Source organism: Pedococcus aerophilus (assembly GCF_039532215.1).
GTDB lineage: Bacteria > Actinomycetota > Actinomycetes > Actinomycetales > Dermatophilaceae > Pedococcus > Pedococcus aerophilus.
On record NZ_BAAARN010000003.1, the window covers coordinates 114,467 to 223,929 of the forward strand.

Genomic DNA, 109,463 nt, shown 5'->3' on the forward strand with positions numbered 1-109,463 from the left:
CCGCGGCGTCATCGTCATGACCGCCTCCATCGCCGCCTACGACGGCCAGATCGGCCAGGCCGCGTACGCAGCGAGCAAGGGTGGCGTCGTCGGCCTCACCCTCAGCGCGGCGCGCGACCTCGCCGACAAGGCGATCCGCGTGGTCACCGTGGCGCCCGGCACCTTCGAGACCCCGATGCTCTCCGGGCTGCCCGGCGAGGTCAAGGAGGTCCTGGAGAAGCAGGTGCCGCACCCCTCGCGCCTGGGCAAGCCGGCCGAGTACGCCAATCTCGTGGCGCACATCGTCGACAACTCGATGCTGAACGGCGAGGTCATCCGCCTCGACGGCGCACTGCGGATGCCCCCGCGCTGATCCGTTGGATTGATCCGGCGGGCTGATTCGTCGTGACCGATGCCTGACGTCGGCCGCCCTCACCACCGCTGCTGCCCCGTTCGAGTGCCCTGCACTCAGCGGGGCAGCGCGCGTTCCTCGGTGACGCTGTTGCCTCCGTCGACGACCAGCACCTGGCCTGTCGTGTAGCCGGCGCCGGGGCTCGCGAGGAAGGCGATCGCCGCGGCGACCTCGTCGGCCGTGCCGGACCGTCCACCGGGAGTGACCAGTCCCTCGGCCACCTCGTCGTCGGTCTGCGAGCCGGTCGCGATCCAGCCCGGCGCCACGGCGTTCACCGTCACCCCGTGACGCGCCTCGTCGACCGCGAGCGCACGGGTGAGGCCGACCATCCCGGCCTTCGCGGCGGCATACGCCACCTCTCCACGCATGCCCATCACGGCGCCGGTGACGCTCGAGACCATGACCACCCGCCCGGAGCCGCTGAGCCGCAGGTGCGGCAGGGCAGCCCTGGTGACGAGGAACGCCGTGTCGAGGTTGCGGCGCAAGGACTCCGACCACCGCTCGGGGGTCGTCGCGGTGAGGTCGCCCTCGAGGTAGTCGGGCTGGCTCGTGGAGACCATGCCAGCGTTGTTGACGAGGATGTCGAGCCGCCCGCCCCACTCCGCTGCGGCATCGACGAGGTCGGCCACGACCTCCGGGTCGGTCAGGTCGCCCACGAGGCCGAGGGCCTCCACCCCGTCGTCCTCGAGCTCTCGCGCCCGCTCCTTGATGCGGCTCGACGTCGCGGCGAGAACCACGCCTGCACCCAGGGCGCCGAGGTGGCGGGCGGTCGCGAAACCGATGCCGCTCGGGCTGCCTGCCCCGGTGACGAGCGCGGTGCGGCCGGTGAGGTCGAGGGAGGCGGGGAGCGGCATGCCCGCAGTCTGCCCCACCGCGACCGGGCGGCGTCAGGACCTTCGGTACTCCACCTCGACAGGGTGGGGCGGGAACTCCGACGGCTGGCTCACGCCGGTCGGGACCCATCCGTGGCGCTCGTATAGGCGTCGCGCACGGTGGTTCTGCTCCAGGCACCACAACCGGGTGGCCGTGGACGCGGCGAGGAGACTCGCGGCCAGGCCGCTGCCCCAGAGGTCGGGGCGCACCGCGAGGTGCCGCAGCCGGGCGCCGTGGTCGAAGGCCACGAAGCACGTCAGACCCTGCGCGTCGGTGCCCACGAGGGTGGTCGTCGCCGGGTCGGCGAGGACTGCCTCCCAGCGGGCCAGGACGTCGGCGTCGGGGTACGGGAACTGCGACGGCGGGTAGATGTGGGACAAAGCGATGAGGTTCGCAGCCTTCTCGAGCTCTTTGAGCGCCAACGCATCCGGGCCCTTAGCCGGTCGGAGCACCGCGCTGTTCGCAAGACCTGTCACGCGGCCATGGTGCCACCCCCGGACAGCCGTGACAGGCCAGGAGAGCAGTCGTGTCGGGTGCGTGACGGGGCATGGAAGGACCCGGCCAACTCATACTTGGCCGGGTCGGTTCCTGTCTAACAGCGCCACGGGCGCACCCCGGTCACCGACACGCGACGATCGCGTGAACAGTGACCGGCGGCGCGGATCGAAGGGTCAGACCGAGGCGGCGAACGCGTTCTCGAGGATGTCGAGGCCCTCGGAGAGCAGGTCGTCGCCGGAGGACAGCGGCGGCAGGAAGCGGAAGACGTTGCCGAAGGTGCCGCAGGTCAGGGTGACGAGGCCCTCGGCGTGGCAGGCCTTGTTGATCCGGCCAGTGAGGTCGGCATCCGGCGTCTTCTTGTCCAGGTCGCTCACGAGCTCGACGGCGAGCATGGCTCCGCGTCCACGGATGTCGCCGATCACGCCGTACTTGTCGGCGAGTGCCTCGAGACGAGGACGGAACATCGCCTCCACGGCCTTGGCGCGACCCCGGAGGTCGTCCTCCTTCATCGTCTCGATCGAGGCCAGGGCCGCAGCGCAGGCGACGGGGTTGCCCCCGTAGGTGCCGCCGAGTCCGCCGACGTGGATGGCGTCCATGACGTCCGCGCGCCCGGTCAGGGCCGCGAGCGGCATACCGCCCGCGATGCCCTTGGCCGTGGTGATGAGGTCGGGGACCACGTCCTCGTGCTCGGAGGCGAACCAGTCACCGGTGCGGCAGAACCCGGTCTGGACCTCGTCGGCGATGAACAGGATGCCGTTCTCGGTGCACCAGTCGGAGACCTTCTTGACGAACCCGGGAGCCGGGACGATGAACCCGCCCTCGCCCTGGATCGGCTCGAGGATGACGGCCGCGGTGTTGTCCTCGCCGACCTGGGCGTGGACATCGGCGACGAAGGCCTCGAACGCCTCGTCGGCACAGGCCTCCGGGCCGGTGGGCCAGCGGTAGGGGTAGGCCATCTGCACGCGGTAGATCTCGCTGGCGAACGGCCCGAAGCGGTGCTTGTAGGGCATGTTCTTGGCGGTCAGGCCCATCGTGAGGTTGGTGCGACCGTGGTAGGCGTGGTCGAAGGCGACGACGCCCTGGCGACCGGTGAAGTGACGGGCGACCTTGACGGCGTTCTCGACGGCCTCGGAGCCGGAGTTGAACAGCGCTGACCGCTTCTCGTGGGTGCCGGGGGTGAGCTCGGCGAGTGCCTCCGCGACGAGGACGTACTCCTCGTACGGCGTCACCATGAAGCAGGTGTGGGTGAAGTCGTTGATCTGCTTGGTGACCGCGTCGATCACCCGCTGGTTGCCGTTGCCGACGGTGGTGACGGCGATGCCCGAGCCGAAGTCGATGAGCTGGTTGCCGTCGACGTCGCGCAGGATGCCACCGGCGGCCTGCTCGATGTAGACGGGGAGCCCGGTGCCGACGCCGGCGGAGACCGCAGCGGTCTTGCGCTGCTGAAGGGCCTGGGACTTCGGGCCGGGGATGCTGGTGGTGAGGACGCGCTTCTGCTCGAGCATGGAGCGAGCATACGACCGCCCCCAGGGGATCGACAGGCGACGTCCGACCGGCCCCGACAAGCCCGCCCGGGTGACGTCGCGTCGCACCGGCCCTAGGTTGGCTGCATGGCACCCAAGGCGACGTCGCCCGCGATCGAGGTCGAGGTGGGCGAGCGCGACGTGCGCATCTCCAACCCCGAGCGGGTGTACTTCCCCGAACGGGGCGAGACCAAGCTCGACCTGGTCAACTACTACCTGTCCGTGGGCGACGGGATCGTCAACGCCCTGCGCGAGCGGCCCTGCATGATGCACCGGTTCCCCGAGGGCGTGGCCGGCGAGAAGGTGCACCAGAAGCGGGTCCCGCACGGCGCTCCACCGTGGCTGGAGACCGTGCGGGTGAAGTTCCCCCGCTACAACCGCACGGCCGACGAGCTGTGCGTCACCGAGCTGGCGCACGTCATCTGGGCCGTGCAGATGTCCACCGTCGAGTTCCACCCGTGGAACAGCCGTCGCGCACACGTCGAGAAGCCGGACGAGTGGCGGATCGACCTCGACCCGGGGCCGGAGTGCTCCTGGGACCGCGTCCAGCGCGTGACGCACGTCGTGCACGAGGTGCTCGACGAGATCGGCGCCGTCGGCTGGCCCAAGACCAGCGGCGGCTCGGGACTCCACGTCTACGTCCGGATCGATCCCCAGTGGGGGTTCAAGGACGTACGGCGCGCAGCCCTCGCCTTCGCCCGCGAGGTGGAGCGTCGCGCTCCCGAGGACGTCACGACGACGTGGTGGCGCAAGGACCGTGACCCCGCGGCGCTGTTCGTCGACTACAACCAGAACGCGCGCGACCACACCATCGCCAGCGCGTACTCGGTGCGGGGCAACGCCCGCGGCACGGTGTCGACCCCGATCCGGTGGGACGAGGTCGACGACGTGACCCCCGACGACTTCACCATCGCCACCGTCCCGGCGCGCTACGCCGACCTCGGCGACCTGCACGCCGGCATCGACGAGGCGGTCTTCGAGATCGACCAGCTGGTCGAGTGGGCCGAGCGCGACGAGCGAGACGGGGCCCAGGACCCACCGGAGACCGCAGACGCGGACTGAATTGCTCGCCATACCCGCACCTGCGGACCTAGAGTGGGCCGCATGCCGCAGCTACGGATCAAGGATGCCGCCACCTTTCTTGGGGTGAGCGATGACACCGTGCGCCGCTGGGTCGACAGCGGCGCCCTCGTCGCCGAGACCGACGAGGCCGGGCGCAAGGTCGTCGACGGCTACCAGGTGGCCCTGCTGGCCCGCGACCAGGCGCACACCGCGACCGATCCGTCCACGGTGGGCCGGTCGGCGCGCAACCGCTTCGTCGGACTCGTCACCGACATCAAGACCGACACGGTGATGGCCCAGGTCGAGCTGCAGTGCGGACCGTTCCGCGTCGTCTCGCTGATGAGCAGCGAGGCCGTCCGCGACCTCGGTCTCGAGCTCGGTTCGGTCGCCATCGCCGTCGTGAAGTCCACCACCGTCATCGTCGAGACCCCGCAGGGAGCATCATGATCCGCCGCCTCCGCCCCACCCGTCTGGCCCTCGCGGTCACCGCGCTCACCCTCGGCACCGTCGCCTGTGGCAGCGGGGCAGGCGACTCGGCCGGTGGGTCCGCGTCGAGCTCTGCGTCGCAGGCCTCGGGCGGGGCCTCGGGCTCGGGCAACGGACTCTCGGGTGAGATCACGGTCTTCGCCGCGGCGTCGCTCAAGAAGACGTTCACCCAGATCGGCGCCGACCTCGAGAAGGCGAACCCCGGGACGAGCGTGAAGTTCAGCTTCGCCGGGTCCTCGGACCTCGTCGCCCAGATCCAGCAGGGCGCCCCCGCCGACGTGTTCGCCTCGGCGGACACGAAGAACATGGACAAGGTGACCGCCGAGTCGCTCACCTCCGCCGACCCCGTCGTGTTCGCCTCGAACACCCTCGAGATCGCCGTGCCCCCCGGCAACCCCGCGAAGATCACCTCGTTCGCCGACCTCACGAAGTCCGGGACCAAGGTCGTGCTCTGCGCGCCGGCCGTCCCGTGCGGTTCGGCCGCGGCGAAGGTCGAGGCGGCTGCCGGCGTCGACATCAAGCCGGTCAGCGAGGAGCAGTCGGTCACCGACGTGCTGGGCAAGGTGACCGCCGGGGAGGCCGACGCGGGCCTCGTCTACGTCACCGACGTCCTGGGCGCCGGCGACACGGTGCAGGGCATCGCCTTCCCGGAGTCGTCCGCCGCCGTGAACTCCTACCCCATCGCCGCCCTCAAGGCCTCGAAGAACGCCGCACTGGCCGAGGCCTTCGTCGAAGCCGTCACCGGTGAGGGCGGGCAGCAGGTCCTCGCCGACGCCGGGTTCGCCAAGGCGCCGTGAGCCCTACCCGATCCCGGGGCACCGGCCGACCTGCCCCGCGCCTGGGGCTGCCCGCCTGGGTGTTCGTGCCTGCGGCCGTGGGCGCCGTGTTCGTCGTCCTGCCCCTGCTCGCGATGCTCACGCGGGTCGAGTGGGCGCAGTTCCCCGATCTGGTGACGTCGGAGTCGTCGCGGGCCGCCCTGCTCCTCAGCCTGCGGACCTCCGCAGCGAGCACCGTCCTGTGCGTCGTGTTCGGGGTGCCGATGGCGGTGGTGCTGGCGCGCACCGAGTTCAGGGGCCAGTCCGTGCTGCGCTCCCTCGTCCTGCTCCCCCTCGTGCTGCCGCCGGTCGTCGGCGGCATCGCCCTGCTCTACACCTTCGGCCGCCGGGGACTGCTCGGCGAGACCATCGAGGTCCTCGGCCTCCAGATCGCCTTCTCCACCACCGCCGTCGTCCTCGCCCAGACCTTCGTGGCGCTGCCCTTCCTCGTCGTGAGCCTGGAGGGGGCCTTGCGAACAGGAGGGCAGCGCTACGAGGAGGTCGCCGCCACGCTGGGCGCCCGTCCCACCACGGTCTTCCTGCGCGTCACGCTGCCTCTCGTCCTGCCCGGCCTGGCGTCGGGTGCGGTGCTGGCCTTCGCCCGCGCCCTGGGCGAGTTCGGCGCGACGATCACCTTCGCCGGGAGCCTGCAAGGCGTCACGCGCACGCTCCCCCTCGAGATCTACCTCCAGCGGGAGTCCGATCCCCAAGCAGCAGTGGCTCTTTCGCTGGTCCTCGTCGTCGTCGCCACCCTCGTCATCACCGTCACCCGTCGTTCCAGGACGGCTCTGTGAGCCTGGACGCGGTCCTGCGCGTGCCCGGTCGCGCCGTCGACCTGGCCCTGCGCGTGGACCAGGGACGGACCCTGGCGCTGCTCGGCGCCAACGGCGCGGGCAAGTCCACGGCCCTCGCCGCGGTCGCTGGGCTCCTGCACCCTGACGAGGGCGAGATCCGCCTCGGCGGTCGGATCCTGTTCTCCGCCAACGGGTCCGGCACCTGGGTGCCACCCCACGCCCGGGGCGTCGCCCTCCTCGCGCAGGAAGCTCGTCTGTTCCCCCACCTGTCCGTCACCGACAACGTCGCCTTCGGTCCGCGCAGTGCCGGTATGCCGCGTCGCGACGCCCGCGCGCGGGCCGCCCACTGGCTCGCCGAGGTGGAGGCGTCGGACCTCGCCGACCGCCGTCCGTCGGCGCTCTCCGGAGGACAGGCCCAACGCGTGGCCATCGCCAGAGCCCTGGCGACCGAACCCGAGCTGCTGCTGCTCGACGAGCCACTGTCGGCACTCGACGTCGAGGCGGCTCCCGCGATCCGTCAGCTGCTGCGTCGGGTGCTGCGGGACCGCACCACGGTGGTCGTCACGCACGACATCCTCGACGCCGTGCTGCTCGCCGACGACGTCGCCGTGCTCGAGTCCGGACGGGTCGTCGAGCAGGGGCCGACGACCCGGGTGCTCTCGAGACCGACCAGCGCCTTCGCTGCGCGGATCGCCGGGCTCAACCTCGTGCGCGGGACCAGCGACCACGCGGGCACCGGCACAGCCGTCCGGACCGCCGAGGGGCTGCGCGTCGAGGGCCTCGCGGACGAGGCACTCACCCCCGGCGACCCCGCGGTGGCCGTCTTCAGCCCCGGAGCCGTCGGCGTCTACCGGGAGGCCCCGCACGGGAGCCCACGCAACGCCCTGCGGGCCACGGTGACCGACCTCGAGCCGCACGGGCACCAGGTCCGGGTCCACACGGCCCACGTGTCCGCGGACATCACGCCGGCCGCGGTGGCCGAGCTCGACCTCGCCATCGGCACCGAGGTCGTCCTCACGGTGAAGGCGAGCGAGGTGGCGGTCTACGCCGCGTGAGCGTCCGGGGCCCTCGACCGACTCGGCGTGCACCATGATCAGGGAATGGCGGAGCAGCGGAGGCGACCCTGCCGGTGGTGGGTTCCGGCACTGGTTCTGTCAGCCACGACCGGACAGCTCGCCGTGGCCACCTTCGCCAGCGGGCTGCCGCAGTTCGAGGGCAAGGCCTTCGGCGCCAGGCTCATCGCCTATCCCCTGCTGATGCTCCTCGTCCCGGCGGTGTGGTGGGCGTCCCACCGCCGGGGTCGACCGGCCGTGCCGTGGGGGGCCTTCGCGCTCGTCATGGCGCCGTTCCTCATCGACGTCACCGGCAACACCCTCGACCTCTACGACTCGGTCACCTGGTGGGACGACGCGAACCACTTCGTCAACTGGGCCCTGCTGTGCGGGGGGCTGGGACTGCTCATGGTGCACCGGGTCCCGTCCACCTGGGTTCGGGTCCTGCTCGTCACCGGGCTCGGTGCCGTGCTCGCCATCGCGTGGGAGCTGGCCGAGTGGTGGACCTTCATCCGTCATGGGACCGAGCTCGGCACCGCCTACACGGACACGCTGGGCGACGAGGCGCTCGGCACGCTGGGTGCGCTGCTGGCGGGCGCGGTGCTCGCCCGCCGGACGGTGCCCCTCAACCCCGGTGCGGGAGCTCCTGGAGGACCCAGCGGTTCCCGTCGGGGTCGCTGAAGTTCACGAAGCGACCCCAGGCGAGCTGCTCGACGGGGGTGCACTCGATGCCGCGGTCGGCGAGGTACGCGTGGGCGGCATCGGCGTCCTCGACGACGACCTGGATGTACTGCGCCTGCCCGTCCGGCAGCATGCCCAGACCGGTGCCGAAGCAGAAGGAGCAGGCCGAACCCGGCGGGGTCACCTGGACGAAGCGCAGGTCGTCACTCGGCGAACCGTCCTGCTCGGCCACCCAGCCCAGCCGGGCGTAGAAGTCCTTGGCCCGGTCGACGTCCGACACGGAGATGGGGATGAGCTCGATCTTGAAGTCCATGGTGCGTCCTGTCGCTCGCTGGGCCACGGGGTCTCGTGGTGTCTCCAGCGTAGGAACGCCTCCGGTCAGTTCCTGACCTGTTGCCGGCACGCCACGACCACTAGGGGTTGCGGCGGTGCAGCTCGTCGATGATGACCTGCTCGCGAGCCAGGGCCGCCAGCACCTCGGGATCGTCCACCGAGGAGCCTGCCGCCCGCACGACGTCCTCGAGATGGGCCAGCTCGGCGAGCAGCTGGCGGACGCTCGGCTCACCGGCCTCGACCGGAGCCTCGGTCCCGGTGAGGGGCGTCGGCTCGACCGGACGTACCGACTCCAGGAAATCGGTCATCGGCGGCCTCCTTGCTCGCGGCGAATTGAAGGCTCCGACTGCTTGAAGCCAGATGATCATGAGTCGGTTTGTCCCCACTTGTCAACGCGAACGGCGCCTGACCAGCGACCCCCTCACCACGCGCCGCAGGATCCGGCGGGCGATCCGACGGACCCCCGCGCGACGCCGATCCGGCGACGCGTGCGACCCGGTCGCTGCCGACGGGGACACCTCGGGCCGACGGCGGCAAGCAGGACGGGACGCCATCACCTGGAGGCTGAGGTTGTCCTGCTGCGTCCGGTAGGCGCGGAGCTCGTCGGGTCACTCGGGGCATGGTGACGGCAGCGGGAGGTCCGGGTCTGTCGCCACTCGACGCAAGGCCTTCCACCCGAGCACCTCGAACTCCGCTCGAAGGTCCACCACGACGCCCAGTTGGGTCGCGTGGCGGCCACCTCGTCGAGGACGGCGCTGGTCCCGTCCGTCGAGCCGTCGTCGACGACGACCACCTCGAAGCGGTCCTGCGGCAGCGTCTGGGCGTCGAGCGACCGCACCAGCTCGTGCAGCGCCTCGCCGGTGTTGTACGCCGCCACGACGACGGTGAACGCGAGCTCCGAACCGGCCTCCGTGGAGACGGTGAGCACCGGGTCGAGTGGTCGGGGAGGGTTCCTGGACATCACCCAGAACCTACCGCTGCGCCGGCGACGCAACTTTTTCCGAGACGGACCCATCCGGTCCGGACAGGGCTCCGAATGTGAGGTGGGTCACCCCAGCGTCGGATCCCCGCATCCGGCGTGAGGCCCCACCCAGCGCGGCAGCAACCAGCCGGTCGCGCCCAGCGAAGGAGATCCTCATGTCCGATGCCACTCGGCGAACGTTCCTGGCTGCAGCCGGGACGGGCGCCGCTGCCGCCGCTGCAGCGGTCGCAGCCGCCCCGGGGGCCAGCGCGGCCCCCGCGACCACCACAGCCGCCGGGTCCGCGGCACCGACGGGGCCCCGCCTCGTCGCCTACGTCGACGACCCGAAGTCCGGGCGCCTCACCGTCATGTACGGCGAGGACGAGGTCACCGTCCAGGACGCCGACCTCGTCCGCCGCCTCACCCGAGCAGCAGGGAAGTGACCCATGTCCTCGCACCGTGAAGCCCCAGAGGTCTCCAAGGACCCCGTCGCCGACAACACCGACGTCTACGCCTTCGTCAGCCCCGACCGTCCCGACTCGGTCACGCTGATCGCCAACTTCATCCCGTTCCAGAACCCCCAGGGCGGACCGAACTTCTACGAGTTCGGCGACGACGTCCTCTACGAGATCCACGTCAGCAACCGCGGCGACGCCCGGCCCGACGTCACCTACCAGTTCCGGTTCACGACCAAGATCCGCAACCAGAACACCTTCCTCTACAACGTGGGTCCGATCGGCTCGATCACGGACCCCAACTGGAACCGGCCGCAGTACTACTCGGTGACCCGGGTGGCGCGCGGTGACCGACCGCGGATGCTGGCCAGCAACCTGACCTGCCCGCCGGTCAACATCGGGCCGCGCTCGACGCCGAACTACGCGCGCTTCACCGACCAGGCCGTCCACCCCATCCAGGGGGGACGCAAGGTCTTCGCGGGTCAGCGGTCCGACGGCTTCCACGTCGACCTCGGCAGCATCTTCGACCTGGGGACGCTGCGCCCCTTCCAGATGGCCCACCTCATCCCGTCGGCCACCGCGGCCGGCGTCAACGGCACGCAGGGCCTCAACGTCCACAGCATCGCGATCCAGGTCCCGATCCGGGACCTCACCCGCTACCGCGACAAGCCCCGCGACCCCATGGAGCCGCGCTCCGTCATCGGCGTGTGGGCGACGGCCAGCCGCCAGCGCTCCCGCGTCTGGGACTCCGAGAAGGGCAGGTACAGCTGGCAGGGCCCCTGGAGCCAGGTGTCACGCCTGGGCAACCCGCTGTTCAACGAGGTCATCACGCCGATGGCCAAGAAGGACACGTGGAACGCGAAGACTCCCAGCGGGGACAAGGAGTTCGCCAGGTATGTCGCGAAGCCCGAGCTCGCGGGGCTGCTCCCCGTCCTCTACCCGGGCGTCTTCCCGAAGCTGGCGAAGTACACCAAGGACCGGGCCGACCTGCTCGCGATCCTGCTGACGGGCATCCCGAAGGGTGTCGTCCCCGGGTTCCAGAACTACACGGGACCCACCCAGGCCGACATGCTGCGCCTCAACGTGGCCATCCCGCCGACCAAGAACCCCAACCCGATCGGCCTCGTCGCAGGCGACCCCGCCGGCTTCCCCAACGGCCGTCGGATCATCGATGACGTCGTCGCGATCGAGCTGCGGGCCGTGGCCGGTGCCACCATCCCGCTCGTCGACCCGACCTACACGCCCGACGCAGCCAGCGGCGGTCTCAACGACGGGACGACGAACACGAACCTGCCGTACCTCGACTCGTTCCCGTACCTCGGCAACCCTGCCGGTGGGTACCAGACCAAGCCCGGCCAGCCGGCGGCCTGACCCACCCCACCAACCCTGCCCGGGCGGCGGGCTCCTGCCGCCCGGGCAGGCTCCACCTCTGGAGAGCGCCATGCAGAACCTCGAGAACCCGTTCGCCGGCCAGGGGCCGGTCCTGCTCGACATCGGCGGCGACGTCGGCGCCCTCGTCGTCGCCATGCCTGCGGAGGCCGAGGGGCTCGAGGTGGAGATCCGTCCCAGCGGCAGCACCGCCGGGCGAGCGGGCCAGCGCCCCCCGCAGGACCCGGCCCACGACCACGGGCACCAGCACGACCACGACCACGACCACGACCACGACCATCACCACACCCACGACGGTGACGTCCACCATCCGCACGTCGGGGTCGTGGCCCGCCCCGGTGCCGACGGACCGGCGTACTCCTTGGTCTATCCCGAGGTGACCGAGGGCAGCTACGAGCTCGTCCCCATACCGGGCGACACGGTGGTGATGACCGCAGAGGTGAGCGGCGGCGTCGTCACCTACACCGCGTGGCCGACCGACGGACCCACGGCGTAGTCCTGCGCTGGGATCAGGACCGTCGCTCGTCGAGCTCGGTCCAGGGCAGGCCGAGGGAGGACAGGAACTGCCGGACGAAGCTCTCGCGAGCACTCTCGTCCCCGGTCCGGCTCGCGAGCGTGCGGGTGAACCACCGCGCCAGGTCCTCGTCGGACATCCCCGCCTGGCACGACATCGCCCGCAGGACGAGCGACGAGTCCTCCTCGTCGAGACCGAGGGAGGCCATCAGGACGCGGGCCGCGGCAGTGGTGAACCGGTCCTGCGTCAGCAGCAGTGGGTGCTCGAACCCGGCCGCCTCGCCCAGGTCGATGAGGAGCCCGTGCAGGCCCTTGAGCTCGCCGTCGCGGTAGTAGGGCTGGCCGGTGTTGAGGACCAGCCTCGGGACCCCGATCCGGTCCAGGACGCGGTAGGCCGAGGCGAACGGCTCCTCCAGCTCCAGGCGTGCCCAGAAGTGGGCGAAGACGAGCTCACGGTCGTCCGGGTGCACCATGGCAGCGACCTCCTCGGTGGAGAACCACAGCTTCGCCGGCGGCTCGCCGGACCCGTGGAACGCCGGCTGCAGCGTCCACTTCTGCTGGGCGATCCGGTAGCGGTAGGCGCTGACCGACACCGGTTCGCGTGAGGCGGTCACCATGACCCGCTGCCTCGCTCCTCGTCGTTCATGTCCCGCCGCGCGATGGTGTCATTGCGTCTCCCGGGGCCGGCACTCCCGCCCCACCTGCCATCAGCCCATGGCGAGGGACACGACGGACAGGGACCTACGGCCCTGTCCGTCGCGGGTCGTCGGGGTCGTCGGCCTCGCTCGCATCGGAGGTCTCGTCGGGGACGACCACCGTCGTGGGCATCATCCAAGGGTCCGCCCCACCACCGTCCGGGCAGGGACGAGGGTGGGGCGGATCCGTCGGTGGGACCGCGGAGCGCGGGCGGCGGGTGGCGGGAGGTCAGCCCCGGGGGGCGATCTCGCCCATGGGCCCGAACCCCGTCACCTCGTCGGCATCGACGTAGATGATCTGCGGCTGGGCCGAGACGATGTCGGGCATCTCCTGCATGAAGCGGGCGACGTGGTCCTGCGCCATGTGCTCCTTGCCGGCGTCGCCGTCCCGGAACCCCTCGATGCAGACGAACGTGTCGGGCTCGTTGAGGCTCCTGGAGAACTCGAAGAACACGCAGCCGGGCTCTTCGTTGACCGCCTTCGCGTAGAAGGTGGACAGCTCCTCCCACTGCTCGAGCCGGTCCTGGCGGATCGGGAACTTCACGGCGATCAGGATCATGGTCGTCCTCCTTGGGTGGTCGTGTGAACCTGGCTCTTCATGAGTGCGCCGGTGCCGCCGCGGCACCGTCCGGGACGTGCTTACGCCGTCGCCTGCACGGGCCCGGCCGGGGGCTCCGCCACCGGGGCACGACCCGAGATCGCCGTCTGGAGCCGTGCACCCAGCAGCCCGGACGTCCATCCGAGCAGGGCCCCGACCACCAGGGCGATGAGCGTCGGCCAGAACGAGAAGGCGGTGCCGAAGTAGGCGGCCGCGCCGACGAAGGCACCCGGGATGAACGACAACGTCGGCCACGCGGCCTGCAGGCACATCAGGGCGGCGACGATGCCGACGGCGATGGCCAGGGATCCTTCGAACGTCGCGACGCCGATGAACGCGGCCACCAGCCAGCCGTAGACGAGCCCCGACACGTTGGCGGCGAGGCCACGGGTGAAACCGACTCGCCCCGTACCGGCCGCGAAATAGCAGGCCCAGGCGAGGAACCCGACCCAGGTGACGAGCTCGAGGCTCACGCTCACCTGGGTCCACACTGCGGCGAGCACGCCGATCGAGACAGCGATTCCGAGGTAGTTCTTCATGACGGACTCCTTTGTCCGAGTAGTGAAAGGGGCGGCACGGGTCGCGACCTGCACGTGGAGCGACCCGCGCCGAGGTCGTGTCAGGGCACGAGGATGGCGCGTCCGCGGACGTTGCCGTTGTCGAGGTCGGTGATGGCCTGCTGGAAGTCGTCGAGCGCGTACTTCTGGGTGTGCAGGGTCACCGCCCCGCTCGCCGCCAGGGCCATCAGGTCCTGGAGGTCGTTGTAGGAGCCCACGAGGTTCCCGACGACGTTCTTCTCCGTCGACACGAGGTCGATGGTCGGCACGTCCACGTTCTCGCCGTAGCCGACCACGTGGTAGTCACCGGCCTGACGAGTCATGGCGATCCCCTCGGCGGTGGAGCCGTTCTCGCCCACGAAGTCGACGACCACCTCGGCGCCGAAGCCGGCGGTGAGCCCGAGGACGGCGTCCACCTGCCCGCCGTCGGCGAGGACGCCCTCGTGCGCCCCGATGGATGTGGCGAGGTCGAGGGCTGCCCTGTTGCGGTCGACCACGACCAGACGCGCCGGGGTGAGTGCCTTGAGGACCTGGATCCCGATGTGGCCCAGGCCTCCTGCGCCGATGACCACGCACGTGTCGCGCGGGCTCAGGCGGCGGGCCGCCTTGGCGGCCGCGTGGTACGCCGTGAGGCCGGCGTCCGCGAGCGCGGCGACGTCCGCGGGCTCGAGGGAGTCGTCGATGCGCACGACCGAGCGGGCCGACGTGAGGAGGTACTCCGCATACCCGCCGTTGGTGCTGATGCCGGGGAAGGCGTTGTTCTCGCAGTGGACGTCGTCACCCGAGCGGCACGCGCGGCAGAGCCCGCACGTGATGAGCGGGTGGAGGATGACCTTGTCGCCCTCCTTGACGTTGGTGACGGCCGAGCCGACCGCGTGCACCCACCCGGCGTTCTCGTGGCCGATCGTGTAGGGCAGGACGACCTGCGACTTCTCGGCCCACTGTCCCTCGAGGATGTGCAGGTCGGTCCGGCACACGCCGGCACCACCGATCCGCACGACCACGTCCCACGGCCCCTTGGCCTCGGGGACGGGGACCTCGGCCATCTCGAGCTTCTCGTGGTAGCCCACGACCTGGACGGCGCGCATGGTGCTCATCGGGGAATCTCCTTCAGGGTCAACGGGATCAGGTGGTGGTGGTCGGCCGGCTCGGCGCCGTCCGGACGGGGAGCCTGGTCGGCGCCAGAGCCCTCGTAACGGGTGCGCAGCAGGCCGCGGCAGAAGTGCGCGTTGCCGTCGATCGAGATGCGCGTCGACCGGGCCCGACGCAGTGCCATCGGCACCTCGTCCGCGGGGTACCCCCGGCCCTCGTGGTCGACGAGGACCAGTGAGTCCGGGTCGTCGGGCAGGCCGAGGGCGAGGCGCCGCCGCAGCAGGGCGTCGGTGGTCCTCCCGGCGGGGAGCTGCCGCAGGCGCACCTGCCCCACGGCCTCCTCCCGCAGGTCCGGTGTCGAACGCAGGAGCTCGGTCAGGACCCGCTCGGCAGCAGCCGTGTGGGCCTTGCGGCGGAAAGTCGTCCGCAGCTCGTCGAGGCTGCTCTCCGCCTCGTGGCCGAACGTGCCGACGTAGCCGGCGTCGGCTGCCAGCCCGGCGTTGATGAGGGTCGAGTCGTGGTGGTCGTCGAGCTCGACCACGACCCGCCCCACGCCCTCGACCCCGCTGAGCGCGTCCTTGGCGTCCGAGGCCATGAGGTAGGCGAAGTTCGGCGAGCAGAACGACGTGGGCAGCCGCAGGTGCACGGTGACGTCGACCCCGTCGACCTCGACCGAGCGGACGAAGCCGAGGTCGGTCACCGGCTCGTCGAGCTCGGGGTCGATGACGGTGTCGAGGGCGCGGCGGAGGTCAGCCCCCGACACCGTCCGCTGGTGGGTGAGGACGGTCATCGCTCAGACCGTCGCCAGGTCGGCAGCGGCCGGGTCGCGCGGCCCGGTCGCGGTGGCGTCGGCCTCGGGGAGACGCAGCTCGGCCGGCACCTCGATGCCGTACATCTTCGCCGCGTTGAGACCGAGGATCTTCTTCTTCTGGTCGGTCGTGATCGGGGCGTACTCGCTCATGTCCTCGGGGATCTGGAAGTCGACGAACTTCTCGACGAGCCACTTCGGCGTCCAGATCGCGTAGTCGCTGGAGAAGAACAGCCGGTCCTCGCCCACCCAGTAGAGGAGCTCTCCCATGATCTGCGCGAAGTAACGGGGACGGGTGTGGATGAACGGCATCGCGACGGCGAGCCCGCCGTAGACATTCGGCTCCTGGGTGGCGATCCAGCAGTAGTCCTCCAGTCGCGGCAGCCCGACGTGCTCGACGATGAAGTTGAGGTCGGTGAAGTCCGTGGCGACGTGGTCGATGTCGGCGACGTCGAAGGCGTCCCGGTCCAGGGGGCGGATGGTCGGGCCCTTGTGGACGTGGATGTTGGTGATGCCGAGCTCACGGCAGAGCTCGAAGTAGCGGTAGGCCCACGGGTCGTTGAGCTTCCAGCCGCGCGACTCCCCGTGCCACTCGGCGGTGTAGAGCTTGACCCCGGTGAACTTCATCTTCTCGTGGTCGGCTCGCAGCTGGTCCATCCCCTGCTCGCCGTTGCGGGGGTCGAAGTTGTGGTTGTAGGTGAGCTTGCCGGGGTTGGCGCGAGCCAGCTCGTAGGCCTCTTGGGTCTGGCCGAAACCGGTCTTGTAGAACTCCTGGAGGTAGGCCGGCTGGAAGATGGCGTGGTCCACGTAGCCGTCCTCGAACAGGTCCTTCATCAGCCGTTGTCCGCCCTGGTAGAGGTAGTCCTCGTAGGACCACACCTCCGACTCGGGGCTGAGGTTGCGGTGGTAGTCGTAGAAGCAGTCGATGAACTGCTTGCCGTGGATGTTCCGCTGGTTCTCGGGGCGGGCGTCCCACAGCGCGATGTGCGCGTCGACGATGAAGTAGTTCTCGCCATCCTTGGTGTACATCGGTGTCTCCTGTCCGGGGTCCTCGTTGACCTCGTCCCGACCGTAGGCAGCGCGACCATCCCCGCCACAGACCCCGGTTGTCTCAATTTGAGACACGCGTGCACTGCTCAGGACACCGCTTCCGGGGGTACCGTCGGCAGGGACGAAGGAGGCGGCGATGGGGCCGGACCGCGAGAGAGCGCTGCCCGAGCGGGCGACGTCCGCGCGCGGCCTCGACGTGGCGGCGGTGCCCGACCGACTGATGGCCTCGTGGCGGCGCAGCGAGGAGTATGGCGTCTCGCTCGAGTCCGTCGACCCCGTCTTCGCGGGGACCGGAGCCTCGGACACGCTGTTCTTCCAGTGCGGTCAGGAGGTGCTGTCCGGGCTGCACGAGACGCTCGCGAACGAGCCCGTCAGCCTCATGCTCACCGACGCCGAAGGGCTGGTGCTGCAGAGGATGAGCGGGGACAGCTCGCTGCTGCGGGCCCTGGACAAGGTCCACCTCGCGCCGGGCTTCGCGTTCTCCGAGCGTGAGGCCGGGACCAACGGGCTCGGGCTCGCCCTCGCCGACCGCGTGCCCTCGCTGGTGCGCGCGGAGCAGCACTACAGCTCCAGCCTGTGCGTCTACACCTGTGCGGCGGTGCCCGTGCTCGACCCGGTGACCGGTCGCCTCGAGGGCGCCGTGAACATCACCACGTGGTCCCGCTCCCGCAGCGACCTCCTGCTGGCCCTGGCGCAGTCGGCTGCGGGCAACACCGCCGCCCTGATGCTGGCCCGCTCCACGGGACGCGCGCCACGTCCGACCCCGAAGGGCGAGGTGTTCCGGGTGGAGTCTGCTCGCCTCGAACCCGGGGCCGGCACCGCCCACGCCCTCTCGGCTGCCTGGGTGGAGGCCGTCACCCGGGCCACCGTCGCCCTCGAGTCGGGCCGCGTCGTCGCGGTCGTCGGCGAGTCCGGAGTCGGACGAACCACGCTGCTGGCACAGGCGATCCGCCGCGCTCGGCCGCACGACCGCATCCTGAACGCCCGTGTCCCCGCACCCCAGGACGTCGAGGCCTGGTTGTCCGCGTGGGGACCGGAGATCGGCAAGCACAGCACTGCCGTCATCCTCAGTGACGTCGACGAGCTGCCGGCGTGGACCGAGACCCCGCTGCTGGACCTCGTGACCGAGTCCATCGCGCCCGACTGGCTCGACGCACCCATGCTGCGTCGTCCGGTGCCCGTCAGCGTCACCGCCCGGTCGTTCCGCACCATCCCCGAGTCACTGGCACTCCTCGTCGACACCGTCATCGAGGTGCCGCCGTTGCGGGACCGGGTCGAGGACGTCCTGCCGATCGCCCGTCACGTCGCCCTGCGGACCCGGGGCCGAGCGGTCGACTTCACCCCGGCCGCCGAGCGTGCGCTCTCGACCTGCGGCTGGCCCGGCAACACCGAGCAGCTGGTCCGGGTCATCCGGCAGGCGGCTGCCCGCGGCGAGGTGATCGACATCCACCACCTCTCCGCAGAGGTCCTCACCGGCTCCCGTCACCGACTGACCCGTATCGAGTCCCTCGAACGCGAGGAGATCGCACGGTGCGTGGCCCAGCCGGGAACCACCATGCGAGCCGCCGCGGCCCAGCTGGGCGTGAGCCGCGCGACCCTCTACCGCAAGATGGCGCAGTACGACCTGCACGTGCCTCGCTGAACAGCAGCCGCGGCGCCTGCGATCAGTGCTTGCGCAACGCCTCGATGAGCTCAGCTTTCGACATCGCCGACCGGCCTCGGATGCCGATCTCCCGGGCTCGGGCGAGCAGGTCCTTCGTGGTCCAGTCCTCGTAGTCACCACTGCGTCCTCCCTTGGCGCCGACAGCCTTGCGGGACGTGTTCGCCGCGGCGTTCGCGATGCGCGCGGCCTTCTCCTTGCTGGCTCCGTCCTCCCGCAGCGCCTCGTACAGCTCCGGGTCCTTCACGGACGGACCGGGGTTGCGTGCTGGCATGGTGACCTCCTGTGTCGTCGCCTCGGCGCCGCCTGACCAGCCGCCGGGGGTGGCGCCCAACTTCGCACGTTTGTCCTGCCGTGTCAGCGGGAAGGACGATGGCAGGAGAGCGCCGCGGGTGCTCGTCAGGGCGGGAGGAAGCATGTCCGACACTCTCACCAGGGCCACGGGGATCGTCTTCGACCTCGACGGCACCCTCGTCGACTCGACCTACGTGCACACCATCTGCTGGTGGGAGGCCATCGCGCAGTTCGGTCACGAGCGCCCGATGGCCGTGGTCCACCACGCCGTCGGCATGGGCGCCGGCCATCTGCTGGAGCACGTGCTCGGCGACGTCCGCGACCCTGGCCAGGACGCCGCGATGTCAGCGGCGCACGACGCGCTGTTCGCGACCTGGCACGAACGCCTCCATCCCTTTCCCGCTGCCCGCTCGCTGCTCAACTGGTGCCGCGATGCCAAGCTCACGGTCGCGTTGGCCACCTCGAGCAGCTCGCGCGACCTGTGGGCGATGCTCGACGTCCTCGACCACCCGGACTTCGACGTGGTCGTCACCACGGACGAGGCCCGCGGTTCACAGGCCGGAGGGGGCCTGCTCGAGTCCGTCCTGGACCGCACCGGTCTCGAGCCGGAGGACCTTCTGGTCGTCGGCGACTCGGTCTGGGACATGCGGGCCGCGACCCGCATCGGGGCCCCGGCGCTCGGCGTCGCGACCGGGGGCACCAGCGCTCCCGAGCTCCACGAGGCGGGCGCAGAGCTGACCTATCCCGACCTCACAGCCCTTCAACGCGCCATGCAGGACGCGCGCGCCGAAGCCCTGCCGCCGGGCTACATCCCTTGAGGGACCGCAGGAGGTTTGCCCCCCGGTCTGCTCCCATCGGCGGGCGCCTGATGTGCCGCCACACCACCTCGGCAGCACATTTGCGCAGGTCAGAGGCCTTCGCGATGTTTGGGCCCTCTCGGAGGGGGTAGGTGGGAGAGAAGACGCGCGGCACCGACTGCACGTCCCACCCTCTTCGACAGGACTGGACTGGACATGAGCGAGACCTACGGAACGACCAGCAAGGACGAGCACGACGACACCCGTGAGCTCGGCACCGTGGAGGTGTACCCGGGACGCGAGGACTACGGCTTCTCCGGCACGCAGCCCACCGGCACGACGGGCGCCGACAGCACCGATCAAAGCACCAAGGACGTCGCCAAGGACGAGGCGATGGCCACCGGACAGCAGGCCAAGGATGGCGCGCTCCACGTGGCTGAGGTGGGCAAGGACGAGGTGAAGAACGTCGCCCAGGAGACCAGTCAGCAGGCCAAGGAGCTGTGGCAGCAGACGCGAACCCAGCTGATGGACCAGAGTGCCCAGCAGCAGACCCGTGTCGCCGAGGGACTGCGGTCCCTGAGCGACGAGCTGTCGGGCATGGCGCGATCTTCGGAGCAGCAGGGCGTGGCCAGCGACCTCGCCCACCAGGCCTCGCAGCGGATGGGCGACGTGGCGGGCTGGCTCGACCAGCGTGACCCCGGCTCGCTCGTCTCGGAGGTCAAGCAGTTCGCCCGTCAGCGCCCGGGGACCTTCCTTGCGACGGCTGCCCTCGTGGGGCTCGTCGGCGGCCGCCTGAGCCGCGGTCTCGTCGCGGAGCACCAGGACGAGAAGGCTGCCGACGGCGGTGTCGACGACTCCGCCTCCGCGGGGGCGTCGACTCCGGTCGCCGCGCCCACTGCCGCACCGGCCACACCACCGGTCGTCGACCACAGCACAGCCGGGTACTCCGCCTACAGCGCCCCCGTGGGCACCGGCGAGTCCCCGCGATGAGCTACCAGGACCACCAGGACGACGGCTCGACCCGTTCCCTGAGCAATGTCGGGGAGCTGTTCGCCGACATCAGCCGGGACCTCTCCACCCTGGTGCGCCAGGAGATGGAGCTGGCCAAGGTCGAGATGCGAGAGTCCGCCACCAAGGCGGGCAAGGGCGCCGGAATGCTTGCGGGAGCCGGGGTGGCTGGCCATTTCGTGCTGCTGTTCCTGTCGGTCGCGGCGTGGTGGGGTCTGGGCAACCAGATCGGCCGCGGATGGTCTGCCCTCGTGGTAGCTGCCGTCTGGGCCGTCATCGCCGCGGTCCTTGCCGCCCGAGGGCGCCGAGAAATCAAGCAGGTCAAGGGAATTCCACAGACGACGAAGACTGCGCGGGAGATCCCCGACGCGCTCAAAGGGAACGAGGACCACGCATGAGCAACAACCCAGACCAGATCCGTCGTGAGATCGAGGACACCCGCGGTCGGCTCAGCAGTGACGTCAATGCGCTGACCGAGACCGTGAGCCCCTCCAACGTCGCTCGCCGCCAGGCGGACAAGGTCGCCGGTGCGGCGACCTCGGTGAAGGAGCGTGTGATGGGTGCCGCTGACGACGTCCGCGGCACCGGCTCCGACGCCGCCTCCAGCGTGGGCAAGGCCCCCGGAGCGGCGGCCGACAAGGCCCGGCGCAAGACCGAGGGCAACCCCCTCGCTGCGGGTCTCATCGCCCTCGGCGCGGGCTGGCTCGTCGGGTCGATGCTCCCGGCCTCGGAAAAGGAGAAGCAGGCGGCGGTGGCCCTCAAGGAGAAGGCCGAGCCCCTCGTCGAGGAGGCGAAGTCCGTGGCACAGGACACCGCACAGGAGCTCAAGGAGCCTGCCCAGCAGGCCGCCGAGAGCGTCAGGGTCGCAGCCACCGACGCCGCGAGCACGGTGACCGAGGAAGGCAAGGCGACCGCCGAGGACGTCAAGTCCCAGGCCCAGTCCTCGGCCGACACGGTGCGCTCGACGCAGTAGGCACCAACTGTCGACCCCTCGGAGATCGACCAGCACGAGCTCGTTCGACGGGTGGACGTCCGGGACAGACCTGGGCGCCCACCCGTCGTGCTGCCTCCTCGACCACGTGGACGTCCTCGGTGACGCCCGCGTGCCAGGCGTTGTACGGCATCCCCCTTGGAGAGTCCCCCACCACCGAGCACCTCGCGTCTCGCATGGTCGACGAGGACCGGGACCAGATGCTTGAGCGCTTCGGGTTCCACACCGAGACCCCCGGGCCCTTCCAGTACGAGTACCGGATCCGCGACCACGCAGACCGAGTTCGCCACCTCGTCCTCGTCGGCGTCAGCGAGGACTCAGGCGGACAGGTCAAGCGACTCTGCGGCTACCTGGTGGACATCACGACGACCCTCAGCGACGAGGCGCAGGCGGCTGTGGCCGCCTCGGCCGAGCACCGGGCGGTCATCGGGCAGAGCAAGGGCATCCTCATGGCCGGCTTCGGGCTGTCCGACGACGCTGCCTTAGCCCTCTCGCGCAAGTGCTCCAACGAGCACGACGTCAGGCTTGCCAACGTCTCCCGGGGCCGGCGCTCCCGCCCCACCTGTGCCCGGGGGTCGGAGCCGAGGCTCACCCCCCCGGCCCCGACACCACGCCTGATCGCCTCAGGCGTCGTCGGCGTCGTCGTCGCCGCGGGTCTCCCGTAGACGCTTGCCCCGCTGCACGTCCTCCTCCTCCTTGGCACGTGCCTTGTCGCTGGTCCTCGTGTCCCTCGGCGGCAGCTGGAGGGACCGTTCCGCGGCGACTCCCGACTGCAGCTCACGGCCGCGTTCGAGCTCGCTGTCGAGCTCGGCCCCGAAGAGCAGCGCGAGGTTGGTGATCCACAACCACAGGAGGAAGACCACGACGCCGGCCAGGGCGCCATACGTCTTGTCGTAGCTGGCGAAGGTCGAGACGTAGAAGCCGAAGCCGGCGGACGCGAGGACCCACACGACGATGGCGACGACGGCGCCGACGCTGATCCAGCGGAAGCGCGGCTGCTTGACGTTGGGGGTCGCGTAGTAGAGGAGAGCGACGACCAGGGCGACCACGGCCAGGACCACCGGCCACTTCCCGATGTTCCAGACGAGCAGGGCCGTCGAGCCGAGGCCGATCGCGTCCCCGACCGCCTGCGCGGCAGGCCCGGTGAGGACCAGGGCCATCGCGACGACGGCCACGAGGACGAGGGCCACCAGGGTGACGGCCAGCATGACGGGCCGGAGCTTCCAGAACGGCCGCCCCTCCCTGATCTCGTACATCCGGTTCATCGCCCGCCCGAACGAGCCGACGTAGCCGGAGGCGGACCACAGGGACGCCGCCAGCCCGAGGACGAACGCCACGCCCGCCGCACTGCTGCGTCCGGCCAGGGACTGCAGCGTCGGTTCCAGGGTCTGCGCCGCGGACCCCGCCCCCACGTCCCGCAGGATCCCCAGGAGGGTGTCGACGGTCTGCTGCCCCTGGCCGAAGAGCCCCACGAGGGAGAGCAGGGCGATCATCGCCGGGAACAGGGCGAGGACCGCGTAGTAGGTCAGCGCTGCGGCGAGGTCGGTGCACTGGTCCCTGCTGAACTCCCTGAACGTCTTGCGGACGACGTAGCGCCACGACTCCTTGGTGACGTCGGTCGGTGATTCTGGTTCGTTCCCTGCCGACGCTCGTGCGGCGGTGGGCTGGTCCGGCTTCTCGGTGGTGCGCGACATACCTCTTCTGTGCCCCGTCCCGCGCCTGCCCAACCCTCCCGGCACCGGGCCGCATGACCCACTCGTGCGGGAGGCGCTCCGTCGTGCGCAGGGACCATCGTCCCTACCCACCACCGACCCGAGCGGGGAAGGTCGACCCAGGGCAACAGCTGCCCGGGCAGGGGTGCAGGGTGTCGTGAGTCCAGCGGGAGGTGACGCGCCCGACGTCGCCGCGCACGTCGAGTGGATGCTCGCCGAAGTGGCCGAGCGCGTCGGGGTGCCCGCCCGGACCCTGCGGTCCTGGGACCGCCGGTACGGTGTCGGCCCGAGCCACCGGTCGGCCGGCCCCTGTCGGGGATACGACGAGCACGACGTCCTCCGGCTCCGGACGATGCGCCGCCTCACCGAGCAGGGACTCCCCGCGCTGGTGTCAGCGCGCGTCGTCCTCTCCTCCGACCCGTCCCGGCTCGCGGCGCTGGCCGCGGGCGACTGACGGGACCTTCCGGACATCGATCTGGCAGGCACCCTCAAGATCGTGCCGCTCCGGCCGATGGGAGTCAGTACTCGATCGGTCCGGGTCGAGGTGGGGCGAGCGAACGGCGTGGATGGGATGACAGCGGCGCAGCGATGGCGGCCGTCGGCACGGAGGGTGGTGACCTCCCGGGTTTTCCGGGTGATGCTGCTCCAGCTCGGCGTGTTCGCCACCGCCTGGGTGGTGCTGGCTGACGTGGAGGCAGCCAGCCGCGTGCCTGCGATGTGGCCCGCGGTGGGCCTGGTCGCGGGCTTCCACCTGACGTCGCCGTCGACGTGGCGTCGCTGGCTGATGGCCGGCAGCGGTGCGCTGCTCGTGCTCGCCTTTCTCGCCCAGGACTACCCGCCGGCGCTGGCCGTCGGATTCAGCGCGAGCTCCATCGCGGCGGCACACGTCGTGCGCCGCCTCCTCACCCGTCGCACCGGGCGCGCCACCCTGCTCGACAAGGGCGACGTGTCCACCATGATCGGAGCCACCGCCCTCGGCTCGTCCGTGGCCGGCCTCGGGTACGGCGCCACGTGCGCCCTCACCGGCACCGGCGACCCCCTGCTGGGGGCGCTCTCGGCCTTCGGTGGCCACACGGCCTCGATGATGGTCCTGCTGCCCCTGTTCGTCAGGGCACCGAAGTTCCAGCCGCTGGCGGGGGTCCAGGAGCGCCTGGTGCAGTCGGTGATCCTCGTCGCCACCACCGTCGTGGTGTTCGTGCTGGCCGACGCCCCTCCGATCATCTTCGTCGTCATGCCGATGTTCGCGTGGTTGGCGTTCCGGGGGACGCTGCGCGAGGCCACCCTGCTGCTGACCGTCGTCGGTGTCATCGGTACCGGTCTGACGGCCGCGCACATCGGCCCGATCTGGGACATCACCACGCGCTACGACCTGCCCCCCGAGCTCGCCGCGGGGGTGCTGCAGCTGTTCCTCATCGACTCCGGCCTGATCCTGCTCCCGCTGGCGGTGATGGCGACCCAACAGCGGATGTCGGCGGCCAACGCCGCCCGCGAGCGGGAGACCCGCGAACGACTCGTGGCGCAGGCGACCGGCACGGCCGTGATCACGACCGACCTCGAGGGGCGGGTGACCCTGTTCAACCCGGGCGCGGAGACGATGCTGGGCCGTCCCGCAGCGGACGTGCTGGGGAGCCTGCTGGACACCCTGTTGTCCCCCGAGGAGCTGGACCGCCACGCCTCCGACCTGCGCGCCCTCCCCTCCTTCGCGGCGATCTGCCGCGCGTCGCTCGAGTCCGGCGACACCGACCGCCTGTGGGGGTTCCGCCGGGGTGACGGCGAGGTGAGGTCGATGCGGATGACGTTGAGCGCCATACCGGACGACGATGGTGGGGTGCTGGGATTCCTCGCGACGGCGGAGGACGTCACCGAGCGGGAGGCTGCGCACGACGCACTCGTCCTGACCCTGCAGCACGAACGCGACGCGGCCGAGCGGCTCCGGGAGACCGACCGGGTCAAGGCCGACTTCCTCGCCACCGTCAGCCACGAGCTGCGGACCCCCATCACCAACATCATCGGCTACTCCGAGGTGCTCGAGGACGGCGGTGCCGGTGAGCTGACCCAGCGCCAGCTCGACGTCCTGGGTCGCGTCGACCGCAACAGCCGACGCCTGCTGCTGCTGGTCGAGGACCTCTTGACCCTGTCGCAGATCGAGGCGTCCGAGCTCGACATCAAGCTCCGCCCGACCGACCTGCGGAGCACGGTCGAGGGCGCCCTCGCGCTGCTGGCACCGGTCCTCGCCACGCGGTCCCTCGAGGTCTCGACGAGCGTGCCCGAGGAAGCCCTCGTCGGACAGGTCGACCCGGACCAGCTCCAGCGCGCGCTGCTCAACCTGTTGACCAACGCGGTGAAGTTCACGCCCGACGGCGGCACCATCGAGGTCCGGCTGTCCCACCGTCCGCCGGGGAACGAGATCGTCGTGAGCGACACCGGGATGGGGATCCCCGAGGCGGAGCAGGGACAGCTCTTCCGGCGGTTCTTCCGCAGCTCGACGGCCACGGAGCAGGCGATCCAGGGCGCGGGCCTCGGACTCAGCATCGTCCACGCGATCATCACCCAGCACCAGGGCCGCATCGAGGTGACCTCGGCCGAGGGCGAGGGGACGACCTTCACCGTGGTGCTGCCCGTCACGGCACCCGAGCGCCCAGACCACCCGAAGTCACCCGAACCCTCTGCTGAGCCGTCAGCCCGGAGCGCGTCCCCGGCGTGACCCCGGGCTGTCGTTCTCGGCCCGCAGTCGCGCGTTCTCGTCCTGCAGGTCCAACAGCATGGCGATGCCGACCAGGTTGACCCCTGCGTCGAGCAGGTCGTTGATGCGACGCAGGCGCTCCACGTCGTTCGCGCTGTAACGACGAGTGCCTCCAGCCGTCCGCGCCGGCTCGACGAGTCCCCGGGCCTCGTACAACCGCAGGCTCTGGGCTCCCGCGCCCACCAGTTCGGCGGCGACCGAGATGCCGTAGACCCCACGGTCCCCATCGGGACCCGGCAGACCGGTCATCAAGCACCCCTTCTCGAAAATCATGCGCATCAGATCTTGCGCCAGCATGACACCAGTGCTACAAGAAACCTATAGCGCTGACCATAGATCTGACCGCGATCCGTGGCCCACGAGGAGCATCACCAGACACGACGGAGGTGACCACGATGCTGATGCGCACCGACCCTTTCCGTGACCTCGACCGACTGACCCAACAGGTCTTCGGCACCGACGGCACGCTCGCCCGCCCCTCGGTCATGCCGATGGACGCCTGGCGCGACGGAGACCTGTTCCAGGTCGAGTTCGACCTCCCGGGCGTGAGCCCGGACTCGATCGACCTCGACGTCGAACGCAACGTGGTGACCGTGAGGGCCGAACGACCGCCACGGGCCAGCGACGCCGAGCTCATCGCTGCCGAACGGCCACGAGGAGTGTTCAGTCGGCAGCTCGTCCTGGGCGACAACCTGGACACCGAACGGATCCAGGCCAGCTACGACACCGGCGTGCTCACCCTGAGGATCCCCGTGGCCGAACAGGCCAAGCCGCGCAAGATCTCGATCGCCAGCAGCGGCGCGGACCGGCACGCGATCAGCTCGTGACCGGGGGTCGGTCATGCTCGTCGACCCGACACCTCAGGGCCTGACTCCGGTCGCCGACCGGGATGCCTTCGTCGACCTGGTCTGCTCCGACCCGGAGTGGTTGAGGGCTGAGTTCGACGCCATCGTCGCCGGGCAGTGGGAGGACTCCCCTCCCTCCGGGACGGAGCCGACGGTCCCGACGCACGAGCACCATCCGCCGATCCCGCTGTTCGCAGACGGACTGGCGACGCCACCGAGCCGGCCGCAGCGCCTCGACCACCACGGGTGGGTTCGCCAGCGCTCACCTCCGCGAGCGCGCGGGACCCCTCCCACACCTCCGGGCGGCGCTCGAGGCTCCCCGCACGTCCGGGCCGGCGGGTCCTGACACCGATCGATCACGGTCGACCAGCCCGCAGCCGTGACCACGGTCCCCGACCACCTGCGGCACCATGGTCACGGCAGCGAGGGTCCGTCCTCGCTCGATCCGTCCAGGACGTGAGGAGTCAGGTGGCCGGCAGGCACGCGCACCCGTCGTCGGGCAGCACGCCCACCTCGCCGAAGGTGCTGGCGGCGATGGCCGCCGTATTGTGCGCCGTCGGGCTAGCCATGGTGGCGCTGTGGCCCGACGGCAGCACCGCGTCCGGGAGGCCGGGAGCGCAACAGGTCAACGGCGTCGTCGACGACGTGGAGCGACAGTCCTGCCCGGCGTCCGCCGAGCCCCAACCCGGATCCCCTTCCGCGGGCGCTCCGGGGTCAACGGCCTGCGGCACGGCGCAGGTGCGGCTCACCTCCGGCCCGCAGTCGGGGAACACCTTCACCGTCCCGCTCCCCTCGGGCGTTGGCGCGCCCCAGGTGTCGGCGGGTGACGAGATCACGCTGGCATACTCCCCCGAGAGCAGTCCTGCCTCCCGCTACGCCATCCTCGACCACCAGCGCGGCACGCAGCTGTGGGTCCTGCTCGCGGCCTTCGCCCTGTCGGTGGTCGCCTTCGGCCGGTGGCGCGGCGTCAGTGCGCTCCTCGGTCTCGGGGTGACGTTCACCGTCATCATGGGCTTCGTCATCCCCGCCGTCCTCGGCGGCAGACCCCCTCTCGCGGTGGCGGTGGTCGGCTGCTCGGCCATCGTGCTCGTCGTGCTCTACCTGACCCACGGCCTCGGGCGCACCACCACCGTCGCTCTCGCCGGGACGTTGGCGAGCCTGCTCCTCACGGGCCTGCTCGCCGCGGTGTCGGTGAGCGTCATGAGGTTGTCCGGCGCCGGTGACGAGAGCTCGTTCATCCTCGGCCAGTCACAGGGCATCGACCTGCGGGGCCTGCTCCTCGCCGGGATCCTCATCGGCTCCCTCGGCGTCCTCGACGACGTCACCGTCACCCAGGCGGTCACCGTCGACGAGCTCGCCCGCGCCAACCCCGAGTTCAGTGCGCGTGAGCTGTATGCAGCCGCGACGCGCGTCGGGCGCGCCCACATCGCCTCCGTCATCAACACCATCGTCCTCGCGTATGCGGGCGCGTCGCTGCCGCTGCTCGTCCTGATCGTGGCGCTGGACGACCCGGTCCGGGACATCCTCACCGACCAGCTCGTCGCCACCGAGCTGGTCCGCAGTGCGGTCGGGACGATGGGCCTGATCGCCGCTGTCCCCCTCACCACGGCCGCAGCGGCATTCCTCGCGCGCAGGCCGCGCAGCGGCGTCAGCCCGGCCTGACGAGGTCGGCCACCTCAGGGCCTGCGGTGAAACCTGCTGCCACGTAGGTGGCCACGGCGGCGGCGTTCGAGGACTCGGCCGCGACGACGGCGCTCGAGGCTCCCATCGCGCGCAGGCTGGCGGCCGCGGCCGCACAGGCGGCGACGCCATACCCTCGACCCCGGTGGTCCCGGTGCACGCCGAGAGGTTCGACCAGACCGGGCCGTCTCGGGCCCGCCGACCACACCCCGACCACGGCGACACGGCGACCGGCGGGCTCGGCGACAGCGAGCATTCGTCCGCTCTCTGCGAAGGGTCCCGACATCATCGCCTCCCACCAAGCGACACGCTTGGCCCTCTCCTTCTCGCTGAGAGGGGTGCCGCGGAACGCCGAGTGGTGCACCTCCATCCAGGCTCCTGCTCGCTCAGGGCCGACCTCCTCGACCTCCAGGTCGGTCCAGTTCGTTCAGCTGGACTCAGAGAGGTTGCGGCACAACGGGGTCCACGGTTCGTCGGGAACCCATCCCTCGCCTCGCAACGCCTGCTGCAGAGCCACCGCTCCCCGGGACTCGACCACCGCGCTCCCAGCCGAAAGGACTCCGCGGCCGGGGTCGACGACATCCGCGCAGACCTGTCGAGCAAGGGCCACGTCGTCCCGCACCTCGGGGTCGAGCGCGAGCCTGAGCAGGTCCTCGCCGTCGAGCAGCCCCATCGCGAGGGGCCCGCCGTCACGGGACCAGATGCGCAGGGCCTCGGCCGTCGCGTCGGCGCCGCGCATGGAGTACCAGCCCAGGTCGCCCGGGTGGAGCTGCACCTGCCCGTCGTCCACCTGCCACCCTGCCAGCACCTCGGCGAGGTCGGTGAGCTCTGATGCAGCGGGAGTCCTCAGCACGGTGTCCACGGGAGTCAACCCACCACGCGAGCGCCGGCGCCCGCAACAGGTTTGCGGGAGTCCCCGCCCGGGCGGCCATCATGCCGACCTTGCGGCCACCCGTCAGTGAAGCGAGAGGTCCGGGTCCGTGGTCGTGTAGTCCGTGAAGACGACGCTGAGCCCGGCCCGGGTGGGGGCGGCGCAGTAGAGGCCGGCACTGATCGACGCGTCCGGGTCGACGTGGGCCACGCGCACGAGGCGCCAGTCCTCGTCGTCGACGCGGGCTCGCACCACGACGGCATCCCCGCTGCGGCTGGCACGCAGGCCGACCACCCGCCCCACCCACTCCGGCACGGGGGCCACCGACCAGTCCGAGGTGCCGTGGGTGACCACCGCTCCCACCTGGGGCGCACCGTCCGAGACCTCGACCCCGGCCTTGACCCAGTCGGTCGCCGACTGCCGAAGGAACAGGCCCGCTTGGTCGAACTGCTCGGTGTAGTCGAGGACGAAGGACACCTGCACGGCGGAGTCCGGACGCATGGGCGCGAGCAGTGCGTGCTCCGAGTCGTGCACGAACCCGTACGACGTGTGACGCCAGGCGTCGCTGCCCTCGACCGCCGTCACGCGCAGCCTCGCACCGTCGAGCGTGGCCTCCACGGGGCCGTGGGTCCACCGACCCTCACGGACGAGGTCACCCAGGCTCTCCGGGTCGCGACGAGAGCTGCCCATCGTTCCTCCTCACGTCCGTCGTCCGGCGGGGCGATGGCTGCAGGGCTGACGCCGGGTGTCTGGAAACCCTAGCTCCCCGAGTTCTGCGCGCAGCTCTACCGGTCGTCCTGGCCGCTGCTGATCGCCTCTGCTCTGGTCGTCAGAGGAGATTCATGGCCGATCAGGAGGTGAGGTGGGCGAACGCGACGATGTTGTCGACGTAGTGCCCGGTGGACTGGTCGAAGGCACCGCCGCAGGTGATGAGGCGGAGCTCAGCGCGACCCTTGGTGTCGCCGTAGACGATCGAGGTCGGAAAGTCCGCCTTCGAGTAGCGCGCCACCCGGTCGACGACGAAGCGCGCGGTCGAGCCGTCCTTGCGGACCACCGACACCTCGGCGCCCTTCTTGAGCGAGCCCAGGCGATAGAAGACGGCCGGGCCGGACTTGCTGTCGACATGGGCGCCGATGACCGCCGGGCCGAACTCCCCGGGAGTCGGGCCATCAGCCCACCAGCCCGCCTTGGCGAAGTCGGTTGGCGCCTCGAGCTTTCCGGACTTGTCTATCCCGAGGTCCACGATCCCCTTGGTGCTGACTCCGATCGAGGGGATGACCAAGGACGCCGGAGCGCTGGGACCCATGATCGGGCCGAAGTCCGAGGACGTCTGCGGAGCGGCCTTGGTCGTGCTGCCGGCTGATGTCGACGGGGCGCTCGACGGGGCGGTGGCCGCGGAGGTGGTCGGGGACGGGGCCGGGTCGCCCTGCGTCACCTCGGGTGCCGACTGGGCCGCATCGGGCTGGGGCGGTGCGTCGTTGCCGGTGAAGGACTTCGCGACCAGCACTCCCCCGACCAGGAGGAGCACGACGGTGACCGCCGCGGCAATGCTGCCACGGCGGTCACCGAACTTCGAGGAGTCTGACATCAGGCGCGGTTGCGAGCCTTGCGAGCGGTGAACGCACCCGTACCCGCGGCGGCGACGAGCAGGCCCCCACCGAGGAGGAGCATGCTCTCGTTCGTGCCGGAGCCGGTGCCACCAGCGCCGGTGTCCATGCCACCGGCGGGAGCGGCGTTCAGGACGCCACAGATGGCCGGGTCGGTGGCCTCGGTGGGCAGGCTCGGGTCGAGGTCACTCTTGGTCTCGCCGTCGTACTTGCCGTTGTCGTTGTGGTCGACACCGTGGACGACGACGACAGCCTTGCCCTCGGTGATGGCCTGGGCCACGTCGGAGGAGACGTTGATGCTGCCGCGCTCGTAGTTGATCTTGCCGCCGGGGGCGGTGTCGAAACGGTCGACGGCCAGGCCACTCTTGGGCGAGGTGTCACCGGTCTTGGTCAGCGACACCACGATGGGGCCGTACGCGGGACCACCGTCGGTGGTGTTGATGGTGCCGTCGTTCTTCGCGTCGTCAGCTGCGACCGGGCACTCGTGGCGCGCGTCGGCACCGAAGTGGATGTGCGCCGCGTGCGGGTTGTCGGGAAGCAGGCCGTTGGCCGCCATGGTCACGTCGATGCGGGTGCCGCTGACGGTCACCATCGCCGTGCCGCTGCCCTTCACGCCGTTGAGCGCGACCGGGCGGAGTGTCGCCATGGTGTTGCCGTCAGCAGCCTGGGCCACGCCGGCGCCGAGGAACGGCAGGAGCACGGCAGACCCGAGGGCCACGGAAGCAATCTTGGAGGTAGTACGCATTCAGGTATCTCCTTGGTTGGCGACCGAGTCGGGTCGCACTGGGAACCACGCTTGTATGGGGTCATTCGTTTCGCGACGCCCTCTGGATGGGTCTGCGGCGGTGAACGTTTGCACGGCGCCGCGTGAGGGTGCCGTTCACGTCGGGGCAGGTTGCTCTCGGCAGGCGTGGCGAGCTGCGCGCAGGGTGCCCCCACCCACCGGTGATCACTTCACGACGAGCGTGCCGGTCATGTTGGCGTGGAACGTGCAGATGAACGTGTAGCTGCCCGGCTTGTCTGGCGCCTTCATCGTGGCCGTCCCGTTCGGGTCGATCTTCACGTCGAAGCCACCGTCCTTCGACGTGACGGTGTGCGCCTGGGAGTCCCCGTTCTTGATGGTGATCGTGGACCCCGGGGCGACCGACGCGGGAACCTCATACGCGAAGTCGGCGATGGTGATGACAGCCTCATCCTCTGTCGTCGTGGACGAGGAGGACGAGGACGGAGCCGCGGCACTGGTGGAGCTCGACGACGGCATGTCCATCGATGACATCGGGCTGGCAGTCGAGGACTGCGCGGTGTCGGTGCCCGACGAACCACAGGCGGACAGACCCAGGGCCAGGGCCGGGACGAGAGCGAGAAGGGCGATCTTGCGGGTCATGTGATGCCTCCGGATCAGGCGGCCGATGCGACGACCACGGTCGGGAGTTCGGCGCAGAGGGCTCCACGGCTTGGTTCCCGGGACGACTACGCGTCTCGCAGGGGGTCGCTCGCGAAGTGCGCCAGACCATCCTTCGGATCGACCTGGGCCGTGAAACCCAGCTCTGCTGCGGCCAGGACCGGGGAAGCCACGATGTGGCGAACGTCGCCGAGCCGGTACTCCCCCGACACGACCGGAGCCAGGGCACCCTGCTGACCGGCGGTCACCATACGGGCCACGTCGAGGATGGTCACGGGACGACCGGAGCACACGTTGTAGGCCTCGTGGCCACCCGGGTCCCGGCTGCGGACTGCCTCCACCGCGGCGACGTTGGCACGGGCAACGTCGGCGACGTGGACGAAGTCACGCACCTGTCCGCCGTCCTCGAAGACGATCGGAGCACGGCCAGCTTCCATCGCGGAGCGGAAGATGGCTGCCACGCCCGAGTAGGGGGTGTCCTTGGGCATTCCCGGTCCGTAGACGTTGTGGTAGCGAAGCGAGATGGCGCAGCCGGGAGCCTGCCTGGCCCACGCGCTCGCGTAGTGCTCCTGGGCGACCTTGCTCGCGGCATAGCTGCTGCGCGGGTCGAGGGCAGCGTCTTCTGTAACCGTCTCCCAGTCGAGGACGGTGCGGCAGCGAGGGCAGGTGTTGGTGAACCGACCTGCGTCGAGGTCCTTCACGCGCCTGGGTGCTGGCGCCTGGGCTCCGTGGACCGGGCACCGGTAGAGCCCTTCCCCGTAGACCACCATCGACGACGCCTGCACGAACCGTGACACCCCCGCTCTGCTCATCGCGGCGAGGAGGGCGGCTGTGCCGAGGTCGTTGTTCGCGGCGTACAGGGGCAGGTCCGCCACAGTCACGCCGGCGCCCACCATCGCGGCCAGGTGGCACACGACGTCCACTCCCTCGAGGAGCTCCACCCAGTCGCCCGCATGCCGCACGTCCAACAGGTGCACGCTGTCGGGTGGGGTGTCCCTGCGCGAGTGCGCCTGAGGCACCAGCGCGTCCACCTCGACGACGTCGTGACCTGACGCCCGTAGAGCGGTGCCTGTGGCGGTGCCGATGAAGCCGGCGGAGCCGGTCAGCAGCACCCGCATCGGACCGGAGGTCACCACGGCGTGACCACCAGCGTCTGGACCAGCAGCCCCAGCACGGCCTGCCCGACCAGTGCGGGGCGGCGCCACCGGACAGGGACGAGTGCCGTGGTCAGGAGCAGCCATGGCACGAAGGGGAGCCAGATGCGTTCCACCTCGGCCTTGCTCATCAGCGACACGTCGGCGACCGCCACCGCCACCACAGCGGCGGTTGCCAGCGCCAGGACCGGATCCTCCCGGGGGCGTGCGACCACATTCTTCATCTGCCGACCCGATGCGGCGAGAGCCGCGAACAAGATCGGTCCGGCGGACACGGCCACCAGCGCCACGTTCGCCCAGAGCCAGTACCACGCGGGTCGAGCCGAGGCGAGACCGTTCCAGTACCGCTGATGCAGGACCGGGTAGGCCTCCCAGTAGCTGAACCCCGCGACCACGAACCCGGCCACGACAACCGCCAGCCCTGCCGTGACCACGGCCAAGAGGGGAGCTAGGTCCCGGTGCCAGCCACGTGTCGAGACCAGCGCTGCAAGGACGACCACGGCAATGAGGTTCAGGCCGTACGACATCATGGCGCATCCCCCGAGACCGACTCCTGCGCCGGCTGCCCACACCAGTGCTCTCGCCCTGGTGTGTGCGGTCCCGGCCATGGCGGCGAGGGCCACCGTCCACGCTGCGGCCGCGGCGAACACGGCGTCGGCGGACACGGCCTGCCACACCGCGAACGGTCCCAGCACCAGGAACGGCAGCACGACTCTGACGCGGTCCTCCTGGCCGAGGGCCCGGCAAGTCACGGCGACCGCGGCGGGGGCCGTTGCAGCGACAGCAACCACCACCAGCCCGGCAGCCAGACCCGACCCCAGCCCGAGCCGGGTCAGACCGACGAAGAAGAGCAGCGCGCCCGGTGGGTGTCCTGCCACGTGCACCGGCCAGTTCTCGTTCGCAGACAACGGAATTCGGCTCGTGAAGGAGCGCACCAGGGCCCCCGTGTCATCGACGGCGCGGGCGGTGGCGAGGTACTCCGTGTCGTGGTCCAGAACAGCACCGATGCCATCCACTCCGTCGACGAGCGCGAGCGACACCATCCACGCGAGTGACAGCGCCCAGACCCCCAGCAACAGTCGGCCCCAGCTCAGCCTCTTCGCGAGGATCCAGGGGTGAGGCGATGCTGCCCAGGCCAGCAGCGCCAACGCAGGGACGGTGCCCATCCCGATCCTGGGTGACCACGCCGCCAACAGCGGTGCTGCCGGTCCCGCATGGACGTCCACCCCCGGCAGGTGGGCGACGAGGGCAGCGGCCACGAACAGGGTGACCGCCACGGCGCACCCGCCCGCGAGCGTCCGCCCGGTCGCGGGGACCGTGTGCCCGAGCGGGTCGCAACCCTCCGGCGAACGTGACTGCTCGGGGTGGCTGTGGGGGCGTGCCGCAGACATCGACGGAGGGGTCACGTCGCCGACCTTCGCATCGCGAACGGCCCCGCGACAGTCAACGAGTCGCGCGGTCAGAATTCCGTAATCTTTGGCCCCACGATGCAATCCGTGCCGGTCATACCGTCGGCTCATGGACCTGGACTGCGAACTGATTCTGCCGTGCCGCAACGAAGCCGGTGCACTTCCGGCGTTGCTCACGAGGGTGCCGGTGGGCATGTCGGTCGTGGTCGTCGACAACGGCTCCACCGACGGAACCGCGGACGTCGCCCGCTCACTGGGGGCACGCGTGGTCGTCGAACACCTCCTCGGGTACGGCGCTGCGGTCCAGGCAGGCGTCAACGGCGCTCGAGCCAGGTATGTCGCCGTCATGGATGGCGACGGGTCCCTCGACCCGGCCCAGCTACCGCCACTGCTCGCAGACGTGGCCCATGGGGTGGCCACGATGGCAGTCGGACGACGTCGACCCGTCACCCGCGCCACCATGGCGTGGCACGCCCGAGCATTCAACGTGGCGGCAGCGTGGTGGATCGGCCGGCGCACCGGTCTCCGGCTGCACGACATCCCGTCCGTGCGGGTGACCCGCCGCGCGGATCTGCTGGCACTCGGGGTGCGCGACCTCCGGTTCGGGTACCCAGTCGAGATCTTGGTGCGCGCTCACGAAGCGGGGTGGTCCGTCGTCGAGCACGACATGACGTACCGACCACGCGCCGAGGGCACCACGTCCAAGGTGTCCGGGTCGCTGCGCGGCTCGATCAGGGCAGCCCGCGACCTCGTGAAGGCCCTCCCGTGACCACGGGGACGGTTCTCGTCATGGCCAAGGCTCCCGTCGCCGGTGAGGTCAAGACGCGATTGGGGGCGACGATCGGCGACGCCCCGTCCGCGGTGCTGGCGCACGCCGCCCTGCTCGACACCCTCGCCGTGTGCGAGGCGGTCTTCCCGCCGGGGCGCCGGGTGGTGGCGCTGGCCGGGAGCATCGACCGGTCCGTGGGACCTGCCGCACTGCGCCAGGCGCTCACCGGCTGGGACGTCATCGGACAGGAAGGCCCCACGTTGGGGCACCGGCTCGCGGCGGCGCACCGGACCGTCCACGACACCCACGGCGGCCCCGTGGTCCAGGTCGGCATGGACACACCACACCTCACTCCCGACCACCTCGGGCACGTCATCGCCACCGCAGGCACCGGTCGTCCGGTTCTCGGTCGGGCCCTCGACGGCGGCTGGTGGGTCCTGGCGACGACGTCGCCCGGCGACGTGGTCGGTCTGCACCTGGTGCCCATGTCGCGCCCGGACACCTGGACCTGCACCCGGGCCGCCATCGAGGCCGCCGTCGGCTCGGTGCTGCCCACCTGCGAGCTCGGCGACGTCGACACCGCCGCCGACGCCCAGCTCGTCGCCGCGCAGGCACCCGACACCCGGTTCGCCCGCGCCTGGTACCAGCTGGACACGACCCTCGAGAGCAGGACCCCATGAATGCAGGCACCGACACCAGGACCAGCACCCGTGCCGGCGTCCCCCACGATCCCCGAACCGACACCGGAGGTCACGGCGCGGAGACCGGCGGCGTCGACGAGAATGCCGAACGGCGCCCCGGGCACGCCCCACCGGCTCTGGTGTTCGCCACCGCCCTGGCTGTCGGGACGCTCACCGCCGTCATCGAAGGCCACCCTGTCCACCGTGAGCTCCCGGTCCGCTCCTGGATCGGGAACGCGTCGCACAGCGACCGGTTCCTACTCGATCACTGCGACGGGTCCACCATCGACCTCGGATGCGGTCCGGGTCGTCTGGCTGCCGAGCTTCTCAGCCGCGGTCACGATGTCCTGGGCGTCGATGCGTCCCCCACCGCGCTGGTCGAGGCGAGGCGTCGCGGCATCCGAGTCGCCTGCGGCAGTCTCTTCGACCCCGTTCCGAGAGAGGGCACGTGGGACACGGCCCTTCTCGCCGACGGCAACATCGGTATCGGCGGCGACCCCACCGCCCTGCTCGCCCGGGCCCGTCAGCTCATCCACGACCAGGGGAGGGTCGTGGTCGACCTGGCTGAACCCGGCACCGGATTGCGCGTGCACCGGCTGCACCTTCGATGCGGCGGGCTCGCGTCCACGTCGTTCGCTTGGGCAGAGCTCGGTCCGGACGCGGCGCCGCGGGCTGCCACCGAGGCCGGGCTCGCCGTCGCTCTCGTCGCCCGCCGACGGGGACGCACCGTCGCCGTGCTCGTTCCGTCCACCGGCGCGACGTCGTGAGCAGCACCCGGGTGGCCGACGCCCTGGGCCGCCTCGTCGACCGGGCACCGTCACCGGAGGACTTCACCAGCAGCATTCGCACCCGCCAGCTCACGGCTCGGGTGGGCGCGTGGCTCGGCGTGTGCTTTCTCGTGGCGTTCCTCACCGGTGTATGGAGCCACGTCGCGCAGCTGCCGAACCCTTGGGTGCCGTTGCCGACCAGACCCGTCTGGCTCTACCGCGTCAGCCAGGGCGTGCACGTGGCGGCCGGGACGGCAGCAGTGCCTCTGCTGCTGGTCAAGCTGTGGTCGGTGTTCCCACAGCTGTTTCGTCGACCGCCTGCCGCAGCCCGGGCCAGGCTCCTCGACGCCGCCGAACGCGTCTCCATCCTGGTGCTCGTCTCCAGCGCGTCGTTCCAGCTGGTCACCGGCCTGGCCAACTCCGCCCAGTGGTACCCGTGGTCGTTCTCTTTCAGGTCAACCCACTTCGCGGTCGGCTGGGTGACCACCGGCTCCTTGCTCGTCCACATCGCGGTGAAGCTGCCCATCATCCGCGACGCGTGGCTCGGGCCGGAGGTGGTGCCCGAACGCGGCGCCATCTCCCGGCGCAGCGTGTTGGCAGCCACCTGGGCCGCGGCCGGAGTGGCCGTGGTGAGCAGCGCCGCCTCCGGTGTCCCGGGCATCCGACACCTTTCGGTCCTGGCAACCCGTTCCGGGACCGGGCCGGGCGGCATACCCATCAACAAGTCCGCTGCTGCAGCAGGCGTCACGGCAGCCGCGACCGACCCCACCTTCACCCTCACGATCGTGGGTCCCGGCACCCAGCGGCAGCTGACCCGGGCAGATCTGGAGGCCATGCCCCAGACCACCGCAACGCTGCCCATCGCCTGCGTCGAGGGCTGGAGCGCCACCGGGACGTGGAGCGGTGTCCGCATCAGCGAGCTCGTGGCCCTGGTGAACGCCCCCACGGGTTCAGCGGTCCTCGTCGAGTCCCTCCAGCGCGGTGGCGCATCCAGTCGGAGCCGGCTCCCCGGCAACGTCGCCGCCGACCCGCAAGCCATCCTTGCCCTCACCCTGGCCGGCCGACGCCTATCCCTCGACCACGGCTACCCGTGCCGCATCATCGCTCCGAACCGCCCCGGCGCCCTGCAGACCAAGTGGGTCAACCGGCTCGAGGTCCAGCCGTGACCGGCGACCTGCGCACCACCCGGACGATCCTTGCGGCGGTCGGAGTCCTGGTCGGCCTGTACGGCGCGGTCCGGTTCCTGGCGCTGGGGTGGGAGAACCTCGTCGCCACCCTGCCGTGGCTGGCCGGGGTGGTGATCGTCCACGACGGACTCATCGCGCCCCTGGTCGTGGTCGTCGGGGTAGGGGCGGCACGCATGCTGCCGACCTGGATGTGTCGCGCAGCCCTGCTGGTCACGGTTTCTTTGGGGTCGGTGACGCTGCTGGCCGTGCCGGTGCTGGGGCGGTTCGGTGCCAAGGCGGACAACGCCACGCTGCTGGATCGCCCGTATGCCGCGGGGTGGGTCGTGGTCGCCGCCGTAGTCTTGGGGGCAGCGGCCGTGATCGCGGTCCGCGACAGGCGCAAGGGAGCATCTGGTGGCTGAGGTCCTCGTCGTCGACGACGACCTCACCGTCCGCGAGGTCGTCGTGTCCTACCTTCGCGCCGGTGGCCACGAGGTGCAGGAGGCAGGCGACGGCGAGGCAGCGTTGCGGGCGATGCGCGGTCGCGGTGCTGACCTGGTCGTCCTCGACCTGATGCTTCCCGGGGTCGATGGGCTCGAGGTCTGCCGGAGGCTGCGCGAGACCAGCGATGTACCCATCATCATGCTCACCGCCCTCGGTGCCGAGACGGACCGCCTCGTGGGGCTGCGCCTGGGGGCTGACGACTACGTGACCAAACCGTTCAGTCCTCGCGAGCTCGCCCTGCGTGTCGAGTCCGTGCTGCGACGAGTCGGGCAGCTCCACCCCAAGGGCGCCACCGTGACCGACGGCGATCTCGTCATCGAACCCACCGCGCACTCGGCCACTCTCGCCGGCACCGTCCTTCCCCTGACGGTGCGCGAGTTCGACCTGCTGCACTTCCTGGTCGCCAACCCTCTCCAGGTCTGGTCCCGCGACGCGTTGCTGCGGGAGGTGTGGGGGTGGTCCTTCGGCGACCAGTCGACCGTCACCGTCCACGTACGGCGCCTGCGGGAGAAGGTCGAGACCGATCCGCGCCGACCGGCCCGGCTGCTGACCGTGTGGGGAGTCGGGTACCGGTGGGAGCCGCAGTGACCAAGGACCAGGTCACCGTCGTCCTCATCGCCTCCGCGTGGTCCCTGGGTGTCGGTGTCATCGGGGCACTCATCGGTTGGCGCATCAGGCGTGCCCCCATCCGCTGGTCCGCCGGGCTCATTGCCGCCGTCGCCGTCGCCGGCGTCGTTGCCGGCGTCATCGGTACTGCCCGGGCCATGTTCCTGTCCGCTCACGACCTGGGCGTCGTCGTCCTCGTCTGCGCCGTGTCCGGCGTGGTGTCGTCGCTCTTCGCCCTGCTGCTCGCTCGAGCCCTGACCAGGTCCGCTCGACGCCTGCGGGGTATGGCTGCCGCTGTCGGTGCGGGCCAGGAAGTCCGCTCACCGGGCAACGACCCTGCCGAGATCCGCGCTGTGGCCGACGAGCTCGCGCGCAGCAGCGAGAGGCTCCTCGACGCCCAGGCCCGGGAACGCCAGCTCGAGCAGTCTCGCCGAGAGCTCGTCGCCTGGGTGTCCCACGACCTGCGCACCCCGTTGGCCGGGCTGCGAGCCATGGCCGAGGCTCTCGATGACGGCATCGCGACCGACCCGCAGCGCTACCACCGGCAGATGCTGCGGGAGACCAACCGGATGTCGTCGATGGTCGACGACCTCTTCGAGCTGTCACGCATCCACGCGGGTGCACTGAACCTGACCATGCAGCCCCTGTCCCTCCGCGACGTGGTCAGCGAGTCCATCGCCGGCGCCACTCCGGTCGCCAGGACGCGAGGTGTCGAACTCGGTGGTCGGGTCCACTCCCAGGTCGAGGTCCGTGCTGATGCAGCGGCCCTGTCCCGCATCGTGGGGAACCTGGTGATGAACGCGGTCCGGCACACACCGGCCGACGGTGTCGTCCTCGTCGAGGGGCGAACCGCCGGGGGCACGATCGAGCTGAGCGTGACCGACGGCTGTGGCGGCATGGATCCGGATGAGTTCGAGTCGGTGTTCGAGGTCGGCTGGCGCGGGAACCACGCCCGGACGCCCGGACCGGACACCGGGGCGGGGCTCGGCCTGGCCATCGTTCGAGGACTCGTCGAAGCGCACCACGGCACTGTTGCCGTCAGCAACCACGGTGACGGCTGCCGGTTCATCGTCCAGCTGCCCCGGCCGACGGTCGCCTGACCCGCGGGCTATGTGCCTACCCGCTCCAGGGTCGTCGACATGATCCGCATGCCATCGCGAATTCGCGCCTTGGCCGTGCCCAGCGGGACACCGAGGCGCTCGGCGACCTTGTGGTGGGAGTGGCCCTCGAAGAAGGCCAGGGTCAGGGCTGACCGCTGCTTGTCGCTGAGTGCCTGCAACGCCTCACGAACCAGCAGGGCGTCGGCCGTGGCATGCACCAGATCCGCTGTCGAGTCGCAGGCGTCGTCACACTGTCGTCGCCCCCAGGCCGCCTCGCGCCTCGAACGGGCCTCCGTGCTTCTCACTGCGTCGATCGCACGCCCGTTCACGATGGCCGACATCCACGGCAGCGCTCTGCCACGACTGGCATCGAAGCGACCGCAGTTGGCCCAGATGTAGAGATACGACTCCTGGACGACGTCCTCGGCAAGAGCTCGATCACGGACCGTGTGAAGGGCCAGGCCCAGGAACCGCGATGCAGTGAGGAGGTGGAGCTCGGAGAATGCGTCACGGTCGCCCGTCGCGCTCACCGTCAGCAACTGCGCCAGCCAGGCGTCGGGGTCCGGAGTTGGCCCGCCCTCGCGAAGGGCGGTTTCCGAGATGCAGCCTGGTTGGTGCGGGAGCCGACTCGGGATCGACTTCGACGTCGCGTTCATGGCCAAGGTCGCTCGTGTCCTCGGGCCCCCCGATGGTCGCCGACTGGGTCGAGGAGACCACGCACGGGAGGACCCGGCAACAGGACCAACACTTAACTCGTTCACACGTTCCTCTAGTGCGATCGTTCCTCGGTGGCCGAACAGGGCTGGCAGCACAGGATCTCGACGACCCGTGCACACCCGGTGGCACCTCGCGAGGCACCCCGAAGGTACGGATGCGCGGCGCCCTCCGTCATGTGACAGTGGGCAGGCCGGCGTCGCCCATCCCCGCCGCCACTGCCGGCATCAGGACACCGGCTCGCCCGGGCTCCGTGGTCCGGGCGGGCAGGTGCGCCGTCGGTGCAAGGGGCGGGGAACAACTCCGACGCGTGCTCTTCTGGCCGGTGGGACGCCGCACCGGTGGGTGCCGACCGCACGAGCGTGCAGCACCGCGGTCGTTCGTCACGAATCCGTCACGAGGATGCAAGACGATTGAACGAGGTCCGGTCATGTGGTCCTGCCAGTGTCGTCCTGTCTGCGAAGTCGCCCCGCTGGGGGCGCTACAGGAAGTGAGGATCGACATGTCAATGGCATCAGTGGTCATCGAGGAGATCGACGAGCCCACATCTCACGCAGTCGTCGCAGCGCAGCTCCGCGGCGAGGCGAAGGTGGAGGGCGACCATCCCGACCTCGTGGTGAGCGCGATCGCGACCGAGCTCGAAGGTCTGGGCCTCGAACCGGATCGCACAGAGCTCGAACGTCGCTACCAGATCGGCCAGACGAAGGTTCCGGAATCCTTGCGTCAGCGCATGTAGCTCGCACCGCAACGGTCTCAGTCGGACGGGGAGGCCGTCAGGTCGGACCCGATGAGGTAGGTGTAGTCCCGAGCGTCGAGGGGGCGTTCGGTCAACACCCCTCCCGGCAGAGGGGCCGGGATGCGCTCTCCGTCGGCGGTGAGCGACACGTCGTCGACCCCGGGGATCGACGTCAGTGTCAGCACGACCTGCCCGACGGCGAGCGGGAGCTCACCGGCTCCAGGCGCCTGCCCACCCTGCCGGATGTCCAGGACCGCGTGGCCGTCACGCAGCGATGTGACGGACAGCCGCACACCGGGGCTGAGCGCGGTGGAGAAGCCTCGAGCCCTCTCGTCGTCCGAGGGACCTGACGCCAGCCGACGCATGACCTGCGCGGCGGCGGACTCCGCCGTGCTGGCACGAGCGGGAACGGGAACGGCGACCAAGGCCGAATCGCGCACCAACCAGACCTCGAGCGTGGCATCGGCTTCCCTCGTGGGATCGGTCGATGCGGTCGAAGGCCGGGACAGCTCGTAGGGCACCTGGGTGACCACCTCGGGCGAGCTCTGATCGGGTGCGCCGCACCCACTCGACACCAGCACGAGCACCATGAGCATCCACCTGAGGATCTGCGACCTCGTCACGGCGACACCGACTCAGTGACTGCGGCGGTCGGTAGTCGTACGACGAATGTCGCGCCGCCCCCCGGCGACGGTTCGCACCACACCGTCCCCGCATGGGCTCTGACCGTCTCCGCGACCAGGCTCAGGCCCAGACCAGTTCCTGGTCGAGATCCTCGCGACCCCACTCGAGCGAATCGCTCGAAGATGCGTTGTTGATCGGCCAGCGGCACCCCCGGGCCGGCGTCGACGACACGCACCTCGGACGCACCTCGCACACGAGTGAGGTCGACCCGGAGCAGACCCCCGCCGTGCAGGTCAGCATTGTCGAACAGGTTCACCAGTGCTCGCAGCAGCAGCTGTTTGTCCCCCTGCACGAGATGCGGTTCGGATGAGGCGCGCAGCAGTTCCGCTGGACGGTGGCTCTGCACCAGCGCGTGGCCCAGGAGATCGGCCAGATCGACACGGTCGAGCTCGATGGTGGCCACGGCTGAGTCCAACCGCCCCAGGGCGAGCAGGTGCTCGAGCGAGCGGTGCAGGCGAGTGACCTCCCGTTCGACCAGATCCACCACCGCCGACCGACGTCCCCCACTTCCGCCGTCCTCGGTGCGCAGGAGAGCGACACTGGTCATGAGCGTCGTCACGGGCGACCGCAGCTCGTGGGCGACGTCAGCGGCGAACCGGGCATCACGCCTGATGCGGTCGTCCAGCGCCTCGACCATGGTGTTGAACGATCCGACGATGACCGCGAGGTCCGGATCGGACGTCCCACGGAGGCGAGTGTCCATCTCTCCGGCTGCGATGCTCGCCGCCGCCGTGGCCACGGCGTCGAGGGGAGCGACGACCCTGGACGAGGCCGCCCGACCGATGAGAGCTCCGCCGACCGACGTGGCGGCGGCAAAGGCGGCGAGCACGAGCCCGAGCGTCTTCAGGGTCGAGTCGAGCTCGGTGGTCGGGGTGATCTCGTAGAACTCCGTGCCCACCGAGGGGATCGGCAACCCGACAGCGATGACAGGCTCTCCCCCGAGTCGGTGCCACGACCGAACTGCGGCGCCCTCCTCGACCGACGACTGGACCGAGGCGGGGATCGAGTCTCGCCCCTGGTCCAAGGATGACGAGTACCACTCTCCCGCGCGCCTGATCACCACGACACCTCCCGGCGGCGGGGACGTCCGGTCCAGCACATCACTCACCCGGGCTCCGGACGTGAGCAGCCCATCACGCACGAAGGCGGCATCCAGAAAGGCCTGTCTCAACGCGGTGGCCTGACGTTGTTCGACCAGGAAGTGTCTGGCCGTCAGGTACGTGCCGGTTGCCAGCACGACCGAGACCAGCAGTCCCAGCGCGGCGAACGACAGGGTCGACATCGTTCGGACGCCGAGGGAGCTCGGTCTCGAGCTCATGCGGTGTCCAGCCGGTAGCCCAGTCCACGCACCGTGACGAGAAGGCGCGGCTCACCCGGATCGGTCTCGATCTTGGTCCTCAGACGCCGGACATGGACGTCGACGATACGCTCATCACCGAAGTAGCCCCTGTCCCAGACCCGCTCCAGGAGCGAGCGCCGACTCAGCACCCGACCCGTGGCATCCGACATCTCTCGCAAGAGGCGAAACTCGGTGACGGTCAGGTGCACCTGCGACTCGCCCCTGCGGAGCACGCCGGCCCCGATGTCGAGCACGAGGGGTCCGTGCTGGGAGTCCACGACCACGACGTCCGCGTCATCGCCGAGCGGTTCCGGCTCGACCGGTCGCACGGGGGGCCGACGTCGAAGAGCCCGCAAGCGAGCTCCGACCTCCTTGATCTCGAAGGGTTTGGTGACGTAGTCGTCGGCGCCGGCCTCCAGGGCCGCGACGATGTCGTGGGTGTCAGAGCGGGCGCTCAGGACGATGATCGGGACGTCCGTGCGGCGTCGAACCTGACGAATGAACTCGAACCCGTCCATCCCACCCAGCATCAGGTCGACCAGCATCAGGTCGACGCCTGTCGTCGCGGCATCGCCGAGGGCATCCTCTGCCGACTCATGGGACGTCACTGTGTAGCCCTCGGACTCGAGGGCCATCGCCAACGACTCACGAATACCGTCGTCGTCCTCGAGCACGAGCAAGGAGATCGCCACGTCGACATGGTGCCAGTGCCGCACAGCCCCACGGCCGTCCACCGCACCTGCACCACCAGTTGTCATGAAACTGCAAAGTCTCGGACGCTGCTGTCGTCATGCCCTCTTGCCACGGTGGCGACATGCCGAAGGTCAGCTCATGAGAACGACACCAGTGGGATCCTCTGGACCCGAGTGCGATCCGACGACGGTGGTGGTCCGCCTGCGGGACGGCTCGCTTGCCAGCGACCTCACCCACCTCCGGTCGGAGGTCGCGCACGCGGTCCTGCTCGGACACGGAGGAGTCAGCGTGGATCTCTCGGGGCTCGACCACCTCTCCTCGCCCACGGTTGCCGCGATCCTGTGGGCACGGCGCACCTGCTCAGCGCGTCGAGTTCCGTTCACGGTCACCGGTGGAGCCGGCCTCAACGCGAGGGTCCTGCGTTCCTGCGGTCTTGCGCACCAGGGATCGAGATCGCGGTGGTGAGCCATCTCGTCGGGAGCGCCATCGTCCACGCCGAGGTGGACGACAGCTGGGCGGTGACGTCGCTCGAGTGCGCGAAGGGACTCGTTCGCGTCGACCGACGTCAGGGGCTGACCCGGGTCGTCGTCGGTGACACCCACGACTCGGTGGCCGGCATGCACGAGCCACCGGCCTTCTCCGCGGCAGCCTTCACCTCGGACGGCGAGTTCATCGTGGTGGCTCGCCGCTCGCCGCCGGCCATAGCCATGGATCCCACCGGCTCACGGATCACTCCGGCGGGGGGTGCGACTCTCGACTCCGAGTATCCGGAGCCGGGACGCCGCTTCCTCCTGCTGTCCTGTGCTGCCTTCGAGGACCTGCCGGAGTTCCTCGCCACCGGCCTCGAACGCTCCCCGAGCGAACTCATCTCACGAGACGCCGAGGACCTGCTGCTCTGCATCTTCGCGGACCACGAGCGGGGCGCCGGAGCGGTGATCGATCGCCTGCCCCCTCGACCCTTGGGAGAACTAAACACGTGACCAGTTCACGTCGGTCGGGCCTTCAGCGCCGTTCTGACGGCGCACTCGTGAGGTGTGCGCGGCCTGCGGGACGCCGGTGGTGAAGCGCACCAGCTCACCGGCTCCCGGGAGGTGGCTCCTCTCTGGTCGACGTGGCACCCCCCGACTCGCCCGTGGGCTGGTTAGGACGTGGATGAGGGACCTGCACCTCGATGATGACCAGGTCGACGACGTGGCACTGGTCTGCACCGAGCTCGTCACGAACGTCGTGCTGCACACCGCTGGACCGGTCAGCTTGACGGTTCGGGTGGATGGCACGGGGGTGCTGGTCGAGGTCAGCGACGACGAACCGACACTGTCGCCAGAGCGCCACCGTTCACACGACCTCGCTGCCGAGAGTGGTCGGGGCCTGACCATCGTCGAGGCGATCTCGTCGAGCTGGGGTGTCAGGTGCGCCGGGAGGTCGAAGACCGTGTGGGCCCACGTCGACTTCCCGTGAACGAGGACCGAGTCGCGAGTCACCGTGCCAGGTGCCGGTTCCTGCGAGACTCCTCGACCATGGGACCACTTCGGAGAATTGTCGAGCGCTTCTGGTTCCTGCCCGGGGTGATGTGTCTGGCCGCCGTCGCGTTGTCCGAGCTGTTGATCACCCTGGACACCCACCTGGACGAGCCCGTCAGGTCGAGCTGGAGCAGGGTGCTCTTCTATCGGGTCGGCGAGAGCGGAACCCGAGACATCCTCGGCACCATCGCCACAGCCACTCTCGGTGTCGCAGGCACCACCTTCTCGATCACGATGGCCGTGCTTGCGCTGACGTCGTCCAGCTACGGTCCCCGATTGGTGCGCAACTTCATGGCTGACCGGGCCAACCAGATGGTGCTGGGGGTCTTCGTCGCCACATTCCTCTACAGCCTGCTGGTGCTTCGTTCTGTCGGAGGTTCGGGCGGCGTACCGGAGGGTGGGTCGTTCGTCCCCCACCTCGCGGTGAACGCGGCAATCGTCTTGGCCCTGGCCAACGTCGCCGCGATGGTCTACTTCATCCACCACATCAGCGACTCCATCCAGATCTCCACGCTGTCGGGTGGCGTGCGGACCGACCTCCACCGCGTCATCGACCGAACGTTCCCGGCAGCCCCTCCCGGTGATCCATCGACGGAGCTCGGGGATCCTCCGTTGCCCCTACGTGCCCGGGTGACCGCCCGTGAGGACGGCTACCTGCAGGTGGTGCGCCACCAGAGCCTGCTGAAGTTGGCGAGGAGGCAGGGCTTCGAAGCGGTGCTGCTCGTCCGGCCGGGGCAGTACGTGATGAACGGCACGCCGATGCTTGCGCTGCACGCCACGCGTGACATCGAGCCCGATGCGGTGGACAAGGCGCGCAGGCTGCTCGAGATCGACAACGCTCGAAGCCCGCACCAGGACATCGACTTCGCTGTGCAGCAGCTGACGGAGATGGCCGTGCGAGCCCTGTCCCCCGGGACCAACGATCCCAACACCGCGATCAACGCGCTCGACGACCTGTCCTCCGGGCTGGCCACGCTGGCGTCGCGCCCCGTTCCCTCTGGGGTCCTACGGGACGAGCAAGGGGTCGTCCGGGTCCGCCTGGACGTCCCGGACCCCGTCCAGATCGTCACCGACGTGCTCGATCGGCTTCGCTGGCACGCAAGTGCGTCACCTTCAGTCATGCACGCGGCACTGACGTTGATCGAACGAGTCGGCGCCAGAGCTCACGCGCCTGCCCTGGTGGTGGCCCTCACCTCGCAGATCGGACTGCTGCGCGACGCCTTCGTCACTGCCGGGCACCATGCGCACGACGTGGACCGCTTCGACCTCCGCGCCGTCAGCGTCAGCCAGAACATGCCTCACTGCTGAGGGTCGGAGCCGACGAGGGGACTTGAACCCCTAACGCCCTGTTTCTGTGCGCAAATCTTCCGCTTGTCTTGGCTGTTGCCGAGCGTCGCTGTGCTGCAACCGATTTGGGTCGGATCGACCACTGGACGTCTCGCGTCATTTCCGGCTGTCTCGGACCCAAAGAGATGGCCAGATAGATGGCAGCCGGGCCCTCGGCGGGCGACCCCGCGGGTCTGCGCACCGACCTCGACTCAGCACCACCACCCGGTGACCCGCTGCGATGCGGGTACGAGGCGGAACGCAAGGGGTGCTGTGGCCCAGCCCGGCTGGGAGGTCGGGCGCGGCTCGCGACGAGGCAGCGTTCAAGCCAGCAAGAGACCTCTCACCAAGCCCTCGAGCCTGGCGTGAACTCGGTCGGCAAGAAGTGCGGGGGTCGACCGGGACGAGCCCACGGACAGCCATCGCCCACCCCTTTGACCTGCGCCGATGCCCTCATCGTGGAACTCCGCAGTGGCTGAAGTCGCCCTGTGCGCCCCATCCGCAGGCTCTCCTCAGCCGCTGGCCGCTGCACAGCTGGGTTCGTCCTTAACGGGTGCGCCGGTCAAGGCAGCGCGGAGGACCACAACGCCGAAGCAGTCGTCACACAGTTCGTCGGCTCCATCCGCACCGACCCGGCAGCCGCGTGCGCACTGCTGGCACCCGCCACGCTCACAGCCCTCCAGGACCACGATGGAGACTGCCCCACCGGTCTGCCCAAACAGATCCAGCCCTCCAGCGGCCTGGCGACATCCACTGCGGTGTACGGCAAGTACGCCATCGTCCACGTAGGCGCCGACACCATCTTCGCCGCCCGGTTCGAGGACGGATGGCGTGTCACCGCCGCCGGGTGCACCCCCCAGGCGGATCGCCCCTACAACTGCAAGATCAAGGGGAACTGACATGCGCGCCCTGTTCACCGGCTACGTCGTGTTCATCGTGCTCGGGATCGCCTATTGCCTCGCCATCGGGTTGGCGCACCGATGAAGAAGACTCTGCGCAACAACAGCCTCACCCTGGCCTTCACGGCCCTGCTCTTGGTCGCGCTGGTCGGCCAAGCGCTCACCGGGCGAGCCGGGTACAACGAGTCCGCGCTCGACCTTGGCCTCCCCACCGCAAGCATGCTCGAGTACCTGACGTCATCACAGTTCACCGTCGACGTCGCCGAGAACTGGCAGTCCGAGTACCTGCAGTTCCTCCTCTACATCCTGCTCACTGTCTGGCTGCTTCAGAGAGGGTCCCCGGAGTCCAAACCTCTGGGCTCCCCTGGCCGCGAAACTGACGAGGACCACAAAGCCGGCCGGTACGCGGACGACCACTCACCACGTTGGGCCGCCGTCGGCGGGTGGCGCACCGCCCTGTTTTCCAGGTCATTGGGGCCGACGATGGGCGCGGTCTTCATCGGGTCGTGGAGCGCGCAGTTCATCGCCGGCCGCTCCGCATACAACGCCGAACAGCTCCAAGACCTCCAAGTCCCCTTCAGCTGGTCCCAGTATCTCGTCGCACCCGACTTCTGGAACCGCTCGTTCCAGAGCTGGCAGTCCGAGTTCCTCGCCGTTGCCAGCATGGTCATCTTCAGCGTCTACCTGCGTGAACGTGGCTCACCCGAATCGAAACCCGTCGGCACCTCCAACACGGCCACAGGAGTCGAGGGCTGACCCGACAAGAATCCCTTTGCCTCGGTCACAGAGCGGCCACACCTTCACCTCGACCAGTCAGCGGGAGTCCCTCGTGTCGTCTGCCGACACCACCATCACCGACTCCGCTCTCACGTTTGAGCTCGATGCCCCCAGGGGCCGGTGGGGCCGCTCACCACCCCGCAACCCCGGCCCGTTCCAGTACGGGTACCGCATCCACGACCACTCCGGCCGCATCCGACAGCTCGTCCTGGTCGGCAACAGCGAAGACTCTGGCGGACAAGTCAAACGCCTCAGCGATGTTGCCGGGCGCATCGTCGACTCGTTCGGCAGCCCTAGCTTCAACGCCGACGGCACATCGCCAGCAGCGACGTCGTCTCTGCCAGCAGCGCAGCGCCGGCGCCTAGTCGTCATCAGAGGGTGTCGCGGGGGACTCCTCTGCTTCCAACGGGACCGCCCCGCACTCCATCACGACTGGCTCGACATAGCCTGGCGGGGCCGGCGGGTCTGGCGTCACAGGGGGAAACGTCGTTCCATCCGGGAGCAGATGGCTTGAACCATTGGTCATCGTTGACCACCTCCACCACGTCACTTGCCCCGCCACGGTCCCTGCAAACGTTCGCTCGGGGCGTGGGCAGAACATGCCTGCTGACGAGCCCTGGACCCAGGTCGTCGGCAACGCCTGCGAGCGTCCCGTTGTCCAAGTCACCAGCGGCACGGCTTCACCTTCTCCGGCAGAGAAGCCAACGCTGGGTTGCGGCCACGCACACCTCAGAGTTGGCGCACACGTGGGCCAGGCGCCGGGTCCCGCTGGAGGTTGCCCCGTCTCTGATCGCTGCGCTGCCCGATCCTGCTCGCAGAGGACTAGTTCCAGAATGGTCCGGATGGGCCATGGCCGGATCCGTTCACCGATGACAACGTTGTCTCAGGAGACAGTCGGGGTTGTGAAGTGCCCTGCGTCCTCATCCAACAGCGTGGTGAGAGTCTCCATGCACGTTCACGACCACCGAGAACACCGACGTTGGCGCGTAGTGGCTGTTTTGGTGGCCGTCGAGCGACGTGCGGCGACGCCTCGTCCTTCCCCCCCAGGACGAGGCGTCGCTGCATCTGCAGGCAGGAGCTGGGTGTGATCTGCGAGCGGCGACCGCGCCACCGCTCTCGCGCGCGTCTGTGGTCTTCCGTTTGTGACCCGATGGCCGGGGTATGTACCTCGCACCCGTGGCTCGGCAGCACGCGTGGGGACGCGGTACCGAGAGCGCCGAGTCACGGGTCGCCCATCGTGTGCTGAGCGCGTGGACTCACGCGGGTGTGCCACTGAACATCTGCCGGATCCGCGTGACGTCGTCCTCGGACCCGCAGACCCCGTCAGAAACAACTCGAGCAGCCAGATCTCGAAGCTTGATGTTGTGGTTCTGCGAAAAGCGCTGGAGCACAGCGAAAGCGGCGGCCTCGTTCATGCCGAAGGTGGCCATGATCGCTCCTTTCGCCTGCTCGATCACGGCTCGGTGCTCGGCTGAGGCTTCCACAGCCTCGGCCGCACCCTGCCGGACGGAGTTGGTGATGTCCACCATGAACCCCTGCACCCGCTCCACCTGCCCAGGGGCGGCTCGACTCTCACCGGCAAGGACCACGTGATGAATCGTCCCTCGGGGGTCGCAGATTCGGAACTCACACGAGAAGGGGCCCGGGGTCTGGAGGGTGCGCTGGAACATTCCGAAGATCGTGTCTCGGTCCTCGGCGACGATGCGCGCCAGCATGTGCGCCGTCTTCACAGGCTGCCCCTCGGCCACACCGTACAGAGCCCTGATGCCTTCGGAGCAGGTCCAAGTGTCCGTGTTCACGAGGTAGTCGAACATCAACGACGGGCCGAGGTTGTCAACGGCTTCGAACGGCACTTCATCCTCCAGCAATGCGTCTGGTCGCGTCACTGGCCGGCTTTCTGACCTGCGCCGATGCTAATACAGGGAGAGGCGTCAAAGCCAAGCCTTCACACGGGACTGCGGCAGCACCTTCGGCCCGCGGCCTTGACGTTCAACTGCACGACGTAGCCGCCGCGTCCACATGACGGGAACGACGCGGCCACGTAGGTCGCGGTCCGGATCAGGCGTCGCAGTCGCCACGCGAGCCCGACTTCGCCAGTCACGAGCGATGAGGTGGGCGATGGTCAGGAACGTGATGTGGCGCAGGGACTGCTCGACGCTGAACGGGTCGGCACCGCCGTCGCCACCGTCACCGACCCCACGTCTTCCAGCCGCCCTCGAAGGAGCAGATCCGCGGCGGTTCGTGGGCGAAGAGGATGGCCAAAACGATGGGGTGGGGTGGTTACCGGACCGAGGAGGTGTTTCCGCTGGGCCAAGGGCCGACGAGGGGACTTGAACCCCTAACCCCCTGTTTACAAGACAGGTGCGCTGCCAATTGCGCCACGCCGGCACGCCTGCCGACTGTTCGTCGACGGACGGCGACGATGCTACCGACGTCAGCTCGGACGACGACACCCAGTCGCCGACAGGCAGCGGAGAGGACGCCCCTCGGTCCAGACTCCGAGGACCGCAGCAGACGCCTGATGCACCTGGGTGACAGGCCTCACACCCGAGAAGTTCGCGATAGGGCGTGCCGTTTTCCCGGGTCGGGACGACGAAGTGGTGACAACACTTCCGAGAGAGGATCCCGATGCCCAACCACCCGACCCCCGCCCCTGCCGACCGACCGGTCGAGTACAGCCTGGCTCGTCGCCTGTCCGCCGAGTTCGTTGGCACCCTGTGGCTCGTCCTCGCCGGCTGCGGAACCGCCGTGCTGGCCGCCACCGCCACCGCGGAGTCCGGCGGGTCGGCGCTGTTCGTCGGCGTCGGCTACCTCGGCGTCGCGCTCGCCTTCGGCCTGGCGGTCACCACGATGGCCTACGGCCTCGGCCACGTCTCGGGCGGTCACTTCAACCCCGCGGTGAGCCTCGGCCTGGCGATGGCCGGACGCCTCGGCTGGCGACAGCTCCCGACCTACTTCCTGGCCCAGCTCGGTGGCGCCATCACCGGCGCGGCCATCGTGTTTGCGGTGGCCTCCGGGCGCGACGGCTTCGACGCTGCCGACGGCTTCGCCACCAACGGGTATGGCGCGGCGTCGCCCCAGGGGTACGCCATGACGGCCGCGCTGGTCACCGAGTTCGTCCTGACCGCAGTCTTCGTGGTGGTCATCCTCGGTGCGACCGACTCGGCAGCACCCAAGGGCTTCGCACCGCTGGCCATCGGCCTGACCCTGACCGTGGTGCACCTGATCTCGATCCCGGTAACCAACACGTCGGTCAACCCCGCCCGCTCCATCGCCCCAGCCCTGTTCGCCGGGGGCACGGCCCTGAGCCAGGTCTGGCTGTTCGTCCTCGCACCGCTGGCCGGAGGCCTGGTGGCTGGCGTCGCCTACAAGGCGCTGTTCGCCTCCCCCACCGACCCCGCCACCCTTCAGGACGCCTCCCGCACCTGATCCCGACACCGCTGATCCTGGTCCCACCGATACCGGCGCCGGACATGCAGAAGGGCCACCGGACATCCGGTGGCCCTTCTCCCAGTGCAGTGGTCAGCGACGGTTGAGGTACGCCTGGAGCGTCTTCACCGTGGCGCGGTCCAGCGTGCGGGCACCGTTCTTCTTGGCGCCGATCTTGGTCTGGAGGGCGCGGATCGTCTTCGGACCGACGACACCGTCGGGCGACGAGCCGACCTTGCGCTGCAGGGCCTTGACGTCGGACGTGGAGATCGCGGCGTTGACCGAGCCGCCGACCCAGCGCTCGATGGCGCGGTTGGTCTTCGGGCCGCGGATGCCGTCGACGACGAGCTTGCCGCCGGTGACGGGCTTGGCGGGGGCCTTGCGCACGGTCGAGCGGGAGGAGCGGGCGGTGCTGCCGGCACCGGCTGCACCACCGTTGGACTTGGTCAGACCCGCACGGGCGCCGCAGGTGGGCCAGGCGCCGGGGCCCTGGACCGCAAGGACCTTCTTGGCGATGGTGATCTGCTCGGCCTTGGTGGCGCGGTGCGCGGAGGAGGCGTAGCGCTCGCCACCGAACCCGTCCCAGGTGCGGTCGGAGAACTGCAGGCCGCCGTAATAGCCGTTGCCGGTGTTGATCGACCAGTTGCCACCGCTCTCGCAGGCGGCGACGCGGTCCCACACGGTGCCCGCGGAGGCAGAGGTTGCGGTGGCCATGCCACCGGCGATGGTGGCGGCGCCGGCGATGGCGACACCCGCCATGCGACGACGGACGGGCTTGGGCTTCCGGGCAGAGTGCTTCGGGGCGTAGAACATTGCAGGGGGGGTCCTTCCTGACCGGCGCCTGCGAGGTGAGCTGTCGGGTTCGGGCTGTCAGGTGCCCGGCCGGCGTGAACCGGCTTCACCCCAAGACCGCCGGGGCGGTCGCGTTGGGTCCCCCGTCCTCGTCGTTGCCCGGAGATCTTCCGGTGAAACACCCGCATGACGAGGCTCGGCGCGGCGGGTGTGCAGTGGATGGGAATGCAGTGGTGTGCAGTTGTGGGCGCGAATGCGCTGGTCAAAGGTAAGGCGCGCGCGCCTCCGGGACAAGCCGCTGGCCGAAAAACAAGCCGAAGTGGGTATGGCGCGTTCGTCCCTTTTGTGCCGTGGGCTGGTGCCGTCAGCGGCGACGGACCCGACGCTTCTGCACCATCCGGCGGTCGAACGGCGCTGCCATGAACTCCCCGAGCACGCTGCCCGCCGCGATGGCCAGCAGCACGGCCATCGCCCCCAGCAGCGTCGTGATGCCACCCTGGAGCGAGAGGCTGCCGGAGTCCGGAGACGAACCGTTCACCATCTCGTAGAGGCCGCGGAAGATCGCCAGACCCGGCAGCAGGCCGTAGGACGCGGGGACGGCCAGCACCATCGCGGGCGCCCCCATGCGCAGGGCGAGGAGGCGGCCGGCGAACCCGAGCACCGTCGCCGCGACCCCGGCGGCCGCGAGCTGGCCCAGGGCGTCGAGCCGGTCGACACCCAGGGACACGCCCACACCGACCGCGGACAGCACCCCCGCCGGCACGACGAGGTTGCGGCGGCTGCGCAGCGAGACGGCACCGGACATGCCGACGACGAAGGCACCCACGACGGCCAGGAGCACCGGCGCGCTGAGGGCACGGGTCGACATCACGGACGGCGAGACCAGCTGCAGGTCGAACGTCGAGGTGAGCGCCAGCGTCACCGACAGGCCGGTGGCGACCCCGAGGATGATGCCGGCCGTGGTCAGGAACACCCCGAACATCCGACCGGCGCCGGTCACCGAGTAGCCGGAGATGGCGTCCTCGAAGGCCGAGGCGACGGTGCGACCCGGGAGCAGCACGGTGATGCCACCGGCGACGATGAACGCGAACTCCTCCGAGGACACCGGGATCCACCCGTTCGCCCCCAGGCTGAACGCGCCCCAGGCGATCACGGTCGCGAGGAACCCACCGATCGCGCACTGGTAGAAGTCCGGGAGGCCGCGACGGCCCGTGGCGCGCGCTGCATACCCGACGAGCAGGGCCGACCCGCCCGCGACGAGCGACGCGACGATCCCCGCGCCGAGCATCAGGGCGATGGCGGCCGACAGGACGCCGAGCGAGCCACGCACCATCCACCGCGGCCAGAACCTCGGGGCCCGGCGGATCTCGCGCAGCCGTGCGGCAGCCGCCTCGAGGTCGTAGCTGCCGGCGACGAGGTTCTCGACGAACTCGTGGACGGCGGTCAGCCGGTCGAAGTCACGCGTCGCCGAACGCACGACACGCAGCATGGTGATGGGTGAGCCGGACGCCGTCGTGCACTGCACCAGCAGCGACTGGAGCGTGATGTCGACCTCGAGGTTGTCGAGCCCGGCGGCAGCGGCCACCGCGATGACCGAAGACTCGACCTGGGGGGCGCCGGCGCCGCAGCGCAGCATGAGCTCCCCGACCCGCAGGGCCAGGTCGAGCGATGCCCGCGCGTCGCGCTCCTCGGCCGCAGCCTGGCGCACCCGGGCGTTGCGGTAGGGCGTGTGGCGCAGCGAGTCGACCATCGGGATGGTGTCGGTGATCTCCTCACCGCGCCAGATCCGGCTCTGCCGCAACGTCGGACGCTTCGCCGGACGGCGCGGGGGAAGCGGAGGCGGCGGGTTGACCCCGGTGGCCATCAGGCGCCCACGCCGGGCACGGCGACCGAAGGCTGCTGGGTCGGCCACCACTGCGGCACCGCACCCTGCTGGAGGCTCCAGACCGCGAACCCGGCAGCGACGACGAGCAGGAGCCCCGCGGCGACCTTGGTCGCCCGCGGGCCCGGCGTGGTGCCCCGGACGATGCTGCGCGAGCCCCGGCGCAGGCCGGCTCCCCCGGGTCCCCACCACGCCATCAGGCCGGCGACGGCCGCGCCCACGGCGATCGGCCCTGAGTGGTCGGGCTCGGGCGAACCCCCGGTCACCGCCACGATCGCCAGCGCCGCGCTGAACACCGCGCACACCCCCACGACCGCAGGCAGGATCGCGCTGACCACCGTCGCCACGAGGCCGACGACGAGGTGCCACGGGCTGGCCGCCACGGCGAACGGGACGTCGGAGCGCCGCCGCCCGCGGTCGTGCCGGCGCAGGACGAGCGACGTCACCGAACGGTCCGCGGTCCGCGCCGCCCACGACCAGAGCAGGGCAACCACGCCCGCCACGACGGGGAAGGCCGCTGCTGCAGCGACCATCGCGAGGAGCAGTGCGAGCAGGGTGCCGGTCCGGCCGGCCCGCCCGATGCGCGGGTCGGGCTCGCCCGGCCCGCCCTCCCGGGCGGCCTCCCAGTCGGAGGACTCCCCCTCCACCTCGCCGAACCCCACGAGGTCGGCACCGCCGTCCCAGTCGCGCTCGTCGTCAGGGCCGACGTACGGGTCGTCGTCCCGGTCCACCGGGAGGGCCACCGGCCCCACGGGGCGGCGCGACAGCGGTGCGACGGGAGCTGCCGCCGGACGGTCGAACCGTGCCGTGGGCCCCTGCTCGAGCACCTGCGTATGGCGCGGGGGCGCGCTGAGCACGGCGGTCACCGGTTTGCCCGCGGCATAGCGTTCGAGCGCCTCCACCACCTCGTCCGCGTCGGGGCGCTGGTGCGGCTCCGGGGACAGCGCGGCGTGCAGGAGTGGGGCGAGCCGGGGGTCGACACCGGTGAGGTCGGCCTCGCCGCGGCTGACGCGGTTGAGCACGACGTCCATCGGGCCACGGCCGAAGGGCGGCGCGCCACTGGCGGCGAAGGCGAGCGTGGCGGCCCAGCCCCACCAGTCGGTGGCCTCGGTCACCGGCGCTCCCTCGACCACCTCGGGCGAGAGGTATCCGGGGGTGCCCATCACCAGACCGGTCATCGTGATCCGGACGTCGTCGGCGACGTGCGCGATCCCGAAGTCGATGAGGACGGGGTCGCCGTCGAGGAGCAGGACGTTCGCAGGCTTGAGGTCGCGGTGGATGACGTCGGCGGAGTGGATCGCGTCAAGCGCCTCGGCCAGGCCGCGGCCCAGCGACAGCAGCTCCCCGCCCTTGATCGGGCCGTGCTCCCTGACGACGTCGTCGAGCGCCGGCCCGGGCACGTAGCGCGTGACGAGGTAGGGGCGCTCACCGTCGAGGTCGGCGTCGATGACCGCGGCGACCCGCGGGTCCCTGATCCTCCCCAGCACGTCGACCTCGCGGGCCAGGCGCGTCCGCGCGTCGGTGTCGTGGGCGATGTGGGGGCGCAGCAGCTTGAGCGCGACGGCTCGTCCGTGCCGGTCGAGGGCGAGGTGGACGACCCCCATGCCGCCCTCGCCGATCTGCTGGATCAGGCGGTACGGACCGACCCGGGGCCCCTCGGGCGCGCTGGTGCCCTCGCCGCCGTCGCTCCCCTCGATGGCCTCCGTCCGCATCCTCCTACGGTAAGGGAGGCGGCTGGGGGAATCGGGGAGGGCTACTGCTGGATGTAGCCGACGAGCTGGTCGCGCTCGGTCTGGAGCTCGTCGATCCGGTGCTTGACGATGTCGCCGATGCTGACGATCGCCTGGAGCCGACCCTCCACGACGACGGGGACGTGCCTGATGCGCAGGTCCGTCATGGTGCGGGCAAGGTCCTCGATCGCGACCTCGGGGTCGCAGGTCGTCACCTCGGCGGTCATGATCGCCGAGATCGGCAGGGCGAGCACCGCGGCACCCTTGCTGTGCAGGTGGCGCACGATGTCGCGCTCGCTCACGATGCCGTCCACGGCGGTCTCGTCCGTGCTCACCACCACCGCACCGATGCGGTGCTCGTCGAGCAGCTGGAGGAGCCTTTCGACCGTCTCGTCCGGGCGGACGGTCACGACCTGGTCACCCTTGCGACGCACCACATCCGAGATCTTCATGGTCAGACGGTAGACCGCAGCGGGGGTCCTCGCTAGGGGAGATCCGAGGCAGTCCTGCGCGGCGGGTCATAGGGTTGGGGCCGAACCAGAACCCGGAGTTGATGAACCAGTGCCCCGCACCGCCACACAGTTCGACCTCGTGATCGCCGCCAACCGCCTGCCCGTCGACCGCGTCGTCGACGCGGACGGCACCGAGTCGTGGCGCACCAGCCCAGGTGGCCTCGTCACCGCGATGGAGTCCGTGATGCGCGGCCGGGAAGGCGCCTGGGTCGGGTGGGCCGGCGAGGCGGGCGATGCCCCCGAGCCCTTCGTCGAGGACGACATGTACCTGCGTCCCGTCGCACTCTCCGAGGACGAGGTCGCCCACTACTACGAGGGCTTCAGCAACGACACCCTGTGGCCGATCTACCACGACGTCATCGTGTCGGCGACGTTCCACCGCTTCTGGTTCGCGTCCTACGAGGCCGTGAACCGTCGGTTCGCCGAGGCCATCTGCGACGTCGCCGCCAAGGGTGCGACGGTCTGGGTGCACGACTACCAGCTCCAGCTCGTGCCGGCGATGGTCCGTGAGATGCGGCCCGACGTGCGGATCGGGTGGTTCAACCACATCCCCTTCCCCCCGGTCGAGCTGTTCGCCCAGCTGCCGTGGCGACGCGCCATCCTCGAGGGCCTGCTCGGCGCCGACTACCTCGGCTTCCAGCGGGTCGCCGACGCGCAGAACTTCATCCGTGCCTGCCGCCAGCTGCTCAACCTGCCGACCAAGGGCGACACCGTCTCGGAGTCCCGGTCCGAGGGCGCCCGACGCGTGCGGGCCAGCGCCGTCCCGATCTCCATCGACTTCGTCGGGCTGGAGGAGCTCGCCAAGAAGCCGGAGACCAAGGCCCGCGCGGCCGAGATCCGCGAGTCCCTCGGAGACCCGGAGACGCTCATCCTCGGGGTTGACCGGCTCGACTACACCAAGGGCATCGGCCACCGGATCAAGGCCTACGGCGAGCTCCTCGAGGAGGGCCGCGTCTCCCCGCCCAAGCAGATGTTCGTCCAGGTCGCAACCCCCAGCCGCGAGCGGGTGGACGCCTACCGTGACCTGCGCAACGAGATCGAGGGCGAGGTGGGGCGGCTCAACGGCGAGTTCAGCGACATCGGCGCACCGGCGGTGCAGTACCTGCACCACTCCTACCCCAGGCAGGAGATGGCGGCCCTCTACCTCGCGGCCGACGTCCTGCTCGTCACCCCGCTGCGCGACGGCATGAACCTCGTCGCCAAGGAGTACGTCACCTGCCGCTACGACGACGGCGGCGCGCTCGTGCTCTCCGAGTTCACCGGCGCCTTCCACGAGCTGCACCAGGCGTTCGTCTGCAACCCGCACGACATCGAGGGCCTTAAGCAGACGATCATGCGGGCCATCGAGACGCCCGACAAGGAGAAGCGCCGCCTCATGCGCGCCATGCGACGCCGGGTCGCCGACCACGACGTCCAGCGCTGGGCTGCCCGCTTCCTCGACAACCTCGCCAACGCCCCCGAGAAGGGCGGCTCGTGACCCTCCCTGCCGACCTCCGCGAGGCAGCCGCGCTCTTCGCCGAGCGGGACCGGGTCCTCGTGGCCACCGACTTCGACGGCGTGCTGGCCCCGCTCGTGCTCGACCCGTCCACGTCCGCCCCGCTCCCGGGGACGATCGAGGACCTGCGTGCCCTGCACGGCTACCCGCAGACGTGGGCGGCCGTGGTGTCCGGTCGCGACCTGGCCACCCTCACCGAGCTGACCGGTCTGGGCGACAGCAGCGTCACCCGGATCGGGAGCCACGGCGCGGAGTCCAGCGAGGCCGCGGACGACGCCGGTGGCACCGAGCTGACCGACGCCCAGCGTGAGCACCTGACCGCCCTGACGGCCGAGCTCGAGGACCTGTGCGCCGGGCTGTCCGAGGGGGTCTACCTCGAGCACAAGCCGAGCGCCGTCGTGCTGCACACGCGCCGGATGGCGGACGAACCCGCCGCCGAGGCCGAGCAGGCGGCGCTCGAGGTGGCCGCGCGCCATACCGGCCTGCACGTCCTGCACGGCAAGCAGGTGGTGGAGATGAGCGTCCTGCAGGCCGACAAGGGCACCGCGCTCGTCGCCCTGCGCGACGCCGTCGGGGCCACCCACGTGGCCTACTTCGGCGACGACGTGACCGACGAGCACGCGTTCAGCGCCCTCGGCGACGACGACCTCACGGTGAAGGTCGGCGACGGGGAGACCGCCGCGCGGTTCCGCGTCGCCGGTCCGCAGGACGCAGCCCAGGCGCTGTCCCTCCTGCGCACCCTCCGCGCCGCCGCCACCACCGCCACCGACCCCCTTGCGATGTGAACGCGCCGGGGATCCCCGGCGCGTTCACATCGAACCGCGAGGAAACCGCGAGCAAGGGGTGCGCCACCAGGCGGAGGAGCTAGCGTCTGGGCACGGCTCCGGTCGAGGCACGGACGACGAGCTCGGGACGGAAGACGTACTCCGCCCGCGGGGTCGGCTCGCCACGGATCTCGTCGAGCAGCGCCCGGACCGCGGCCTCCGCCATCGGCTGCACGCTCTGGCGGACGGTCGTCAGCGGCGGGTCGGTGAAGGCGATGAGCGGTGAGTCGTCGTACCCGACGACGGAGAAGTCCTCCGGCACCCGCAGGCCCGCGCGCCGGGCTGCGCGGATCGCCCCGAGGGCCATGAGGTCGGAGCCGCAGACGACGGCGGTGCAGCCCTTGTCGAGGAGCCGGGCACCAGCGGTGTCGCCACCCTCGACGGAGAACATCGTGCGCTCGATGAGCTCCTCCACGTCGTCGCGGCCGAGCAGCGTGTGCATCGAGGACCGGAAGCCCGCGATCTTGCGGATGACCGGCACGAACCGGTCGGGGCCGATGGCGAGCCCGATGCGGGTGTGGCCGAGCTGCACGAGGTGCGTCAGCGCCAGCTCCATGGACGCCACGTCGTCGTTGGAGATGAACGGGGCGTCGATGCCCTGCTGGTAGCCGTTGACCAGGACGATCGGCAGGCCGCGTTCGCGCAGGGCGGCGTAGCGGTCGGTGTCCTCGGTGACGTCGGCGTGCTGGCCCGAGACGTAGATGATCCCGGCGACGCCGCGGTCGAGGAGCATCTGGACGTACTCGTCCTCGTGCACCCCACCGGGGGTCTGCGTGCACAGGACCGGGGTGAACTGGTGGCGCGCGAGGGCCGTCTCGATGATCTGCGCGAAGGCCGGGAAGATCGGGTTGGTGAGCTCGGGGACGATCAGGCCGACGAGGTCGGCGGACTTGCGCCGCAGCCGCGAGGGCCGGTCGTAGCCGAGCACGTCGAGGGAGTGCAGCACGGCCTCGCGGGTGGACTCGGCCACCCCGGGCTTGCCGTTGAGCACCCTGCTGACCGTCGCCTCGCTGACGTCCGCATGGACCGCGATGTCGGCCAGTCTCGCCTTCACGACGTCCCTCCCCCGTAGCTGGTGTGGCTGCGCAATCTAGCAAGAACTTGCAGCCTCCCCGGTCACGTCCGTGCAAGAAGTTTCACCTCGGGAGCGGTCGTCGAGCGGCGCCAGCGAGGGCGACGCGACGCACACTCGCTGCGCAAACGTTTCCATCCTGCGGATGGGAGGTGGTCAAACCGCCCTCGCTCCGACAGACTGACCTCACCGACGACACCGATGTCGCCGGTGTTCCACCTTTACAACGGATCGTCCGGCACGTTCCTGCCGGTGAAGGAAAGGCAAAGACGCCCATGGCAACTGTGAAGTTCGACGAGGCCACCCGCCTCTACCCCGGCAACGACAAGCCCTCTGTCGACAAGCTCAACATCGACATCGAGGATGGCGAGTTCCTCGTCCTCGTCGGCCCGTCCGGCTGTGGCAAGTCCACCTCCCTGCGCATGCTGGCCGGCCTCGAAGAGGTCAACGCCGGCAAGATCTGGATCGGTGACCGCGACGTCACCAACCTGTCCCCCAAGGACCGCGACGTCGCCATGGTCTTCCAGAACTACGCGCTCTACCCGCACATGACGGTCGCCGACAACATGGGCTTCGCGCTCAAGATCGCCGGCGTCGACAAGGGCGAGATCCGCAAGCGCGTCGAGGAGGCTGCCAAGATCCTCGACCTCACGCCCTACCTCGAGCGCAAGCCGAAGGCCCTCTCCGGTGGCCAGCGCCAGCGCGTCGCCATGGGCCGCGCCATCGTCCGCAGCCCCCAGGTGTTCCTCATGGACGAGCCGCTGTCGAACCTCGACGCCAAGCTCCGCGTCCAGACGCGCACCCAGATCGCCTCGCTGCAGCGTCGCCTCGGCGTCACCACCGTCTACGTCACCCACGACCAGGTCGAGGCCATGACGATGGGCGACCGCGTCGCGGTCCTCAAGGACGGCATCCTGCAGCAGTGCGACAGCCCTCGCCGCATGTACGACCACCCGAACAACGTCTTCGTCGCCGGCTTCATCGGCTCCCCCGCCATGAACCTCCTCGAGGTCGAGTCCACCGATGGTGGTGTCCTCGTGGGTGACTCGACCGTCGCCGTCGAGCGCGACCGCCTCTCGGGCGCCTCGGGCAAGAACCTCACGCTGGGTGTCCGTCCCGAGGACCTCGAGCTGCGCACCGACGGCCACGGCATCGCCGTGACCGTGGACGTCGTCGAGGAGCTCGGCGCCGACGCGTACATCTACGGCTCCACCAAGGCCGCCCAGCACGTGGACGAGGAGGACAGCGACGCCCCCGAGAAGCCGTTCATCGCGCGCGTCGACGGTCGTCGTCCCCCGCAGAAGGGCGAGACGGTCTACCTGGCTCCCAAGACCGGTCACGTGCACCTGTTCGACGCCCAGTCCGGTCTGCGCCTCGGCGACTGACCGCAGCAGCACCGTGTACGCCGTGTGGCCGGCTCCCGCGCAGGGGGCCGGCCACACGGCTGTCCGGGACCGACGCGAACACCTCGTCCCACCCGACGACCTGAGTGGGAGCATGGACCCGTGGCCCTGAACATCACCGCATCCCGGCCCGACCCGGCCCTGCTCGACCTCCCCTGGGAGCTCCCGCTGGAGACCTGGCCGGAGGAGTACCTCGCCGCCCTGCCCCGAGGCATCTCGCGTCACGTCGTGCGCTTCGTCAAGCTCTCCGGGCGGGTCCTGGCGGTCAAGGAGATCAAGGCCGACATCGCCGCCCGCGAGTACCAGATGCTGCGGGTGCTCAACAAGATCGAGGTCCCCTGCGTCCAGCCGTTCGGCGTCGTCAGCGGTCGGGTGGACGTCGACGGCAACCCGCTCGACGCCTGCCTGATCACCCAGCACCTGCAGTTCTCGCTGCCCTACCGCGCCCTGTTCAGCCAGTCGCTGCGCGAGGGCACCTCGACCCGCCTCATCGACGCCCTCGCGGTGCTGCTCGTCCGGCTGCACCTCAGCGGCTTCTGGTGGGGCGACGTGTCGTTGTCCAACACCCTGTTCCGCCGGGACGCCGGCGCCTTCGCCGCCTACCTCGTCGACGCCGAGACCGGTGAGCTGCACCAGTCGCTCACCGACGGCCAGCGCGAGCACGACCTCGACATCGCCCGCGTCAACATCGCCGGCGAGCTGATGGACCTCGAGGCCGGCGGCTTCCTCGAGGCGGGCACCGACGCCGTGGACACCTCCAACCGGATCGTCACCCGCTACACCGAGCTCTGGGACGAGCTGACCGGTCTCGAACGCTTCGAGCGCGGCGACCGGTGGCGGGTCGACGAGCGCATCCGCCGGCTCAACGAGCTGGGGTTCGACGTCGGCGAGCTCGCCATCTCCACCGACTTCGACGGCACCACGATCCAGATCCAGCCCAAGGTCGTCGACGCGGGTCACCACTCCCGTCGTCTCCTGCGCCTCACCGGGCTCGACGTCGAGGAGAACCAGGCCCGTCGCCTGCTCAACGACCTCGACTCCTACCGTGCCGGCACCGACCGCCAGAACGACGACGAGGAGATCGTGGCCCACGACTGGCTGGCCAGGATCTACGAGCCGATCACCCGGACCGTGCCGCGCGACATGGCTGCCAAGCTCGAGCCGGCCGAGCTCTTCCACGAGGTGCTGGAGCACCGCTGGTACATGTCCGAGCGGGCCGGGCACGACGTGCCGATCGAGGACGCGATCCGGGACTACGTCGCGACGGTCCTGCCGAACAAGCCGGACGAGGCCAGGGTCGTGGGCGTCGACACGGTGGAGATGCCGGTCGTCGCGATGTTCGACGACCGGTAGGACGGTGTCCGGGGACGGTAGGGCGGCCGGCGGCCCCTCCAATCGTCACCCTCCCTCGTCACCCTCCAATCGTCACCCTCCCCTCGTCACCTTCCCCTCGTCCCCTCTCCCTGTGGGGATCGAGAAGTCCCGAATCCGCCTCGCCGGTCCCGGTCCGGGCGCTACCTTTTCCGCCGGGCCCGGGGGCGGGACACGGTGGCGGCAAGGGGACGACCATGAGCGAGCACGAGCAGCTGACGACCGCCAACGGCGTCGTGTCGGGCCACTGGGTCCCGATGGCGGGGTGGGGACGGCGCGTCGCCGCGCGGCTCATCGACGAGGCCCTCTACCTCGTGGCCCTGACGCCGTACTTCGTCGGCTGGTTCGTCCTCGCCGGCGCACTCCCGGGCCTCACCGTCGTCTCGACGAACCCGCCCAGCTCGTCCTCGTCGGTCGACCTCGGCACCCTGCTGCTGGCGACCGGGCTGATGCTGCTGGGCTCGGTCCTCGCGCTCGTCGCCTTCATCTGGAACCGCGTCATCCAGCAGGGCCGCACCGGGCAGAGCATCGGCAAGTCCGCGCTGAGCCTGCACCTCGTGAGTGCGACGAGCGGCACGCCCATCGGCGCCGGGACGTCGTTCCTGCGAGAGCTCGCGCACGTCCTCGACGGGTTCTTCTACCTCGGCTACCTCTGGCCGCTGTGGGACCGGCAGAAGCAGACCTTCGCCGACAAGATCGTCGGCAGCGTCGTGGCCCACGCGGTGGCTGCACCCGGGCCTGCACCGGCGCCGGCGCCTGGGGCCGGCGACACGGCCCCGGGTCAGCTCCCCGGTAGCCTCCCGGCATGACCGAGCAGCCGCCGACGCCATACCTCCAGCCCGCGACCGGTCATCCCTCCGGTGGGTTCGACAGGTCTTTCGACGGGCCCTGGGGCCCGCTCGCCGACTGGGGCACCCGCGTCGGCGCCTCCATCATCGACTCGCTCGTCGCCCTGGTCGCCGCGATCCCCTACGTCATCGGGTTCGTGCTCATCATCACGGGAGCCGGCAGCGGCTACGACACCACGACGATCGAGTACGAACCGGACGATGCCAGCCGCGGGCTGGTCGTGACCGGGATCGTGCTCATCGCGGTCGGCTTCCTGCTCGCCCTTGGCCTGGTGCTGTGGAACCGCGTCCTGCGCCAGGGCCGTACCGGCCAGAGCATCGGCAAGAAGGTCCTGGGCATCAAGCTCGTCGACGAGCACACCGGCCAGCCCGTCGGCCCGGGCATGGCGTTCGTGCGCGAGATCGCCCACACGCTCGACGGCTTCGCCTACATCGGCTACCTCTGGCCGCTGTGGGACTCCAAGCGCCAGACCTTCGCCGACAAGGTCGTCAAGACGCTCGTGGTGCGGGTCCCCAGCTCCTGACTCCACGCAGGGACGACGAAGGGCGGTGACCACCCGTGGTGGTCACCGCCCTTCACTGCGTATGGCGCCGCCGGCGTCAGGCCCGCGGCCCGGAGGAGGCCCGGTAGAACTCCGAGGACTCCTTCTTCCAGAGCAGGACGATGATGTACGCGCCCAACAGGGTCGACACCACCGTGAGCAGCTTGGAGACGACCGGACCGGGCTGGATCACGGTGCTCAGCAGCCCGAGGACGCTGAAGCCGAAGAACACCGTGGCCACGATCCGCGCCCACGACTTGCCCTTGCCGTTCGCCGAGGCCATCCAGAGCCACAGCCCGACGCCGATGAGGCCGAAGACGATGCCCGTCGCGGTGCCGATGGTCACGGCGCTGTCGACCTGGGCAGGCGTGAGGCTGGTGCTGGACTTCTCCACCGCGTCGCGCACGGCGTCCCGCATGAACAGCGACAGCAGCAGGCCGAGGACGCTGAGACCTGCCCCGACCTTCATGAGCAGGACGGCCTGGTCCATGGCCGGCGGACGCGTGACCGCGGCGGCAGGCGGCGCCTGGCTCGGGTCTAACTGGGGCATCTGGCCGTAGCCGCCGCCCTGCGGTCCGGGCGGAGGCGGCGGGTTTCCGTAGTCAGACATGTGTCGTTCCCTTCGAACGGGTCGCCGCTCCCCCCATGGGCGCGACGCTGGGAACGCTAGCGGAAGGCCTGCCGGTTTGCCCTGATTGACGCCCCTGCTCAGCCCTGCTTGGCCTCCGCGCGACGACGCGCGACCTCGTAGAGCGTCACACCGGTCGCGATGCCGGCATTGAGCGACTCGGTCGCCGCCGACATGGGGATGGAGACGATCTGGTCGCAGGTCTCGCTGACGAGGCGCGACAGGCCCTTGCCCTCGGAGCCCACGACGATGACGATCGGCTCGGTCGCCAGGGCGAGTCCGGGCAGTTCGACGTCACCGTCCATGTCGAGGCCGAGGATGAAGAAACCGGCCTTGCGGTACTCCTCCAGGGCGCGGGTCAGGTTGGAGGCCAACGCCACCGGCACCCGGGCCGCCGCACCGGCAGAGGTCTTCCAGGCGCTCGCGGTCATGCCGACGGAGCGGCGCTCCGGCACGACGACACCATGGCCACCGAAGGCCGCGACGGACCGGATGATCGCGCCGAGGTTCCGCGGGTCCGTGATGCCGTCCAGGGCCACGACGAGCGGGATGCCGGGCACCTGCGGGTCGATGAAGTCCTGGGGGTGGGCGTACTCGTAGGGCGGCACCTGCAGGGCCAGGCCTTGGTGGACGGCTCCGTCGGTGATGCGGTCGAGCTCACCCCGGGGCGTCTCGAGGATGGCGATGCCCTTGGCGGTGGCGGTCTTCAGGGCCTCACGGACGCGGTCGTCGGCGTCGATGCGCCCGGCGACGTACATCGTGGTGACGGGGATGTCGGCACGCAGCGCCTCGACGACCGAGTTGCGGCCGGCGACGATCTCACTGGAGGCCTTGCCACCGCGTCGCGAGCTGCCGCCGCGCGAGCCGGAGCCGCCGGAGCTGCGCGGCCCGGACGGACCGCCGCTCTTGGCAGCGGCCTTGGCCATCTTGTGCGCCTTGTGGTTGGGGCGGTCCTCCGCCCGCGGCGTGGGCCCCTTGCCCTCGAGACCACGACGACGCTGGCCGCCGGAGCCGACCGATGCACCCTTCTTGGACGCGCCCTTGCGGATCGCGCCGCGGCGCTGGGAGTTGCCTGCCATCAGATGTCGCCTGTCTCTTCGTTGTCCCGCCGGGCCAGCGACCAGTTCGCTCCCGACGCGGTGTCCTCGATGACGATGCCGGCCAGCCCGAGCTGGTCGCGGATCGCGTCCGCCGTGGCGAAGTCGCGTGCTGCCCGGGCCGCGGCCCGGGCCTCGAGCTGGACCTGCACGAGGGCGTCGAGGGCGCCCTGGGCGTCGCCGGAGCCCGACGTGGTGTCGGTGCCCCACTGCGGGTCGAGGGGGTTGACCCCCAGGAGGTCGGTCATGGCGACGACCGCGGCGAACGCCGTCGCCACCGCCTCGTCGTCGCCGTCGTCGAGCGCGGTGTTGCCGGCCCGCACGGTGTCGTGGACGACCGCGAGCGCACCGCTCACGTTGAGGTCGTCGTCCATCGCCGCGGCATACGCATCAGGGACGGTGCTGTGGTCGGGCGTCGTCGACGTGCCGTCGGGCAGCGCCCGCAGGGCGCGGGCGAGGAAGCCCTCGATGCGCGCCACGGTGGCCTCGGCCTCGCGCAGCGAACCCTCGTAGAAGTCGATAGTCGAGCGGTAGTGCGCGGCCGTGAGGTAGTAGCGCAGCGCCAGCGGACGGGCGACCTTGGTGACCTCGGAGACGACCAGGCTGTTGCCGAGCGACTTGCTCATCTTCTCGCCGCCCAGGGTGACCCAGGCGTTGTGCAGCCAGAAGTTGGCGAAGCCGAGGCCGGCCGCGTGCGACTGTGCCTGCTCGTTCTCGTGGTGCGGGAAGCGCAGGTCGACGCCGCCACCGTGGATGTCGAAGGCGTCACCGAGGTACTTGCGCGCCATGGCCGAGCACTCGAGGTGCCAGCCCGGGCGGCCGACCCCGAACGGCGTCGGCCACGAGGCGGTCGCCGGCTCGGACTCCTTGCGTCCCTTCCAGAGCGCGAAGTCACGGGGGTCGCGCTTGCCGCGCGGGTCGGCGTCCTGCGCCGCCTCCATGTCCTCGATCTTCTGGTGGGTGAGCGATCCGTACTCCGGGAAGCTCTTGACGTCGAAGTAGACGTCGCCGCTGCCGTCGGTGGCCGCGTAGGCGTGACCCTTCTCGACGAGGGTGTCCATCAGCTCGACCATCTCGGTGATGTGCCCGGTCGCGCGCGGCTCGTAGGTCGGGGGCAGGACCCCCAGCGACGCGAGCGCGGCTGCCGTGGCGACCTCGTTGCGGTAGGAGAGGGCAAACCACTCCTCGCCGGCCTCCGCGGACTTGGCCAGGATCTTGTCGTCGATGTCGGTGACGTTGCGGACCAGGGAGACGTCGTAGCCGTGACGGCCCTCGAGCCACCGGCGCAACACGTCGAAGGCGACGGCGAAACGGACGTGGCCGATGTGCGGCTGGCTCTGGGTCGTGAGCCCACAGATGTAGATCCCCACCTTGCCGGGCACCAAGGGGGTGAAGTCGCGCAGCTGCCGCGCGGCGGTGTCGTACAGGCGAAGACTCACGGGCGCAAGGCTACCGGCGCGGGCACCCTCAGCCGAACCGCGAGCGCCTCAGGTGCGACCAGACCTGCCGTCCTGACCTGCTGCAAGCAGAACTCATCAAAGGCAACCACGCACGAAACCGGGCCAGGGGGCCTAGGGTGACAAACAGGGGGCGTTCGCGCCACGGCCCGACGAGGGGGGTCGAGCATGAGCACGACAGAACACGGTCGCACCACCTCGATGCGCGGCGCGCCCGTGTGGACCCGGATCCTGCTCCTGCTCACCGTCGCGCTGGTCGGCGCCTACACCGTGTGGACGTTCCCCGGGGTCCGCCCGGCACCGGGCTTCGACCCGCGCTTCGACGGCCTGCTGCAAGGTGGTGCGTACACGTGCCTGGCTGTGTTTGCCGTGATCGGCACCTGGCAGCGGCGCACGGCGTCGGCGGTGTCGTGGTTCATCGTGGCCTTCCTCGTGCTGAGGGCAGTGGGCTTCGGCATCGCCCTCACCGGCCTTGGCCTGGGGCACACGCCCTCCTACCCCTCCTGGGCAGATGCCGCGTGGCTCGCGTCCTCGCTGTGCCTGTTCGTCGGCCTGGTGCTGCGGCTGCGCATCCTGTCCCGGCGACGGGGAATGCTGATCATCCTCGACGCGGTGAGCGTGTCACTGGTCGCCCTCGGTCTCGTGATCAACGCGCTCGACAGCCCGCTGCAGGCGCTGGCCGGCGTTGGTGTGGCGAGACCGGCCATCGTCATGAACATCGTCTACCCGGTTCTGGACGTCGCCCTGCTCGTCGCCACCGCCTGGCTCCTCACGACCGCGCGCTCACGGATCACGCGAGCCGACCTGGCCCTGGTCGCCGGAGTCGTCACGCTAGCCGTGGTCGACGTGGCGTACTTCGTCCTGCTGGCTGAAGGCCTGTGGCGACCCGGGACCTGGGTGAGCTCACTGTCCACCATCGCGACCCTGGTCGTCGCCACCTCGGTCGCCCTCCCGCGGCTGGCCTGGCGCGCCAGGAGGACGCCCTTGCGTCGCACAGGGGAGCTCCCGGCCGCAGACCTCGCGTCGGGGATCAACGTGCCCGCCGCCCTCGTGGGAATCCTCATCGTCGTGTGCGCCTTGTCCGGGTACATCATCCCCGCCGTTGCGCCTGCCCTCCTCTGCTACGGGGTGGGCGGGGCCATCGCCATCACCCGAGGCGTGCTCACGGTGCGCTCGGTTCAGCTCGAAGCCCAGCGGGTGCTGGGTGTGGCGAGCGTCGACGTCCAGCTGTTCAAGTCGCTCGTCGACGCCTCTGGGGAGCTGATCGGCATCGCCGGAGCCGACGGTCGGCTGTTGTACCTCAACCCTGCCGGACGAGAGTTGCTGCACGTCCGCGACCCTGCGCAGGTACCCGATCTGCACGTCTCGGAGCTCGTTCCCGGAGTTGGTCCCACCACCTTCGACCGGCGATGGCCGGAGCTGCTGCGACGGGGTCGCTTCGTGGGTGAGGCCGAAGCGATCCCGGTCGACGCCAGCCCTCCTGTCCCCGTCGAGGTCTCGACCTTCGTGGTCGAGGACCCCGCGCAAGAGGGCGGTGTGGTCGTGGCCACCATCCAGCGCGACATCAGCGAGCGCCGTCGCAACGAGCGGGCGATGCACGACCTCGCCGAGCAACGGGCCCGACTGCTCCAGCGGCTCGTCAAGGCCCAGGAGGACGAGCGAGCCCGCATCGCCGGGGACGTCCACGACGACTCCGTGCAGGTGCTGGCCGCCGTGTCGTTGCGGCTGGGGATGCTGCGGCGACACATCGCGAAGCAGGCGCCGTCCCTGGCCGACGACGTCGAGACCCTGCAGGAGATCGTCTCGATCGCGACCGAGCGCCTGCGCCACCTGCTGTTCGACCTCGAGTCGCTCCCCGAGGGCATGAGCCTGTCCACCGCGGTGGAGGAGGCAGCCAACTTCATCTTCGCCGGCACCGACGTCGAGGTGCGCGTCGTCGGGGAGAACGACTTGCCGATCCCAGCGGCGGAGCGCGTGACGATCCACCGCGTGGTCAAGGAGGCCCTCGTCAACGCCCGGAAGCATGCCGGCGCCACGACGGTAGTGGTCGAGCTCGCCGTGTCCGACGACCACGCCGTCGCCACCGTCGTCGACGACGGCCGAGGGATCGCGGACGGCGAGGACCGGGACCGGCCCGGTCACCTCGGGCTCTCCGGGATGCGTGACCGTGCGCAGGTGGCCGGGGCCTCGGTAGAGGTGGTCCGCCGAGCCGAGGGTGGCACCCGGGTCTGCCTGCGGCTGCCCCTGCCGCGGGTCGGCGCCGCCTGCGACTGACCGACTGTTCACCCTCACCCATGACATCCGTCAGGGGACCGGACGCCGCGCGTCCGAGATGTTGGGGAATGTGCGCCGCTCGCGCACCGCACCCAGGAGGACCTCGTGACCAGACGCACCACCGCCGTCATCGGCGCCCTGTTGCTCGGTGCGGGCGCGGCAGCCGCCGCCCTGCCCGGCACCGCCCTCGCCTCGTACGACGGCCACGCCGCCGGCAACGACGGCAAGGGACACCACGCAGCGCCGGGCGCCCTTCCCGACGGCTACACCAACCTCGTCGTGATCTACGAGGAGAACCACTCGTTCGACAACCTGTACGGCGGGTGGGGCCGCATCGGCGGCGACACCGTCAACGGCGCGACCCGGCCGGCGGTGACCCAGGTGGCCCAGGACGGCACGGCATACGGGTGCCTGCTCCAGGACGACGTCAACCTGGCCACGCCCCCGCAACCGAACACCTGCCAGGACGCCGGCCACGGTGTCCCGGCCAGCAGCTTCACCAACGACGCCTTCACCATCGACGACTACATCGAGCCGTCGGACACCACGTGTGCCCCCGAGGGGGTCTTCGCCCCCAACGGCGTCCTCAAGGGCACAGGCCTCCCGGGTGGCTGCACCCGCGACCAGGTCCACCGGTTCTACCAGGAGCAGTACCAGCTCGACGGCGGCAAGCAGGACCGCTACGTGACCGGCTCCGACGCCGTCGGCCTGACCATGGGTCGGTACGACACCAGGGCGCTGCCCGTCTACCAGTACCTCCACTCGCACGACGCCCCCCACTACGTCCTCGCCGACAACTTCTTCCAGGGCGCCTTCGGCGGGTCGTTCCTCAACCACCAGTTCCTCATCTCGGCGCGCGCTCCCCTGGACACGTCGGCCGGCGCACTCGGCGCGAAGAGCTCGGTGCTGGACAGCAACGGCATGCCGACCACCTACCCGCTCTACAAGCCCACCGAGGCGGTCGTCGACGGCCAGCTCACCCAGAAGTGCAGCGCAGGGGGCAACGACCCCGTCGCCGCCTGCGGGGACTACGCCGTCAACACCGTCCAGCCCTCGTCGGCCCCGTCGGGCAACGGGGCCAAGATCCCGCTCATCGACGACGCGGCCTACCCCAACATCGGTGACCGGCTCAGCGCCGCGAAGGTGAGCTGGAACTGGTACTCCGGCGGGTGGGACGACGCCGTCGCCGGACACCCGGGCGCGAACTTCCAGTACCACCACCAGCCGTTCGACTACTTCGCGAACTACGCGACCGGCGCCCCCGGCCGCTCACACCTCCAGGACGAGAAGAACTTCATCGCCTCGGCGAAGAACGGCACGCTCCCCCAGGTCTCCTTCGTCAAGCCGTACGGCTCGGAGAACGAGCACCCCGGGTACGCCAGCGAGCACACCGGCAGCGACCACCTCGTCGACCTGCTGCGGACCATCACGCACGGTCCGCAGGCCGACAAGACCCTGGTCGTCGTGACGTACGACGAGTTCGGCGGGTCCTACGACCACGTCTCCCCGCCGAGGACCGACGCCTGGGGCCCCGGCACCCGCGTCCCGGCCCTGGTGCTGTCCGCCGGCATGAAGCACTCGGGCGTCAGCCACACGAGCTACGACACCACGTCGATCCTCGCCACCATCGAGCACGCGTGGGGCCTGGCACCTCTGTCCCCGCGCGACGCGAAGGTCGCCGACCTCTCGGCGGCGATCTCCGTCGGTGGACGGCACGTCGACAGCCGACCGTCCCACCGCTGAGCGCAGCCCAGCGCCGCTCCTGCGACGGCCCCGGACCGCCCCGGTCCGGGGCCGTCGTCGGTAGGGCGCGCGGCCGGGGTCAGGCGGAGTAGACCAGCGCCGTCGCGATCGCCGCGACGCCCTCGCCCCGACCGGTCAGGCCGAGGCCGTCGGTGGTCGTGCCGCTGAGGGACACCGGGGCGTCGACCGCAGCCGACATGACCTGCTCGGCGAGGTGGCGCTGCGTACCGATCTTGGGGGTGTTGCCGATGACCTGGACCCCGAGGTTGCCGACCTCGAAGCCGGCCTCGCGCACGAGGCGGGCCGCCTCGGCGAGCAGGACCCGCCCGGCGGCACCGGCCCACTCGGGCCGACCGGTCCCGAAGTGCAGCCCCAGGTCGCCGATGCCGGCAGCCGAGAACAGTGCGTCGCACGCCGCATGGCAGGCCACGTCGGCGTCGGAGTGCCCGTCCAGCCCCACTCCCGGCCAGAGCAGCCCCGCCACCCACAACTCCCGGGTCTGGTCGGTCGAGAAGGCGTGGACGTCCACACCGATCCCTGTGCGCGGCATACCGGGGGTGACCATCTCGCCATCCAACCACCGCAGTCGGCGTTAACCAGGTGAACCGGCAAACCCAGCCCCGCTAGCGTGACCGCGCATGAGCGAAGTGCTGCCGATCCCTGTCCTCACCGGTGACCTCGTCACCCTGCGAGCGCACGACCCGTCGCACGCGCAAGGAGTCTTCGAACGGGCGGTCGACCCCGTGACGCAGCAGTTCACGACGGTCCCGCGCGACTACACGCTCGAGATGGCGCACGAGTACGTCACCGAGTTCACCGCCCCGTCGCCCGACCAGATCTGCTGGGCGATCGAGGTGGACGACACCTATGCGGGGTCGATCGACCTGCGCGTGATGGACGTCGAGGCGGGGGCCGGCTCGCTGGGCTTCGCCACCCACCAGGACTTCCGCGGCCGCGGTGTGATGACCGATGCCGTCCGCACCGTCGTCCGGTACGCCTTCGACCAGCTCGGCTGGCAGACCTGTCGCTGGCAGGCGCACGTCGGCAACTGGGGCAGCGCCAAGGCCGTGTGGCGGGTCGGCTTCCCCGTGCCGACGTTCGTCCCCGACCTGCTCGTCGAGCGCGGCCGGCTGATCGACGGGTGGATGAGCACCCTGCACGCCCCGGCTCCGGCCGAGCCGGTGGCGACGTGGGACGAGGTGCGGGCGGCCCTCAGCCGCTGAGGTGACGCCGGGCCGTCGCGAGGTCGTCGGGGGTGGTCACCTTGAAGGCCAACCGATCTCCTTCGACCACGCGCACGTGACCACCGACGGCCTCGACCAGCGCTGCGTCGTCGGTGGCGTGCGCCCCGCTCGCGTGCGCGTGCTCGAGGACCTCGCGCAGGAACGCTTGCGGTGTCTGAATGGCGCGCAACCGCGCCCGGTCCGGCGTCGCCACGACGACGCCGTCGGCGTCGACCTGCTTGATGGTGTCGGTGACGAGCAGGCCCGGCACGACGGCCGGGTGACCGGTGCGGACCTCGCGGACGAGACGGCTGAACAACGCCGACGGGGCGAGGCAGCGGGCGGCGTCGTGGACCAGGACGATGCCGTCCTCGGGCCGCAGGACCGCGAGGCCTGCCGCCACGGAGTCGGTGCGCTCGGCCCCGCCGGGGACCACCTCGACGTCGGCGGGCCGGCTGCTGCGGGACGCGATCGCGCCCGCCTCCCTGAGGTGGGAGACGGGCGCGACGATGACGACGTGGGACACCTCTGGTGCCCCGAGCGCTCGAGTCACGGCGTGCTCGAGCAGTGACATTCCGTCGAGGTCGACGAACGCCTTGGGCTGGGAAGCCCCGAGCCGGGTCCCCTGGCCACCGGCCACGAGGACGACGGCGGCACTCAGGACGCGAGAACCTCGTCGAGGATGGCCTCGGCCTTGTCCTCGTTCGTCTTCTCGGCCAGAGCCAGCTCGGAGACGAGGATCTGGCGTGCCTTGGCGAGCATGCGCTTCTCGCCGGCCGACAGGCCACGGTCCTTGTCCCGACGCCACAGGTCGCGGACGACCTCGGCCACCTTGATGACATCGCCGGAGGCGAGCTTCTCGAGGTTGGCCTTGTAGCGGCGCGACCAGTTGGTCGGCTCCTCGGTGTGGGGGGCGCGAAGGACGGCGAAGACCTTGTCCAGGCCCTCCTGTCCGACGACGTCACGCACGCCGATGTCCTCGCAGTTCTCTGCGGGAACCTCGATCGTCAGGTCGCCTTGGGCCACCTTGAGCTTGAGGTAGATCTTCTCCTCGCCCTTGATCGTGCGGGTGTTGATTTCTTCGATGAGTGCAGCCCCGTGGTGGGGGTACACGACCGTCTCGCCGACCTTGAAAACCATGTGCTGTTTTCCCCTTTCGCGACCCTCAGAATATCACGCCACGCCGGTGACAGGAAAGCAGTCTTGATTGCGTTTGCGCTGGTCAGGGGCATGCAAATGCCTTACAGGACAATGATTTCGGTCTTGACAGGACACGGTGTCCCGTGCAACGCGCACGGGTGCGCACTCCGGAGCAGGAGGCCGGTAGGCTGTCACCCGTGATGCGCCGAACCCCGCTGGCCGCCCGCTCCGCAGGCCGCCCCTCGCCCCTGCGTCGACTTCTTCCGGTGGCTGCACTCGGTGCCGCACTCGCGCTCTCCGCGTGCCAGACCCAGTCGCCGATCCAGACCGACGTCTCCTACGCGCCCGCCGACGGCGTGTCCGTCGACCTCGGCGCCGTGCAGCTGCGCGACCTCGTCGTCGTGAGCTCCGGCAAGGACAAGCCCGGCGTCCTGTCCGCCTCGGTGTCCAACACCACCGGCGAGGAGCAGCGCCTGGCCTTCGCGCTGCCGCAGGGCCAGCCGGTCTACGCGCAGTCGGCCGCCTACTCCGAGGAGCGCCTCTCCGGCGCCACCCAGGTGCAGCTGCCCTCCGTACCGGTCAACCCCGGCGACGTCGTCACCCTCACGGTGCAGTCGCCCACCGCGCCGGCCGCCGTCGTGACGGTCCCGGTGCTGCCCGCCTCGGGCTACTACGCGACGCTCGCACCCACCTCGGTGCCGTCGACCACGACCGCCACCCCCTGACGGGCCCACCCCTGATCGATCACGTATGGCGCGCGGCCGGGCCGCGCGCCATACGTGTCAGTGGGGACGCGGCACGTCTCAACCGGCTCAGTCGGACTCGAACTTGTAGCCCAGGCCTCGCACGGTGACGATGAAGCGCGGGTCGGCGGGGTCGGGCTCGATCTTGGCGCGCAGGCGCTTCACGTGCACGTCGAGGGTCTTGGTGTCGCCGACGTAGTCGCTACCCCAGACGCGGTCGATGAGCTGCATCCGGGTCAGCACGCGACCGGTGTTGCGCAGCAACATCTCCAGCAGCTCGAACTCCTTGAGCGGGAGCTGGGTCGTCTCACCCGAGACGGTGACGATGTGGCGCTCGACGTCCATGCGCACCGGCCCTGCCTCGATCGTCGCGGGCACGAGGTCCTCGGGCTCGGACAGCCGGCGCAGCACCGCCTTGATCCGGGCCAGGAGCTCACGCGAGGAGTACGGCTTCGTGACGTAGTCGTCGGCCCCGATCTCGAGTCCCACGACCTTGTCGATCTCGCTGTCCTTGGCGGTCAGCATGATCACCGGGACGTTGGAGCGCTGGCGCAGGGCGCGGCACACCTCCGTGCCCGACAGCCCGGGCAGCATGAGGTCGAGCAGCACGAGGTCCGCCCCGGACCGGTCGAAGTCCTCGAGGGCCTCCGGTCCGGTCTCGGCGACGGCCACCTCGTAGCCCTCCTTGCGCAGCAGGTAGGACAGGGGGTCGGAGAACGACACCTCGTCCTCGACGACCAGGATTCGGGTCATGCGCGGGGGTCTCCTTGTGACGGCAGGGATTCTGAGGACTCTGGGGGGACACCGCCGCCGGAGCGGTCGGCGGCGGCAGGCAGGCGGATGGTGAAGGTCGAACCGCGACCCTCCTCGCTCCACACGGTGACGTCGCCGCCGTGGTTGCTGCAGATGTGCTTGACGATGGCCAGGCCGAGACCGGTGCCGCCGGTGGCGCGCGAGCGCGCACCGTCGACCCGGTAGAAACGCTCGAAGATGCGGGCCTGCTCCGACTCGGGGATGCCCTGGCCCTGGTCGGTCACGGTGATCTCGACCATGTCGTCATTCAGCCGACCGCCGACGGCGACGCGACTGCCGTTGTCGGAGTAGGCGATCGCGTTGCCGATGAGGTTGCGGACCGCGGTGACGAGGAGGTCCTCGTCGCCGAACACCTTGAGGTCCGGGGCGCACGCCTCAGCGATCTCGATCTGCTTGGCGTCCGCACCGACGCGGGAGTAGTCGATGGCCTCGTGGACGGCTGCCGTCACGTCGACGAGGCGGGGTTCGTGCAGCGTGTCGGCGACCTGCAGGCGAGACAGGTCGACGATCTCCTTGACCAGCTGGGCCAGTCGGTGGCTCTCGACCTGCATGCGCCCGGCGAACCGCTCGACCGCCTCGGGGTCGTCCTTGGCGTCGAGGATCGCCTCGGCGAGCAGTCCGATGCCACCCACCGGGGTCTTCAGCTCGTGGCTGACGTTCGCGACGAAGTCCCGGCGGACCTCCTCGACGCGACGGGCCTGCGTGTGGTCCTCGACGAGGAGCAGCACGTGGCTGCTGCCGAGCGGGGCGACCCGGGCCTGCATGATCGAGCGGCCCTGCCCGAGCGGTCCGCGCGACAGCTCCAGCTGGGACTCGCGGATCACCCCGTCCCGGCGGACCTGACGGGCGAGGTGGCGAAGCTCGGCGTGGACGAGCTCGCCGTCGCGGACGAGGCCGTAGGCGACAGCCGCCGGGGACATCTTGGTCACGGCGTCGGCGGGGTCGACCACGATGGCGCTCGAGCGCAGCACCGCGAGGACGTCGCCCACCCCCGGCGGCAGCGACGTCACGGGCGGCATCTCGGGCAGCTGGGTCTGCTGGCGTTCGGAGTACCGCACGGCGACGACAGCCAGGGCGCCGGTCAGCAGGCCGGCGAACCCGGCCAGCACGGCAGCAGTGGTCGCATCCACGATCCCAATGTACGGTGCGCGTCATACCCGTCAGCGACGGAAACAGGACTCGCCCGCACGGGACCCCCAGATGTTCACCTGAGGTCATCCGACCGTTCACTGCCCTGTGCGAGCCTCGGCTCGCACGCACGACCGCACTCACGCTAGGGAAGTAATGCGCGACGCTTTTCACGAGGACCTCGACACGATCTCCGACCAGCTGGTCGAGATGACCCGTCTGGCGGGCTCGGCCATGTCCCGGGCCACGACCGCCCTCCTCGACGCCGACATCCAGCTCGCCGAGTCGGTCATCCAGGCCGACAAGGAGCTCGACCGCATGCGTGAGGGGCTCGACGCCCTCTCGATCGACCTGCTCGCCCGCCAGCAGCCGGTCGCCACCGACCTGCGCATGGTGGTCACCTCGATGCGCATGAGCGCGGACCTCGAGCGGATGGGTGACCTCGCCCGCCACGTCGCCAAGGTGGCCCGGCTGCGCTACCCCGAGTCGGCCGTCCCCGCCGACATCCGCGCCACGATCCTCCAGATGGGCCAGGTCGCCGAACGCATCGTCGCCAAGTGCGGCCAGGTCATCGCGGCCAAGGACGTCGAGGACGCCAAGACGCTCGAGCGCGACGACGACGCGATGGACGAGCTGCACCGCACGTTGTTCAGCCACCTCATCGACGGGACGTGGAAGCACGGCACCGAGGCAGCGGTGGACATGACCCTCGTCGGCCGCTACTACGAGCGCTTCGCCGACCACGCCGTCTCGGTGGCCCACCGGGTCGTCTACCTCGTGACCGGCGAGTGGGACGTCGCCGAGGACCACGAGGAGCAGGAGGACAAGAGCTCCACCGCACTCTGACGCCCTGACTGGGTCGGTGGCACCACCCGAAGCTCCCGAAAGTTTCTCCGCCGGCTCTCAACCTGCGCCATGCTGACCCGCGTCTAGGGGGTAGGTGCCGACATCGGGTCGGCAGGCCGTCAGGGGGTGGGACGTGGACGCAGCGGGCGAGGAGGAGTTCCGCCGCTTCGTGCAGGCGAGGTGGAACGCCCTGGTGCGGACGGCCTACCTGCTCACCGGCGACCAGGGCCGCGCGGAGGACCTCGTCCAGCAGACCCTCGTCAAGGTGCACCGGCGCTGGGACCACATCTCCCGCGACGAGACCGGCGGCGGGCCCTACGCCTACACCCGTGCGGCGCTCGCGAACGAGTCCGCCTCGTGGTGGCGTCGGCGCCGGGTCGCCGAGACCCTGGGCGAGGTCCCTGCCCACGCGGACCGCGCCACCGGTGATGTGTATGCCGCGTACGACACCCGCGACGAGGTCGCCCGGGCGGTCCTCGCCCTGCCACCCCGCATGCGGGCGGTGGTGGTGCTGCGCTACTTCGACGACCTCTCCGAGGCCGCCACCGCCGATGCGCTCGGCATGTCGCGGGGCTCGGTGAAGAGCCAGGCCTCGCGCGGGCTGGAACGCCTCCGCACCGTGCTCGCCCAGACCAACGGCGCCCCCGAGAGGAGCCTGTCATGAGCCTCGAGACCCAGCTGCGTGATGCCCTCGTCTCCCGGGCCGACGCGCTCGACGCCCCGGCCTTCGACCCCTACGAGCGGGTCGCCGGTGCGGTGGTCACGCAGCGCCGACGTCGCCGGGTCGCCACCGCCGGTGCCGTGGCTGCCGTCGCCGTCGTCGCCCTGCTCGTGCCCGGCCTGGTGCAGGGCGGGCGCGACTCGACCCTGCCGGCCAAGCGCACCCAGGTCGTCGTCCCAGGCCCGAACGACCCACGCTGGCGCTCGTTCACCACGTGGCCGACCCGTGGTTCCCTGGCCACCGACAAGGCCTTCCTGGACACGGTGGGCATGCGGTTCGGGGCCTTGAACATCCTCTACGCCGCCGACCTGCCCACCTCCCGCGTCGTGGTGAGCTACAACTCCAGCGCCGACGACGCGCAGAAGCTCACCATGTACTCCGGCCCTCGCGGGGCGGCAGCCGGGGACCTGGCCGAGGTCTCCTCGTCAGCCGGTGGCCTCGACGACGTCGTGAGCATTCGCGAGCACGCCGACGAGGACTCCACGCTCGTCGTGCTGGCCAGTCCCGCCGTCTCCCGAGCAGGCATCTCGCGCTCGGTGCAGATCGGTCTGGACGGGTCGGTGACCCGCGACGCGTTCCGGCCCGTCACGCTGGCCGACGGGATGTACGCGGAGGTCCTCGAGGACTCCCCGCCGGCCCTGACCCGCGTGTCGGTCGAGGGTGATGACCAAGCTGCCGCCAAGCGCCGCGTCACGCTCATGGGTCGGCCGACCAAGGACGCCGCCGGTGAGGGTTCCATCTGCCTGGGCTGCACCGGAGAGGACTTCCGTGCCAAGGCCGAGCTCGCGATCGGCGAGGGCGACGCCTACCGGCTCGGCCTCGACCCGAAGGACGTCCGGACCACCACGCGCTTCTTCGGGGCGGCCGACCCGGCAGTCGTTGAGCGCACGGAGTTGGGCGCGAAGGGCCAGGTCACGAGTCAGGTCATCGTCGTGGACACCACGCTGACCGCCGGTCAGGTGCTGCGCAGCGCGGTCGTCGTCGTGAGCGAGAAGGACGGCAGCCAGGCCATGACGATGGAGTCCGCCACCGGCGTCCCGATCGACGCGGCCACCGCAGCCGAGCGTCCGTTCGTGCTCGACCAGCAGGTCGACGGCGACCGCGTGATCCACCAGGTGTTCGCCCCCACTGCCGCGAAGGTGCAGCTGGTGTCGCCGGGGACCCTCGCCTACCCGCCGTCGGCGGTCGTGCCGGTGCGGAACGGCTCCGCCATCGTCACCACCCAGCGGACGGACCCGTCCATCGCCCCCTACGAGGTGGTCACCTTCGACGCCGCCGGCACGCAGACCGGCCGGTGGCCCATCGACCTCCCGTCGGAGGACGAGTGGATGGCGGGCGCGACGCCGTAGGGCGAGGGCTGCTAGCGGCCCTGGTTGGCCACGGCGGCCGCAGCCTCCGCGGCGGCCTCCGGGTCGAGGTACTCCGCCGGCTTCGTCGGCATGAAGTCGTCCCCGAGGGTGTAGACGAGGGGCTGGCCCGTCGGGATGTTGAGCCCGGCGATGTCCTCGTCGCTGATCTGGTCGAGGTGCTTGACCAGGGCGCGCAGGCTGTTTCCGTGGGCGGTGACGAGCACGGTCTCACCAGCGCGCAGGTCGTCCTGGATGGCGCCTTCCCAGTAGGGCATCATCCGGGCGATGACGTCCTTGAGGCACTCGGTGCGGGGCACCTCGATGCCGTCGTAGCGCGGGTCGCCCGACTGGTCGAACTCCGAGCCCACCTCGATCGCCGGCGGAGGGGTGTCGAAGGACCGGCGCCAGAGCATGAACTGCTCGTCGCCGTACTTCTCACGCGTGGCCGCCTTGTCCAGGCCCTGCAGCGCGCCGTAGTGACGCTCGTTGAGGCGCCAGTCGCGGCGCACCGGGATCCAGTGGCGGTCTGCCGCATCGAGCGCGAGGTTGGCCGTGGTGATGGCGCGGCGCAGCACGGAGGTGTGCACGACGGTCGGCAGAACTCCCTTGTCCTTCAACAGCTTTCCACCGGCGACGGCCTCCTCACGACCTTGGTCGTTGAGGTCGACGTCGACCCACCCGGTGAAGAGGTTCTTGGCGTTCCAGTCGGAGTGCCCGTGGCGCAGCAGGATCAAGGTGTATGCCATGGGTCCAGCGTAGTGACCGGTCGCTGCGGGGTGCAGGGGCCGTCTCAGGGCCCGGTGGAGTCCGTCGAAGAGGCGCCGTCCAACAGGTGGCGGAACGCGTCCAGGTTGCGCAACGACTCACCGCGGGACACCCGCCAGTCCCACTCCTTCTGCATGCTGGAGAGGAAGCCGATGGCGAGCAGCTCGTTGAAGTGCGAGTCCGCTGCCTCGAGCAGGGCGCCCATGAGCTGGTCGAGGTAGCCGGCGTCGACGCCGGCTGCGGGCAGGCGACCGGTCACGTAGACGTCGCCCGAGGTGTCGATGGCGTAGGCGAGCCCGGGCAGGCGCAGGTTCTTGCGCAGCAGGTAGCGGTAGAACTTCTCGTGGTTCTCGTCGGGGTTGCGGATCACGAAGGCGGACACCGACAGTGACGCCTCTCCCACGACGAGGGAGGCGACGGTCCTGAGCTTCTTCTCGCCCGGGAGGGTGACGACGTACTCACCGGCTCGCGCACCCTGCTCCCAGTCGATCCCGGCGTCCGCGAGGTAGGCCTCGACGGTGCCGCCCAGCGCGGAGGCTTCGGCGCCACGCGTCACGGGGTCACCGCCGAAGGCACGCCGGCCAACGCGCCATTGGGCGACGGCAGGTCGGACGCGCGCTCCCGGGCCCGCATCGCCTCGACGTAGACCTCGTAGAGACGATCTGCGGTCCGGTCCCAACCGAACAGGGCCGCATGGTCGACCGCCTTGCGGGAGAGCACCTTTCGGCGGTCGGGGTCCATGAGGAGTCCTTCCAGGGCGTCGGCCCACGTCGCGATGTCGTGACCGTCGACCAGGACGCCTGCGTCACCGACCGCCGTCGGGAGACCGCCGACGTCGGCGGCCACGACAGGAGTCCCGCAGGCCTGCGCCTCGACGGCGACGAGACCGAACGACTCGGAGTGGGAGGGGACGGCCACCAGGTCCGCGGCGCGGTACCACTGCGCGAGCTCGGGTCGGGACACCGGCGGGACGAACCGGACCTGCGGTGCGACACCGAGGGCAACGGCCAGCTCCTGCAGGGACTGCGGGTGCTCCAGCCCGGAACCGCTCGGGCCCCCGAGCACCGCGACGACCAGCTGACCACGCCAGTCAGGGTGCCGACCGATCAGCTCGGCCGCCGCCTTGACGAGCACGTCGGGTGCCTTGAGCGGCTGGATCCGGCCGACGAACAGGAGCACCTTCGCGTCGTGCGGCACGCCCACGGCGGCGCGGGCAGCGCCCTGGTCCCCCGGCGCGAAGACCGACAGGTCGACACCCGGCGGCACCACCACGACCTTGGAGGGCTCGGCGCCATACAGGTCGATGAGCTCGGCCCGCTCCCCCGACGTGTTGGCGATGAGGCGGTCTGCCGCCTCGACGACCTGGAGCTCCCCGATCTCGCGGCCGGACGGCTCCGGCGCGTCGCCCTCGGCGAGGTGGCGGTTCTTGACGCGGGCCATGGTGTGCATGGTGTGCACGAGCGGCACCTGCCAGCGGTCGGCCGCGAGCCAGCCCACCTGGCCGGACAGCCAGTAGTGGCTGTGCACGAGGCTGTAGTGGTCCTCCGGGGCGTGGGCGCCGGTGCGCATCACGCCGGCGGCAAAGGCGCAGAGCTGGCCGGGCAGGTCGTTCTTGCCGAGGCCCTCGTAGGGACCGGCCGTCACGTGGCGGACCAGCACCCCCGGCTCCAGCTCGACGGTCGGCGCGAGCTCGGCGGTGGTGGTCCGGGTGAAGATCTCGACCTCGACGTCGCGCTTGGCGAGCTCCCGCGCCACCTCGACGACGTAGACGTTGAGGCCGCCGGCGTCACCCGTCCCCGGCTGCTCCAGCGGTGAGGTGTGGACGCTGAGCATGGCGACGCGGTCGATGCGGTCGCGGGTGCCCATGCCGCCGAGTCTGCCACTGCGGGGCGGGCGCTACGGCGACGGGGCGGGCTGGGGTCGTGCGTACGACGAGACGGTCAGGAATCCGGCGTCCGACCAGATGTGGACGTCGGTGCGCCCGTCGGAGCGGACGTCGACACCGCGGGCCACCCGACCCGGCCCGACCCCGATGTCGGTGCCGAGGTTGGTGGAGAACGCCGCCTGCCCCTCGAGGGCGCCCCTCGCGATCCAGGCCGCCGAGCCGCGCAGGTTGCCCGCGGGCAGCGCCGGACGCAGCCCCGTCGTGAGCGGCCGGTGGTCGAGGTGCCAGACGATGCCGTCGGCGCCGTTGACCGATGCGCCGATCCGGATCACCGAACCCGCCAGCTCGACCCGGATGACCACGGGCATCGACCCCTCACCGTCGGCGATGGTGCCGAAGTAGGTCGCCCGCCCGGGGAGGAACACCAGCTCGTCGATGCTGAGGTTGCCCAGGCGACGGGTCACGTCCTCCTCGGTGTCGGCACCCGTGCCGGTCGCCCGCCCCTCGAGCGCGGTGAGCATGGACCCGCCGATGACGGTCTGCGTGAGCAGGTTGGGCCCGCGCAGGATCCGCAGCCCGTCGGCATACAGCGAGACCGAGACCCCACCACCGAGGGTGGCGACGCCCTTGGCGTCCGGGGCCACGCGGAGCAGCCCCGGGGAGACGTCGGCGAGACCGGCGTCCCGACCGAGCCAGCCCGGCAGCTGCGTCGACAGGCCGAGCAGGGCGAGGGCTCCCAGCGAGGCCACCAGCGCGACCATGCTGCGGCTGATGTTCCTCTCGCGCCAACGCACGGGTCCAACCCTAGGGCGCGGCGCCACGTACGCTGCTTCCGTGGTGGTGCAACGGCCGGTCGGGACGATCACGCGCGGCACCACCAACCCCAACCGGCTGCGCCGCGTCGACCGGTGGCTCGCCGGCCCGCAGGCCTGGCGGCTGCGTCGCTCGCCGGGACCGCCCGTCGTCGTCGACCTGGGTTACGGCGCCTCCCCCGTCACCGCCGTGGAGCTGCACGACCGCCTCCGTATGGTGCGCGGCGACGTGGAGGTGGTGGGGATCGAGATCGAGCCGGCGAGGGTCGCCCTCGGACAGGCGCTCGCGCGGGAGGGGCTGTCGTTCCGGCTCGGCGGCTTCGAGGTGCCGCTCGAGGCCGGGCGGCGGGCCACGGTGGTGCGCGCGTTCAACGTGCTGCGGCAGTATGACGAGTCGCAGGTGGCCGCAGCCTGGGACACGGTCCGCGACCGTCTCACCGACGACGGCCTGCTCGTCGACGGCACCTGCGACGAGCTCGGCCGTCGCAGCACCTGGGTCGCCGTCGACCGAGCAGGACCGGTCTCCCTCACGCTGTCATGGCGGCTGCGCGCCCTCGAGGCTCCCTCGGACATCGCCGAGCGGCTGCCGAAGGCGCTGATCCACCGCAACGTCGCCGGCGAGCCCGTGCACGCCTACCTCGTCGCCGTCGACCGGGCCTGGGCGCACGCGGCGCACCACGCGAGCTTCGGGGTGCGGCAACGGTTCCTCGCGACGGCAGCAGCCCTGCGCGAGGACGGCTGGCCCTTGCTCGACGGACCCAGCCGGTGGCGGCTGGGCGAGCTCACCGTCGCCTGGGACGCGGTGGCCCCGGGGGCTCAGCGGGCGTAGTCGTCCTGGAGGCGGACGATGTCGGCCTCGTCGAAGTCACCGAAGGCGACCTCGAGCAGTCGACCGGGGGCATCGCCCTGGTTGGCCATGCGGTGCACGGCACCCTGGGGGACCCAGACCTTCTCGCCCGGCTGGGCGCTCCACGTCTGCTCGCCGACGGTGACCTCGATCGGTCCGTCGAGGACCTGCCAGAACTCGCCGCGGTTCTCGTGCGTCTGGAGCGAGAGCCGGTGTCCCGGCTGGACGGTGATGATCTTGACCGTCACGCGCTCGTTGGACACGAACTGCTCGAACTGGCCCCACGGCCGTTCCTGCACGAAGATCTCGTCGCGCGGGTCGCGCATCTGTACTCCCCTGTCGTCCTTGACCACGTCATTCGTCGCGTCTGCCACGACGTCCTCCACCTTGTCGGCCGCCATCGCCGTCACCAGGGCCCGTAGGGACCCATGTGCTGGTTGCCTCCGCCACCGCGACCCACCATGGACCGCAGGGCCGGACGGACATCGGCGAGGTAGATCGCCGCGCCCACGAAGGCGATGAGACCGATCGAGAAGATCCGCCCCGAGGGCCCGATCGACACGAACCCGAGCACGACGGCGATGCCGAGGATGATCGTCCAGAACTTCTTCGTGCGCTTGCCCGCCGCGGCATACACCTCGGGCTTGTAGCGCAGGCCGTCGACGAGCGCGAAGACCTCGACGGCGAAGGCCACGAGGCTGAGCAGCAGCGTGACGTAGGCCTGGAGGCTCCCGAGTGTCCCGAACATGGGCCCCAGCCTAGACGTCAGACGTCGACGACCAGTGTCACCGGGCCGTCGTTGACGAGGGACACCTGCATGTCCGCGCCGAACACCCCGGTCGCCACCTCGACCCCGCGCCCGCGCAGCGCGGCCACGACCGCCTCCACCAGCGGCTCGGCGACCGGCCCCGGGGCGGCGTTGTTCCACGACGGGCGACGCCCCTTGCGGGTGTCGGCATAGAGCGTGAACTGGCTGACCACGAGCACCGGGGCACCCTCGTCGACCACGGACCGCTCACCGTCGAGGATGCGCAGGTCGCCGATCTTCCGGGCCAGGGCGGCCACCTGCTCGGCGCCGTCGTCGTGGGTCACGCCGACCAGGGCCAGCAGCCCCGGGCGGTCGATCGCGCCGACCACCTCGCCGTCGACCGTGACCGAGGCCGACGTCACCCGCTGGAGGACCGCGCGCACGGGACTCAGGCGTCCGGGGTCAGAGGTTCACGGCGACGATCGCGCCGACCGGCTCGCCGTGGCCGAGGACCGGTGAGTTCTCGAGCTGGGCCAGGGCCGCGGACTCGACGCCGAGGCGACGCAGCACCGCGGCCAGGATGACCGGCTTGGCCCGCGGGTAGCCGTCGGCGACCTTGAGGGCGATCCCGCGCCCGTCGGCCAGCCCCACGGCATACACGGACTCGGCGCCGTCCTTGGCGATGAGGCCGGGGGTGTGCTCGATGAGGGCGGTCACGTCGCGACCGGTGCCACCGAGGTAGGCGGGGTTGGTGCGGATCCCGTCGGCGACCTCGGCCTCGGGGGTGCCGGCGGGCGCCGAGGCCATCGTGCCGAACGCGCGCGCCAGCCCGGCGAGCGTCACGGCCATGACGGGCGCACCGCAGCCGTCCACCGCGGTCGAGGCGATCTCGTCACCGGTGAGCTCGGCCAGGGTCTCGGCGATGGCGACCTGGAGCGGGTGGGCGGGGTCGCGGTAGGTCGCGGTGTCCCACCCGTTGACGACGCAGGTGGCCAGCATGGCGGCGTGCTTGCCCGAGCAGTTCTGCGTGATGGGGAGCTTGCCGCCACCGCTGCGCAGGACGGCCTCGCGGGCCTCCTCGTTCACGGGGTAGTCGGGGGTGTTCTGGAGCGCACCCTCGGTGAGGCCGGCGGCGGCGAGCATCTCGCGCACGGCCGCGAGGTGGAAGTCCTCGCCGGAGTGGCTCGCCGACGCGAGCGCGAGGTGCGCGGGCGGCACACGCAGACCCGCGCGCACCATCGCCAGCGTCTGGATCGGCTTGAGCGAGGACCGCGGGAACACCGGGTCGTCCACCGCTCCGAGCGCGAGGAGGTGCTCGCCCCCGTCGGGCGCGGTCGCGACGACCGAGGCGCGGTGGGCGGACTCCACGAACCCGCCACGCACGTAGTGCGCGAGGACCGGGGCGTCGGCGAGGGCGGGTGGGGTGTCGGTATGCAGCGTGCTCACCCGACCGAGCCTAGCCACGCAGTCGGGGACGACGACGGCCCCCACCCTGTTGGGGTGGGGGCCGTCGCTGGTCTGCTCAGGGCAGGACGGTGATCAGCTGCCGACCTTCTCCGCGGTCTTCGCGGTGGCCTTCTTGGCGGTGGAGGCGGTCTTGCGGGCACCGGTGGTCGCGCGCTTGGTGGCGGACTTGGTGGCCGTGGCCGACTTCTTGGTGGTGGTGGAGGTGCGCTTGGCGGCCGTGCGGGTGCGCTTCGCGGACTCCTTGGCCGCCGCGGCGACCTCGGTGGTGTCGGCGGCCACGGTGTCGACGACGACCTCGGCGACCGCAGCGGCCTCCTTGCGACCGGTGGTCAGCGTGGCCTTGGCCGAGCGCTGGATCTCGTTCGCGGACTTGCGCACGGTGGTGACCGCACCCTTGCCGAGGGCGACCGTGGTCTCGGCCTGGGCGATGAGGTCCTTGGTGGCCTTCTGGCTGCGCACGCGCTTGACGAGCTTCTCACCGCGGGCGGCGACGGACTCGTAGGACTCCTGCGCCTTGCCGGCCAGCTCGAGGCTGCGGTTGAGGGCCAGGGCCGGGAGCTCCTGCGCCTGCTCGGCCACACCGAACGCACGGGCCTGGGCCTTGGTCGTGATGGTGGAGGGCTTGAGGTCGTTGGTCAGCTCGACGCCGACCGTCGTGGCGCGGACGCGGGCGTCGCGCACCTTCTCGACGGCGAGGTCGGTCAGGCCGACGACGGCGAACACGGGGGTGGTGTCGATGACGTTCTTGCGGATGTCGGCAACGAGTGCCATGTCAGTCTCCTTGGGTGCGGGTGGTGGAGGTCGTGGTGCTGCGCTTGCTCGTGCCCGACTTCGTGCGGGCGGCGGGGCGGGGCGCCGCGCTCTTGCGAGGGCGTTTCGTCGGGGCGGCGTCGCCACCGACGAAGGAGTCGTAGATGTCCAGCAGGGCGGACTTCTGTCGGTCGCTGAGTCGCGGGTCGGCGCCGATGACGGCCCGGGTGTCGGGCGCCTCGGCCGGGTGGCCGTGGCGCTCGTCGAGGATCCCGGCCCGCACGTAGAGCGACTCCGCCGAGACCTCGAGGCCCTTGGCGAGCTGCTGGAGGATCTCGGCGCTGGGCTTCTTCAGGCCCCGCTCGATCTGCGACAGGTAGGGGTTGGAGATGCCGGCGAGCTCGGACAGCTGGCGCAGAGACAGCTTCGCGGACGTGCGCTGCTCGCGCAGGTAGTCACCGAGGCTGTCACCCCCCAGGGGTCCAAGTGGAAGTCGGCTCATGCCTCCATCATGCTTGCTCTAGTTAGCAACATGCAAACTGGAGGCAGCGTGACGGTGACCACACCGCGACTCTTCATGCGCGAAACGCAGGGTGGGGGGCNGGCAGCAGGGTCAGGCGGCGCGGCGGTCCTTGACCCCGAGCAGCACGCGGGCGTCCTGCGTGGACATCGCCGGGCGCTGCATGACCTCGGCGAGGTGGGCGACGCGCTCGACGAGCTCGCGGTTGTGCTGCACCTGGACCCCGCGCGAGAAGACCACGTTGTCCTCCATGCCCACCCGCAGGTGACCACCGGCCGCGAGCGCGGCAGCCGCAATCGGCAGGTGGGTGCGCCCGATACCGGTCGCTGCCCACGACGTGACCTCTGCCGGGAGCATCGCGACGCCCGCGAGCAGGGCCGCAGGCGTGCCGGGCATGCCGCCGGGGACGCCGGTGACGAAGTCGACGTGCACCTTGCCGCCGAAGGGCAGGCCGTGGGTGTCGATGAGGCGCGCCAGCGCCGCGACGTGGCCGAGGTCGAACAGCTCGAACTCCGGCACCACGTCGCGCTCCTGCGCCTGCACGTAGAGGTCGGACATGAAGCCGTACGGATTGAGGAAGACGTCGTCGCCGAAGTTGGTGGTGCCGCAGGTCAACGAGCAGGAGTCGGGCTCGGCGTCGAGGACGGTCAGCCGCTGCTCGAGCGGGTCGTGGACGCTGCCACCGGTCGACAGCTGCACGATGAGCGAGGTCTGCTCGCGCAAGGCGTCGACAGCGGCCTTGAGGTGGCCGTGGTCCAGGGTCGGGCGGTGCTCGCCGTCGCGGATGTGCAGGTGGATCATCGACGCCCCGGCGGCCTCGCACGAGACGGCGGTCTCGACGAGCTCCTCGAGCGTGGTCGGCAGCTGGGGGAAGTCACCCTTGGACAGCTCGGCGCCGGTGGGCGCGACGGTGATCAGGGTGCCGGGGGTGGTGGCCATGGCGGACATCATGGCAGTCCGTCAGGGGGCGACGACCTCGGTCTGGCTGCCGCTGACGCCACCGACGACCAGGGTGGCGTCGAGGGGGGTGTTGCGCTTGACGAGGGCCAGGCCGATCGGTCCGTCCTCGTGGTGGCGCGCCACCGAGGTGAGCAGGCCGACCTGCTTGCCGCCGAGCAGCACCGGCTCGCCGCGCTCGGGCAGCGTGTGGCCCGAGCCGTCGAGGTGCAGGAACACCAGGCGCCGCGGCGGGCGACCGAGGTTGTGCACGCGTGCCACCGTCTCCTGACCGCGGTAGCAGCCCTTGTGCAGGTGGATCGCGGTGCGCAGCCAGTCGGTCTCGTGCGCGATGGTGCGGTGGTCGGTCTCGAACCCCAGCCGCGGCCGCCAGGCGGCCACACGCAAGGCCTCGGCCGCCCAGGAGCCGGCCAGGTCGCGGTCGCCCACGGCCGCCTCGAGGTCGGCGACCGGCACGAGGACCTCGCGCCACGCCCGCCCCTGCGCCGGGTGCCCTTCGACCGGACCGTATGCAGCGGTGTCGCCGACCAGCCCCGGCCACGGGTCGCGCCAGGCCAGCAGCTCGCCGGGCTGCGCCTCGGCGCCGGAGGGCTCGCCCAGCACGGCCCAGTCGTCGCTGACGTCGGCGACCTCGACGCGCAGCATGAAGCGCATCGAGTCGAGCCAGGTGACCAGCGGCGTGGCCGCACCCGGCTCGGTGGTGATCCAGGTCGTCTCGCCGTCGTCGACGAGGTGCAGGTCGTGCTCGATGTGGCCCTTCGGGCTGAGGACCAGGGTCTCGCGGGACTCGCGCGGGGGCAGACCGGTGAGGTGCTGGGTCGTGATCGAGTGCAGCCAGGACAGGCGGTCGGGACCGGTCACGGTGACCACGCCACGGTGGGACAGGTCGACGACGGCCAGGCCCTCGACGAGGAGCCGCTGCTCACGCAGGGGGTCGCCGTAGTGCGCGGCCACACCGGCGTCCGGGCCGTCGCCCTCGACCGCGCCGGGACGCGACAGCAGCACCGAGCGGTGGCGGGGTTCGACCGCGGGGCCGCCCGCGCCGTCTGCGGTGTGGTCGGTGGCCTGCTCGGCGGGGACCGGGGTCGTCGGGGTCTGCGTCATGCGGGGTGCACCTCTGTCGTCGGGTGGCCGTCCACGGCCGTCAGGATCGGCTCGCGCAGGCTGCGCACTGGCCGTGCACCGCCATGTGGGTCACGTCTGCAACAAAGCCGGTGGCGCCGAGAACATTCCCGGTGAACGTCTCGGCGAGGCTGCGGTCGCACTGCTCCACCCGTCCGCAGCTGCGGCAGACGAGGTGGATGTGGTCGGCGTGGTCCGCCAGGTGGTAGCTCGGCGCCCGGTGGTCGAGATGGGTGTGGCCCACGACCCCGAGGGACTCCAGCGCCTCGAGCGCGCGGTAGACCGTCGACGGCGCGAGGGTCGCTCCCCCGTCCTGCGACACCCGGGCGACGACGTCCTCCGGGGTGGCGTGACCGAGCGTGGCCACGGCGTCGAGCACCCGCTGGCGCTGGGGCGTCATCCTGCGACCCTGGGCCCGCAACTGCTCGCCGACGTCTTGCACGAGGACCACTCTACGGTCGCCGCAGGGACCGACTTGCCGGATCTGCCCCGTCGTGCCACTTACACTTGCCGGGTGCTGGACCAATTCGAAGAGACGCAGACCCCGCCCGCGCGCCCCAGGCGTTCCCGCCTGCGGCGGACCTTGGCGATCGTCCTGGCCCTCGTTCTCCTCGTCGTGGTCGGCGGTTCGGCGGGCTACCTGCTGTTCCTCAACAACAAGGTCAGCTCGAACGTCCAGCGCGAGTCCCTGCTCCCGACACCCGGTGTCAGCGGCGCGACCGAGGCCCCGACCAAGAAGGCCGCGGCGAAGGACGCCCAGAACTTCCTCATCATCGGCTCCGACGCCCGCTCGGGGCTGGCCGGCTCGCGTTCCGACGTCATCGTGCTGATGCACGTCTCGGCCGACCGCAAGTCCGTCAACCTCATCCACTTCCCCCGCGACCTCTACGTCGACCTGCCCGGGCGTGGCAAGGACAAGATCAACGCCGCCTTCGCGTACGGGGGCGCGCCCCTGCTGGTCCAGACCCTCCAGGGACTCGTCGGCGTGCCGATCGACCACGTGGCGATCATCGACTTCGAGGGCTTCAAGCGCATGACCGATGCCGTGGGCGGCGTCAACGTCTACGTCGAGGAGTCCAGCGCCAGCGGTGGCTACACGTTCACCAAGGGCTACCAGCAGATGGGTGGCGCCGAGGCGCTGGCCTTCGTCCGCGAGCGCAAGGACCTCAGCGAAGGCGACATCTCGCGCGGCAAGCGCCAGCAGGCCTTCATCAAGGCCCTCATGCTCAAGTCGCTCAGCAAGGACGTGCTCGGCAACCCGGTCAAGCTCGCCCAGTTCGTCGAGGCGGGCACCTCCAACCTCACGGTGGACGAGGGCTTCTCGACCGGCGACATGCGCAGCGAGGCCGTGGCCATGCGCAACCTGCGCGGCAAGGACATCGCCTTCATCACGGCACCGTTCACCGGCTACGGCACCTCCCCCGCCGGCGCGTCGATCGACATCCTCGACGAGCCCGGCATGGCCGCCCTCGGCGAGGCGCTGCAGAACGACGCGATGGACACCTACGAGGACGTCACCCGCACGCCGTAGCCGCCGGTCGACCGCCCGCCCCGGTCAGGGGCGTGACAACGCCCGGACCACCACGGGCAGGGACGCCCTGATCTGGTCGGCCATGGCGTCGAACACCTCGGGCTCGCGGCGGTAGGGGTCGACGACGTCCGCCTCGGCAGCCGGCAGCGACGGCACCATGCCGCGCTCGGCCGCCGCCAACCGCACCGTCCGCACCAGGTGCTCGCGGGCCGAGTCCGCGGGCGCGTCCAGCTCGCCGACCGGGACCGCCGCCACCAGCTGGGCGAACTCGCGGAACGCGAACACCCGACGCAGGGCGCGCGGGTGCAGGGTCGTGACCCGACCGATGTGGGCCCGCGTCGCGGTCAGGACGAGGTCGGCATCCGCGACCATGCCCTCCTCGAGGTGCCGGGCGACGAACCCCGAGGCGTCGTATCCCGCGGCCTCCAGCCGCGTGCGCGCCTGCGCCTCCATGCCGTGCCCGGCCAGGGCCCCCGTCCCGGCGCTGGCGACCTCGACGGCACCGGCCCCCCAGGAACGGTCGAGCTCAGCCTGGAGCGCCCGCTCAAGGAACGGCGAACGGCAGATGTTGCCGGTGCAGACGGTGAGGATCCGCGCCGGCCGGGCGGTCAACGCCTCAGCCCACGCGCTTGAGCTCGGCGGACACGTGGCTCTGGAGCTTCTGGCCCACGGCAGCCATGTCCATGGCCCACAGCAGGTTGGAGTTGACCAGCCCGTAGAGCCGGGTGGCCGCGTTGTACTCCTTGGCGTGCGGGCTGCGGAGCACGCCGTCGGTGCGCAGCTCGATCTTGGCCGGCTCGGCCTTGCCGAAGTAGAGCTCGACGATGCCTGTGGGGTGGGCCAGCACCAGCTCGACCTCGCCGTCCTCGACCGGTCGCCAGAACCCGAGCTCGGTGGCCAGCGGGCGCACCTGCTCACCTGCGTCGTTGAGCAGCCAGGTGCGGCTCTGCCACGTGAGGAACGGGCGGCCGTCGTGGCTGACCTCGATCTCCTGGCCGAAGTTGGCCGACTCGATCGTGGGGTAGCCGACGACCCCGGCACCCTCCCAGCGGCCGATCATCCAGGCCAATGGGGCGAGCTCACGGGGCAGGTCGGTGTCGAGGTGAAACACCATCAGCGGGGCGTCTTCACCAGGCGGTAGACGACGAACCCGGCGAACCAGGTGATGACGACGGCGGAGGCGACCAGCAGGCCGATGTAGAAGTAGTGCACGCACCAGATCGTAGCCTGTGGGCCATGACCGCTCCTCGTGCCCGCCTCGTGGTCAAGGCCACCTGCGGCGCCCCTGACTCCCCCACCACCGGCAGCGACACCGACACCGGGTCGGACACCGCGTCGGTCGAACGCCTCAACCAGGCGCTGACCGTGGCTGCCACCGCGGCGGCGAGCGGCGTCGAGGTCAGCCTGTGGCTGACCGGTGACGCGTCCTGGATGGCGGTCCCGGGGCGGGCCGAGCGGGTCGAGCTCCCCCATGCCGCACCCCTGCGCGACCTCGTCGACGCGGTCCTCGCCACAGGCACCGTGACGGTGTGCGGCCAGTGCGCAGCGCGTCGCGACCTCAGCGCGGCGGACCTCATCGAGGGCGTGGTGGTACGCGGCGCAGCCGCCTTCGTCGAGGAGGTCATGGCCGAGGGCGTCCAGGCCCTCGTCTACTGAGCGACCGCACCCGGACGAAGAGCCCGGACGGTCTCGCTCGGACGACGCTCAGACGAAGAAGGACGAGCGGACCACCACGTAGGCCACCACGCCGACGAGCAGCGAGGACGACGCACCGACGGCGAGCTGGGCCCGAGGCATCGCCGTGGCCGGCAGAACCGCCATCACCCGGCGGGCCGCGTGCGAGACGGCGGCGGCCAGCAGCCCGAGCAGCGCCGCCGACCACGGCTTGGGCTCCCCGGCAGCGAACGACACGGCCATCCCGGCGGCGCCACCGATGAACATCGAGATGAACAGGGCCCACTGGCGCAGCCGCTGGACCTTGATGAGCGGGTCGGCGAGGACACCGACACCCAGCCCGGCCATGCTCGCCGCCAACGCGTGCTCTCCGTCGAGGAACTGCGGGACCGGGGCCAGCGCGATGCCGGCGGAGATGATGGCCAGCCCCATCACGCTGGCGGACACCGACTCGGTGAGGCGGGGCCTCCCGTCCCGTCGCATCAGCTGGTGCAGGAACGCCACGATCACCGAGATCGCCATCGCCGCAGGCATCCACTGGAGGAACGGCTCGTCGCGGGTCAGCAGGACGGTGCCCGTCATGAGGACGGTACCGACCGTGAGGACCGCGCTGGTGCCCCGAGGGCTGGGCAGGCTGAGCAGCTGGGGCCACCCCCACGCGACCACGAGCCCCGCGAGCGCCACGGCGAGAGCGACGAAGTCGGGGCTGGCATACCCGGTCAGTCCGACGAGCGCGGCGAACGCGACCGTCGCCGCGATGGTCAGCGGACGCGCCAGCAGTGCTCGCTTCGGCAGGGTGGTCGGGCTGTTGCTGCTGCGGGCACGGCGTTCGCGTCGGGTCATCGGGGCCGCAGGGGTCGCCGCCTGCTGCTCGGGAACGTCGGACACAGCCCGCATCCTCGCATCACCCACCGGCGAAGGGCGGCAGGACCTCGAGCACGGACCCGTCGGCCAGGGCGGCGTCGCGGCCGACCGCACGGCCGTCGAGCAGCAGGGTGCTCACGGCGGCGATCGGCTCCAGTGCCGGGTGCAGGTCCGTGACGGCAGCAACCGCCTCGGCGACGGTCCCACCGGACACCACGTCCTGCTCGGTGCCGGCGGCGGCACGCGCCCCGGCCCAGTACCGCACCGTCACCGAACCGGCTCGGGTCCCGGGGACCTGCTCGGACGGCATACCCAGCTCCTCCCGACCCACCACCCTCGTGGGGTGGGTCTCATCGTGAGACAAGGGTCTCAGCATGTGTTCGCCCGCTCGAAGGCGACCCCGGCACCGTATCCTTCACAGGCATGGCCCGTCTGCTGCTGCTGACCAACTCCCTGGCGCCGAGCGCCGAGGTGTTGCCGGCGCTCGGGCTCCTGACCCACCACGTGCGCATCATCCCGGCGGAACCCACCGCCCTGGTCGATGCCCCGCCCTCCGACGCCGTGCTGCTCGACGCCCGTCGCGACCTGGCCGTGGCGCGCTCGCTGTGCCGCGTCCTGCGCGCCACCGGCATGTCGGTGCCCCTCATCGCCATCCTCACCGAGGGGGGCCTCGCCGGCATCACCGCCGAGTGGGGCGTCGACGAGGTCCTGCTGGAGTCGGCAGGCCCCGCCGAGGTGGAGGCACGGCTGCGGCTGGCCGCCGGACGCCTCCAGGAGCAGCAGGAGCCCGACGAGGTCCAGATCACCAGCGGCGACGTCACGATCGACGAGGCGACGTACTCCGCCCGCGTGCGTGGTCGCCTGCTCGACCTGACGTACAAGGAGTTCGAGCTCCTCAAGTACCTCGCCCAGCACCCGGGCCGTGTGTTCAGCCGCGCCCAGCTGCTCCAGGAGGTCTGGGGCTACGACTACTACGGCGGCACGCGCACGGTGGACGTCCATGTGCGACGGCTGCGCGCCAAGCTCGGCTCCGAGCACGAGGTGCTCATCGGCACGGTGCGCAACGTCGGCTACCGCTTCGTCCCGTCCGAGGACGCGCACGCCGACGCCTGACCCGATCCCGAGGCACACGAAAGGCGCCCCTCCCGGTGTGGGAGGGACGCCTTCGTCGTGCGTCAGTTCTTCGTGATGCGGGTCAGCGGACCCGGGGTGTACGGCGAGTTGTCCTCGAGGTAGTTCGCGAAGCCGTCGATGTCGAGACCACCGAAGTACTTGCCGGTGCCGGAGGTGAAGGCCGGGAAGCCGTCGCCGCCGTCCGCGAGGAAGTTGTTCGTCACGACCCGGTAGGACTGGGTGTCGACGAGCGGGACGCCGTTCAGCGTGACCGCCCCGAGCGTCGTGCCCGAGTAGGTGTAGCTGAAGCCCTTGGAGACCTGGAGGATCTTGGGCGCGGTGGCGTTGAGCCCGGACCACTGCTGGGTGAGCAGCGACTTGATCTGCGCACCGGTGAGGGTCAGCGAGACCAGGTAGTTGTTGAACGGCTGGACCGTGAAGGCCTCCTCGTAGGTGACGACGCCGTCACCCTCACCCTTGGTGGCCTTGTAGGTCAGGGGCGCCCGGATGCCACCGGGGTTCATGAAGGCGATCTGCGGCGTCTGCCCACCGGTGACGACGGTCGGGTCGGCGAGCTGGGCGTCGGCGATGAGGTCACCGAGCTGGGACTCGCCGCCGGCGTTGACGCTGCCGGGGTTCTCGGTGTTGGAGCGGCCCACGTCGGAGGTGATGGAACCCAGCACGCGACCGGCGATCGGGGCGACGAGCTTCTGGTAGTCGGTGACGAGCTTGGTCAGCTCGGGCGCCTTGGCGTCGCGCGTGACGACGACGTTGGCGCTCTTCACCGAGGTGCGGACGATGTCCTGGGTGCGACGGTCGTACTCGAAGCTCGTGTCGGTGACGAGGCGGCCGAAGGACGACGCCGAGGTGACCATGCGCTGCTGGCCGGCCGGGTCCTTGATGTCACAGACGTACGGCGCGTGGGTGTGTCCCGAGACGACCATGTCGATGGCCGGGTCGAGGGCGCCCGCGATGTTGACGATCGGCCCGGAGAGGACGCCGCCCTTCTGGCAGGTGTAGTCGTAGTTGGCGTTGACCGAGTAGGTCTTGCCGGTCGCCGGGTCGGTCCAGTTCTGCTTGGACGCGGGGAACCCGCCCTCGTGGACGAGCACGACGATCGCGTTGACACCCTGCTTCTTGAGGACCGGGACCAGCTTGTTGGCGGTCTCGACCTCGTCGGTGAAGGTCAGGCCCTCGACACCGGCCTTGGTGACGATGTTGGGGGTGTCCTCGAGCGTCATGCCGATGAAGCCGATCTTGGCGCCGTTGACGTTCTTGATCTCGTACGGCGGCAGGATGGTCTTGTCGGTGCCGGCGTACTTGACGTTGGCCGCGAGGAACGGGAAGTCCGCGCCGGTGAAGGACTTGCCGCCGGGGCAGGAGTCCTGGTTGGCGGCGCCCGCGCCGTCGTCGAGGCAGCCACCGGCGTCGAGGCGCTGGAGCTCCTTGTAGCCCTCGTCGAACTCGTGGTTGCCGACCGACGTGACGTCGAGGCCGACCTTGTTCATCGCCTCGATCGTGGGCTCGTCGTGGAACGCCGCCGAGAGCAGCGGGCTCGCGCCGACGATGTCGCCCGCAGCGACGGTGAGGGAGTTCTTGTGGCCCTTGCGCAGCTCGGCCAGCTTGGTGGCGAGGTACTCCACACCGCCGGCGTCGACGGTGACGTCCGCTGCGGTGGTCACGCCGCCCGCGTCGGTGACGGCCTTGTGGTCGGTGATGATGCGACCGCCGGACCCGGCCGGGGGCTCGAGGTTGCCGTGGAAGTCGTTGAACGACAGCAGCTGGATGTCGAGGGTGGGGCCGTTCTTCGCGGCGGTGGAGGTGCCACTCGCGAAGGCGACGCCCGTGGCGGCCAGCGCGGCGACGGCCACAGCGCTGGTCAGCCGCCGGGTGCGGGGTGAGGTCATGGATGCGTCCTTGTGCGAAAAGGGTGATCCCGGCGGTAGCCGGACCCGTGCACGCTAACCGCGCCGCTCCCCGAAGGGAAGATGCATGGTGCAATGCTTTCCGTGCCTTCTCCTGCGATTCGCGTCACCGACACCCTGGACGACACACAGCGGCAACAGGTCCGTGACCTGCATGGCCGCGCCACCGCGGAGGACGGGGTGAGCGCCCTCTCCGAGCAGTCCGTGCTCCACCTCGCCTCCGGCCCGGGCCGGGTCCGCCACCTCCTGGCGTATGCAGCCGAGCAGCTCACGGGGTACGCCCAGCTCGAGGGGGTCGAGGACGCCGACGCCTCCGGTGAGCTGGTCGTCGACCCGGGGGCGCGGCTGCACGGGGTGGGGACGGCCCTGGCCCGGGCAGCGCTGGAGCACGCCCCGCAGGCCCGGATCTGGTCGCACGGCCGGCTGCCGGGTGCGGGGGCGCTGGCCGAGCGGCTAGGCCTGACCGCGGTCCGCGAGCTCCACAAGATGTCCCGCCCGCTCGGTACGGACGACCTCGACCCGGCCGCGAGCGCCCTGCCTGAGGGGTTCTCGGCGCGGGCGTTCGAGCCCGGGCGCGACGAGCAGGCCTGGCTCTCGACCAACGCGGCGGCCTTCGCCCACCACCCGGAGCAGGGCCGGATCACGCTGGACGACCTCCGGGAGCGGATGGCGTTGCCGTGGTTCGACGCCGCGGGCTTCATCCTCGTCGTCGCCGACGACAAGCCCGACGAGGTGGCGGCCTTCCACTGGACCAAGGTCGAGGACGCCGTGGGGGAGGTCTACGTGGTCGGGGTGCACCCGGCATACCAGGGGCGCGGGCTGGGCCGTCCTGTCACCGGCCTGGGTCTCGCGCACCTGGCCTCCCGGGGGCTGACGGAGGTGGAGCTCTACGTCGACGGCGACAACCAGGCCGCGATACGGACCTACACCGGGCTGGGTTTCGCCAGCATCATGGTGGACGTGATGTATTCGCGCACCGTTCACGAACCACTGTCAGGATGAGCGCATGAGCGTGTCCAGCGTGCCCAGTGCAGCCGACGAGGCCGGCAGCCTCGCCGCGGAGTCCCACGACGGCAGCAACGACGGCGACTACCCCGGGCAGGAGGTGTCGATCGCGAGCGCCCAGCCCCGGGCGTCGAACGGCCGCTTCATGCGCGTGGTCCACGCGACGAACCAGCCCGACGACAGCGGCCTGCCGGGAGACCGGTTCCTCGACCGTGAGATCTCGTGGCTGCAGTTCAACGAGCGCGTCCTCCAGCTCGCTGCCGACGAGTCGGTGCCGCTGCTCGAGCGCGCGCGGTTCCTCGCGATCTTCACGTCCAACCTCGACGAGTTCTTCATGGTGCGGGTGGCCGGGCTCAAGCGCCGCATCGCCACCGGGCTCGCGATCCGCTCGGCCTCCGGCCTCGAGCCGCGTGAGGTCCTGGAGCAGATCTCGCTGGTCGCCCACGAGCTGCAGGCCATGCAGAGCGTGGTCTACAAGGACAAGGTCCAGCCCGCGCTCGAGGACGAGGGCATCTCCATCGTCCGCTGGGACGAGCTCAGCGACCCGGAGCGCGACCTGCTGACCGAGCTCTTCGCCGAGCGGGTGTTCCCCGTGCTGACGCCGCTGGCCGTCGACCCGGCGCACCCGTTCCCCTACATCTCCGGCCTCTCGCTCAACCTGGCCGTCGTCCTCGTGAACCCCAAGACGGGCAAGGAGCATTTCGCCCGCGTCAAGGTGCCGCCGCTGCTGCCGCGACTGCTCCACATCGAGCCCGAGAGCGGCGAACCGGCGACGTCCGACCTGTTCTCGACGCGGTTCGTGCCGCTCGAGGACGTCATCGCCTCCCACCTCGACATGCTGTTCCCCGGCATGGAGGTGCGTGAGCACTTCACCTTCCGCGTCACCCGCAACGAGGACCTCGAGGTCGAGGAGGACGACGCCGAGAACATCCTCACCGCGCTGGAGAAGGAGCTGACCCGTCGCCGGTTCGGACCGCCCGTGCGGCTCGAGGTCGACGAGCTCATCGACGACCACGTGCTCGACATGCTCGTGCGCGAGCTGGGCGTGAGCGACAGCGAGGTCTACCGCCTCCCGGCACCGCTGGACCTGCGCGGCCTCAACCTCGTCGCCGACCTCGAACGCTCCGACTTGCGCTTCGAGCCGTTCCGCGGCCAGTCCCACCCCGACCTGGCCCCGGCGGAGACGGCCAAGGCCGCAGACATCCTCGCCGTCGTCCGCGACAAGGACGTGCTGCTCCAGCACCCCTACGACTCGTTCTCGACGTCGGTGCAGTCCTTCATCGAGCAGGCTGCCGCCGACCCCAACGTCCTGGCCATCAAGCAGACGCTCTACCGCACCAGCGGCGACTCCCCCATCATCGACGCCCTCATCGACGCGGCCGAGGCCGGCAAGCAGGTGCTGGCGATCGTCGAGATCAAGGCCCGCTTCGACGAGCAGAACAACATCTCGTGGGCCCGCAAGCTGGAGCACGCCGGCGTCCACGTCGTCTACGGCATCGTCGGCCTCAAGACGCACGCCAAGCTCTGCATGGTCGTGCGCCAGGAGAACGACGGCACGCTGCGGCGCTACTGCCACATCGGCACCGGCAACTACAACGGCAAGACCGCGCGCATCTACGAGGACTTCGGCGTGCTCACGTCCGACGCCCAGGTCGGCGAGGACCTCGCCCGCCTCTTCAACCAGCTGTCCGGGTTCGCCCCCCGCAGCAAGTTCAAGCGGCTGCTCGTCGCACCCCGCTCGGTCCGCTCCGGGCTCATCGACCGCATCGAGATGGAGATCGAGCACGCCCAGGAGGGCCGCGGCGGACTGGTCCAGATCAAGGTGAACTCGATCGTCGACGAGCAGGTCATCGATGCGCTCTACCGCGCTTCGCAGGCCGGCGTGCACGTCGACATCTGGGTGCGCGGCATCTGCGCCCTGCGGCCCGGAGTGCCCGGCCTGTCGGAGAACATCGAGGTCAGGTCGATCCTCGGCCGCTTCCTCGAGCACTCGCGCGTCTTCCTGTTCGGCGGGGGCGGCGAGGAGCTGGAGGTCTACATCGGCAGCGCCGACATGATGCACCGCAACCTGGACCGGCGGGTCGAGGCGTTGCTGCGCATCTCCGACCCCCGGCACGTCGAGGACCTCCAGTCGCTCATGGCCCGCGGGATGAGCGACGAGTACGCCCACTGGCGGCTCAGCGGTGACGGGCGCTGGACCCGCACGACCCTCGACGCCGACGGCCAGCCCCTGGCCGACCTCCAGGCGGCGATGATCGAGGTGCACGCCAAGCGACGGCGCAAGGCACGCCGGCGTTGACCGCGCCGATCCCCGCCGCGGGCACGCTCCCGTGGCGCCGGCGCCGGGGACAGCTCGAGGTCGCGCTCGTCCACCGGCCGAAGTACGACGACTGGTCCTGGGCCAAGGGCAAGCTCGACCCGGGTGAGGCCTGGCCGGTCGCCGCGGTCCGCGAGACCGAGGAGGAGACCTCGCTGGAGGTCGGCCTCGGCCGACCCCTGCCCACCGCGGAGTACACCGTGCTCGACGCGGCCGGGACCCCCGCGACGAAGACCGTGCACTACTGGGCCGCCGAGGCCACCAAGCCCGCCGGGGCCCTGCGCAACGAGATCGACGAGGTGCGCTGGCTCGACGTCGTGAGCGCCTCCGACCGCCTGGACTACGCCCGCGACCGCGACCAGCTCCGCGCGCTCGTGCGCGCCGACAAGGCGGGCACCCTCACCACGTGGCCGCTGGCGCTCGTGCGCCACGCGCACGCCGTGGGCCGCGGCTCGTGGTCCGGCGACGACCGGTTGCGTCCCCTCGACCGGCCCGGCACGGCCCGCGCCGCCGAGGTCTCCCGGCTCCTCGCTGCATACGGCATCACGCGGCTCGTCAGCTCGCCCTCGGTGAGGTGCGCCGACACACTGCGCCCCCATGCCGCCGCCCTGGGGGTCCCGCTGCGGACCAAGGACGGACTGAGCGAGGAGGGGTATGCCGCGGACGCCGGCCGCGCGCCGCGTCACCTCCTGCGGCTGCTCGAGCGCGGCGTGCCCGCGGCGTTGTGCAGCCACGGACCGGTCCTGCCGGACCTGCTCGGCGTGCTGCTGCCGCTGGTGCACCCCGGCGAGCCCGACGCCGCCCACGTCACCGCGACCCTCGGGACCGCCGCGACGGAGGCGATGGCCAAGGGCGAGGTCCTCGTGGCGCACCTGGTGGGCCATGGCGAGGCAGCCCGGATCGTCGCGGTGGAACGCCACTTGCCCTGACAGAACCTGCTTCGACAGGCCCTGCCCCCACAGGACCGCACGGACGCAGGCGGCGCGTCCAGCCGACAGGCCGCTGCTGACCGGGTGCTGACCTGCCGTTCACGTGGAACCCGTCCGGGAGACGGTGCTGCGCCCACCAATGTCTGGCTGCTGTTCACCGTGCGTTCACCCACGACGGGCCACCGTGTCACCCGACCTGCCTACCTTCACAGTCGTCGGGCATCCCGCCCGCCCCGAATTTTCCCCTGTGAGAGGTTTGAACACCGTGAAGATCCAGCGTTTCGGCCTGCTGGCCAGCGTCGCCGTGGTCGGCTCCCTCGCGCTGACGGCGTGCGGCTCCGACAACAACACCGGCACCGACGCCGCCGCGGGCGGGTCGTCCAGCTCCAGCTCGTCCGACTGCCCCACGGGCACCCTGAACGCAGAGGGTTCCTCGGCCCAGAAGAACGCCATCGACGAGGCGATCTCCACCTTCCAGGACACCTGCGAAGGCGCCACCGTGAACTACAACCCGACCGGTTCGGGCGCGGGCATCAAGCAGTTCCTCGCCGGGCAGGTCGACTTCGCCGGTTCCGACTCCGCGCTCAAGACGGAGGAGAAGGACGGCAAGATCGAGGCGGACGAGGCCGAGACCTACTGCGGCTCCCCCGCCTGGAACCTCCCCATGGTGACCGGCCCGATCGCCGTGTCCTACAACGTCAAGGGCGTCGACAAGCTCGTCCTCACCCCTGAGGTCATCGCCAACATCTTCAACGGCAAGGTGACCACCTGGAACGACGCGTCGATCGCCAAGATCAACTCCGGCGTGACGCTGCCGTCCGAGCCGATCAAGGTCTTCTTCCGCTCCGACGAGTCCGGGACGACCGAGAACTTCACCAAGTACCTCAGCGCCGCGGCTCCGTCCGCGTGGACCGCCGAGCCGGCCAAGAGCTGGACCGGCAAGGGCGAGGGCAAGGAGAAGTCCGCCGGTGTCGCGGGTGCCGTGAAGTCCACCGAGGGTGGTATCACCTACGCCGAGTGGTCCTACGCCAAGGACAACCAGCTCGGCATCGCCCAGATCGACAACGGCGCCGGCCCGGTCGAGCTGACCGGTGAGACCGTCGGCAAGGCCGTCGCCACCGCGAAGGCCGACGGCGAGGGCAACGACCTGCGCCTCAAGCTCGACTACGCCACCAAGGAGGCCGGGGCCTACCCGATCAACCTGGTGACCTACGAGATCGTCTGCTCCAAGAGCAAGGATGCCGCCAAGGGTGCCCTGACGAAGGCCTTCCTCAAGCACTTCGCCTCGGAGGAGACCCAGAGCTCCCTCGAGGAGATCGGTTACGCTCCGCTTCCCGACGAGGTCCGCACCAAGGTCGACGCGGCCATCGACGCACTGTCCTGAACCACCGGGTGAGCCGGGGCTGGACACCTCCGGCCCCGGCTCACCGCTGCTCCTCCTTCCCCCCACCGCGATAGGCATCACGTGTCATCAGTGACCGGCGTATCCCTGGCCGACAAGACCCCCGGACCCCACGGCGGCGCACCGCTCAGCGGTGACGGCGCCGGCACCGGCCGCCTCGGCGACCGCCTCTTCGGTGGCGCGGCCAAGGGCGCCGGACTGCTCGTCATCGCCCTCGTGACCCTCGTCGGGGTCTTCCTGCTCTGGCAGGCGATCCCGGCGATCGCGAACGACAAGGTCAACTTCCTGACCTCGCGCGAGTGGTCGGTCAACGACAGCAACAACCTGCGGTTCGGCATCGTCGAGCTGCTCTGGACCACCGTGACGGTGAGCGCCATCGCGATGCTGATCGCCGTCCCCGTCGGGGTCGCCGTCGCCCTGTTCATCACGCAGTACGCCCCGACCTGGCTCTCCCGGCCGGCTGCCAGCCTCATCGACCTCCTGGCGGCGGTGCCGTCGATCGTGTTCGGCATCTGGGGCCTGCGGACGTTCGGCCCCGTGTTCGAGCCGGTGCAGAACTTCCTGCGCGACACCATCGGCTGGATCCCGCTCTTCAGCGACGCCAACATCAGCGGCGGCAGCACGATCTTGTTTGTTGGCGTCGTGCTCGCGATCATGGTCCTGCCGATCGTCACCGCCCTGTCCCGCGAGGTGTTCGCCCAGACCCCCATCACCCACCGTGAGGGCGCCCTGGCGCTCGGTGCCACCAAGTGGGAGATGATCCGCGTCGCGGTGCTGCCGTTCGGCAAGCCCGGCGTCATCAGCGCCGCGATGCTCGGCCTGGGCCGGGCGCTCGGCGAGACGATCGCCGTGACGATCATCCTGTCCACGCTCCCCGACGGGTCGAAGTGGACCTGGTCGCTGCTCAACGGTGGCGAGACCTTCGCCTCGCGGATCGCCAACAACGCCGCTGAGTTCGACACCCCGCAGAAGGCGGGCGCGTTCATCGCTGCCGGCCTCGTGCTGTTCATCCTGACCTTCGTCGTCAACGCCATCGCGCGAATCGTGATCGACCGCAGGAAGGCCTTCACCGAATGACGACCTCGACTCCCGCCGTGACGTCCTCCGGCTCGACGAAGACCGCCGACTCCACCCCACCGAGCTCGCGCGGTGGCAGCCCGACGGGCCTGGGTCACAAGGCTCGTGGTCGCGCGGTCAAGGATCAGATCGCCCGCGTGGTCATGTGGGGCGCGTTCCTGCTCGCCCTGATCCCGCTCGTCTGGATCCTGTGGACGGTCGGCTCGAAGGGGTACCACCTGCTCCTCGACTCGACCTGGTGGACCAACTCCCAGCGCGGCATCACCTCGCGCCGCGAGGGCGGCGGCGCCGTCCACGCCATCCAGGGCACGCTCATCCAGGGCCTGACCACGGCGCTCATCTCGGTGCCGATCGGCGTCCTCACCGCCATCTACCTCGTCGAGTACGGGCGCGGACGCCTCGCGAAGACCGTCTCGTTCATGGTCGACATCCTCACCGGTGTCCCGTCGATCGTCGCCGGCCTGTTCGTCTACGCCCTCTGGGTGACGACGTTCGGGTTCCAGCGCGTCGGCTTCGCCGTCTGCCTCGCACTCGTGCTGCTCATGATCCCGGTCGTGGTCCGCTCGACCGAGGAGATGCTCAAGCTCGTCCCGAACGAGCTCCGCGAGGCGTCCTACGCCCTCGGCGTGCCGAAGTGGAAGACGATCATGCGGGTCGTGCTCCCCACGGCCTTCTCGGGCATCGTCACCGGCGTCCTGCTCGGCCTGGCCCGCGTCATGGGCGAGACCGCGCCGCTGCTCATCCTCGGGCCGTACACGAAGTCGATCGCGACGGACCTCTTCGGTGGACTCATGCCGACGCTGCCGACGATGATCAACCAGGACCGGACCGAGTCGCTGCCCGCCGCGGTCGACCGCATGTGGGCTGCCGCCCTCACCCTGATCCTGCTCGTGCTCCTGCTCAACATCGCCGGTCGCGTCGTCTCGCGCTTCGGCTCCGTGAAGAAGTAAAGGACGAATTCCCCTCATGGCCAAGCGAATCGACGTCAGCGACCTGAACGTCTACTACGGCGCGTTCAAGGCCGTCGAAGGCGTGACGATGACCGTGGAACCGCGCTCGGTGACCGCGTTCATCGGACCCTCCGGCTGCGGCAAGTCGACGTTCCTGCGCACCCTGAACCGCATGCACGAGGTCATCCCCGGCGGTCGCGTCGAGGGCAAGGTCATGCTCGACGACCAGGACCTCTACGACTCGTCGGTCGACCCGGTGGCCGTGCGCCGCACCGTCGGCATGGTGTTCCAGCGGCCGAACCCGTTCCCGACGATGTCCATCTACGACAACGTCGCCGCGGGCCTGAAGCTCAACGGCGTCAAGGGCAAGAAGCGGCTCGACGAGGTCGTCGAGAAGTCGCTGCACGGGGCGAACCTCTGGAACGAGGTCAAGGACCGCCTCAACAAGCCCGGCGCCGGCCTCTCCGGTGGCCAGCAGCAGCGCCTGTGCATCGCCCGCGCCATCGCCGTCGAGCCGCAGGTGCTGCTCATGGACGAGCCGTGCTCGGCGCTCGACCCGATCTCCACGCTCGCGATCGAGGACCTGATCGGTGAGCTGAAGAGCCAGTACACGATCGTCATCGTCACCCACAACATGCAGCAGGCGGCGCGCGTCTCGGACCGCACGGCGTTCTTCAACCTCGCAGCGACCGGCAAGCCCGGCAAGCTGATCGAGGTCAACGACACCCAGCGCATCTTCAACAACCCGAGCGTCAAGGCCACGGAGGACTACATCTCCGGCCGCTTCGGCTGACCCCGCCCCGCCCCCTCCCCCTGCCTCTGCCCCCTCTTCCCCCTCTTTCCCCTCGCCCCTCTTCCCCGACTTCGTACCCGCTGTTCCGCTCATCGCCACCGGAATTGCGGGTTTCGGCGGAACTGCGGGTACGAAGTCGGGGGAGTTGGGCGTGCACAGGTGAGCTCGGTGCACACGGCCGTCCACAGGCGCGCACGACGACATCGATCTCCCCTTCGCTGATCGCCCACGATCGGGCAGTGCGTCCACCACCCGACCTGACCGCCCTGCCGCCTCTCGTCACCCGGGAGCGCGCGCTCCGGACCCTGACCCGGCACCAGCTCGACGGGGCTCTCGCCTCAGGACGCCTCGGGCGGGTGCGGCGCGGCCTGTATGACGATCCGGGCCGCTGCGCGCGCCTCACCACCCCCGCGCGGCATGTCGGGCTGGCCGAGGCAGTTCAGGCGTCCGAGACGGGGGCGGTCCTCAGTCACGTCTCGGCCGCCCTGGTCTGGGGACTACCCAACCCACGCTGGACCACCCCGCGCATCCAGCTGACGGTGACCGGACGCGCCCGCACCAGTCGCGCCGGCAGTGCAGTCCTGCTGCACCGCGCCGCGCTGCCGCACCGCCACCGCGCGGTCGTCGACGGTCTCTGCGTCACCTCCCCGGCCCGGACCGTCCTCGACTGCTTCCGCACCCTCCCTCTGGGCGACGCGCTGGCCGTCGCCGACGCCGCCTTCCGTCGCGAGCTCCTCGAGGCGGTCCACCTCGAGGATGCCCTTGAACTCATGCACCGGTGGCCGCAGCTGGAACGGGTGCACCGCGGCATACCCCTGATCGATCCACGACGCGAGAACTGGCTCGAGTCCTTCTCAGCAGCTGCCCTGGCCACCCATGGCGTGCCTCTCGCTACGCCGCAGGTCGCGGTCTACGACCTGGACGGCACCTTCGTCGCCCGGGTCGACGCGCTGTGGCAGGAGCACGGCGTCATCGGCGAGGCGGACGGGGCAGGGAAGTACCTCGGGGACTTCGACGAGGCCGGTGACCGCAGCCCGGAGGCCGTCGCCCGCAGGGTCATCGCAGCCGGGGTCCGGGAGTCGCGGTTGCGCGACCTGGGCTTCGGGGTGGTGCGCTGGGACCCACGGGAGATCACGACCAACCCCGCGCGGGTGGCACGCCGCTTCCATGCCACCGCAGCGGCGACAGACCGGTCCAGGATCCGCGCGCTCGTCCGGCTCGAGGGCTCTCCAGCGGCGACCTCGTACCCGCCAGCCCGCTGAAACGCCGCTGTTCCGCCCAGATGAGCGGAACAGCGGGTACGAAGTCGGGGAAGAGGGGCGAGGGGCCCCGGGGGTCAGACGACGAGGTCGACGAGCCAGAAGCTGACGGCGGCGACGATGCCGGCTCCGGGGAAGGTCAGCACCCAGGCGCCGACGATGTTGCCGGCCACACCCCAGCGCACCGCGGAGAGCCGCTTGGTGGCCCCGACACCCATGATCGCCGAGGTGATCGTGTGGGTCGTCGAGATCGGGGCGCCGAACGCCAGGCCGGCGACGTAGAGGATGCCGGCCGCGGTCGTCTCGGCGGCGAAACCCTGTGGCGGGTCGAGGTGGATGATGCGTCGGCCGAGGGTACGCATGATGCGCCACCCTCCGGCGTAGGTGCCGAGCGAGATGACCACGGCCGAGAGCACGAGCACCCAGATCGGGATGGAGTCGTCACCGGGGGCGTGGTAGCCGCCGACCGTCAGGGCCAGCACGACGACACCGGCGGTCTTCGCGGCGTCCTGCAGTCCGTGGCCGAACGCCATCGCCGCGGCGGACGCCGTCTGGGCGTAGCGGAAGCCTCGCGAGACCCGGCCCGGCTGGGCGTTGCGGAACAGCCACAGGATCGAGGTCATCACGAGGTAACCCACGACGACACCGACGATGGGAGACGCGATCATCGGGATGATGATCTTCTCGAAGACGCTGGCCCAGTGGACGCCCGCCGAGGCCGCCAGTGCTGCCCCGCCGAGTCCGCCGATGAGCGCGTGCGACGAGGACGAGGGCAGGCCGTACCACCAGGTGAGGAGGTTCCAGCCGATGGCGCCGACGAGGCCGGCGCCGCAGATCATCAGGCCGACGTTGCCGCTGGGGGCGTCGATGACACCGGAGCCGATCGTCTTGGCGACCTTGGTGCCGAAGAAGGCGCCGACGAGGTTGGCGACGGCAGCCATCGCGAGGGCGACCCGAGGGGTGAGGGCGCGCGTCGAGACCGAGGTCGCGATGGCGTTCGCCGCGTCGTGGAAACCGTTGGTGTAGTTGAACCCCATCGCCAGGGCGATGACGATTCCGACCGGAAGCCAATCCATGGGAGGACTCAGGACTCCTTGACCGCGATGCTCTCGACCTTGTGCGCGACGGTCTCGAAGGCGTCGGCGGCGGCCTCGAGCTCCTCGATGACCTCCTTGAGCTTCATGATGGTGATCGCGTCGGTGCCGTACTCGCCGTTGAACAGCGCCGCGAGCAGGCCGCGGTAGATCTGGTCGGCCTGGTTCTCGAGACGGTTGATCTCGATCCAGTACTCCGAGAGGTCCTTCATCGAACGCAGCCGCGGCATCGCCTCGGCCGTCAGCTCGGACATCCGCGACAGCACCTCGACCTGGTCGGACACGCCGGCCGGGAGGTCACCGATGCGGTAGAGCACGATCAGGTCGACCGCCGCATCCATGAGGTCCATGCAGTCGTCGAGCGTCGACGCCAGGCCGTGGATGTCCTCACGGTCGAACGGCGTGATGAACGAGCTGTTCACCTTGCGGATGATCTCGTGCGTCGCCTCGTCGGCGGCGTGCTCGATCTCGCGCATCCGCGCAGCCACCGTCTCGCGCTCGCTGTGGGCGACACCGAGGATGGTGGTCAGCTCACGGGAGCCGTCGATGAGGTAGGAAGCAGACTTGGCGAACAGGTCGTAGAAGCTGTTCTCCTGCGGGGTGAGGCGGAAGCCCACGGTTCTCTCCGGTCATGCGGGGGGATGGCCGGAGACGATGCTACGGGCAACCCGGCCGGAACGTGCAACCCGGCCGAAGCCTGCCGTTCACCGGACGTTCAGGCGTTCTGCCGCTTCCAGATGCGGTGGGCGTGCTCGGTGGCCTCGTCCGGCCCCTCGCACTGGCCCCGCTCGATCCCCAGCGCCCGGTCGATCTCGTCATCCGTCAGGGGACGCTCGCTCGCCGAAGCAGCCACGACGAGGTCTCCCACGAGCTCGATCTCGTCCTGGAGCGCGTCGTCGGTGAGCTCTGCACCGGCGTGCGGGTCCGTGGTCATGGCAAAACGCTAACGGAGTCTGGAGACGACCCGGACATTAGTTTGCGATGTCTTGACCAGCGCACGGCACTAACCACCCATCCGGGTCATGCCGGGACCATACGGACTAGTCACTTAGTTCTATGTCGGATGATGGAGTCATGCCGCCCGAGGTCGACGGCGCCCGCGAGGGCGAGCCGACACACGTCGAGGACAGAGGTTCCTTCAGCCATGCCGTGTGCCACGTGTGCGGGTGGACCGGGCCGGGACGACGCGCCCGCCAGGGGTCGCGCCGCGATGCGGCCAAGCACCTGGACGAGCGCCACAGCGGTGCGGCCACCGACGACGGCCGCCGAGACGACCGGGGCTGAGGACCAGCACTCCTGACCCCCGCGGGACGCGGTCGTGGGTTCAGGATCGGTGTGTGTGCGCCGGGCCGGGAGCGCCTCACGGCACGAGGCCGCTCGTAGCGGCTTAATTTGGGACCCGGGGCTACCGCGGCCCGGCGCACACCAAACCATAACCCCGCGCACCCGCAGACTGTTCCCCCGTTCGGCCCCTTGTGGACGACCCGACGTCGGTGTGACCGACCAGGGCGCGAGG

122 protein-coding genes, 1 tRNA gene and 1 riboswitch (1 of these 124 cut by a window edge) are annotated in these 109,463 nt (G+C 70.4%); of the genes, 60 read left to right on the forward strand and 63 right to left on the reverse strand.

The genetic code is table 11. The features are described from left to right. Positions 1 to 352: the 3' end of an SDR family NAD(P)-dependent oxidoreductase gene (locus ABD286_RS12520; protein ID WP_344193904.1), read on the forward strand. It extends 413 nt beyond the left edge of the window; the window shows 352 of its 765 coding nt (coding positions 414-765); its start codon lies beyond the left edge, outside the window; its stop codon occupies positions 350 to 352. Between the two features lie 95 nt (positions 353 to 447). Here the strand turns inward: ABD286_RS12520 and ABD286_RS12525 are convergent, their stop codons facing one another. The 3 genes from ABD286_RS12525 to gabT form a co-directional block, all read right to left on the reverse strand. After that, positions 448 to 1,245, reverse strand: a complete 798-nt coding sequence (locus tag ABD286_RS12525; protein ID WP_344193906.1) for an SDR family NAD(P)-dependent oxidoreductase — start codon at positions 1,243 to 1,245, stop codon at positions 448 to 450. A 33-nt stretch (positions 1,246 to 1,278) separates the two neighbouring features. Further along, a complete protein-coding gene (locus tag ABD286_RS12530) occupies positions 1,279 to 1,740 on the reverse strand; it encodes a GNAT family N-acetyltransferase (RefSeq protein ID WP_344193908.1) in 462 nt (153 codons plus the stop codon). A 195-nt stretch (positions 1,741 to 1,935) separates the two neighbouring features. Next, complete coding sequence (gene gabT, locus ABD286_RS12535) at positions 1,936 to 3,267, reverse strand: 4-aminobutyrate--2-oxoglutarate transaminase (RefSeq protein ID WP_344193910.1); 1,332 nt, start codon at positions 3,265 to 3,267, stop codon at positions 1,936 to 1,938. Positions 3,268 to 3,372: 105 nt separating this feature from the next. Here gabT and ligD point away from each other — a divergent pair, with 105 nt between their 5' ends. The 6 genes from ligD (at position 3,373) to ABD286_RS12565 (ending at position 8,175) form a co-directional block, all read left to right on the forward strand. Further along, positions 3,373 to 4,347, forward strand: coding sequence for a non-homologous end-joining DNA ligase (ligD, locus tag ABD286_RS12540; protein ID WP_344193912.1), 975 nt, complete (start codon positions 3,373 to 3,375; stop codon positions 4,345 to 4,347). A 42-nt stretch (positions 4,348 to 4,389) separates the two neighbouring features. Next, positions 4,390 to 4,794 (forward strand): TOBE domain-containing protein, encoded by a 405-nt coding sequence (locus ABD286_RS12545; RefSeq protein ID WP_344193915.1) that lies wholly within the window; start codon positions 4,390 to 4,392, stop codon positions 4,792 to 4,794. Further along, positions 4,791 to 5,630, forward strand: coding sequence for a molybdate ABC transporter substrate-binding protein (gene modA, locus ABD286_RS12550; RefSeq protein ID WP_425565373.1), 840 nt, complete (start codon positions 4,791 to 4,793; stop codon positions 5,628 to 5,630). Before ABD286_RS12545 ends, modA begins: the two co-directional genes overlap by 4 nt. Positions 5,631 to 5,671: 41 nt before the next feature. Next, positions 5,672 to 6,442 carry an ABC transporter permease gene (locus ABD286_RS12555; RefSeq protein ID WP_425565396.1) on the forward strand — a complete coding sequence of 257 codons (771 nt, stop codon included), beginning with the start codon at positions 5,672 to 5,674 and terminating at the stop codon, positions 6,440 to 6,442. Further along, positions 6,439 to 7,497: a sulfate/molybdate ABC transporter ATP-binding protein gene (locus ABD286_RS12560; RefSeq protein ID WP_344193919.1), complete on the forward strand. Its 1,059-nt coding sequence runs from the start codon at positions 6,439 to 6,441 to the stop codon at positions 7,495 to 7,497. The genes ABD286_RS12555 and ABD286_RS12560 overlap by 4 nt, the downstream gene beginning before the upstream one ends. A 123-nt stretch (positions 7,498 to 7,620) precedes the next feature. Beyond that, entirely contained in the window at positions 7,621 to 8,175 is a 555-nt protein-coding gene (locus tag ABD286_RS12565; protein WP_344193921.1) for a DUF2238 domain-containing protein, read from the forward strand. Here the strand turns inward: ABD286_RS12565 and ABD286_RS12570 are convergent. From ABD286_RS12570 to ABD286_RS12580, 3 genes are all read right to left on the reverse strand, one after another. Then, on the reverse strand, positions 8,120 to 8,488 hold the full coding sequence (locus ABD286_RS12570) for a VOC family protein (protein ID WP_344193923.1): 369 nt from the start codon (positions 8,486 to 8,488) through the stop codon (positions 8,120 to 8,122). The genes ABD286_RS12565 and ABD286_RS12570 overlap by 56 nt on opposite strands. A gap of 100 nt (positions 8,489 to 8,588) precedes the next feature. Further along, on the reverse strand, positions 8,589 to 8,816 hold the full coding sequence (locus ABD286_RS12575) for a hypothetical protein (RefSeq protein WP_344193925.1): 228 nt from the start codon (positions 8,814 to 8,816) through the stop codon (positions 8,589 to 8,591). A gap of 245 nt (positions 8,817 to 9,061) precedes the next feature. Next, entirely contained in the window at positions 9,062 to 9,469 is a 408-nt protein-coding gene (locus ABD286_RS12580) for a glycosyltransferase family 2 protein (protein WP_344193927.1), read from the reverse strand. Positions 9,470 to 9,645: 176 nt separating this feature from the next. On the opposite strand from ABD286_RS12580, the gene ABD286_RS12585 reads away from it, so the two are divergent. The 3 genes from ABD286_RS12585 to ABD286_RS12595 all read left to right on the forward strand — a co-directional run bounded on the left by ABD286_RS12585 (position 9,646) and on the right by ABD286_RS12595 (position 11,809). Next, a complete protein-coding gene (locus tag ABD286_RS12585) occupies positions 9,646 to 9,912 on the forward strand; it encodes a hypothetical protein (RefSeq protein ID WP_344193929.1) in 267 nt (88 codons plus the stop codon). Between the two features lie 3 nt (positions 9,913 to 9,915). After that, the gene (locus ABD286_RS12590; RefSeq protein ID WP_344193931.1) at positions 9,916 to 11,295 is read left to right on the forward strand and encodes a DUF4331 domain-containing protein; all 1,380 of its coding nucleotides are present in this window, start codon (positions 9,916 to 9,918) and stop codon (positions 11,293 to 11,295) included. A 70-nt stretch (positions 11,296 to 11,365) separates the two neighbouring features. Beyond that, positions 11,366 to 11,809, forward strand: coding sequence for a hypothetical protein (locus ABD286_RS12595; RefSeq protein ID WP_344193933.1), 444 nt, complete (start codon positions 11,366 to 11,368; stop codon positions 11,807 to 11,809). Between the two features lie 13 nt (positions 11,810 to 11,822). Here ABD286_RS12595 and ABD286_RS12600 read toward each other — a convergent pair whose 3' ends face one another. From ABD286_RS12600 to ABD286_RS12625, 6 genes are all read right to left on the reverse strand, one after another. Next, positions 11,823 to 12,443, reverse strand: a complete 621-nt coding sequence (locus tag ABD286_RS12600; RefSeq protein ID WP_344193935.1) for a PAS domain-containing protein — start codon at positions 12,441 to 12,443, stop codon at positions 11,823 to 11,825. A 307-nt stretch (positions 12,444 to 12,750) separates the two neighbouring features. Next, complete coding sequence (locus ABD286_RS12605; RefSeq protein WP_344193937.1) at positions 12,751 to 13,080, reverse strand: putative quinol monooxygenase; 330 nt, start codon at positions 13,078 to 13,080, stop codon at positions 12,751 to 12,753. 80 nt (positions 13,081 to 13,160) lie between these two features. After that, complete coding sequence (locus ABD286_RS12610; protein ID WP_344193939.1) at positions 13,161 to 13,658, reverse strand: DUF1097 domain-containing protein; 498 nt, start codon at positions 13,656 to 13,658, stop codon at positions 13,161 to 13,163. An 80-nt stretch (positions 13,659 to 13,738) separates the two neighbouring features. Then, positions 13,739 to 14,773, reverse strand: a complete 1,035-nt coding sequence (locus tag ABD286_RS12615) for an NAD(P)-dependent alcohol dehydrogenase (RefSeq protein ID WP_344193942.1) — start codon at positions 14,771 to 14,773, stop codon at positions 13,739 to 13,741. Next, positions 14,770 to 15,558 carry an iron-sulfur cluster assembly protein gene (locus ABD286_RS12620; RefSeq protein WP_344193944.1) on the reverse strand — a complete coding sequence of 263 codons (789 nt, stop codon included), beginning with the start codon at positions 15,556 to 15,558 and terminating at the stop codon, positions 14,770 to 14,772. The genes ABD286_RS12615 and ABD286_RS12620 overlap by 4 nt, the downstream gene beginning before the upstream one ends. Before the next feature lie 3 nt (positions 15,559 to 15,561). After that, positions 15,562 to 16,605 carry an amidohydrolase family protein gene (locus ABD286_RS12625; RefSeq protein WP_344193946.1) on the reverse strand — a complete coding sequence of 348 codons (1,044 nt, stop codon included), beginning with the start codon at positions 16,603 to 16,605 and terminating at the stop codon, positions 15,562 to 15,564. A gap of 157 nt (positions 16,606 to 16,762) precedes the next feature. Here ABD286_RS12625 and ABD286_RS12630 point away from each other — a divergent pair, with 157 nt between their 5' ends. After that, positions 16,763 to 18,268: an AAA-type ATPase lid domain-containing protein gene (locus ABD286_RS12630; RefSeq protein ID WP_344193948.1), complete on the forward strand. Its 1,506-nt coding sequence runs from the start codon at positions 16,763 to 16,765 to the stop codon at positions 18,266 to 18,268. 22 nt (positions 18,269 to 18,290) lie between these two features. Here ABD286_RS12630 and ABD286_RS12635 read toward each other — a convergent pair whose 3' ends face one another. Then, positions 18,291 to 18,560 carry a DUF7218 family protein gene (locus ABD286_RS12635; protein WP_344193950.1) on the reverse strand — a complete coding sequence of 90 codons (270 nt, stop codon included), beginning with the start codon at positions 18,558 to 18,560 and terminating at the stop codon, positions 18,291 to 18,293. Positions 18,561 to 18,702: 142 nt separating this feature from the next. Between ABD286_RS12635 and ABD286_RS12640 the strand changes: the two genes are divergently transcribed. The 5 genes from ABD286_RS12640 to ABD286_RS12660 all read left to right on the forward strand — a co-directional run bounded on the left by ABD286_RS12640 (position 18,703) and on the right by ABD286_RS12660 (position 22,041). Beyond that, positions 18,703 to 19,398, forward strand: a complete 696-nt coding sequence (locus ABD286_RS12640) for an HAD family hydrolase (protein WP_344193953.1) — start codon at positions 18,703 to 18,705, stop codon at positions 19,396 to 19,398. Positions 19,399 to 19,593: 195 nt separating this feature from the next. Then, the gene (locus tag ABD286_RS12645; protein ID WP_344193955.1) at positions 19,594 to 20,367 is read left to right on the forward strand and encodes a hypothetical protein; all 774 of its coding nucleotides are present in this window, start codon (positions 19,594 to 19,596) and stop codon (positions 20,365 to 20,367) included. Continuing rightward, a complete protein-coding gene (locus ABD286_RS12650; protein ID WP_344193957.1) occupies positions 20,364 to 20,783 on the forward strand; it encodes a phage holin family protein in 420 nt (139 codons plus the stop codon). The genes ABD286_RS12645 and ABD286_RS12650 overlap by 4 nt, the downstream gene beginning before the upstream one ends. Then, complete coding sequence (locus ABD286_RS12655; protein ID WP_344193959.1) at positions 20,780 to 21,358, forward strand: DUF3618 domain-containing protein; 579 nt, start codon at positions 20,780 to 20,782, stop codon at positions 21,356 to 21,358. The genes ABD286_RS12650 and ABD286_RS12655 overlap by 4 nt, the downstream gene beginning before the upstream one ends. Before the next feature lie 119 nt (positions 21,359 to 21,477). Further along, positions 21,478 to 22,041: an ANTAR domain-containing protein gene (locus ABD286_RS12660; RefSeq protein ID WP_344193961.1), complete on the forward strand. Its 564-nt coding sequence runs from the start codon at positions 21,478 to 21,480 to the stop codon at positions 22,039 to 22,041. On the opposite strand, the gene ABD286_RS12665 is transcribed toward ABD286_RS12660, so the two are convergent. Next, complete coding sequence (locus tag ABD286_RS12665; RefSeq protein ID WP_344193963.1) at positions 22,000 to 23,070, reverse strand: YihY/virulence factor BrkB family protein; 1,071 nt, start codon at positions 23,068 to 23,070, stop codon at positions 22,000 to 22,002. The two genes, ABD286_RS12660 and ABD286_RS12665, sit on opposite strands and share 42 nt — an antisense overlap. Before the next feature lie 175 nt (positions 23,071 to 23,245). Between ABD286_RS12665 and ABD286_RS12670 the strand changes: the two genes are divergently transcribed. Further along, positions 23,246 to 23,542: a MerR family transcriptional regulator gene (locus ABD286_RS12670; RefSeq protein WP_344193965.1), complete on the forward strand. Its 297-nt coding sequence runs from the start codon at positions 23,246 to 23,248 to the stop codon at positions 23,540 to 23,542. A 159-nt stretch (positions 23,543 to 23,701) separates the two neighbouring features. Further along, entirely contained in the window at positions 23,702 to 25,792 is a 2,091-nt protein-coding gene (locus tag ABD286_RS12675; RefSeq protein ID WP_344193967.1) for a sensor histidine kinase, read from the forward strand. Here the strand turns inward: ABD286_RS12675 and ABD286_RS12680 are convergent. After that, positions 25,766 to 26,080, reverse strand: a complete 315-nt coding sequence (locus tag ABD286_RS12680; protein WP_344193969.1) for a MerR family transcriptional regulator — start codon at positions 26,078 to 26,080, stop codon at positions 25,766 to 25,768. The genes ABD286_RS12675 and ABD286_RS12680 overlap by 27 nt on opposite strands. Positions 26,081 to 26,226: 146 nt before the next feature. On the opposite strand from ABD286_RS12680, the gene ABD286_RS12685 reads away from it, so the two are divergent. Both ABD286_RS12685 and ABD286_RS12690 read left to right on the forward strand, forming a co-directional pair. Next, positions 26,227 to 26,658 carry an Hsp20/alpha crystallin family protein gene (locus ABD286_RS12685; protein WP_344193971.1) on the forward strand — a complete coding sequence of 144 codons (432 nt, stop codon included), beginning with the start codon at positions 26,227 to 26,229 and terminating at the stop codon, positions 26,656 to 26,658. A gap of 486 nt (positions 26,659 to 27,144) precedes the next feature. Then, positions 27,145 to 28,338 (forward strand): YibE/F family protein, encoded by a 1,194-nt coding sequence (locus ABD286_RS12690; RefSeq protein ID WP_344193973.1) that lies wholly within the window; start codon positions 27,145 to 27,147, stop codon positions 28,336 to 28,338. On the opposite strand, the gene ABD286_RS12695 is transcribed toward ABD286_RS12690, so the two are convergent. The 8 genes from ABD286_RS12695 to ABD286_RS12730 form a co-directional block, all read right to left on the reverse strand. Next, entirely contained in the window at positions 28,325 to 28,726 is a 402-nt protein-coding gene (locus ABD286_RS12695; RefSeq protein ID WP_344193975.1) for a GNAT family N-acetyltransferase, read from the reverse strand. The two genes, ABD286_RS12690 and ABD286_RS12695, sit on opposite strands and share 14 nt — an antisense overlap. A 57-nt stretch (positions 28,727 to 28,783) precedes the next feature. Then, positions 28,784 to 29,218 carry a hypothetical protein gene (locus ABD286_RS12700; protein ID WP_344193977.1) on the reverse strand — a complete coding sequence of 145 codons (435 nt, stop codon included), beginning with the start codon at positions 29,216 to 29,218 and terminating at the stop codon, positions 28,784 to 28,786. A gap of 93 nt (positions 29,219 to 29,311) precedes the next feature. Beyond that, entirely contained in the window at positions 29,312 to 29,917 is a 606-nt protein-coding gene (locus ABD286_RS12705; RefSeq protein ID WP_344193979.1) for a DUF1349 domain-containing protein, read from the reverse strand. A 160-nt stretch (positions 29,918 to 30,077) separates the two neighbouring features. Next, the gene (locus ABD286_RS12710; protein WP_344193981.1) at positions 30,078 to 30,815 is read right to left on the reverse strand and encodes a class F sortase; all 738 of its coding nucleotides are present in this window, start codon (positions 30,813 to 30,815) and stop codon (positions 30,078 to 30,080) included. Beyond that, positions 30,815 to 31,579 (reverse strand): CHRD domain-containing protein, encoded by a 765-nt coding sequence (locus ABD286_RS12715; RefSeq protein ID WP_344193983.1) that lies wholly within the window; start codon positions 31,577 to 31,579, stop codon positions 30,815 to 30,817. Before ABD286_RS12715 ends, ABD286_RS12710 begins: the two co-directional genes overlap by 1 nt. A gap of 204 nt (positions 31,580 to 31,783) precedes the next feature. Then, the gene (locus tag ABD286_RS12720; protein WP_344193985.1) at positions 31,784 to 32,218 is read right to left on the reverse strand and encodes a cupredoxin domain-containing protein; all 435 of its coding nucleotides are present in this window, start codon (positions 32,216 to 32,218) and stop codon (positions 31,784 to 31,786) included. 86 nt (positions 32,219 to 32,304) lie between these two features. Then, the gene (locus tag ABD286_RS12725) at positions 32,305 to 33,372 is read right to left on the reverse strand and encodes an NAD-dependent epimerase/dehydratase family protein (RefSeq protein WP_344193987.1); all 1,068 of its coding nucleotides are present in this window, start codon (positions 33,370 to 33,372) and stop codon (positions 32,305 to 32,307) included. Then, on the reverse strand, positions 33,366 to 34,796 hold the full coding sequence (locus tag ABD286_RS12730; protein ID WP_344193989.1) for a hypothetical protein: 1,431 nt from the start codon (positions 34,794 to 34,796) through the stop codon (positions 33,366 to 33,368). Before ABD286_RS12730 ends, ABD286_RS12725 begins: the two co-directional genes overlap by 7 nt. Before the next feature lie 112 nt (positions 34,797 to 34,908). Here ABD286_RS12730 and ABD286_RS12735 point away from each other — a divergent pair, with 112 nt between their 5' ends. Genes ABD286_RS12735 through ABD286_RS12765 form a run of 7 tightly spaced genes read left to right on the forward strand, consistent with a single transcriptional unit; the run spans position 34,909 to position 40,391 of the window. Further along, the gene (locus tag ABD286_RS12735) at positions 34,909 to 35,568 is read left to right on the forward strand and encodes a glycosyltransferase family 2 protein (protein ID WP_344193991.1); all 660 of its coding nucleotides are present in this window, start codon (positions 34,909 to 34,911) and stop codon (positions 35,566 to 35,568) included. After that, complete coding sequence (locus ABD286_RS12740; protein WP_344193993.1) at positions 35,565 to 36,248, forward strand: TIGR04282 family arsenosugar biosynthesis glycosyltransferase; 684 nt, start codon at positions 35,565 to 35,567, stop codon at positions 36,246 to 36,248. The genes ABD286_RS12735 and ABD286_RS12740 overlap by 4 nt, the downstream gene beginning before the upstream one ends. Further along, positions 36,245 to 37,015, forward strand: coding sequence for a class I SAM-dependent DNA methyltransferase (locus tag ABD286_RS12745; protein ID WP_344193995.1), 771 nt, complete (start codon positions 36,245 to 36,247; stop codon positions 37,013 to 37,015). Before ABD286_RS12740 ends, ABD286_RS12745 begins: the two co-directional genes overlap by 4 nt. Continuing rightward, entirely contained in the window at positions 37,012 to 38,181 is a 1,170-nt protein-coding gene (locus tag ABD286_RS12750; RefSeq protein ID WP_344193997.1) for a molybdopterin-dependent oxidoreductase, read from the forward strand. The genes ABD286_RS12745 and ABD286_RS12750 overlap by 4 nt, the downstream gene beginning before the upstream one ends. Continuing rightward, positions 38,178 to 38,603 (forward strand): hypothetical protein, encoded by a 426-nt coding sequence (locus ABD286_RS12755; protein ID WP_344193999.1) that lies wholly within the window; start codon positions 38,178 to 38,180, stop codon positions 38,601 to 38,603. Before ABD286_RS12750 ends, ABD286_RS12755 begins: the two co-directional genes overlap by 4 nt. Continuing rightward, positions 38,596 to 39,273 carry a response regulator transcription factor gene (locus ABD286_RS12760; RefSeq protein ID WP_344194001.1) on the forward strand — a complete coding sequence of 226 codons (678 nt, stop codon included), beginning with the start codon at positions 38,596 to 38,598 and terminating at the stop codon, positions 39,271 to 39,273. Before ABD286_RS12755 ends, ABD286_RS12760 begins: the two co-directional genes overlap by 8 nt. After that, positions 39,270 to 40,391 carry a sensor histidine kinase gene (locus tag ABD286_RS12765; RefSeq protein WP_344194003.1) on the forward strand — a complete coding sequence of 374 codons (1,122 nt, stop codon included), beginning with the start codon at positions 39,270 to 39,272 and terminating at the stop codon, positions 40,389 to 40,391. Before ABD286_RS12760 ends, ABD286_RS12765 begins: the two co-directional genes overlap by 4 nt. Positions 40,392 to 40,399: 8 nt before the next feature. Here the strand turns inward: ABD286_RS12765 and ABD286_RS12770 are convergent, their stop codons facing one another. Continuing rightward, the gene (locus ABD286_RS12770; protein WP_344194006.1) at positions 40,400 to 41,047 is read right to left on the reverse strand and encodes a sigma-70 family RNA polymerase sigma factor; all 648 of its coding nucleotides are present in this window, start codon (positions 41,045 to 41,047) and stop codon (positions 40,400 to 40,402) included. Positions 41,048 to 41,613: 566 nt separating this feature from the next. On the opposite strand from ABD286_RS12770, the gene ABD286_RS12775 reads away from it, so the two are divergent. After that, entirely contained in the window at positions 41,614 to 41,841 is a 228-nt protein-coding gene (locus tag ABD286_RS12775) for a hypothetical protein (protein ID WP_344194008.1), read from the forward strand. 17 nt (positions 41,842 to 41,858) lie between these two features. Here the strand turns inward: ABD286_RS12775 and ABD286_RS12780 are convergent, their stop codons facing one another. From ABD286_RS12780 to ABD286_RS12790, 3 genes are read right to left on the reverse strand one after another with little or no spacing between them, the layout of a single operon-like run. Then, positions 41,859 to 42,464 (reverse strand): GerMN domain-containing protein, encoded by a 606-nt coding sequence (locus ABD286_RS12780; RefSeq protein WP_344194010.1) that lies wholly within the window; start codon positions 42,462 to 42,464, stop codon positions 41,859 to 41,861. Further along, positions 42,461 to 43,807: a sensor histidine kinase gene (locus tag ABD286_RS12785; protein ID WP_344194012.1), complete on the reverse strand. Its 1,347-nt coding sequence runs from the start codon at positions 43,805 to 43,807 to the stop codon at positions 42,461 to 42,463. The genes ABD286_RS12780 and ABD286_RS12785 overlap by 4 nt, the downstream gene beginning before the upstream one ends. A 32-nt stretch (positions 43,808 to 43,839) precedes the next feature. Beyond that, positions 43,840 to 44,556: a response regulator gene (locus ABD286_RS12790; RefSeq protein WP_344194014.1), complete on the reverse strand. Its 717-nt coding sequence runs from the start codon at positions 44,554 to 44,556 to the stop codon at positions 43,840 to 43,842. Positions 44,557 to 45,018: 462 nt separating this feature from the next. Here ABD286_RS12790 and ABD286_RS12795 point away from each other — a divergent pair, with 462 nt between their 5' ends. The 5 genes from ABD286_RS12795 to ABD286_RS12815 all read left to right on the forward strand — a co-directional run bounded on the left by ABD286_RS12795 (position 45,019) and on the right by ABD286_RS12815 (position 49,058). After that, positions 45,019 to 45,537, forward strand: coding sequence for a hypothetical protein (locus ABD286_RS12795; protein ID WP_344194016.1), 519 nt, complete (start codon positions 45,019 to 45,021; stop codon positions 45,535 to 45,537). Between the two features lie 79 nt (positions 45,538 to 45,616). Continuing rightward, entirely contained in the window at positions 45,617 to 46,015 is a 399-nt protein-coding gene (locus ABD286_RS12800) for an ATP-binding protein (protein ID WP_344194018.1), read from the forward strand. A gap of 59 nt (positions 46,016 to 46,074) precedes the next feature. Then, a complete protein-coding gene (locus tag ABD286_RS12805) occupies positions 46,075 to 47,385 on the forward strand; it encodes a DUF2254 domain-containing protein (protein WP_344194020.1) in 1,311 nt (436 codons plus the stop codon). Between the two features lie 506 nt (positions 47,386 to 47,891). Next, complete coding sequence (locus ABD286_RS12810) at positions 47,892 to 48,302, forward strand: hypothetical protein (RefSeq protein ID WP_344194022.1); 411 nt, start codon at positions 47,892 to 47,894, stop codon at positions 48,300 to 48,302. Positions 48,303 to 48,383: 81 nt separating this feature from the next. Further along, positions 48,384 to 49,058 (forward strand): DUF6766 family protein, encoded by a 675-nt coding sequence (locus ABD286_RS12815; RefSeq protein WP_344194024.1) that lies wholly within the window; start codon positions 48,384 to 48,386, stop codon positions 49,056 to 49,058. 1,277 nt (positions 49,059 to 50,335) lie between these two features. Here the strand turns inward: ABD286_RS12815 and ABD286_RS12820 are convergent. Together ABD286_RS12820 and ABD286_RS12825 are read right to left on the reverse strand one after the other, a co-directional pair. Next, positions 50,336 to 50,965: a PAS and ANTAR domain-containing protein gene (locus ABD286_RS12820; RefSeq protein WP_344194026.1), complete on the reverse strand. Its 630-nt coding sequence runs from the start codon at positions 50,963 to 50,965 to the stop codon at positions 50,336 to 50,338. Between the two features lie 429 nt (positions 50,966 to 51,394). Continuing rightward, positions 51,395 to 51,467: transfer RNA gene (locus ABD286_RS12825), tRNA-Thr, on the reverse strand. A 240-nt stretch (positions 51,468 to 51,707) separates the two neighbouring features. On the opposite strand from ABD286_RS12825, the gene aqpZ reads away from it, so the two are divergent. Further along, entirely contained in the window at positions 51,708 to 52,508 is an 801-nt protein-coding gene (gene aqpZ / locus ABD286_RS12830; RefSeq protein ID WP_344194029.1) for an aquaporin Z, read from the forward strand. Between the two features lie 93 nt (positions 52,509 to 52,601). Here aqpZ and ABD286_RS12835 read toward each other — a convergent pair whose 3' ends face one another. From ABD286_RS12835 to ABD286_RS12850, 4 genes are all read right to left on the reverse strand, one after another. Next, positions 52,602 to 53,321 carry a transglycosylase family protein gene (locus tag ABD286_RS12835; RefSeq protein WP_344194031.1) on the reverse strand — a complete coding sequence of 240 codons (720 nt, stop codon included), beginning with the start codon at positions 53,319 to 53,321 and terminating at the stop codon, positions 52,602 to 52,604. A 10-nt stretch (positions 53,322 to 53,331) separates the two neighbouring features. Beyond that, a riboswitch (cyclic di-AMP (ydaO/yuaA leader) is annotated at positions 53,332 to 53,486 on the reverse strand. A 178-nt stretch (positions 53,487 to 53,664) separates the two neighbouring features. Beyond that, positions 53,665 to 55,164 carry a threonine/serine exporter family protein gene (locus ABD286_RS12840; RefSeq protein ID WP_344194033.1) on the reverse strand — a complete coding sequence of 500 codons (1,500 nt, stop codon included), beginning with the start codon at positions 55,162 to 55,164 and terminating at the stop codon, positions 53,665 to 53,667. Then, positions 55,164 to 56,894 carry a serine/threonine-protein kinase gene (locus tag ABD286_RS12845; RefSeq protein ID WP_344194035.1) on the reverse strand — a complete coding sequence of 577 codons (1,731 nt, stop codon included), beginning with the start codon at positions 56,892 to 56,894 and terminating at the stop codon, positions 55,164 to 55,166. The genes ABD286_RS12840 and ABD286_RS12845 overlap by 1 nt, the downstream gene beginning before the upstream one ends. Positions 56,895 to 56,935: 41 nt before the next feature. Further along, positions 56,936 to 57,364, reverse strand: a complete 429-nt coding sequence (locus tag ABD286_RS12850) for a CBS domain-containing protein (protein WP_344194037.1) — start codon at positions 57,362 to 57,364, stop codon at positions 56,936 to 56,938. Positions 57,365 to 57,473: 109 nt separating this feature from the next. Here ABD286_RS12850 and ABD286_RS12855 point away from each other — a divergent pair, with 109 nt between their 5' ends. After that, positions 57,474 to 58,901, forward strand: a complete 1,428-nt coding sequence (locus tag ABD286_RS12855) for an alpha,alpha-trehalose-phosphate synthase (UDP-forming) (RefSeq protein ID WP_344194039.1) — start codon at positions 57,474 to 57,476, stop codon at positions 58,899 to 58,901. Continuing rightward, entirely contained in the window at positions 58,898 to 59,704 is an 807-nt protein-coding gene (gene otsB / locus ABD286_RS12860; protein ID WP_344194041.1) for a trehalose-phosphatase, read from the forward strand. Before ABD286_RS12855 ends, otsB begins: the two co-directional genes overlap by 4 nt. Positions 59,705 to 59,783: 79 nt before the next feature. Here the strand turns inward: otsB and ABD286_RS12865 are convergent, their stop codons facing one another. Continuing rightward, a complete protein-coding gene (locus ABD286_RS12865; protein WP_344194043.1) occupies positions 59,784 to 60,797 on the reverse strand; it encodes a LacI family DNA-binding transcriptional regulator in 1,014 nt (337 codons plus the stop codon). Positions 60,798 to 61,090: 293 nt separating this feature from the next. Between ABD286_RS12865 and ABD286_RS12870 the strand changes: the two genes are divergently transcribed. From ABD286_RS12870 to ABD286_RS12885, 4 genes are all read left to right on the forward strand, one after another. Continuing rightward, on the forward strand, positions 61,091 to 62,200 hold the full coding sequence (locus ABD286_RS12870) for an ABC transporter ATP-binding protein (RefSeq protein ID WP_344194045.1): 1,110 nt from the start codon (positions 61,091 to 61,093) through the stop codon (positions 62,198 to 62,200). A 120-nt stretch (positions 62,201 to 62,320) separates the two neighbouring features. Beyond that, the gene (locus ABD286_RS12875) at positions 62,321 to 63,571 is read left to right on the forward strand and encodes a DUF4032 domain-containing protein (protein ID WP_344194047.1); all 1,251 of its coding nucleotides are present in this window, start codon (positions 62,321 to 62,323) and stop codon (positions 63,569 to 63,571) included. 215 nt (positions 63,572 to 63,786) lie between these two features. Continuing rightward, a complete protein-coding gene (locus tag ABD286_RS12880) occupies positions 63,787 to 64,398 on the forward strand; it encodes an RDD family protein (RefSeq protein WP_344194049.1) in 612 nt (203 codons plus the stop codon). Beyond that, positions 64,395 to 64,961 carry an RDD family protein gene (locus ABD286_RS12885; RefSeq protein ID WP_344194051.1) on the forward strand — a complete coding sequence of 189 codons (567 nt, stop codon included), beginning with the start codon at positions 64,395 to 64,397 and terminating at the stop codon, positions 64,959 to 64,961. The genes ABD286_RS12880 and ABD286_RS12885 overlap by 4 nt, the downstream gene beginning before the upstream one ends. Before the next feature lie 76 nt (positions 64,962 to 65,037). On the opposite strand, the gene ABD286_RS12890 is transcribed toward ABD286_RS12885, so the two are convergent. The 3 genes from ABD286_RS12890 to cysS all read right to left on the reverse strand — a co-directional run bounded on the left by ABD286_RS12890 (position 65,038) and on the right by cysS (position 68,143). Then, positions 65,038 to 65,589, reverse strand: coding sequence for a hypothetical protein (locus tag ABD286_RS12890; protein WP_344194054.1), 552 nt, complete (start codon positions 65,587 to 65,589; stop codon positions 65,038 to 65,040). A gap of 98 nt (positions 65,590 to 65,687) precedes the next feature. Beyond that, the gene (gene rlmB / locus ABD286_RS12895; RefSeq protein WP_344194056.1) at positions 65,688 to 66,686 is read right to left on the reverse strand and encodes a 23S rRNA (guanosine(2251)-2'-O)-methyltransferase RlmB; all 999 of its coding nucleotides are present in this window, start codon (positions 66,684 to 66,686) and stop codon (positions 65,688 to 65,690) included. Beyond that, positions 66,686 to 68,143, reverse strand: coding sequence for a cysteine--tRNA ligase (gene cysS / locus ABD286_RS12900; protein WP_344194058.1), 1,458 nt, complete (start codon positions 68,141 to 68,143; stop codon positions 66,686 to 66,688). Before cysS ends, rlmB begins: the two co-directional genes overlap by 1 nt. A 186-nt stretch (positions 68,144 to 68,329) precedes the next feature. Between cysS and ABD286_RS12905 the strand changes: the two genes are divergently transcribed. Further along, the gene (locus tag ABD286_RS12905) at positions 68,330 to 70,435 is read left to right on the forward strand and encodes an ATP-binding protein (RefSeq protein WP_344194060.1); all 2,106 of its coding nucleotides are present in this window, start codon (positions 68,330 to 68,332) and stop codon (positions 70,433 to 70,435) included. Positions 70,436 to 70,540: 105 nt separating this feature from the next. Then, a complete protein-coding gene (locus ABD286_RS12910) occupies positions 70,541 to 72,178 on the forward strand; it encodes an alkaline phosphatase family protein (protein ID WP_344194061.1) in 1,638 nt (545 codons plus the stop codon). 79 nt (positions 72,179 to 72,257) lie between these two features. On the opposite strand, the gene ispF is transcribed toward ABD286_RS12910, so the two are convergent. After that, entirely contained in the window at positions 72,258 to 72,743 is a 486-nt protein-coding gene (gene ispF / locus ABD286_RS12915) for a 2-C-methyl-D-erythritol 2,4-cyclodiphosphate synthase (protein WP_344194062.1), read from the reverse strand. 73 nt (positions 72,744 to 72,816) lie between these two features. On the opposite strand from ispF, the gene ABD286_RS12920 reads away from it, so the two are divergent. After that, complete coding sequence (locus ABD286_RS12920) at positions 72,817 to 73,401, forward strand: GNAT family N-acetyltransferase (protein ID WP_344194064.1); 585 nt, start codon at positions 72,817 to 72,819, stop codon at positions 73,399 to 73,401. On the opposite strand, the gene ispD is transcribed toward ABD286_RS12920, so the two are convergent. Both ispD and ABD286_RS12930 read right to left on the reverse strand, forming a co-directional pair. Then, positions 73,391 to 74,041 carry a 2-C-methyl-D-erythritol 4-phosphate cytidylyltransferase gene (ispD, locus tag ABD286_RS12925; RefSeq protein ID WP_344194067.1) on the reverse strand — a complete coding sequence of 217 codons (651 nt, stop codon included), beginning with the start codon at positions 74,039 to 74,041 and terminating at the stop codon, positions 73,391 to 73,393. The genes ABD286_RS12920 and ispD overlap by 11 nt on opposite strands. 17 nt (positions 74,042 to 74,058) lie before the next feature. Continuing rightward, positions 74,059 to 74,541 (reverse strand): CarD family transcriptional regulator, encoded by a 483-nt coding sequence (locus ABD286_RS12930; protein ID WP_056884891.1) that lies wholly within the window; start codon positions 74,539 to 74,541, stop codon positions 74,059 to 74,061. Between the two features lie 266 nt (positions 74,542 to 74,807). Between ABD286_RS12930 and ABD286_RS12935 the strand changes: the two genes are divergently transcribed. After that, complete coding sequence (locus ABD286_RS12935; protein WP_344194072.1) at positions 74,808 to 75,266, forward strand: hypothetical protein; 459 nt, start codon at positions 74,808 to 74,810, stop codon at positions 75,264 to 75,266. A gap of 87 nt (positions 75,267 to 75,353) precedes the next feature. On the opposite strand, the gene ABD286_RS12940 is transcribed toward ABD286_RS12935, so the two are convergent. Continuing rightward, the gene (locus tag ABD286_RS12940) at positions 75,354 to 76,037 is read right to left on the reverse strand and encodes a response regulator transcription factor (protein WP_056916376.1); all 684 of its coding nucleotides are present in this window, start codon (positions 76,035 to 76,037) and stop codon (positions 75,354 to 75,356) included. Further along, positions 76,034 to 77,227: a sensor histidine kinase gene (locus ABD286_RS12945; RefSeq protein WP_344194078.1), complete on the reverse strand. Its 1,194-nt coding sequence runs from the start codon at positions 77,225 to 77,227 to the stop codon at positions 76,034 to 76,036. Before ABD286_RS12945 ends, ABD286_RS12940 begins: the two co-directional genes overlap by 4 nt. A gap of 154 nt (positions 77,228 to 77,381) precedes the next feature. Here ABD286_RS12945 and phoU point away from each other — a divergent pair, with 154 nt between their 5' ends. The 3 genes from phoU (at position 77,382) to ABD286_RS12960 (ending at position 80,141) form a co-directional block, all read left to right on the forward strand. Beyond that, entirely contained in the window at positions 77,382 to 78,071 is a 690-nt protein-coding gene (gene phoU, locus ABD286_RS12950) for a phosphate signaling complex protein PhoU (RefSeq protein ID WP_344194081.1), read from the forward strand. A gap of 133 nt (positions 78,072 to 78,204) precedes the next feature. Further along, positions 78,205 to 78,735 (forward strand): SigE family RNA polymerase sigma factor, encoded by a 531-nt coding sequence (locus ABD286_RS12955; RefSeq protein ID WP_344194084.1) that lies wholly within the window; start codon positions 78,205 to 78,207, stop codon positions 78,733 to 78,735. Continuing rightward, positions 78,732 to 80,141 carry a hypothetical protein gene (locus ABD286_RS12960; RefSeq protein ID WP_344194087.1) on the forward strand — a complete coding sequence of 470 codons (1,410 nt, stop codon included), beginning with the start codon at positions 78,732 to 78,734 and terminating at the stop codon, positions 80,139 to 80,141. The genes ABD286_RS12955 and ABD286_RS12960 overlap by 4 nt, the downstream gene beginning before the upstream one ends. A gap of 11 nt (positions 80,142 to 80,152) precedes the next feature. Here ABD286_RS12960 and ABD286_RS12965 read toward each other — a convergent pair whose 3' ends face one another. The 4 genes from ABD286_RS12965 to ABD286_RS12980 are packed head-to-tail and all read right to left on the reverse strand — an operon-like array spanning position 80,153 to position 83,585. Continuing rightward, on the reverse strand, positions 80,153 to 80,887 hold the full coding sequence (locus ABD286_RS12965; RefSeq protein WP_344194090.1) for a phosphoglyceromutase: 735 nt from the start codon (positions 80,885 to 80,887) through the stop codon (positions 80,153 to 80,155). 44 nt (positions 80,888 to 80,931) lie between these two features. Continuing rightward, positions 80,932 to 81,462 carry a YbjN domain-containing protein gene (locus ABD286_RS12970; RefSeq protein ID WP_344194093.1) on the reverse strand — a complete coding sequence of 177 codons (531 nt, stop codon included), beginning with the start codon at positions 81,460 to 81,462 and terminating at the stop codon, positions 80,932 to 80,934. Continuing rightward, positions 81,459 to 82,772 carry a D-inositol-3-phosphate glycosyltransferase gene (gene mshA / locus ABD286_RS12975; RefSeq protein ID WP_344194096.1) on the reverse strand — a complete coding sequence of 438 codons (1,314 nt, stop codon included), beginning with the start codon at positions 82,770 to 82,772 and terminating at the stop codon, positions 81,459 to 81,461. The genes ABD286_RS12970 and mshA overlap by 4 nt, the downstream gene beginning before the upstream one ends. Positions 82,773 to 82,802: 30 nt before the next feature. Beyond that, complete coding sequence (locus ABD286_RS12980) at positions 82,803 to 83,585, reverse strand: hypothetical protein (protein WP_344194099.1); 783 nt, start codon at positions 83,583 to 83,585, stop codon at positions 82,803 to 82,805. 43 nt (positions 83,586 to 83,628) lie between these two features. Here ABD286_RS12980 and ABD286_RS12985 point away from each other — a divergent pair, with 43 nt between their 5' ends. Then, entirely contained in the window at positions 83,629 to 84,432 is an 804-nt protein-coding gene (locus ABD286_RS12985) for a class I SAM-dependent methyltransferase (RefSeq protein WP_425565397.1), read from the forward strand. Here ABD286_RS12985 and ABD286_RS12990 read toward each other — a convergent pair. From ABD286_RS12990 to ABD286_RS13030, 9 genes are all read right to left on the reverse strand, one after another. After that, on the reverse strand, positions 84,420 to 84,851 hold the full coding sequence (locus tag ABD286_RS12990; RefSeq protein ID WP_344194732.1) for a phosphomannose isomerase type II C-terminal cupin domain: 432 nt from the start codon (positions 84,849 to 84,851) through the stop codon (positions 84,420 to 84,422). The genes ABD286_RS12985 and ABD286_RS12990 overlap by 13 nt on opposite strands. Before the next feature lie 5 nt (positions 84,852 to 84,856). After that, positions 84,857 to 85,198: a DUF2516 family protein gene (locus ABD286_RS12995; RefSeq protein ID WP_344194105.1), complete on the reverse strand. Its 342-nt coding sequence runs from the start codon at positions 85,196 to 85,198 to the stop codon at positions 84,857 to 84,859. A 17-nt stretch (positions 85,199 to 85,215) separates the two neighbouring features. Then, positions 85,216 to 85,641 carry a D-aminoacyl-tRNA deacylase gene (gene dtd, locus ABD286_RS13000; protein WP_344194108.1) on the reverse strand — a complete coding sequence of 142 codons (426 nt, stop codon included), beginning with the start codon at positions 85,639 to 85,641 and terminating at the stop codon, positions 85,216 to 85,218. Positions 85,642 to 85,660: 19 nt separating this feature from the next. Then, a complete protein-coding gene (locus ABD286_RS13005) occupies positions 85,661 to 86,644 on the reverse strand; it encodes an asparaginase (protein ID WP_344194111.1) in 984 nt (327 codons plus the stop codon). A 93-nt stretch (positions 86,645 to 86,737) separates the two neighbouring features. Next, positions 86,738 to 87,436 carry a hypothetical protein gene (locus ABD286_RS13010; RefSeq protein WP_344194114.1) on the reverse strand — a complete coding sequence of 233 codons (699 nt, stop codon included), beginning with the start codon at positions 87,434 to 87,436 and terminating at the stop codon, positions 86,738 to 86,740. 1 nt (position 87,437) lies between these two features. Continuing rightward, entirely contained in the window at positions 87,438 to 87,917 is a 480-nt protein-coding gene (locus ABD286_RS13015; protein WP_344194117.1) for a helix-turn-helix domain-containing protein, read from the reverse strand. Positions 87,918 to 88,028: 111 nt separating this feature from the next. Beyond that, positions 88,029 to 88,874, reverse strand: coding sequence for a beta-keto acid cleavage family enzyme (locus ABD286_RS13020; protein ID WP_344194120.1), 846 nt, complete (start codon positions 88,872 to 88,874; stop codon positions 88,029 to 88,031). A 21-nt stretch (positions 88,875 to 88,895) separates the two neighbouring features. Next, on the reverse strand, positions 88,896 to 89,996 hold the full coding sequence (gene ygfZ, locus ABD286_RS13025) for a CAF17-like 4Fe-4S cluster assembly/insertion protein YgfZ (protein WP_344194123.1): 1,101 nt from the start codon (positions 89,994 to 89,996) through the stop codon (positions 88,896 to 88,898). 40 nt (positions 89,997 to 90,036) lie between these two features. Then, on the reverse strand, positions 90,037 to 90,414 hold the full coding sequence (locus tag ABD286_RS13030) for a Fur family transcriptional regulator (protein WP_344194126.1): 378 nt from the start codon (positions 90,412 to 90,414) through the stop codon (positions 90,037 to 90,039). A gap of 114 nt (positions 90,415 to 90,528) precedes the next feature. Between ABD286_RS13030 and ABD286_RS13035 the strand changes: the two genes are divergently transcribed. Further along, the gene (locus ABD286_RS13035) at positions 90,529 to 91,545 is read left to right on the forward strand and encodes an LCP family protein (protein ID WP_344194128.1); all 1,017 of its coding nucleotides are present in this window, start codon (positions 90,529 to 90,531) and stop codon (positions 91,543 to 91,545) included. 24 nt (positions 91,546 to 91,569) lie between these two features. Here the strand turns inward: ABD286_RS13035 and ABD286_RS13040 are convergent, their stop codons facing one another. Together ABD286_RS13040 and ABD286_RS13045 are read right to left on the reverse strand one after the other, a co-directional pair. Then, positions 91,570 to 92,157, reverse strand: coding sequence for an arsenate reductase/protein-tyrosine-phosphatase family protein (locus ABD286_RS13040; protein WP_344194131.1), 588 nt, complete (start codon positions 92,155 to 92,157; stop codon positions 91,570 to 91,572). A 4-nt stretch (positions 92,158 to 92,161) separates the two neighbouring features. Next, the gene (locus tag ABD286_RS13045) at positions 92,162 to 92,659 is read right to left on the reverse strand and encodes a heme-binding beta-barrel domain-containing protein (RefSeq protein ID WP_344194134.1); all 498 of its coding nucleotides are present in this window, start codon (positions 92,657 to 92,659) and stop codon (positions 92,162 to 92,164) included. A 122-nt stretch (positions 92,660 to 92,781) separates the two neighbouring features. On the opposite strand from ABD286_RS13045, the gene ABD286_RS13050 reads away from it, so the two are divergent. Further along, complete coding sequence (locus tag ABD286_RS13050; protein ID WP_344194137.1) at positions 92,782 to 93,201, forward strand: DsrE family protein; 420 nt, start codon at positions 92,782 to 92,784, stop codon at positions 93,199 to 93,201. 48 nt (positions 93,202 to 93,249) lie between these two features. Here the strand turns inward: ABD286_RS13050 and ABD286_RS13055 are convergent, their stop codons facing one another. Further along, positions 93,250 to 94,107, reverse strand: a complete 858-nt coding sequence (locus tag ABD286_RS13055; protein ID WP_344194140.1) for a hypothetical protein — start codon at positions 94,105 to 94,107, stop codon at positions 93,250 to 93,252. A gap of 16 nt (positions 94,108 to 94,123) precedes the next feature. Further along, complete coding sequence (locus ABD286_RS13060; RefSeq protein ID WP_344194143.1) at positions 94,124 to 94,393, reverse strand: MoaD/ThiS family protein; 270 nt, start codon at positions 94,391 to 94,393, stop codon at positions 94,124 to 94,126. Between the two features lie 113 nt (positions 94,394 to 94,506). Here ABD286_RS13060 and ABD286_RS13065 point away from each other — a divergent pair, with 113 nt between their 5' ends. Then, positions 94,507 to 95,196, forward strand: a complete 690-nt coding sequence (locus ABD286_RS13065) for a winged helix-turn-helix transcriptional regulator (protein ID WP_344194146.1) — start codon at positions 94,507 to 94,509, stop codon at positions 95,194 to 95,196. A 62-nt stretch (positions 95,197 to 95,258) separates the two neighbouring features. Here the strand turns inward: ABD286_RS13065 and ABD286_RS13070 are convergent, their stop codons facing one another. Further along, positions 95,259 to 97,103 carry a bifunctional metallophosphatase/5'-nucleotidase gene (locus ABD286_RS13070; protein WP_344194149.1) on the reverse strand — a complete coding sequence of 615 codons (1,845 nt, stop codon included), beginning with the start codon at positions 97,101 to 97,103 and terminating at the stop codon, positions 95,259 to 95,261. 93 nt (positions 97,104 to 97,196) lie between these two features. Here ABD286_RS13070 and mshD point away from each other — a divergent pair, with 93 nt between their 5' ends. The 8 genes from mshD to ABD286_RS13110 all read left to right on the forward strand — a co-directional run bounded on the left by mshD (position 97,197) and on the right by ABD286_RS13110 (position 106,856). Beyond that, the gene (gene mshD, locus ABD286_RS13075; RefSeq protein ID WP_344194151.1) at positions 97,197 to 98,123 is read left to right on the forward strand and encodes a mycothiol synthase; all 927 of its coding nucleotides are present in this window, start codon (positions 97,197 to 97,199) and stop codon (positions 98,121 to 98,123) included. 4 nt (positions 98,124 to 98,127) lie between these two features. Further along, positions 98,128 to 100,425 carry an RNA degradosome polyphosphate kinase gene (locus tag ABD286_RS13080; protein WP_344194153.1) on the forward strand — a complete coding sequence of 766 codons (2,298 nt, stop codon included), beginning with the start codon at positions 98,128 to 98,130 and terminating at the stop codon, positions 100,423 to 100,425. Beyond that, positions 100,422 to 101,372: an NUDIX hydrolase gene (locus ABD286_RS13085; protein ID WP_344194155.1), complete on the forward strand. Its 951-nt coding sequence runs from the start codon at positions 100,422 to 100,424 to the stop codon at positions 101,370 to 101,372. Before ABD286_RS13080 ends, ABD286_RS13085 begins: the two co-directional genes overlap by 4 nt. A gap of 265 nt (positions 101,373 to 101,637) precedes the next feature. Beyond that, positions 101,638 to 102,756: a phosphate ABC transporter substrate-binding protein PstS gene (gene pstS, locus ABD286_RS13090; protein WP_344194157.1), complete on the forward strand. Its 1,119-nt coding sequence runs from the start codon at positions 101,638 to 101,640 to the stop codon at positions 102,754 to 102,756. A gap of 81 nt (positions 102,757 to 102,837) precedes the next feature. Beyond that, positions 102,838 to 103,851 carry a phosphate ABC transporter permease subunit PstC gene (gene pstC / locus ABD286_RS13095; protein WP_344194159.1) on the forward strand — a complete coding sequence of 338 codons (1,014 nt, stop codon included), beginning with the start codon at positions 102,838 to 102,840 and terminating at the stop codon, positions 103,849 to 103,851. Further along, positions 103,848 to 104,801: a phosphate ABC transporter permease PstA gene (gene pstA / locus ABD286_RS13100; RefSeq protein WP_344194161.1), complete on the forward strand. Its 954-nt coding sequence runs from the start codon at positions 103,848 to 103,850 to the stop codon at positions 104,799 to 104,801. Before pstC ends, pstA begins: the two co-directional genes overlap by 4 nt. 16 nt (positions 104,802 to 104,817) lie before the next feature. Beyond that, complete coding sequence (gene pstB / locus ABD286_RS13105) at positions 104,818 to 105,594, forward strand: phosphate ABC transporter ATP-binding protein PstB (protein ID WP_344194163.1); 777 nt, start codon at positions 104,818 to 104,820, stop codon at positions 105,592 to 105,594. 239 nt (positions 105,595 to 105,833) lie between these two features. Then, complete coding sequence (locus tag ABD286_RS13110) at positions 105,834 to 106,856, forward strand: hypothetical protein (protein WP_344194165.1); 1,023 nt, start codon at positions 105,834 to 105,836, stop codon at positions 106,854 to 106,856. A gap of 74 nt (positions 106,857 to 106,930) precedes the next feature. Here ABD286_RS13110 and ABD286_RS13115 read toward each other — a convergent pair whose 3' ends face one another. The 3 genes from ABD286_RS13115 to ABD286_RS13125 form a co-directional block, all read right to left on the reverse strand. Next, positions 106,931 to 107,929: an inorganic phosphate transporter gene (locus ABD286_RS13115; RefSeq protein WP_344194167.1), complete on the reverse strand. Its 999-nt coding sequence runs from the start codon at positions 107,927 to 107,929 to the stop codon at positions 106,931 to 106,933. 8 nt (positions 107,930 to 107,937) lie between these two features. Then, entirely contained in the window at positions 107,938 to 108,564 is a 627-nt protein-coding gene (locus ABD286_RS13120) for a DUF47 domain-containing protein (RefSeq protein ID WP_344194169.1), read from the reverse strand. A gap of 98 nt (positions 108,565 to 108,662) precedes the next feature. Further along, positions 108,663 to 108,881, reverse strand: coding sequence for a hypothetical protein (locus ABD286_RS13125; RefSeq protein WP_344194171.1), 219 nt, complete (start codon positions 108,879 to 108,881; stop codon positions 108,663 to 108,665). Between the two features lie 140 nt (positions 108,882 to 109,021). On the opposite strand from ABD286_RS13125, the gene ABD286_RS13130 reads away from it, so the two are divergent. Beyond that, positions 109,022 to 109,231 carry a hypothetical protein gene (locus ABD286_RS13130; RefSeq protein WP_344194174.1) on the forward strand — a complete coding sequence of 70 codons (210 nt, stop codon included), beginning with the start codon at positions 109,022 to 109,024 and terminating at the stop codon, positions 109,229 to 109,231. Positions 109,232 to 109,463: the final 232 nt, after the last annotated feature.

Bases quoted from the DNA above. Each gene is read 5' to 3' on its own strand.
- ABD286_RS12525 (WP_344193906.1), bottom strand. From the start codon at position 1,245: ATGCCGCTCCCCGCCTCCCTCGACCTCACCGGCCGCACCGCGCTCGTC.
- gabT (WP_344193910.1), bottom strand. From the start codon at position 3,267: ATGCTCGAGCAGAAGCGCGTCCTCACCACCAGCATCCCCGGCCCGAAG.
- ligD (WP_344193912.1), top strand. From the start codon at position 3,373: ATGGCACCCAAGGCGACGTCGCCCGCGATCGAGGTCGAGGTGGGCGAG.
- ABD286_RS12545 (WP_344193915.1), top strand. From the start codon at position 4,390: ATGCCGCAGCTACGGATCAAGGATGCCGCCACCTTTCTTGGGGTGAGC.
- modA (WP_425565373.1), top strand. From the start codon at position 4,791: ATGATCCGCCGCCTCCGCCCCACCCGTCTGGCCCTCGCGGTCACCGCG.
- ABD286_RS12570 (WP_344193923.1), bottom strand. From the start codon at position 8,488: ATGGACTTCAAGATCGAGCTCATCCCCATCTCCGTGTCGGACGTCGAC.
- ABD286_RS12575 (WP_344193925.1), bottom strand. From the start codon at position 8,816: ATGACCGATTTCCTGGAGTCGGTACGTCCGGTCGAGCCGACGCCCCTC.
- ABD286_RS12580 (WP_344193927.1), bottom strand. From the start codon at position 9,469: ATGTCCAGGAACCCTCCCCGACCACTCGACCCGGTGCTCACCGTCTCC.
- ABD286_RS12585 (WP_344193929.1), top strand. From the start codon at position 9,646: ATGTCCGATGCCACTCGGCGAACGTTCCTGGCTGCAGCCGGGACGGGC.
- ABD286_RS12590 (WP_344193931.1), top strand. From the start codon at position 9,916: ATGTCCTCGCACCGTGAAGCCCCAGAGGTCTCCAAGGACCCCGTCGCC.
- ABD286_RS12595 (WP_344193933.1), top strand. From the start codon at position 11,366: ATGCAGAACCTCGAGAACCCGTTCGCCGGCCAGGGGCCGGTCCTGCTC.
- ABD286_RS12600 (WP_344193935.1), bottom strand. From the start codon at position 12,443: ATGGTGACCGCCTCACGCGAACCGGTGTCGGTCAGCGCCTACCGCTAC.
- ABD286_RS12605 (WP_344193937.1), bottom strand. From the start codon at position 13,080: ATGATCCTGATCGCCGTGAAGTTCCCGATCCGCCAGGACCGGCTCGAG.
- ABD286_RS12610 (WP_344193939.1), bottom strand. From the start codon at position 13,658: ATGAAGAACTACCTCGGAATCGCTGTCTCGATCGGCGTGCTCGCCGCA.
- ABD286_RS12615 (WP_344193942.1), bottom strand. From the start codon at position 14,773: ATGAGCACCATGCGCGCCGTCCAGGTCGTGGGCTACCACGAGAAGCTC.
- ABD286_RS12620 (WP_344193944.1), bottom strand. From the start codon at position 15,558: ATGACCGTCCTCACCCACCAGCGGACGGTGTCGGGGGCTGACCTCCGC.
- ABD286_RS12625 (WP_344193946.1), bottom strand. From the start codon at position 16,605: ATGTACACCAAGGATGGCGAGAACTACTTCATCGTCGACGCGCACATC.
- ABD286_RS12630 (WP_344193948.1), top strand. From the start codon at position 16,763: ATGGGGCCGGACCGCGAGAGAGCGCTGCCCGAGCGGGCGACGTCCGCG.
- ABD286_RS12635 (WP_344193950.1), bottom strand. From the start codon at position 18,560: ATGCCAGCACGCAACCCCGGTCCGTCCGTGAAGGACCCGGAGCTGTAC.
- ABD286_RS12640 (WP_344193953.1), top strand. From the start codon at position 18,703: ATGTCCGACACTCTCACCAGGGCCACGGGGATCGTCTTCGACCTCGAC.
- ABD286_RS12645 (WP_344193955.1), top strand. From the start codon at position 19,594: ATGAGCGAGACCTACGGAACGACCAGCAAGGACGAGCACGACGACACC.
- ABD286_RS12650 (WP_344193957.1), top strand. From the start codon at position 20,364: ATGAGCTACCAGGACCACCAGGACGACGGCTCGACCCGTTCCCTGAGC.
- ABD286_RS12655 (WP_344193959.1), top strand. From the start codon at position 20,780: ATGAGCAACAACCCAGACCAGATCCGTCGTGAGATCGAGGACACCCGC.
- ABD286_RS12665 (WP_344193963.1), bottom strand. From the start codon at position 23,070: ATGTCGCGCACCACCGAGAAGCCGGACCAGCCCACCGCCGCACGAGCG.
- ABD286_RS12680 (WP_344193969.1), bottom strand. From the start codon at position 26,080: ATGACCGGTCTGCCGGGTCCCGATGGGGACCGTGGGGTCTACGGCATC.
- ABD286_RS12685 (WP_344193971.1), top strand. From the start codon at position 26,227: ATGCTGATGCGCACCGACCCTTTCCGTGACCTCGACCGACTGACCCAA.
- ABD286_RS12695 (WP_344193975.1), bottom strand. From the start codon at position 28,726: ATGGAGGTGCACCACTCGGCGTTCCGCGGCACCCCTCTCAGCGAGAAG.
- ABD286_RS12705 (WP_344193979.1), bottom strand. From the start codon at position 29,917: ATGGGCAGCTCTCGTCGCGACCCGGAGAGCCTGGGTGACCTCGTCCGT.
- ABD286_RS12710 (WP_344193981.1), bottom strand. From the start codon at position 30,815: ATGTCAGACTCCTCGAAGTTCGGTGACCGCCGTGGCAGCATTGCCGCG.
- ABD286_RS12715 (WP_344193983.1), bottom strand. From the start codon at position 31,579: ATGCGTACTACCTCCAAGATTGCTTCCGTGGCCCTCGGGTCTGCCGTG.
- ABD286_RS12720 (WP_344193985.1), bottom strand. From the start codon at position 32,218: ATGACCCGCAAGATCGCCCTTCTCGCTCTCGTCCCGGCCCTGGCCCTG.
- ABD286_RS12735 (WP_344193991.1), top strand. From the start codon at position 34,909: ATGGACCTGGACTGCGAACTGATTCTGCCGTGCCGCAACGAAGCCGGT.
- ABD286_RS12745 (WP_344193995.1), top strand. From the start codon at position 36,245: ATGAATGCAGGCACCGACACCAGGACCAGCACCCGTGCCGGCGTCCCC.
- ABD286_RS12770 (WP_344194006.1), bottom strand. From the start codon at position 41,047: ATGAACGCGACGTCGAAGTCGATCCCGAGTCGGCTCCCGCACCAACCA.
- ABD286_RS12775 (WP_344194008.1), top strand. From the start codon at position 41,614: ATGGCATCAGTGGTCATCGAGGAGATCGACGAGCCCACATCTCACGCA.
- ABD286_RS12785 (WP_344194012.1), bottom strand. From the start codon at position 43,807: ATGTCGACCCTGTCGTTCGCCGCGCTGGGACTGCTGGTCTCGGTCGTG.
- ABD286_RS12805 (WP_344194020.1), top strand. From the start codon at position 46,075: ATGGGACCACTTCGGAGAATTGTCGAGCGCTTCTGGTTCCTGCCCGGG.
- ABD286_RS12815 (WP_344194024.1), top strand. From the start codon at position 48,384: ATGAAGAAGACTCTGCGCAACAACAGCCTCACCCTGGCCTTCACGGCC.
- aqpZ (WP_344194029.1), top strand. From the start codon at position 51,708: ATGCCCAACCACCCGACCCCCGCCCCTGCCGACCGACCGGTCGAGTAC.
- ABD286_RS12835 (WP_344194031.1), bottom strand. From the start codon at position 53,321: ATGTTCTACGCCCCGAAGCACTCTGCCCGGAAGCCCAAGCCCGTCCGT.
- ABD286_RS12840 (WP_344194033.1), bottom strand. From the start codon at position 55,164: ATGGCCACCGGGGTCAACCCGCCGCCTCCGCTTCCCCCGCGCCGTCCG.
- ABD286_RS12845 (WP_344194035.1), bottom strand. From the start codon at position 56,894: ATGCGGACGGAGGCCATCGAGGGGAGCGACGGCGGCGAGGGCACCAGC.
- ABD286_RS12850 (WP_344194037.1), bottom strand. From the start codon at position 57,364: ATGAAGATCTCGGATGTGGTGCGTCGCAAGGGTGACCAGGTCGTGACC.
- ABD286_RS12870 (WP_344194045.1), top strand. From the start codon at position 61,091: ATGGCAACTGTGAAGTTCGACGAGGCCACCCGCCTCTACCCCGGCAAC.
- ABD286_RS12880 (WP_344194049.1), top strand. From the start codon at position 63,787: ATGAGCGAGCACGAGCAGCTGACGACCGCCAACGGCGTCGTGTCGGGC.
- ABD286_RS12885 (WP_344194051.1), top strand. From the start codon at position 64,395: ATGACCGAGCAGCCGCCGACGCCATACCTCCAGCCCGCGACCGGTCAT.
- ABD286_RS12890 (WP_344194054.1), bottom strand. From the start codon at position 65,589: ATGTCTGACTACGGAAACCCGCCGCCTCCGCCCGGACCGCAGGGCGGC.
- rlmB (WP_344194056.1), bottom strand. From the start codon at position 66,686: ATGGCAGGCAACTCCCAGCGCCGCGGCGCGATCCGCAAGGGCGCGTCC.
- ABD286_RS12905 (WP_344194060.1), top strand. From the start codon at position 68,330: ATGAGCACGACAGAACACGGTCGCACCACCTCGATGCGCGGCGCGCCC.
- ispF (WP_344194062.1), bottom strand. From the start codon at position 72,743: ATGGTCACCCCCGGTATGCCGCGCACAGGGATCGGTGTGGACGTCCAC.
- ABD286_RS12920 (WP_344194064.1), top strand. From the start codon at position 72,817: ATGAGCGAAGTGCTGCCGATCCCTGTCCTCACCGGTGACCTCGTCACC.
- ABD286_RS12930 (WP_056884891.1), bottom strand. From the start codon at position 74,541: ATGGTTTTCAAGGTCGGCGAGACGGTCGTGTACCCCCACCACGGGGCT.
- ABD286_RS12940 (WP_056916376.1), bottom strand. From the start codon at position 76,037: ATGACCCGAATCCTGGTCGTCGAGGACGAGGTGTCGTTCTCCGACCCC.
- phoU (WP_344194081.1), top strand. From the start codon at position 77,382: ATGCGCGACGCTTTTCACGAGGACCTCGACACGATCTCCGACCAGCTG.
- ABD286_RS12960 (WP_344194087.1), top strand. From the start codon at position 78,732: ATGAGCCTCGAGACCCAGCTGCGTGATGCCCTCGTCTCCCGGGCCGAC.
- ABD286_RS12965 (WP_344194090.1), bottom strand. From the start codon at position 80,887: ATGGCATACACCTTGATCCTGCTGCGCCACGGGCACTCCGACTGGAAC.
- mshA (WP_344194096.1), bottom strand. From the start codon at position 82,772: ATGGGCACCCGCGACCGCATCGACCGCGTCGCCATGCTCAGCGTCCAC.
- ABD286_RS12990 (WP_344194732.1), bottom strand. From the start codon at position 84,851: ATGGCGGCCGACAAGGTGGAGGACGTCGTGGCAGACGCGACGAATGAC.
- ABD286_RS12995 (WP_344194105.1), bottom strand. From the start codon at position 85,198: ATGTTCGGGACACTCGGGAGCCTCCAGGCCTACGTCACGCTGCTGCTC.
- ABD286_RS13010 (WP_344194114.1), bottom strand. From the start codon at position 87,436: ATGGCACTCGTTGCCGACATCCGCAAGAACGTCATCGACACCACCCCC.
- ABD286_RS13015 (WP_344194117.1), bottom strand. From the start codon at position 87,917: ATGAGCCGACTTCCACTTGGACCCCTGGGGGGTGACAGCCTCGGTGAC.
- ABD286_RS13020 (WP_344194120.1), bottom strand. From the start codon at position 88,874: ATGGCCACCACCCCCGGCACCCTGATCACCGTCGCGCCCACCGGCGCC.
- ygfZ (WP_344194123.1), bottom strand. From the start codon at position 89,996: ATGACGCAGACCCCGACGACCCCGGTCCCCGCCGAGCAGGCCACCGAC.
- ABD286_RS13030 (WP_344194126.1), bottom strand. From the start codon at position 90,414: ATGACGCCCCAGCGCCAGCGGGTGCTCGACGCCGTGGCCACGCTCGGT.
- ABD286_RS13045 (WP_344194134.1), bottom strand. From the start codon at position 92,659: ATGGTGTTTCACCTCGACACCGACCTGCCCCGTGAGCTCGCCCCATTG.
- ABD286_RS13050 (WP_344194137.1), top strand. From the start codon at position 92,782: ATGACCGCTCCTCGTGCCCGCCTCGTGGTCAAGGCCACCTGCGGCGCC.
- ABD286_RS13060 (WP_344194143.1), bottom strand. From the start codon at position 94,393: ATGCCGTCCGAGCAGGTCCCCGGGACCCGAGCCGGTTCGGTGACGGTG.
- ABD286_RS13065 (WP_344194146.1), top strand. From the start codon at position 94,507: ATGGCCCGTCTGCTGCTGCTGACCAACTCCCTGGCGCCGAGCGCCGAG.
- ABD286_RS13070 (WP_344194149.1), bottom strand. From the start codon at position 97,103: ATGACCTCACCCCGCACCCGGCGGCTGACCAGCGCTGTGGCCGTCGCC.
- mshD (WP_344194151.1), top strand. From the start codon at position 97,197: ATGCTTTCCGTGCCTTCTCCTGCGATTCGCGTCACCGACACCCTGGAC.
- ABD286_RS13080 (WP_344194153.1), top strand. From the start codon at position 98,128: ATGAGCGTGTCCAGCGTGCCCAGTGCAGCCGACGAGGCCGGCAGCCTC.
- pstA (WP_344194161.1), top strand. From the start codon at position 103,848: ATGACGACCTCGACTCCCGCCGTGACGTCCTCCGGCTCGACGAAGACC.
- pstB (WP_344194163.1), top strand. From the start codon at position 104,818: ATGGCCAAGCGAATCGACGTCAGCGACCTGAACGTCTACTACGGCGCG.
- ABD286_RS13115 (WP_344194167.1), bottom strand. From the start codon at position 107,929: ATGGATTGGCTTCCGGTCGGAATCGTCATCGCCCTGGCGATGGGGTTC.
- ABD286_RS13125 (WP_344194171.1), bottom strand. From the start codon at position 108,881: ATGACCACGGACCCGCACGCCGGTGCAGAGCTCACCGACGACGCGCTC.
- ABD286_RS13130 (WP_344194174.1), top strand. From the start codon at position 109,022: ATGCCGCCCGAGGTCGACGGCGCCCGCGAGGGCGAGCCGACACACGTC.